This is a genomic window from Acinetobacter sp. 22323 (genome assembly GCF_052044895.1).
Classification (GTDB): domain Bacteria; phylum Pseudomonadota; class Gammaproteobacteria; order Pseudomonadales; family Moraxellaceae; genus Acinetobacter; species Acinetobacter schindleri.
Genome location: NZ_JBQEOL010000013.1, coordinates 1 through 93,182, shown reverse-complemented (window position 1 = coordinate 93,182; position 93,182 = coordinate 1). Strand labels below are relative to the sequence as shown.

Sequence of the window (93,182 nt, the reverse complement as noted above, 5' to 3'; positions counted from 1 at the left end):
AGTAAGCATCCGCTGAACGCCATCGCCAAGTTTTAACGGGGTTCAGGTTTCCAGCGGTGAGGTAGTAATTCTTCTATTTGGGGCACTTTATGTGTTGGCAACCTTTTCAGCACATCACTTAAATAGGCATACGGATCCAAGCCATTCAGCTTTGCTGACTGGATTAAAGTCATGATATTGGCAGCTCGTTGACCACTGCGCAGCGAACCTGCAAATAGCCAGTTCTTACGCCCCAAGGCCCAGGGACGCATTTGGTTCTCTATCCAATTATTGTCAATGGGTAGATTGCCATCATCCAGATAGCGGCTTAAAGCAGTCCAACGTTTTAGGCTGTAATTGATCGCCCGGGCGGTTGGAGAACTCGATGGCACCGTCAGCTGATGTTGGTTGAGCCATTCATATAGTTGTTGCATGACCGGTTGACTATGCTGTTGTCGGTATTCGCAGCGGTCTTCCGCTGTACCATCCGTCTTTTTTCTTAATTCTGCTTCTATCGCATATAATTTCTGAATCAGCACTAATGCCTGTTCAGCGACCTGACTTTTCTTGGTCACATGTAGTTCATGGAATTTACGACGTGCATGTGCCATGCAGCCCACCTCAATGACCTGACCTGATCTAAAGCGTGCTTTATAACCACTGTAATCATCACAGACCAAATGACCCTGCCAGCCTTTCAGGAAGTCTTCAGCATGCTGGCCAGAACGGCTATCTTGAAAGTCATAGATCACTGCCTGAACTGGATTGTACTGTGTGCTGGCATAGGCCCAGACATAACCTTTTTTGGGCTTTTTCTCATTTTCACCCATCTGCATGACCGTCACCGGTGTTTCATCTGCATGGATCACCTGCTGTTGCAGTACCACCTGTTTTAAGGCATTGGCCAGAGGTTCCAGTTCCACCCCACAGCGGCCAATCCAGTCAGATAACGTTGATCTAGACAGATCAACACCTGCGCGTAGAAAGATTTGACGTTGACGGTACAAAGGCAAATGATCGGCATACTTTGACACCAGCACATGGCTAAGCAATTCAGGTGAAGCAATGCCTTTATCAATCACATAGGCTGGCATCGCTTGCTGAGTCAGAGTGTCACACTGATCACAGACCCATTTACCACGCACATGCTGTTCCTTATAGAACTGTGCCGGTCTGAAATTCAGTTTTTCACTGACATCTTCACCGATACGACGCAAGGTACAGCCACAACTGCATTGTGTTGATTCAGGTTCATGCTCAATACGGAGGGTGTGTAGATGATCTGGCAACAGCCGACGTTTAGGTTTGTTGACTGGGGCTTTCTGTGCAGCTGCATTGGTTTTATCTGCATTCAGTCGTTCCAGTTCCAGATCAACCGCTGCAATATCTTCTTCAACCGCTTCATCCCAGAGATGGATTTGTTTTGCGGTTAGATGTTCGTTTTTACTGCCGAATTTATGCTGTTTAAATAGTGCAAGCTCATGCTCGTATTTTTGATTGAGAATAGAAAGATGTTGAACTTTAGAATCTAATTGCTGATTGGTGACTTCAAGATGTTGAACTCTGGCATCTAATTGCTGATTTGATTGTTCCAGTTGTTGTTTAGATTGTGCCAGAGACTGATGCTGCATCGCCAACTGTCTGGTAAATTCCAGCAGTTGTTCATGGGTCAGTTGGCTTAAATCAGGCAGCGTATTCATGACCGCAGTATGCCTGAGGTCATGATGCAGAGGAAATAGAACGTTTGGAGAATAGCAGAATGGATGAGCCTGGTTTAGAGCATTGTTACCACTTGCTGCAGTCCGATTCTTTGCCAGGGCAAACCCTGGATCAGTGCCTGTAACTGCTCCGGGCTGATCGCCATACTTTCACCCTGGTGAACTTTAGCCCAGTGGAATTTCCCCTGTTCCAGCCGCCGGGCACACAGCCAGATACCCAGTCCATCATGCACCAGCACTTTCATACGATGGCCACGCTTATTACAGAACAGGTAAGCGCAATGCGGTTTGATGTAGCCAAAGGCTCTCAGCACCTGAGCCATGGCTGTATCCATCCCTGCACGCATGTCCATCGGCTGGGTAGACAACCAGATCTCATCAATACGAATCATTGAGTCAAACCCTGGATCAGCAACAGTAATTCAGTTACTGACTCCACCGGCCAGTCGATCTCGATCATCTGATCCCTTGCGGAACTTGGTGCCTCATGTAATGGAATCCTGATATGAGCGACAGCTTTCTTCTCTGGCACAGGTGGTAGAGGTGCTTCTTGTTTGACTGGAGTCGGGTGAAGAATGACCGGAAGAAAGTCAGTCTGTGGAATGGATGGGGTTTTTAATGCAGGGGGCATTGATCTGGACTGACGAATCCATTTATGTAGCAGATTGGCATTGATCTGATGTTGCATTGCTACCTTGGCCACTGATGTATCTGGCTGCTGGCATTGCTGAATAAGTTGATGTTTAAATTCAGCTGTGAAGGTTCGACGGGGCTTTTTTAGCGTTGGTGCACTGTCTATAACTGTCTTTAAATCCATAAATAGGTGTCCACTTAAATTTAAGTGGACACTATCGCGGTATTAATGAGTTAGAAAAAGTGGGGTTCAGCGGACGCTTACTGTTTTAAAACGCTATAACACAGATCTCTGTACACGGCAAATTTCATAGGATCCTTGTCCTATCAGGCTTTTTCTTTCTTAAAATTGCTAGCACTTTCTTAAATTCTTCTTTTTTTCCAAAACCAATCAAACGTAGAATAGCCATTTGAACATAGTCCAAACCGTAGCGAAATAAACTTACTGAAAGTCGTCCATGCTTCTTTATTTTTATCGCTTTTTTCCGATCATGTTGCCATTCACCTGTTAAATAGCACCAACAGAAACCGATAGCTAGCACTGCTATCAATTTCTTGACTCGTCTAGGGTCTGTTAAACGAGTATTTTCAAGATTGAATCCACGTCCTTTGAGACAACTAAATAACGTTTCGATTTCCCAGCGTAATGCATAATCACGAATAGCAGAAGCATTAAACATAGGAGAAACAACAAGTAAAAGCTCTCCATCTTCTAATCGTAGCGCACTAATATACAGTTTCACTCGACCAACCCAAATACGTCGTTTACGACATTCAGTTTGACCAACTTGAAGATGACGAAATAAATCACTAATTTTATGATTCTTGGCTAAGTGATTGGTCACAATAAAGTTTTTTTAACACGTATACAGAAGTTAATGTCATTTTCAATTAACCATGTAAACCATTTCTCACCGATAAATTCTCTGTCTGCAAACACATTCACTATACGATCTTTACCAAAAATGGAGATAAAGCGTTGAATCAAAGCAATACGCTCTTTTGTATCTGAATTTCCACGTTTATTGAGCAATGTCCAAACAATAGGTATCGCTATTCCACGATAGACGATGGCTAACATCAAGATATTAATATCTCGTTTTCCCTATTTCCAATTAGTTCTATCCAAAGTTAATTGGACTTTATCGAATGAAAATATATTGAAAATTAACTGAGAAATTTGACGATAATCGAAATACTGATCTGCAAAGAAGCGTTGTATACGTCGATAAAATGATTGTGGTAAGCACTTGATGGGTAAGGCTTTAGATGCAGAAGAAAGATTACATGTCTGTTTTACAATTAATGCAAGCATAATCAGTGTAAAACATTTTGCATGTGACTTGTTCCACTTTAGATATTTGTTTAAGATGAGATGTAACTCATTGAAATGTGTCATCATATTCGTCGTCAGAAAACAAGTATTATGCCATTATTTCAATGAGTTATCTTTTTTTGTCGTGTACAAAGGTGAATATTATTGAAAATGGAGTAGCCATCAAATTCTGAAGTTTTCCACACATGGAGTTCTTTTATGCGATTAGAAATATCTAAATCTGCAGTGAGATTTTTAAACATATTTAAGTAGCATAAGTTGAAACCATACGCTTGTGGATGAATGGTGATTCTGCTTTTTTTGAAATTTTTTAGAGTACTTATCTGTGTTGCTGGAAACTTCAAAAGTAGTTCAGATGTCAGATCCATGTGTGCTATTGAATAAAAATAATACAGCAATATTCACGTATATTTAGAGTTTTTGAATATGGCAGGAGGTATCATTTTTTCCTTGTTTTTAAAGTTTATTTATTATTGAAAGTTTCAAATTTTCCTCCTCGATTAGATACTCACTATTAGTTAGCTATATTTGTGAGTTGGCAAAAAATATCATGTTTCTATTATGATGTTCACATAGCAGATTACAATGAATACAGTAGGGATGAGTATAGTTGATTATTACAATAACAATGCTCAAATTTGATCTTTTTTAATGGTAATTAAAACCAAATAGGAATCAATTTTTGATAAGTATATGGCTTTGTTGCACAAAGATTTCATAACTATATGATTTTAAAAGTTTTGATTATTTTTTGATCCAAAATTAAATTTATTTAAATCAGATGCTTACATATTTATGCAACAAAGCCAATGCATATTACTAATATAGAGCCTGTAAATAAATTTCAGTAGTTTTATCATTTATTAGGGATGATGGAATTCAACTTTATTTTTTGTCAGGCTTCTTTAGCGAATTCATTTAAAGGCTATTTATTCACTTTTCATAATAAAAGTGCTCAAATAGATATCCTATCACTCGTATTGTGAAGAAATTATCTTATAAGATTTGACTTCAAAAATTACATATCGCGCTCTAAAGTCAAGTCTTTAAAATGAGCAGTGTGCAATATAAAAATCATTCAAATGCACTAAAAAACAGTTTGTGAGAGAGGAATAGTAGATGAATACGCGATCTACCATTATGGATACCAATAGCTTCCGTGCCGAGCATGCGAGTGCACTAGATTCTGAAACCCGAGAACTGACCGATCGACGTAGCCAAAATTTAGGTGAATCTTACCGCTTGTTTTATCGAAACCCAGTGCATCTTGTAAAAGGGCAAGGACAATACCTTTGGGATGCTGCAGGCAATCAATACTTGGATGCTTATAACAATGTCGCTAGTATAGGACATTGCCATCCTGCGGTAATCAATGCCGTAAATGAACAAATGCAAATGTTGAATACACATACTCGTTATTTACATGAGCGCATTTTAGATTATACCGACGAACTTTTAGCGACCACACCGACTGAAATTAACAAAGCCATGTATATGTGTACGGGTTCTGAGGCGAATGATTTGGCCATTCGTATTGCCCGTGAATACAGTGGTGGTACGGGTATTATTGTGTCGCAAGAAGCCTATCATGGTACTAGTGATCTTACTTCGGGCTGTTCGCCTGCGCTTGGTACAGGACAGACCTTAGCTGCTACAACTCGTTTGGTGGCAGCACCTGATCAATATCGTTTTGAGGGTGAAGATTTAGGTGACTGGTTCGCCGCGCAAATTCAAGCACAAATTGATGATATGAATGCCAATGGCATCAAGTTTGCAGGCTTCTTAGCCGATTCCATTTTTTCATCAGACGGGGTAATGCCAAATCCTACTGGTTTCCTGAAAAAAGCAGTGGATGTAGTGCATGCCAATGGTGGTATTTTCATTGCTGATGAAGTACAGCCTGGTTTTGCTCGTACAGGCGATTCTTTTTGGGGTTTTGGGCGTCATGGTGTGGTGCCCGACATCATTACCACAGGCAAGCCGATGGGCAATGGTATTCCAGTATCAGGTTTACTCGCGAAAGATCATGTGTTGTCTGCCTTTAGTCAAAAAATCCCTTATTTCAATACCTTTGGGGGGAATCCTGTGGCGATGGCAGCGGCGCAGGCCGTGCTGAAAACTATTCAAGAAGAAGAGTTACAAGCCCATAGTCAGCGCCTTGGTGGTCTACTTTTGACAGAATTGCGTAAGCTGATGGAAAAGTATGACTGTGTTGGTGATGTGCGTGGTGCTGGTTTATTTATTGGTTTCGAATTGGTACAAGATCGTTTCACCAAAATGCCTGATAAAGCTCTGGCACTGGATTTGATTGAAGAATTGCGTAATACGCATCGTGTGCTGACCTCTGTTGCGGGACCATATGGCAATGTCTTGAAGTTACGTCCACCATTGGTGTTCCAAGAAAAGGATATTGATTGGTTGGTTGGAGCGTTGGATCAAGCCTTAAGTAAACTGCAAAAATAAACTTAAATGTCATACATATTTAACCCCGCTCAATGAGCGGGGTTTCTTTTTTATTGATGTCTTACCACTTAATGTCGTAATTGGCGTGGTGTACAGCCAAACCAACGCTTGAATGCACGGGAAAAGGCACTGACTTCGGAATAGCCTAATAAAAATGCTACTTCAGAAATCGGTAAATTCTTCTGTTGAATATAGTGTTTGGCCAGTTCATAACGAACTTGATCAATTAGTTGAGTAAAGGTGATGTCGTGTGATTTTAAGCGCCGTGATAAGGTACATGGACTCATATGTAAATCTAGTGCAACTTTTTCCAAGTTGGGTTCACCATGAATCAAATCTTGCTGAATGTGTGCACGGACTTGATTGGTTAAAGTTTGTGACTGCGATTGCGTATTCAGAATTTTTAAAGTGTCGAGCATCATGGTGAGCAGCAACGGGTCTGACTGTGGCATTGCGGTTTTAAGGTCTGATTTGGCAATCAAAATTGAATTGAATGGCTGATCAAAAAACACTGATGCATTAAACAGTTTACTGTGTTCTTGCCAAAACTCGGGACGTGGGTGTTCAAAATGAATTTCGCGTGGTGAATAGTGTGTGCCCAAGACTTCACGAATTACATTCATAAACATGCCCACTGTGAGTTCGGCATCTTGTCGTCGCGATAAAATTGCACCATGCTGGACTTGGTAGTCGAAACGATAGGCATCATTGACTTCAACCATACGGCATAAAGTATCTTTTTGATGCAGATTAAAATGTGAGGTCATGTTCTTTAATGCATCTTCCAGCGATGCTGAACATAAACCAATATAGCCAATCAGTCCTAAAGCTTTGGGATGAAATTGCTGTCCATAATGCAGTCCGAAATTATCGCAATGTGATAGTTTTGCGGATTGTTCCAAGACTTCGCAATAATTGGTGAGTTGCAAACTGAGGGTGGGGCTGAGCAATAATTCAGGATTAATACCACTGATCCCAAAAATGCGATCGACATCGGCACCTTTATGCAGAATAAAGTCACTTAGGCCTGTCGCGGCAGCTGATAAAATGCCTTGGTTGCTGATGTCTTGAGCGTTGATGGAGAGAGGATTAAATTGAATCATGCATAGCCTCTTTTAATACAGAACCGTTATTGTTCTAAATTAAGCAAGAGCTATGCCATTCAATGCTTTACGGTTTGCTTCTGCCTACAGGTATTTTTTTATATACCTGCTGGAATTTGGTTGTTAAGATATTTTTTGCAAAGTCGCACAGTTTCATCCGACCATTGAGCTCCCAAACTTTTGGCCATGTCGGTATAGGCATGTGAACCGAACCAAGCCATCAATTGGATTCTACGTTGCATAATAAAGGTGGGAACCAACGCATACTCTTCTGCACTCACATGCCCAATTTTTTCATAACCATTCAACCATTGTTCGACCCACTTGGGTGCAGCAGTATAGTGTTCATTAAAACTAATTGCTGCAGCTAAGTCATGCATAAACCAGCCCATGCCGCAGTCGTCAAAATCAATCACACCAACCTTTTTTTCATTCAACAACAGATTGGTCAGTCTGAGGTCAGCATGGATCAGCCCATAGTGATCTTTGGACTTCCCAAATTGATTTAGCTCGGTGGCAACACGGCAAATTGCCTCATCAATCACGGCATGATCTACCGATTTTAACTGTGGGGCATGACGCCAGTCACCCCAATGTCCATCGGCAAAAACCATACTTTCATGATCCCAAACAATACGTTGGAAGTAGGCTGGCATCTCCCATGTTTTACTGTGCAGGTGCAGTTGTGCTGTGATTTCACCCAACTGCTTAAAATCACATGGATCGACATTATCTGCTGTAGGCATTACACCTTTCACCCAATGAAAGAGCACTGCATGCCTTGAAATATCTGGACTGAGTGCCAATGTTTGGACTTTATCTCCATGACAGTCGGCAATGGCAATCGGCACCGCGATGCCATGCGCATTTAACGCATCTAACCATGCTAGTTCACTTTCGATTTGTTGTTTGGAATGATAATTGGGACGATGAATGCGTAGTGCATATTGTTGTTGAGCGGTTTTCACAACAAAGGTGGCATTTTCAGATTGGCAGAGTAATTTGATCTCGCCTTGATAGCATGCTGGATAGGTTTGCATGGCTTTTTTTGCCAATTCGTAGAGTTGTTGAATGCTTAAATATTCATTTTGTTGGACGCTCATGTTGTACTCCTTTTCATGCTGATCTTGGGTGCGGAGTCCCAGACTTTGAGCTGATCTTATAAAAGAAAAAAAAGAGCAACTTGACTTCAAGCGACTATGCTCATGATTTATTGTCAAGTTTAAAGCCGATATTTCACCGATATTAAAGTGGTCGAATTTGGTGAAAAGGTGATCGAGCATCATGAAAAATGAAATGATAATGACGGAGAGTGTCGCAGATAACACCGAATATTTTGCCCAACGCCAACTGAAAAAGGGTGCCGTCGGTTGGTTACTGTTGGTGGGGTTAGGGGTGTCTTATGTGATTTCGGGTGACTTCGCAGGTTGGAATTTTGGTATTGCGCAAGGTGGTTGGGGCGGATTATTTGTTGCTACGATTGTAGTGGCATTTATGTATCTATGCATGAGCTTGTCGATGTCAGAAATGTCGACCATGCTGCCAACAGCAGGCGGGGGCTATAGTTTTGCGCGAGTGGCGTTTGGGCAATTTGGTGGTTATCTTACAGGGACTGCAATTCTGATTGAATATGCAGTCGCACCTGCCGCAATTGCAGTTTTTATTGGCAATTATTGTGAAGCTTTATTTGGCATAGGTGGCTGGCCGATTTATCTGTTTTGCTATGTGTTTTTCATGGCAATTCATTTACAAGGTGCAGGTGAGGCTCTGAAAATAATGTTTGGCATTACCGCAATTGCTTGTGTGGCGCTGTTGGTGTTTATAGTGGCAATGGTTCCACACTTTAATGCTGCCAATTTATTTAATATTGCAGTAATGCTAAATACTGCGGGGGCGAGTTCATTTTTGCCTCTCGGTTACATGGGCATTTGGGCTGCTGTCCCGTTTGCAATCTGGTTTTTCCTTGCAGTTGAAGGCGTGCCTTTGGCTGCTGAAGAAGCCAAAGATCCAGTCAAATCTTTACCACGTGGTTTAATTGGTTCAATGTTGATTCTGGCTGCATTTGCCCTGCTGATTTTGTTTTTAAGTGCTGGTGCGATGGGTGCAGAGCAAGTGAAAAATTCAGGAGCACCATTGGTTGATGCATTAATTGCAGTCTATGGACAGCATTCATGGATTGCCAGTTTTGTGAATTTTGTGGGATTAGCAGGTTTAGTAGCAAGCTTCTTCTCGATTATTTATGCTTATTCGCGTCAAGTGTTTGCCCTATCGCGTGCGGGTTATTTACCGAAAATATTATCGCTCACCAATAATAAACAAGCGCCGAAATGGGCGATTGTGATTCCTGGGGTAATTGGCTTTGTATTGTCATTAACGGGTGAAGGAGATTTGCTGATTTTGATTGCGGTGTTTGGTGCCACCATTTCTTATGTGTTGATGATGATGTCGCATATTAAATTGCGTTTTTCCCGTCCAGATTTAGCACGACCATATAAAACACCCGGCGGCATCGTCACTTCAAGTATAGCATTGGTTTTGGCCTGTGCTGCAGTGGTGGCGGGTTTAATGGTTAATCCAAAAGTATGGTGTTTGGCAGCGCTAATTTATGGTTTATTCATTCTGTATTATCTGCTGTATAGCAGACATCATCTGGTGGAAGGCACGCCTGAACAAGAGTTTGCATCTATTGAAATCAGAGATGAATAGTTGAGTGAAATTTACCTAATTTTTAAGAATATCAATCCCATTTTTAATGGGCTTGATATTCTTAAATGCTCATTAAATTATTTGGTGGTGTTTTAAAAAGTATGCTGAGATTAAATGAAGCCATTATTGATGTAAAAGAAGGTTAAGTCGAAGGCTTTAAAATGGTTTCCAGGTGGTGTTTCAAGCTTTTTGGAGAAATTACAACTTCTTCTAAAACCACGCCTTATTCGATGCCTTATTTTGCAATTATTACCTTCAATTCCTACAGTAAACAACTTACCAATACTTTGCTTGCAGTTTTTAAAAGCAGTGATGAAACTGTCCCAATGATCACTTGCAATTCGGGTGTAGTGAATACCTAATTGTTTAAGCTTTGTCTTCAACCTTTGGACTGTAGCTAAATGTCTCTTACCCCAAACATAAGCAACAACCTCACCTGTTTCTCGATGGTAGGCGTAAATAAGCCATTGTTTATTATTTTTATTTCCAACAAAAGTCCAGAATTCATCTACTTCGAGAGATTCATAATGACTTTGTTTAGGCTGAATTTGATAGGCCGATTCAGTTAAAGTCCGTAAGACTTTACCGATACTAATGCGCTCAACTTCAGCGATATCTCGTATACCGCTGCCTCTGACCATTAACTGTAATATTTTATGAGTAATGCCAGAATTACATCCTAGATAGCTCAGAGCATGGTCACCAATAAACTGACGTTTGCAGTCTTTGCATTGGTAGTTTTGTTTCCCATCTACTTTGATGCCATTTTTCTTTATACTGTCACTGAGGCAGGTTGGCCATTTGATTTCTAGAGTTATTTGCATTTCTCTGTTTTATCAAAATTCAACCTGCTTTTTTTTAGCATACTTTTTGATACACCACCAAATATTTTTCTTTGCTTCGAGGTCGCTGAGTTCGTAAAAGGCCTGAATACCGCCTGCGGCTTTAATTCCATCTAAAGCGACAGATAGAGCTTCCTGATCTGACGGGAATGTTTCATCTCATACCGTAGAAGTACCATTTTGGTTTACCACTTCCAGTGTCCAGTCACTATCGGGTAATCGATAAATTAGAACTTCAATTTGCTCATTATCCTCTTTTAAAATTTGAGACAAGGGAGAATCGATTAAATCATTTTCATCATAATCCATAGTACTGTCATTATCAGACATCAGCGGCAGCCTTTATTGTATTTAATATCCGTCCATAGTAATGAATGAATTAAATTTTGCCTAGCAGTGGATATTATGGGGTACAAAGAATGGCTAAATTCAAAAAATAATTGCCCCGACAATAAAACAAAATAATCCAAAAATTACCCAAATCCAGACATTCGATTTGGGTTTCTCAGTATGTGATGTATAGAGTGGTTGTTGTTCCTGAGCAGGAATTTTTTGGTTGCCTGCTCTTTTTTTATAGGGTTGGTGCTTGGAATAGGATAGGCCTGTGCCTGGAATACCAACGCTGGTTCGGGTGCCTTTTTTGCCAATATTTAAAGAAGCACCAGGTTTGCCAATGCTCGCGCTACTAATGCCTTTATGCGTCAGATTAATTTTTAATCCAGGTAGCAGTTTAATACTCTTGCGAAATCTGAAGCCCATATTTTTTCCATTTACAAGAACCAGTTTGGTTTCTATCTCAGTTGTCCGGATACAGTGAAATAAGAGTTTGATTCATTCATAGGACTGATCATTTGACTTATCTAGTGAAAAATCAGTATGTTCTTTAACATAAGATATTGGCTTTTAGACAATGAATCAAACATCAAATTATTACAATCAACATGCTCAAGCATTTTTTGAAAATACCTATCAGGTTGAAATGGAAAGTCTTTACGCACCATTTCTAAGATATTTGCCGGAACAGGCATTGATCCTGGATTTGGGCTGTGGTTCGGGTCGGGACACTTTGGCATTTAAGAAAAAAGGCTATCAAGTTGAGGCAATTGATTATTCTACCGAGCTGGTTGAAAAGGCGAGAGAGCTGACAGGCATCGAGGTACGTCAGCAAAGTTTTTATGAGCTGAATGAAGTAGCTAAGTATGATGGGATTTGGGCCTGTGCTTCTCTTTTACACTGTGAAAGAGATCGCCTGACTGAAGTGCTGGCGCGCATATTTAAAGCATTAAAGCCAAATGGTGTGTGTTATATGTCTTTTAAATATGGAAATACAGATCGTGAGAAAGAGGGGCGTAGCTTTACTGATCTAAATGAGCAGCAAGCTCATGACTTACTCAAACAAATCGACCAGGCTTTACTTTTACAGCAATGGATTACAGTAGATAAACGTCCAGACCGTACAGAAGAGTGGTTAAATATCCTGATTAGAAAAATGCAGGCTTAGCCATGTTATTTAGTACAGCTGAAATACCAACACCTCAAGAACAGCTGAAATTCTTGAAGCATATTCAGCAGATATTGCAGTCAGGGACTTTTACTTCGACATATAAGTTTGCTTTGCTGATAAGTATCACGCGTCTGGCGATTGAACAGGGTCAAGATACCGGTGCTGCCTTGCATTTGGACTATCAGGATATTGCGGAAAAGTTTATTGACCTGTACTGGAAACAGTCTCTGCCGTTTCAGTTTAACCAGTATGAGCCTTTTACTATTCATCAAAGCACTGGTAAGCAGGCAAAGATCATCAGTGAAATTCAGAATGCACAGCAACAATTCAAGACCTTGGCCGCGTTGAGAAAGAATGTACTTTACTGGAATAGGCTGAAGCGAACAGTTGCGACAACGGTTAAGCAAATGCCGGTAGTATATTTGCAGAATCTGAATGGTCAAACGGTAGAGTTTCTCTATCATCTGCAGGATTGCAAACAGTCACTTAAGCTGTTGCCCAAGGTGATGTATTGCTTAAGACAATTCAGTGAAATTATTGAAGAGCTGTGCCAGAAGCGCTGGATTGATTTTGTCCGACTGAACAAGCAGAACCTAGTTGTACTTGATGGCTTGCCTGACCTAGATGAATTCATGTTTGCTCCAAGTCGTAATCAATTGGGGCAGGTCGCGGACTTCTTAATTGACTTACAGCAATGCCAGTGTTTTTACTGTGGCAAAAGCCTGAAAAACTCAAAATATGCCGTGGATCATTTTATTCCCTGGTCTCTATATCCTGCCGATACCGGACATAATTTTGTCCTGGCAGATGATAAATGTAATTCACAGAAAAGTAATTATCTAGCGTCCGAGCAATTCCTAGATCAATGGAGAGAACGTAATCATCTGCATGATCAGGCGATTAGTCGGGAGATTTCGCAACTCGGTTTTTTGACCGATCTGCGGCGTTCACATCGGGTTGCAGACTGGGCCTATCAGCAGGCGATTGAGCATGAGTATTTAGTCTGGTTGGGGGGAAAAGAGAAGAAGATATTAGCCCGAGTGTATTAAACTATTAAGTTTCAAAAATATTTTTAACTGTATGAATCACACAAATTCTTTAAAAAGACTGCGTCAATATGTGACGTTAATTTCCTGAAATTTCTTCAAATAATTATTGGAAAAGGATATTTTAAGGACAACTCTTCTTCATAATTGATGATAAGAATGGAACAGCTCAATCCATCAGATCTAAAAGCAATATTACATTCGAAACGTGCCAATCTGTACTATCTTGAACATTGTCGTGTGATGCAGAAAGATGGTCGAGTACTTTATCTGACTGAGGCTAAAAACGAAAATCAATATTGGAATATTCCGATTGCCAATACTACAGTGATTTTATTGGGTACAGGTACATCGATTACTCAAGCAGCCATGCGTATGCTTGCCAGTGCAGGGGTGCTTGTAGGTTTTACGGGTGGTGGTGGAACGCCTCTTTTTATGGGCTGTGAAATCGAGTGGATGACACCACAGAGTGAATATCGCCCAACTGAGTATATGCAAGGCTGGATGCAATTTTGGTTTGATGATACCAAACGCCTAGAAGTAGCTAAACAATTTCAACTCACGCGGATTGAGTTTATAAGAAAAATTTGGTCAAAAGACCGAGATTTAAAAGAGTACAGCTTTTATATTGATGATTTAGATATAACACAAGCTTTAGATGGCTTTGCTAATAAAATTCCACAGCAAACCAAAGTAGGTGATTTACTCCTTACAGAGGCAGCAACGACAAAACAGCTTTATAAAATTGCAGCAACACGTACAGGCTTAAAAGATTTTAGCCGTAACCCTGAACAAGGTGATTTAGCTAATGATTTTTTAAATCATGGCAATTATCTGGCTTATGGTTTAGCAGCGACAACACTTTGGGTACTTGGAATTCCACACGGTTTTGCAGTCATGCATGGCAAGACGCGTCGAGGGGCTTTAGTGTTTGATGTGGCAGATTTAATTAAGGATGCTGTGGTTTTACCGTACGCGTTTATTTGTGCCAAAGAGAAAATGACTGAGCAAGAATTTAGACAGCAGATTTTGCAAAAATTTACCGAGCATAAAGCACTCGACTTTATGTTTGATCAAGTCAAAGCACAAGCTTGCAAAAATCATGATGTAGAGGAGTAAGCATTATGATTGTGACTTTTATTTCCCAATGTGAAAAGAAAGCCATTCCACGCACCCGACGTGTTTTGGATGCTTTTGCTGACAGGATTGGCGATAACACGTGGCAAACCATCATTACCGAAGAAGGTCTAATAGCTGTTAAAAAATTATTGCGTAAAACCGTGACCAAAAGTACAGCGGTGAGTTGTCATTGGATTCGAGGACGGCGTAGAAGTGAATTGCTATGGATTGTAGGAAATCGGAATAAGTTTAATGCTGAGGGAATTGTGCCAGTAAATACTACACAGAAAAAGTTAGATCAAAACAAATGGGAAAATGATTGGCATTATTTACCTCTAATTAAAGCATTAGTAGCTATTTCAGCCCTATTACATGATTGGGGAAAAGCCACAGTTTTATTTCAAGAAAAACTGCAACCAAAGAATAAACAGAGTATAAAGGGTGATCCATTACGCCATGAGTGGATATCCTGTTTATTACTTAATGCCTTAGTACATTCTTCAGAAAATCCAAAAAATGATGAGGCATGGTTGAATTTATTCATTCATCAATCATGGGTTGAAGGCAAACTTAAAGCAACAGTCCTAAAGAATTTAGACAAAACCAAAGCTCTGGATTATTTACCACCTTTAGCTCAGTTGGTGGCATGGTTAATTGTGTCACACCATCGATTACCTACATTAAAATCTAAAGATGAAAATAAAAAGTCAAAAGATTATTTAGAAGATTTTATAGATGAAGATGTAAGAAGTTTCTCTTCATTATTTTCTTATATTCAAGCTGAATGGGGTTATCAAAATAAATTCGATGAAGAAGAATATCAGCAACGCCTAAAACAGTGTTTTGAATTTCCACAAGGTTTATTAAGCCAATCTCAATCATGGACAAAAGAGATTCAAAAATGGTCTAGGCGTTTGTTGCAAGAGCAAGAGAATATTGCACAGGTCTTAAAAGATGGCAGTTGGCGTGTAGTTTTACACCATGCACGTTTATGTTTGATGTTGGGTGATCATTATTATTCATCTTGTGATGCGGATAAAACGTGGAAAACAAATTTGAGCTTAATTGCTAATACTGATCATAAAACTAAACAGCCGAAGCAATTTTTAGATGAACATTTAGTACATGTCAGTAAAAATGCCATGCGTGTTGTACAATCCTTAAGTCGTTTAGCGGATGAAATGGAACCTGCGTATGATATTCAAAAATTAAAAAAGAAAAGTCCGCAAGGTTTTGAATGGCAAGATCATGCAGTTAAAGAGATCAAAAAATTTCGACAAAAATATGACGATGACATCGAACAGGGATGGTTTATTGTCAATATGGCAAGTACAGGCAAAGGTAAAACCATTGCTAATGCCAAAATTATGCAAGCCTTATCTAAAGATGGACTATCACTACGTTATGTGCTGGCATTGGGGCTACGGACTTTAACTTTACAAACTGGAGATTCATACCGTAAAGATATTGGTTTGGGTAATGATGAACTTGCGGTCTTAATTGGTTCTAAAGCTGTACAAGAATTACATCAGCAACAGCATCAGAAACAGAATAATCAAGATGAGAATCCATTGGATGAAATCGGTTCGGAATCTTTAGAACAGCTTTTAGACAATGAGCTTGATTATGCAGAAATGCCTCAAGCTGATTTTATGAATGTTCTATTTCCACAAGCTCAAGCCGAACGTAATAAAGCCTTTTTATATAAGCCTGTTTTAGCCTGTACGATTGATCACATCATGTCGGCAACTGAAACTAAACGTGGTGGCAAATATATTTTACCTAGTTTACGCCTATCTTCTTCTGATTTAGTCATCGACGAAGTAGATGACTTCAATGGCCAAGATTTAATTGCGATTGCTCGATTAATTCATCTTACAGCGATGTTAGGTCGTAAAGTGATGATCTCATCGGCAACGATTCCACCAGCATTAGCAGAAGGTTTTTTCAATGTATATCAGCAAGGATGGCGAGTATATTGCGCTTTTAAAAAGCTCAAACAAGTTCAAACAGTCGGCATGTGGGTAGATGAGTTTAAGTCAAAAATCCAAGGTATTGACTTAATATCAGATAACACGATTCAGCAGTATAAAAATGCTCATGAAGCATTTGTTGAAATTCGGTCAAAAGCTTTAGTACAACAAGTGATTAAACACAAAGCTTATATTATTGAATGTCATGATTTGGTGGCACCGAAAGAACAGAAGCAACTTGAGGAAAGTCTGCAACAACAATATTTTGATCGTATTCGTCAGCATATAGAAAAATTGCATCATCACCATCATACAGTTGATGAAACAACAGGGAAAAAAGTGTCATTTGGAGTGTTACGCGTTGCCAATATTCCACCTTGTGTTGCACTCACACAATTTTTACTCAATGCTGAATGGTCAGAAAAAATTGCTCCTCGTGCGATGGCGTACCACAGTCGGCAGATTTTATTGTTACGTAGTGAGCAAGAACGTCATTTGGATACCGTACTCAAGCGTAAAGAAAAACAACATGAACAGCCTATCGCATTTTCAAATGAAGTGATTCGTCAGCATTTGGACAGTACGGATAGTGAACATGTGATTTTTATCCTCGTGGCAACACCTGTGGAAGAAGTAGGGCGTGATCACGATTTTGATTGGGCAATTGTTGAACCTTCTTCTTATCGTTCCATTATTCAATTGGCAGGGCGGGTTTTACGCCACCGTAGCTTGGAAAAAGATATAGAACAGCCGAATATTGGTCTGTTGCAATATAATTTAAAAGGGCTGCGTGGTGCGAAAGTGGCTTTTGAAAAACCAGGTTTTGAAATCAATAATGATAAGTTTAAATTAAAGACCAAAAATTTATCAGATCTGATGGATTTAAATGAAGAGGCTGGAATTAATGCTATTCCAAGAATTCAAGCCAACTCACCGTTAAAAGCTACCGAAAAACTAGCTGATTTAGAACATGCAGTTTTAGCACATAGTCTTACCAATTATAAGCAAGTTGGAGCAAAACCATTAAATGCTTGGTTAACGCAGTATTGGTTTTTAACGGCTTTACCGCAACAGTTTATGCCATTTCGACAAAGCTCACCCAATATTCAGCTCTTTGCAGTATGGAAAGATCGTAAGCTTGTGTTTTCTGAAAAAGATGATTTTGGACAATATATTGATCGAAATGGTTTTTACAAGATTCAATATTCTGAAATGACTGATTTAGAACAGCAACGTTTATGGCTTAATCGAAACTATAGCGACATATTGTGTCGTATGGTTATTGAAAAAATTTCAGAAAATCAGCACATTGAAGACGAAATAGAAGAATTATCAAAACGTTATGGGGAAATTATGTTGCCACAATATGACGAGAATAAAACACTGATGTATTCAGACCAATTTGGCTTAGTGATTCAACATTCAAAATAAAGGGAGGGGGTATGCAAAATATTATCGTAAGCTATTTGGAAGCACGAAAGGAAGATTTTTTACAGTCAAAAATTAATTCTAAGCTACGTGGCAAAAAAAATGAATTTGATGAAGAAGCTCGATTAAAGGTACGTCTAGAGTATCAGGGAGAAGCAGATGCTAAATATAATATAGGAGTATGGTTGGACAATATCATTCGTAAAGTGAAGCCAAATGTCACAACCCATCCTGCAAAATTTACCAATGCCAAAATTGACACAGATACGAGTCAAATTTTTTTAGGTCATTATGTGAATGATGGTTATATCAAAACTGGCAATGTTCATTTAAAGAATAAAGTGGATGTATCAGGTAACTCGGCGACGAATACAATTGTGTATGAACTGTATGATTTACTCGATCAAGATTTGGATAATGATCAGAAACTAATTCATAAATTTGAAGACAATAATGAATCATTAATTCAATTTTTTGAAAAAAATAAAGCCGATTTCGAATACATAAAAGCAAAGTGTTTAAAAGTTTATTATGGTGAAAAATCTACACCTGAAACGCATAGCTCAACTAGACAAGTGTATTTCCCAATAGGGAATAATGAATATCACTTATTATCTGTTAAAACAGCATCAATGTTGATGTATGAAGTAAAAAATCGTATTGATGATATGAATATTTGGGTTGATGGACAACATGCTAGAAGTTTTAAAAAAGAGAATAAATTTTTAGAAGGCGGGTTTAGTGAAGTTTTTGACATTACTGAAATTGGTTTCAGTAATGGTGATTTCATCAAAATGGGCAATTATAGTTTGTTAAATGTCAAAAATAAGGGCATTGCTTATTTACTTTCAAGCTGTCCACCTATTTTAGAAAAACGTACAGTACGATTGCCAAGAACTGATTTTTTTGCGCAGTGTTTATATCGAAAAAATTATCAAGATAGTTTTGTGCAATTGCATAAATTTATGCAGTTAGATCTAAACAATATTGATATAAGAACTGCAATTCGAAACATCCTTCAATTTGTGATTGATCAAGTCATATTAGAAGGACTAAAAATCCGAGAATCTCATCCTGCGGGATGGTCACAACAAGAATATTACGCAAGTTTACCTAAACTACAGCGTATTTGGCTTGATTCAATGTACGCAGAACAACGTGAAAATGATAGTGAATGGCGTAATGAGCTGAGTGAAGACATTGCGCGTTGGATTTTACGCACTTACGAAAAAATCATTAGTGAAGCTGGAATGTTGGGAACGGCTGAAATCAATGATGTGAAACAGCGTGTAGAAGAATCATTGCGACAAGCCAAGGAGTTTTTTTAATGCGTCATTTTTTATTGATTCCGCATCTTAAACTTCATAATGCCAATGCCATGAGCAGTCCTTATACGATTGGTTTTCCTGCAATGACCGCATGGCTTGGGGCAGTGCATGCACTTCAACGTAAACTCAAGCAACAAGGATGTGATCTTAACTTAAAGAAAGTAGCAGTGAGTTGCCATGAGTTTAATTTGCAAACCTATAAGGGAAAAAAGGATTTTGTAAAATCTTTAAAAGTATATAGAAAAGCATCAATTTTTGACGCTGACTATGGAAAAAAATATCCTAAAGACGTTTATAAATCCAAATATGATGCTCCTCTAACATCAGATGCTTTTAACGAAGAAGCTCGTTGTCACTTAGAAGTGTCTTTATTGATTGAAATTGAAAGTTCATCTAAAAGACAGAGAGATCAGCTTTTAGAGCTTGTACATGAGATTGTGGCTGGTATGAAATTTGCGAGTGGTGATGTGCTCTCAGTTAAGCCCTGCACAATATTAAATTTTGATGATGATGAAGATCAATCACAGCAATTACGTCCGATTTTAAATAAGTTGATGCTTGGGCATGTACTCATCGAACGTCGTGATTTGGTTATACAAAGTATGCAAGAGGGCAAAGATGCTTTGGATAGTGTCTTGGATTATCTCAAAGTCACCCATAGTTCAATTCAAGATGATGAAGGCAAAGTGACTTGGACATCAAAACGTCAAGCACAAGGCTGGCTTGTTCCTATTGCAGTGGGTTTTCAGGGAATTTCAGAACTCGGACAAGCCAAAAACCAGCGAGATGCCAATACACCACATCGCTTTGCAGAAAGTGTGCTGACTCTAGGTGAGTTTGTGATGCCATATCGGATTGAAAGTATTGACCAGTTATTATGGCAATACCATGTTGATTTAGAAAATAATTTATATCTATGTCAAAACCAAAATACACATTAATTTAGACTTTACAAGGAAAAATACTCATGGCTAAAAATGAAAAAGCAGTTGCAAGTGTTCTTGCATTTGAAAAAAAACTCGTTCCGTCTGATGGTTATTTTTATGGAACAACATGGGCAAATCGTACAGAACAATCCGCTTTAAAGCTGATTGAAAAGTCAGTGCGTGGCACAATCTCAAACCGTTTAAAAGCTGCTGATGCTGATCCATTAAAATTAGATGCTAAAGTGGAAAATGCTAATCTTCAAATTGTTGATGCATGTGCATTAGCAGAGCATCAAGATACGTTAAAAGTCGCATTCACTTTAAAAGTTTTAGGTGGTATTGAACAACCATCAGCATGTAATAATGAAACATTTCTAAATTCATATAAAGAAGTAGCGAAAAACTATATTCAAACTCATGGTTTTGTTGAGCTAGCTAAACGTTATGCCTTAAATATTGCTAATGCGCGCTTTTTGTGGCGTAACCGTGTAGGTGCAGAAAAGATTGAAGTTGTAGTGAAAGTTAATGAAAGTGATGCTGTAACGTTTAATGCCTTTGATTATAAATTACATGATTTTGACTGTGTAGATGCTAAGGTGCAAAACTTAGCAGATCAAATTGCACAAGCTTTAAAAGGTGAAATACCTTACTTATTAATTAAAGTAGAAGCTTACGCTTTAGTTGGAAAAGCTCAGGAAGTTTATCCAAGTGAAGAACTTGTTTTAGATAAAGGTAAGGGCGATAAGAGCAAAATTCTTTATCAAGTGAATGACGTAGCTGCGATGCATTCTCAAAAAATTGGTAATGCATTACGTACCATTGATACGTGGTATCCAGACTTTGAAGAGCAAAAATCTGCTATTGCTATAGAACCTTATGGTGCTGTGACGAACTTAGGCAAAGCGTATCGCACACCTAAAGCCAAACAGGATTTCTTTAGCTTATTTGATAAATATGCTTTAGGAGAATCTTTAGAAAATATTGAACAAGAGCATTATGTGATGGCTGTGCTCGTACGTGGTGGTGTTTTTGGTCAAAGCTCTAAGGATTAATATGAAATTTTATCAAGAAATCACCTTGATTGATCAGGCTGAAATTTCTCCTTATTTCATTTGGTCTAAGCTTTATGCACAATTGCATATTGCTTTAGCGGAACAAAAAAATATTGAGGAGAAAGTCAATATTGGTGTGTCTTTTCCTCACTATATTTATGAAGAAAAAGGCGATAATGAAAAAGCGAAGATTAATTTAGGAAAAAAGCTACGTTTATTTGCTGACTTTGAATCTGATTTAAAAAAATTAGATATCAGACATTGGCTTGATCGTTTAGAAGATTATGTACATATCACTTCTATTCGTGAAGTACCTAGCGACATTAAAGGCTATGCCATTTACAAGCGTAAGCAAGTGAAAACCAATGCTCAGCGTTTGGCACGACACCGTGTAAAACGTGGTGATATTGGTTTTGATGAAGCATTAGCAAGATATAGCAATGTGGTGACCACAACTAACTTGCCTTATATTGAAATGAAAAGCCTGAGCACTTCAGATCAGCAAAGTGAAAAACGTTTTAAATTGTTTATCGAAAAGCAATCTGCTGAAAAATCTGAAACTCAGGTTTTTAGCACTTATGGATTAAGTTCGGTGTCATCTGTACCAGAATTTTAACCCAATATTTTTATACTCTTTAACAGCTTAATAAAATCAATAGCTTATGATAGTGGTTTAAAACTTGGGTCTTTTGAGAGATTTAAGAGTTAAATCACTGTTATAACTTTATTTTTTGCTTTAAAATTGCTGTTCACTGCCATATAGGCAGCTTAGAAATTTGTGTTTCTTCGCCCAACCCCTGCGCACTCAGTTCACTGCCATATAGGCAGCTTAGAAATTCCTAAATCGCTCTTTAATAGTTTCTTTAGTGTTCACTGCCATATAGGCAGCTTAGAAATGTGAGAGCGTGACTGTAAATAGCGCTGTGCGGTTCACTGCCATATAGGCAGCTTAGAAAAAACACACCTGCAGCTTTGGCGGTTGCGCCATGTTCACTGCCATATAGGCAGCTTAGAAATGTTTGGAAGTCGCAGCATTCATATGGAATTCGTTCACTGCCATATAGGCAGCTTAGAAAGAAAGACAAGAAACTGGCACAGGATTTATCTGGTTCACTGCCATATAGGCAGCTTAGAAAATCGTGAGCAAATTCATTTCGTTTTGAATATTGTTCACTGCCATATAGGCAGCTTAGAAATGCCAGAAGATACCGTAATGAATGGTGATGAAGTTCACTGCCATATAGGCAGCTTAGAAATACAGCATTAATCGCTTTTTGCATGGGGTTCATGTTCACTGCCATATAGGCAGCTTAGAAAGATATGAGGTGCGACCTTTTTTAAGTGATGCAGTTCACTGCCATATAGGCAGCTTAGAAATTGGTGAAATCACAGCAATGACCTGGAAGAATGTTCACTGCCATATAGGCAGCTTAGAAATGTAAACCATTTTCCTTCATGGATATTGATTTGTTCACTGCCATATAGGCAGCTTAGAAAATTAAAAAGCCAGCATATCCTTTTGGGATTTCGTTCACTGCCATATAGGCAGCTTAGAAACAATGAATCCGCTTACCCCGATTGAGGTCTGTGTTCACTGCCATATAGGCAGCTTAGAAATGCAAAGAGGTGATGCAGCTATGGCCCGCGCAAGTTCACTGCCATATAGGCAGCTTAGAAATTTAAACAATGGAAAATTAAAATCAAATCGTTGTTCACTGCCATATAGGCAGCTTAGAAAAACAATCTTTTTGGTGAGTTGTTCTTCTGGAAGTTCACTGCCATATAGGCAGCTTAGAAATTTCGAGGATAAAAAGGATGAATGATCTAGATGTTCACTGCCATATAGGCAGCTTAGAAATTTAAACACGACAAGCGCAAAGTTCGCGCCTAGTTCACTGCCATATAGGCAGCTTAGAAATAATCAAATAACACATCAAACTTTTATAAGCAGTTCACTGCCATATAGGCAGCTTAGAAATTCAATCGAGCTTCACGTTGTTCTGCCTCAGCGTTCACTGCCATATAGGCAGCTTAGAAATGTGTGAATACCTTTTCACCCGACTCAAATAAGTTCACTGCCATATAGGCAGCTTAGAAAATGAGCGAAATGCAGGGATTGTAGGCGGCCATGTTCACTGCCATATAGGCAGCTTAGAAAACTGAATTTCATCCCATTTCGTCAGTGAAAGCGTTCACTGCCATATAGGCAGCTTAGAAAACTCGACCACCTGGCTAACGTGGCATTGCCGGGTTCACTGCCATATAGGCAGCTTAGAAATCTGAGGGGGTATTTCAAGAATTAATCGATATGTTCACTGCCATATAGGCAGCTTAGAAAGCAATCCAAGTGTTTCAAGTGACTATCCACTTGTTCACTGCCATATAGGCAGCTTAGAAAAGCAAGAAGCCACCGACATTGAAAACCGCATTGTTCACTGCCATATAGGCAGCTTAGAAATCAAGCTTCTCTTTTAACTCAGTTGGCATTCTGTTCACTGCCATATAGGCAGCTTAGAAATGCCCATTCATTCATGGCCACGGCTGACCAGAGTTCACTGCCATATAGGCAGCTTAGAAAAGAGCGCCTAAGCCCTCATCGCTATCACCCATGTTCACTGCCATATAGGCAGCTTAGAAATGCTTGAGGGAAGAACTTAATTCCTGCGTACTGTTCACTGCCATATAGGCAGCTTAGAAAAACTACAGTGGTGATTGAGAGATGAGTGAGATGTTCACTGCCATATAGGCAGCTTAGAAATCAATGCATCGCCCTCGATGGGGTCGGCAAATGTTCACTGCCATATAGGCAGCTTAGAAAATGATCTAAGCAAGCACATTGGCACTATTGCGGTTCACTGCCATATAGGCAGCTTAGAAATTCGGAATATCTTGTTGAGGAGCAGATTGATAGTTCACTGCCATATAGGCAGCTTAGAAAAATCATCTCTCAATCACCACTGTAGTTGGGCTGTTCACTGCCATATAGGCAGCTTAGAAATAGATGCATCTATCGAACCAAACTACAGCAACGTTCACTGCCATATAGGCAGCTTAGAAAAATGGCTTGCAATCGGTTTATTTGGAAGACACGTTCACTGCCATATAGGCAGCTTAGAAAAGATTGTTTCTACACCACCACCGTTCGCTTCTTGTTCACTGCCATATAGGCAGCTTAGAAATTTGTGAAGTTTCACTCTGATATTGGTCAGGTGTTCACTGCCATATAGGCAGCTTAGAAAGGGAAGATTTGGCAGCACACCATGCGGTTTTTGTTCACTGCCATATAGGCAGCTTAGAAATGACTGTTCGGCCTAAGCCTAAATTTGCTTGTGTTCACTGCCATATAGGCAGCTTAGAAACAAGAGCCAGAAACACCGCTAGCCCAATCAATGTTCACTGCCATATAGGCAGCTTAGAAATTAATCAAAATCTAAGGCGGCTTCAATCACGCGTTCACTGCCATATAGGCAGCTTAGAAATTTAATTAGATCAGGGTTTTTTAATGTCAAAAGTTCACTGCCATATAGGCAGCTTAGAAATGAATTTAATCCAAGCCAAGGAAGATGGGCAAGTTCACTGCCATATAGGCAGCTTAGAAAGATCAGGCCATGATTGCAAAGACTGCATCGATGTTCACTGCCATATAGGCAGCTTAGAAAACTAACGTTCCAGCTGCTGCATCCATCTGACGGTTCACTGCCATATAGGCAGCTTAGAAAGATGGGGAATTTCGGCAATGCTATGCCGGATGGTTCACTGCCATATAGGCAGCTTAGAAATGGCCTCCAGATGAAGTCGCCTTTATCTTCTTGTTCACTGCCATATAGGCAGCTTAGAAACATCTGAGTGAGAAAACCAAGACGGAACTACTGTTCACTGCCATATAGGCAGCTTAGAAATATCTTTGCGGCATCTCTTTATTACTTGCCAAGTTCACTGCCATATAGGCAGCTTAGAAAGTCACCGTATGAATAACAAGCACGATAGTCATGTTCACTGCCATATAGGCAGCTTAGAAAAGATACTTGTCTAATGCTGGTTTGGCACCAATGTTCACTGCCATATAGGCAGCTTAGAAATTGATCGGCGGTCAATTAAATCTTAAAGGTAAGTTCACTGCCATATAGGCAGCTTAGAAACTCAAGCAGGCACTGGCATTCAAAACAAACGTGTTCACTGCCATATAGGCAGCTTAGAAAATGATGGAGTATTGGTCATATCGCCACCTATTGTTCACTGCCATATAGGCAGCTTAGAAATGACTGCGGAAAGTTTTTTGCAATTACCTCTAGTTCACTGCCATATAGGCAGCTTAGAAATAGTGAAATTATTATTAGACTGATTTCGTATAGTTCACTGCCATATAGGCAGCTTAGAAATGACATTCTAGGAAAGTCTGTAGGCTGTACTTGTTCACTGCCATATAGGCAGCTTAGAAAGGAAATTCCGAAAGCGAATAATTCGGAAAATGGTTCACTGCCATATAGGCAGCTTAGAAAAAACTCTAACCCAATTATCACGTATGGTAATGGTTCACTGCCATATAGGCAGCTTAGAAATGATTGATCATTCAGCCAGTCAAAAATATTGAGTTCACTGCCATATAGGCAGCTTAGAAATTTGCTTACGCGGCGGCCACCAGTGCTTACGCGTTCACTGCCATATAGGCAGCTTAGAAAATCAGTAGCGGTGCTTCATGTGCACCCTGTGCGTTCACTGCCATATAGGCAGCTTAGAAATGTCATCAACTGACTGACATACGATGCTTCATGTTCACTGCCATATAGGCAGCTTAGAAATTACAGATATTTATAACCGCGACCTTTTGGCAGTTCACTGCCATATAGGCAGCTTAGAAATTGAACCCTGATGGGTCGCGTAATTGCCACTCTGTTCACTGCCATATAGGCAGCTTAGAAAATGCTCAAATTCAATTGGTGATCGCAAGTGGTGTTCACTGCCATATAGGCAGCTTAGAAAATTTATTTTTTTCCTATAAAGATATAGATGTAGTTCACTGCCATATAGGCAGCTTAGAAAAACAAAAACTGGAAGATAAAATCCAGTTGTCTGTTCACTGCCATATAGGCAGCTTAGAAAATGATCTGTCATGGTTCACTTGCGCCATCTTAGTTCACTGCCATATAGGCAGCTTAGAAAATAAACTTAGGATAAATCAGGTCATTAAGCGAGTTCACTGCCATATAGGCAGCTTAGAAAAGAAGTTTTGAACAATGACCGGATCTGACTTAGTTCACTGCCATATAGGCAGCTTAGAAAACCTTCTTCAGCATCCAGGATCGTGACAATCTGTTCACTGCCATATAGGCAGCTTAGAAATGGCAGTTTTGGCACTACGTGAAGCACTGGAAGTTCACTGCCATATAGGCAGCTTAGAAAAGTCAGGCGTTTTTGCTTACCGAAGCCACTCCGTTCACTGCCATATAGGCAGCTTAGAAAATTAAACCGTTTTGCTTTTTTAGCCATGTGATGTTCACTGCCATATAGGCAGCTTAGAAATTGTAATTCACTGGCGGGCGCCCACCAATATTGTTCACTGCCATATAGGCAGCTTAGAAATGTCGATGCAATGGAAAAGTTCTTCCATAAACGTTCACTGCCATATAGGCAGCTTAGAAAATATAGCGGCTCATGCTGCCGCGAAGATAGTCCGTTCACTGCCATATAGGCAGCTTAGAAAACATACCCCTGGAATGCACGTGCCGACATTTCGTTCACTGCCATATAGGCAGCTTAGAAAAATGTTCGTTATCGTCAGTTCCAAATTCAATTGTTCACTGCCATATAGGCAGCTTAGAAAATGCCCTGGTCTTTGCTACAGCATGATTACGAGTTCACTGCCATATAGGCAGCTTAGAAAATTACCTGATCCTCTGAGCGCTTCTCGAACCGGTTCACTGCCATATAGGCAGCTTAGAAATACAAGATCTTTCGGAAGCCAGGGAAGATATCGTTCACTGCCATATAGGCAGCTTAGAAATGTTTTTTGTCGCGTCTTGGCAATGCGGAAGCGTTCACTGCCATATAGGCAGCTTAGAAAACGAAACACTAAATAAGACTGATACGGATAGGGTTCACTGCCATATAGGCAGCTTAGAAACTAGAAACAACGCTAATAACGCCGTACTTAATGTTCACTGCCATATAGGCAGCTTAGAAAAATGAATATGGGAGTGATGGAGGCAATGAGGAGTTCACTGCCATATAGGCAGCTTAGAAACGTAGAATCCCTAACCACGCTTGAAACACCTCGTTCACTGCCATATAGGCAGCTTAGAAAAGAACATGTCAACACTCACCCCAATTGAGTTTGTTCACTGCCATATAGGCAGCTTAGAAATGACTATGACTCGATTGCAGAATCGCAAGAATGTTCACTGCCATATAGGCAGCTTAGAAAGACCATGCGTTCGGTTTCCAACTGTCGGATAAGTTCACTGCCATATAGGCAGCTTAGAAATTCCAGCATGTCGTTGACCAGTGAACCATGCATGTTCACTGCCATATAGGCAGCTTAGAAATTTATCCGTGGTGATAAGCATTCACCAGCAGAGTTCACTGCCATATAGGCAGCTTAGAAAAACGAATGGGTGAAGAAAAACTATGGGGTATCGTTCACTGCCATATAGGCAGCTTAGAAATTTGTATAAAAACAACTTGGCAAAGCCAAAACGTTCACTGCCATATAGGCAGCTTAGAAAATGCTGGCCAGATCGCAAGGGAAGAAGCTAAAGTTCACTGCCATATAGGCAGCTTAGAAAGGCATCAGCCGCAGTAAACACCTTGCAAACAGGTTCACTGCCATATAGGCAGCTTAGAAATTCAGGATCTCGGGCCTGACGACGAATACCACGTTCACTGCCATATAGGCAGCTTAGAAAAGGATGCACGTCGTGCCTTTGCTCAGAATATGGTTCACTGCCATATAGGCAGCTTAGAAAAATACCGTCGATATTTGGAGTTGGTTTTGTGAGTTCACTGCCATATAGGCAGCTTAGAAAAATGATGGATGTAAGCCCTGCTGAAAATAATGGTTCACTGCCATATAGGCAGCTTAGAAATTAACCCAGGCTGCTTGCTGTTGCCCTTGTTCGTTCACTGCCATATAGGCAGCTTAGAAATAGTTCACCAACTGAACACTCAATAGATATTAGTTCACTGCCATATAGGCAGCTTAGAAAACTAAAAAAGGCCGTGACCAGATCGGATCACTCGTTCACTGCCATATAGGCAGCTTAGAAAGATGTGGCTAGTACAACTCAACAGCTAATGGCGTTCACTGCCATATAGGCAGCTTAGAAATGCAGACAATACCGAACTACTGGTGCGAATCCGTTCACTGCCATATAGGCAGCTTAGAAAAGTAAGGTGCCATGCTCTTTAAATCCAAAATGGTTCACTGCCATATAGGCAGCTTAGAAAAACACAACAATCATTTAAAGAACCTAGATTCTGTTCACTGCCATATAGGCAGCTTAGAAAAAAGTCAGAACAGGGTACAGTCATTACCGGTGGTTCACTGCCATATAGGCAGCTTAGAAAGATTGAAGTACAAGCAGCTTTTTTGGCCTACAGTTCACTGCCATATAGGCAGCTTAGAAATGATAGCTGAAACCTACACACTTGTCTTCACGGTTCACTGCCATATAGGCAGCTTAGAAATTACCGATTGTAATTAACTGCCTTGGCGTAGCGTTCACTGCCATATAGGCAGCTTAGAAAAACAAATTTAAGATTGCCTTGGGGCTTTTCTCGTTCACTGCCATATAGGCAGCTTAGAAATTGAGTTAGTTTTTGATGCGGGTGAATCATATGTTCACTGCCATATAGGCAGCTTAGAAAAGGCACGACTATGGCCACCGCCATCAATCCCAAGTTCACTGCCATATAGGCAGCTTAGAAAAATACGGCGTTGTAGTAATTGATCAGATAATAGTTCACTGCCATATAGGCAGCTTAGAAAATGGAGCAGTCCAGAGTGTTGGCTGCTCAAACAGTTCACTGCCATATAGGCAGCTTAGAAATAAACCAGACAATGAAAACGGTCGAATTTATATGTTCACTGCCATATAGGCAGCTTAGAAAATCACCTCGCGTCACCTCAGTTATCTTATGTTGTTCACTGCCATATAGGCAGCTTAGAAACGATAAATGCCGCAAAGCTTGTGTAATAGCGGTGTTCACTGCCATATAGGCAGCTTAGAAATTGACGGAAGCGAGTATCTGAAACACTGGCTGGTTCACTGCCATATAGGCAGCTTAGAAACTTATCAATCACTCTTTATCGAAAGAATTTAAGTTCACTGCCATATAGGCAGCTTAGAAATTGACGCCAGGAAATCTTCCCAATGAGGTGCTGTTCACTGCCATATAGGCAGCTTAGAAATTCTCCATGAAGTCTAAGATCATGGAGGTTAGGTTCACTGCCATATAGGCAGCTTAGAAATTAACGGCAACGACTGGTAAAGTGCAGGCTAAGTTCACTGCCATATAGGCAGCTTAGAAATAATGATCTAGTCACAATATGGATTGCTGACAGTTCACTGCCATATAGGCAGCTTAGAAATTAATCATTTCCGCTTCATCCCAATTTGGGATGTTCACTGCCATATAGGCAGCTTAGAAATTTTATTACAACCACAAATTCCGTCTGTACTGGTTCACTGCCATATAGGCAGCTTAGAAACATGAACGTTCAATAGCTTTAATGGTCGCGTCGTTCACTGCCATATAGGCAGCTTAGAAATTAGGTTGACGTTTAGTTTTTGGCTTTTCTTCGTTCACTGCCATATAGGCAGCTTAGAAAATTGTCGCTGCAGGTGCTCAGTCTGGGATCGCGTTCACTGCCATATAGGCAGCTTAGAAATGGACGCAAAGGAAATTGCCGAGAACTCAGAGGTTCACTGCCATATAGGCAGCTTAGAAAAGAGATTCAAACCCAACAAAATAAACAGCAAAGTTCACTGCCATATAGGCAGCTTAGAAAACACAAACAGCCACTCAAGGTGTCATCAGCTCGTTCACTGCCATATAGGCAGCTTAGAAAGACTTGGTGAAACAGGTGAATCACTTTGGTTCGTTCACTGCCATATAGGCAGCTTAGAAACAATGGGTACAAAGGTTCAGTTACCAGAGATTGTTCACTGCCATATAGGCAGCTTAGAAAAACTAAAGTTAATCCCAAACCAACCACCACACGTTCACTGCCATATAGGCAGCTTAGAAAGGGAACGCAGGCACAGCCAGTAAGCTGAAAGAGTTCACTGCCATATAGGCAGCTTAGAAAGACTCAAGCCTTTCACTGGGTAATACGTAATGGTTCACTGCCATATAGGCAGCTTAGAAATACAAATTCAAACGGCGCATTAAGGGGTGGGAGTTCACTGCCATATAGGCAGCTTAGAAAAAAAGTCATTTCTCCTTCGGGTGAAGCCACGTGTTCACTGCCATATAGGCAGCTTAGAAAGTATTGACAGCACATCTGTAGCTCAACTGGAAGTTCACTGCCATATAGGCAGCTTAGAAATTGTTGTGATAAAGCATAACAAACACCTTTATGTTCACTGCCATATAGGCAGCTTAGAAATTTTGGATGAGCTTAGAACTGCAACAATTGTCGTTCACTGCCATATAGGCAGCTTAGAAAATCATTACCCCAAGTTATGTAATTTTCATATTGTTCACTGCCATATAGGCAGCTTAGAAATTTATTTTTAATGCGTAGCGGTGATGGGAACAGTTCACTGCCATATAGGCAGCTTAGAAAGCATCGGCCGGGTCTTCGTCTGTTTTTTCCGTGTTCACTGCCATATAGGCAGCTTAGAAATGTTGTATAACCATGCCTATACGCCTGTTATGAGTTCACTGCCATATAGGCAGCTTAGAAAATGATGTGTGATTAGCCACTGGAGAGATCAATGTTCACTGCCATATAGGCAGCTTAGAAATGAAATACATAAAAAACAAAGAACAATCATAGGTTCACTGCCATATAGGCAGCTTAGAAATGCCGTCCGCATCTACAAGCGCCGCTGGTTTAGTTCACTGCCATATAGGCAGCTTAGAAAAATGAATGACTTGCAATCAGTGACACCGTTTAGTTCACTGCCATATAGGCAGCTTAGAAATTTTGAATACGGCGCTCAAGGTTCTTGTCGAAGTTCACTGCCATATAGGCAGCTTAGAAAATGATTACAGTACAGCGCGAGAAATGGATTGAGTTCACTGCCATATAGGCAGCTTAGAAAGGTTACATCAACAGTATCTATCGATAACTCAAGTTCACTGCCATATAGGCAGCTTAGAAAAGAAGAACTATGCACCAATGCAGCAGACTACCGTTCACTGCCATATAGGCAGCTTAGAAAGTACTCTGAGAACGGCCAGCGCGAAGCTGCCCGTTCACTGCCATATAGGCAGCTTAGAAAAGTTAAGTGGATAGGTTCATTATTATTAAAATGTTCACTGCCATATAGGCAGCTTAGAAATGCAGATAAGCAGCTAAAGCTGGTGATCCCTGGTTCACTGCCATATAGGCAGCTTAGAAAAAGTTTTCCGGTAAGCTGATAATAATGGATGGGTTCACTGCCATATAGGCAGCTTAGAAATGTAGAGGTTAAACGTCAAATCCAACAAGGCAGTTCACTGCCATATAGGCAGCTTAGAAAAAAAATATTGGTTTTAAAAGATTGAGTATCTAGTTCACTGCCATATAGGCAGCTTAGAAATTTCGATTCAACAAAGGTTTATGTTGTCACTGGTTCACTGCCATATAGGCAGCTTAGAAATTGCGATCATCAGTTCCCTTTTTATTGCTAGTGTTCACTGCCATATAGGCAGCTTAGAAATTCCGATATTATGGGCATTATGGGTATTTTAAGTTCACTGCCATATAGGCAGCTTAGAAATGAAATACATAAAAAACAAAGAACAATCATAGGTTCACTGCCATATAGGCAGCTTAGAAATGCCGTCCGCATCTACAAGCGCCGCTGGTTTAGTTCACTGCCATATAGGCAGCTTAGAAATATGACACGACAAATAATAGTGGACAAAAAGCGTTCACTGCCATATAGGCAGCTTAGAAATACCTATTGGTGCTGCTAAATCTACTGAGATTGTTCACTGCCATATAGGCAGCTTAGAAATATCCGGTAGATAGTTACATGTCTTCTGGTGGGTTCACTGCCATATAGGCAGCTTAGAAAAGTGTGAGAAGTTTTCAGACTCTAGAGTATGCGTTCACTGCCATATAGGCAGCTTAGAAACTTTCAACACGCCATTTGATATGACTGTTTTGCGTTCACTGCCATATAGGCAGCTTAGAAATCCAAGAGCATCCCCGAAACGACCAATTCGAAGTTCACTGCCATATAGGCAGCTTAGAAAATGCATAGCGTTTCGAGTAAGTATTTGGCTCAGTTCACTGCCATATAGGCAGCTTAGAAAAGCACTTCACCTGTTTCGATATTTCGAGCGCGGTTCACTGCCATATAGGCAGCTTAGAAAAGTATTAGCCTCAATAAAAGCCTGAAGTTCAGGTTCACTGCCATATAGGCAGCTTAGAAATGTCTGAGCAGCTTTTAAAGTGCCATGTTCATGTTCACTGCCATATAGGCAGCTTAGAAAACATCCCAGAATAAGTACGCGCAACCGGATCAGTTCACTGCCATATAGGCAGCTTAGAAAAAGCCTTCAACCTCACCTTCAGATAAGCCATAGTTCACTGCCATATAGGCAGCTTAGAAAACTGTCGTTGTTGAAGAAATTGGCAATGCAGCAGTTCACTGCCATATAGGCAGCTTAGAAAAATACAAATATCTATGGAAAAGCCAAATTTGAGTTCACTGCCATATAGGCAGCTTAGAAATTCTAAAGCTGGGAAATTGTAGTTTCCAACGCGTTCACTGCCATATAGGCAGCTTAGAAATGTCATGACCTTACTCCGCATCTCTGCTTTTGCTTCACTGCCATATAGGCAGCTTAGAAAACAGTTTCATAAGAGTTTTGAACTGTCATCAAGTTCACTGCCATATAGGCAGCTTAGAAAACATGCTCCAATTTATATTCTGTTTATTCGGTGTTCACTGCCATATAGTCAGCTTAGAAAATGAAGAAATCAGAACTTTTCAAAGCAGCTCAGTTCACTGCCATATAGGCAGCTTAGAAATGAATTGGAATCAGCGAAACAGGTAGGGCGTCGTTCACTGCCATATAGGCAGCTTAGAAAACTGAATAAGCCCTCTGCTTCAGCAAAGACATGTTCACTGCCATATAGGCAGCTTAGAAAATTCGAGCTACGCATTTGCGTCATCGTGTGAGGTTCACTGCCATATAGGCAGCTTAGAAATTGTGAGTATTGGTCAGAGAATTTCAAAATTAGTTCACTGCCATATAGGCAGCTTAGAAAATTGCAGAACACTTTCAAGAGACCATTTTTCGGTTCACTGCCATATAGGCAGCTTAGAAACAGCATAACTACCAGTCGCCTTTGGAAGCAGCGTTCACTGCCATATAGGCAGCTTAGAAATTGATTCAGTATTGCGGCATTGAAGCATCCCGGTTCACTGCCCTATAGGCAGCTTTGAAGTATTATCTTCAGTAATACTTATGCAAACGAGAGTTTCTGTAAATAATTTTTGTAATAAAAAAGCCAATTATCTCAGTAAGATAATTGGCTTAAGCAAAGAGTTTGGCTATCCGCTTATTCTTCGATCATCCCAATAACACGGCACTACAATCAAATTATTTTCATGTAACCGAGACCATAATCTTACACCTAAATCCCGCTGCATATTTTGGACTGTGAAATTGGAAATCAGCAGGGTAGATTTCATATTGTCATAACGACTATACAAAACCTTATGCACCATCTCCAGGCGTTTTTCATGCCGGTCATGCAGGCCATATTCATCTATGACCAATAAATCAAAACTAGAGAAATGGTCGATAACTTCCTTCTCAGAACGTGAAGCATCTGACCAGGTGTCCATCATTTTTTGAGCAATTTCTGCACTGGTATAGTAGCGCGCAGATTTTGTACTGTTATGCAGAATGTTGCGAATAATTGATGCACTCAGATGGGTTTTACCTGTACCCGGTGTACCAATCATCAACATGTTCGGGTTGTGGTCAGAAATAATTTGCTGTGCAAAGGCCTGACATAGCTTGATGGTATTGTCTTGTGCAGGGCATGCAATTACATAATTCTTGAAGCCACGATCCAGGTATCGTTTATTAAGTCCTGAATTTCTAATTTTCTGTTGTAGCAATCGCTGTTGCAGTTCATCCTCATAGGCTGCATGTGAGTGATGGACGGTTTCTTTGGCACACAATTTACAGAGCCTGTGACCTGCAATTTCCATCAGGGGTATATGATGGGTAGGGCAAAGTGTTTCTGTTGTTTCTGCGCGAAACTGGAGTGTTTTAAGCATGGTTTTCATGGCTGATCTCCTAAATCCATTTTGAATTTTCTAAAAAACTCTCATTTTTTTCTTCAAAATTTGAAAATGAAGATGAAGATGAAGATGAAGATGAAGGGCATGATTCAAGCATGACTTGAGTAATACTCGGGCTCTTCTCAGGAGCTGCTTGAGTATTTACTTTTCGTTGCTTAGTTGATGCTTGAGCATTACTTGCGGATTTATTCCAGCGTGCTTGAGCTGCATTTTTAGCTTTATCAGATTTCATTTGCTGATTTTGCAATGCCTGGCTTTTTAAACTGGTTAAAAAACTTGAATGAATCTGCTCAGACTCGACTTCAAACAATTCCAGAGCCATCAGCGTATTCAACAAAGTTTTAGCCTTGGTGTGCTGAGGTAATTTCGTGATGCTGCATACAGTAGCTAAGTCATGAGGAATGGCACCATTTTTCCAGAAATCCATCATTAACAGCAGTGCCGCACCAATTTGTTCTGCCGTCATTCGTGCAAATTTTGCCTGTAGGTCGCCAATATAGAGTGGCATCCAAATTGAAATATCTTTATGCATGTGTTCACCTTTTTATAGGTATAGAGGGACTAAGGTCATCGATTGGATGACCTTCTGTCTGTGTTTGTTTTATTAGTGAGCGAGACTCATTAAGCGGAGACGGGCCTGTTGGGCCAAGTCATCGTAATGGGCTTGCCCTTCATCCAACATTCGCTGTAACCAGAGTCTCAACGCCTGGTGATCATCGAAGCATTTATTGATTTCCAACAAAAAAGCTAGATTGTGAAGTTTGGGAATGTGTAGCTCATGGATTAATTCACGAGCGACCATATCTGCTTCAGGGCTGACGACCACACCACCAAAGAAAGCTTTACTATTCATGTGCAAGCTCCTCTGTATTTAGTTTTTCCAGCATGGCTTCAAATGCACTGCCATCGCGGCGCGTAACATTGGGGATGTAACGGCTATAGACTCGAAACAGCATTTCAGTCGTTGAATGTCCCAATTGACGTGCGATCCATTCCGGATTTTCTCCTGCTGACAGCCAAAGAGTTGCTGCTGTATGGCGTGTTTGATAGGCTCTTCTAGACTTCAATCCTAGAAAGCGCAAGATCGGATGCCAGACACGTTTATTCACCAGACGATAATCGAGAGGTCCACCATCACGATTGCAGAAAACAAACTCTGATTTACCATTATTTAAGCTTTTCTGTTGGAGAAAGGCTTGGTAAACGCGGTCATTCATCTGGATCGTGCGGTCAGAACCATAAGTTTTGGTTCCACCAAGCACACCATTCACTAACGCCTCTCTGATATGGATTTCACGACGCTGTAAGTCGATATTTTTCCATTGCAGACCATCGATTTCACTGGTACGCATACCCGTAAAAAAGCGAACGGTGTAATAGGGGCGGAAGTCTTCACGCACTGTGGTAAGAATTTTATGCACCTCTTCCAGAGAAAAAGGTGTGACTTCAATCTTGCTTTCCTTCAGATTGTTAATATTTTTATAAGGCGACTCAAACTCGTATCGTTCAGCCGCATCATTGAGTATCATACGTAAAGGCGTCATGATTTGATTGATCCTCGATGCTTTCAGACTTGTTTGATCTTTTCCGTGTGTCACTTTGGCGAGAGAGGCACGGAAGTTCAGCAAGTCTGACTTCTTGATTTTCGAGAGAACCTGATTACCAAAAGCAGGAATCAAATAGTTTTTGATCACAATTGAAACCTTTTGCTGATATGAGGTTCTCCATTCAACTTGTTTCTGCTTAAACCACAATTCAGTAAACTCTTTAAAAAGAGGAACTTTGGTCTGTACAGCAATTTGCTGACTTCTTTTTTCCTTAAACTCCTCAACACGGTTACTTTTTGGAAAGTACTTTTCGTATTCAAAAGTTCCCAAAGTAATTTCAGCTTCAAGCTGTTCGAGACGTTTTTTCAAAATGCGACGGTTATAAGCATTGTCTTCAAGATTGGTTGTTTCTCTGCAACGAATGCCCATGTAGCGAAAGTCGGCAATCAGTTTGCCACTTCGTTCCCGGATGGTAGCCATCAGTTAAACCTCCTAAGCCTTATTGCAAAGCATCCATGCTTAAACCAGTGAATTTAAGCATTTCAGTTTCAATACGTTCCCAAACAAAAAGAATTTTGCGGCCACCAAAAGGACGGATGTAGTTAACACCTTCAATAAAGACACTGTCCTTCAGCTGGTTGCGAATGGTACGAGCGTCGTACTGGATTTTTTCAGCCAGTTGCTGGGCTGTGAGATAGGTATATGACATAATTGTATTCCTAGCGTAATTCATCGGATGTAAGGAATTTTTCATCCTTAGACCTAAAATAACCTCGAATTTAATTAAATGCAATTAAATTTTCATTGTATTAGAGGAAAAATTAATGGTTATTTGTAAGCTACCAATATTGTTGGCTGAAAGAAAAATGCGTGTAGCTGACTTAATTCGTGGTACAGGCATTAATAAGACAACTTTGCATAAGCTTTATAATGGCGAATTGACTCGAATTGATTTGGAGACCATCGATCGAATTTGTGATTATTTGGATGTACAGGTAGGGGATTTATTTGTTTTTGAAAAAGACAATAAAGAACAATCTGTTAGTGAGTAGTTTGGTCACAAATGGTCACATCAAAAAGTGAAATGGTCACAAATTATTGATCATTTGGTAAAAAATACCTTGTTTGGAAGAGAACAGGGTGATTTTTTGCCTTCAAAAAAGCTCTGAAAGTGGTGATCGATTGAGGACATTTAAGATCAATTGAGACCATTTTTTTTGTTGTGGGCACGCCATGGTCACATCTTGGTCACAAAATACGAATTACATTAAGAATATTTTTTATTGAATCGAATAACAAAGGAAGGAGAGTTTTTAAAAAATATAATAAAATCAACAATAAAAAAGCCCCAATCTTTCGATCAGGGCTTTTAGAATTTGGAGCGGGAAACGAGACTCGAACTCGCGACCCCAACCTTGGCAAGGTTGTGCTCTACCAACTGAGCTATTCCCGCAGGGTCGAATAATTTTTTACTATTAAAAAACTAAACAAAAAAGAATCTGGAGCGGGAAACGAGACTCGAACTCGCGACCCCAACCTTGGCAAGGTTGTGCTCTACCAACTGAGCTATTCCCGCATGCCGTGTATAATACAGCATGCAAAAACAGGGTCAATAACTTTATGAGAAATCTTGCACCGTTTGCATAAAATAAAATCAATTCAGCCAATTCAGCGCTATAAATCGACAAAATTTATGCAAAATTTTGTTAAAACAGGGCCTTGGCAACCTTTAACTCTCCTTGAGTACAGTAAAACTCATGACAGAACAGGGTATACTGAATAGAATTTGGATCATTTGTAATTGCGGAGAAGGCCATGAGTATTGAACAAGTCTTAAGAGAGCGTCTGGCTACCCTGTCTCCATCTCATCTTGAGGTGGTAAATGAGTCTTCTGGTCACGGTGGCTATTACCCGGGTAAGGAATCACACTTTAAAGCGGTGATTGTGAGTGAAGCTTTTGCAGGCCTGCGTCAGGTACAGCGTCATCAGAAAGTCTATGCCGCAGTAGGCGATTTACTGAGCCCGGAAAAAATCCATGCATTAGCAATCCATGCTTTTGTTCCAGAAGAGTGGAGCGGTCAGGATACGACCAGTCCTGAATGTGCACATGCCCCAAAAAACTAAGAGGAACATATGGAAACCCAATTATTAGTCAAAATTATCCATATGTCAGCGGCCAGTCTGGCAATTATCGCGATTCTGGCACGTGCATTTACCTTGTTTGTTGGTACACAGGGCAATTTACCTAATCCGGTCGCACGCAAGCTATTTGTTGCCTTGCAGCATCTGGCACTTGCCGTAATTGCTTTGACGGGCGTCATTTCGCTAGTGATAAAAAACTTTGAAGTACAACCCTGGTTCTATGCCAAGGTCATTTTATTTCTGGTACTGGTGTCATCTTTGATGAAAGCCTATAAAAAAGATGACTCTGTCTTACTGGTTCAACGTCGTGCTGGCCTGGTTATTGCAATTATTTCATTAGCTGCAATTATGGCACTTGTGATTATCAAGCCAACTTTTGGCTAGAAAATAACATCATTTTGTTTGGCTAAATTTTAAATAGATTGATAAAAATAATAGGGGGTTTTAATGCGTACACGTGTGGTGTTTAACCAAAAAGGTGGCGTGGGGAAGTCGAGTATTGCTGTAAATCTGGCAGCAATCAGTGCACATCAGGGGCACAAAACCCTGCTCATTGACCTCGATCCACAGGCCAATTCCAGCCAGTATCTGCTTGGTGATGATGCGACCTATTCGGGAGACAAGCCTGCATTAGAACCCAATATTGAAAACTATTTTGATGAAGTGCTGGGCAGCCAGCAGAACAAGGGTTTGATTGGCAATGCCATCGGCTCAATTCTGAAAACCCGCACTAAAGGCCTGGAAAGCTATGTGCACCAGTCACCGTTTAAACATCTGGATGTGATTCCAGCCAGCCCAAGTCTCGGCACACTGGCACATGCACTGGAATCCAAACATAAGATCTATAAACTACGTGATGCCTTACAACAGTTAACGGGTCAGTATGAGCGGGTGTTTATTGATACGCCGCCAGCTTTTAATTTCTTTACCTTATCAGCTTTAATTGCGGCAGATCGGGTGCTGATTCCTTTTGACTGTGATGTATTTTCCAAACGTGCCCTGCATACCCTGATTGAAAATGTCATCGAAACCCAGGACGATCATAATGACCGTCTGGAAATTGAAGGGATTGTGGTCAATCAGTTTCAGGCTCAGGCCAAACTGCCACGTGAGGTGGTGCAACAGCTGAAAGATGAAGGCTTGCCGGTATTGGAAAATATGTTGCCGCCATCGGTGATCATGAAAGAATCCCATCAGAAAAATCAGCCCTTAATTCATCTGGCTACTGATCATAAATTGACTCAGGCCTATCAATCGTTGTTCAATGAGATTGAGCAAAAATAAGATTGATGATTCCAGCATGAAACTCATGAAATTCAGTCTTGGCATCGTGGGCCTGACTTTGTTAAGTGCCTGTGCTACGACCGTCAAGCCGACCTATGTGTCGCCAACCCAATACCAGTCCTATGACTGCGGTCAGCTGCAAGGCGAATATAACCGTATTCAGCAGTATATCGACAATGGTGTACAAGCGCCGAAACGAACGGGTGTTGGCGTAGGCGTCGGTGTAGGTGGTGGCTGGGGTAGCCATAGTGGTTGGGGCATTGGGCCGAGCATTTCAGTGAATATGGGTCAGTCCTCTAATACCAAGAAGACCGAACTGGCACGTGTTTTAGGTGAGCAGGAAGCGATTGTTCAGGCAGCACGCTATAAGAGCTGCCCACTGATCATTCGCCAGGCTGTACCAAAAACATAATGATGAAGATAGAAAATAAAAATGCTGACTGAGGTCGGCATTTTTTTAGCATCGCAGTCCGGAAAGGGGCGTTATTATGCATATAAAACTAGCTGGAATGACTGCTCGGAACAAATTTATGAGAATTTTCATCTTGTTATATATTGAGCAGATTCGTTAATGTTGCGCCATTCTTTGCGGTAAGTTTGCGTATGATCGAAAACTGGCTATTTATTCTGGCTGTAATTACAGTATTGATGATTCCGGGCCCAGGCAATGCACTGGTTGCCAGTGCGGCACATCAACATGGTCAGGCCAGAACCAGTTTATATATACCTGCTATTCTGCTGGGTTACTTCTATGCCATTAATGTCTGGGCCTTGCTAATACATCTTGCTGTCCCGATCTGGCCGAATTTCCAGGGCATGCTGCATATACTGAGCACAATTACTGTAGGCTGGATGACCTTCCGGTTGTTTAAAGCCAGGCAGCTAGAGCAGCATAATCATAAGCACCCGATGATCCGGCCTTGGCAGATGTTTACTGCGACTTTAAAGAATCCTAAAGCGGCTTTGTTTGCTTCTGGTATTTTTCCCATGGCGACCTGGGAAAATCCAACTAATTTCGTACTGGTCTTCGCGATATTTAGTCTGGTGACATTACCGGTGTTTGTCTTCTGGATGGCGTTTGGTCAGGCAATTCTGGCAGGGAAATCTGAGAAAATAAAAACCGACCTCGTATATAAAGGGTCGGTTCTGTTTGTGCTGCTTTGCCTGATTCCGCTGATCATCAGTTTGTTTAACTGAATTCAGCGATCAGGATTTAAGCCATTTTGTTCTTTTTCAGTTTTTGTTGAATAAAACCGAAGATGCCTGGCAATACACTAATAATGATGATGCCGAAGATCAAATAGGTAAAGTTATCTTTAACGATTGGCATATTTCCAAACAGATAACCCAAAATCACAAAAGAGCTGATCCACAAAAAACCACCAATCACGTTATAGCTCAGGAAGTATTTATAATTCATGCTGCCAGCACCGGCCACAAAAGGAGCAAAGGTACGGGCGAAAGGCACGAAACGGGCAAAGATAATCGTCTTGCCACCATGTCTGGCAAAAAATTGCTGGGTTGCTAGCAGATGTTTTTTATTGATAAAGCGCGATTCAACTTCAAACACACGCGGCCCAATGAACTTGCCAATATGATAGTTCAGCGTATCGCCCAGTACTGCTGCCACAAATAGGAGCGGAATCAGTACCCACGGATCCATGGCCCCAGTAGATGCTGCAAGTGCCCCCGCAGCAAACAGCAAGCTGTCACCCGGCAGGAAAGGCATGACTACCAGTCCCGTTTCTACAAAGATAATCAGGAAAAGAATGGCATAAATCCACACCCCATAATTGGTGATGAATTCAAGCAGATGGTCATCTACATGTAGGATAAAATCAAGCAGTTCCATGGCGCCAATACAAGCAAAAGTGTGCCCAAATCCTAACAGTGATTAGGCTTAAAGTCAGCATCAAAAGTGGTCTATTTCCAGTCTAATCATTCTAAAAATAAAACGATGAATCTTATTTTGGTTATTAATAATTAAAAATGAAACTTATAAGATGTGCTCATATTTTAGCAATCATTTTCGAGTTTTTATCATGTTGAATCCAAATCGTATTATCGCCAATCTTGTTGCTCATCCTGTACTTGAATCCGTAACATTCGTGTCTGCACGTGCCTTAATGGCTTATATTTTTATTGTGGCAGGTTGGGGCAAAATCGCTGGTTATGACGCAACGGTTGGTTATATGCAAGCTATGGGTGTTCCTGCTGAATTATTACCTGTGACGATTTTGCTGGAATTGGGTGGTGGTTTAGCGATTTTATTTGGCTTGCAGACCCGTGTAGTGGCAGCACTTTTGGTTGGCTTTAGCTTAGTGACTGCATTTTTATTTCATGGTACGCCTGAGGATGCAGTGAACTTTATGAAAAACTTTGCGATGGCAGGTGGCTTATTGCTATTGGTATTACAGGGTGCAGGTCGTTTCAGTCTTGATCATCTGATTGAGCACCAATAACAAAGCAACGCTCCAATCGAGCGGTCTAAGACCGCTTTTTTTGTGGATACATAACATTAAACTAGCTTTACCGAATTAAGCTTCGTTCAGTGCATTCACTCTGCTTAGATAGAATCAGGAATTTAGACCTGTTGTTTAAGGAGTATATTGAATGCAAAAGCAAATTTTAGCTGTATTAATGACGGGACTCGTTGTTAGTGGCGGTGCATGGGCAAAGTCAGATCAGGCCCTCCTTGCTGAAGCTCAAAAAAATAAAGTCAGCATTGCTCAAGCACAAAAAATGCCGGATGAAACTGGTGTAACCTTAACAGGTAAAATTGTGCGTCAAGTTGCACCGCAGAGTGATGATTTTGAACTTCGAGACAGTAGTGGCACGATTATTATTGATGTTGATGATGACCTATGGAAACCGTTGAATTTAAAAGCGGGCGATAACGTTCGTGTGCTTGGCGAGGTAGATACTCATCGTCAGAAACCTACCGATATTGATGTGATTAGTATCGAAAAAGTGCAATAACCACATTTAAAGTTCTGCTTCAATCTCATGCAATCTGGAATCCAGGATTGAAGCAGATCTGACAAAAAATTCAGTCTGATCAAGATACAGTGCTAAATATGTATATATTTCAAGCGCCTTGAAACAGTGTGCTTAATGCAGCGAAAAATGATAGAATACGGCGCTTATCTTTCGTTTGCCTTTCTATAGTTGTTTGTCATGACTACCAATACTCAAATCACTGAAGATCGTATCCTGATTTTGGATTTCGGTTCTCAATATAGCCAATTGATTGCACGTCGCGTACGTGAGTCTGGCGTATATTCTGAAATGTTTGCCTATGACATGTCTGAAGAAGACATTCGTGCATTTAATCCAAACGGTATCATCTTGTCAGGTGGTCCTGAGAGCGTTCACGAAGAAGGCAGCCCGCGTGCGCCAGAAGTTGTGTTCAACTTGGGCATTCCTGTATTGGGTATTTGCTACGGTCTGCAAACCATGTCTGCACAACTTGGCGGTAAGGTTGAGCCAGGTACAGTACATGAGTTTGGCTATGCAGAAGTAGACATTCAAATCCGTGATGGTCTTATTGGCGATCTTGAAGATTCAGCAGACAAATTGAAAGTCTGGATGAGCCACGGTGACAAAGTGACTCAAATTCCAGAAGGCTTCCAGATTACTGCCAGCACACCAAGCTGTCCGGTCGCAATGGTGTCTGATGAAAAACGCCGTTTCTATGGTATTCAGTTCCACCCGGAAGTCACTCATACTGCCAAAGGTAAAGAGTTACTGTCTAACTTCGTTCACAATATCTGTGGTTGCCGTAGCCTGTGGAACTCTGAAAACATTATCGACCTTCGTGTTGAACAGCTTCGTGAACAGATTGGTGATCAAAAAGTACTGCTCGGTCTTTCAGGCGGTGTAGATTCATCAGTTGTTGCGGCACTTTTACACCGTGCAATTGGTGATCAATTGACATGTGTATTCGTAGACAATGGTTTACTTCGTCTGAATGAAGGCGACCAGGTTATGGACATGTTTGCGAAAAACATGGGTATCCGTGTGATCCGTGCTGATGCTGAAGAGCGTTTCTTGACTGCACTTGCGGGTGAAGTTGATCCAGAGAAAAAACGTAAAATCATCGGCCGTGAATTCATCGAAGTATTTGCTGAAGAAGCACGTAAGCTTGATGGTGTAAACTTCCTGGCTCAAGGTACGATTTACCCTGACGTGATCGAATCTGCTGCAAGCAAACAGGGTAAAGCACACGTGATTAAATCACACCACAACGTGGGTGGTTTACCAGAAGATTTAGCATTTGAACTGGTTGAACCAATTCGTGACCTGTTCAAAGATGAAGTACGTAAATTGGGTACCACTTTAGGTCTTCCATTTGAAATGCTTTATCGTCACCCATTCCCAGGTCCGGGTCTAGGTGTTCGTATTCTTGGTGAAGTGAAAAAAGAATATGCTGACATTCTCCGTTTGGCAGATGACATTTTCATGCAAGAACTTCGTGCTAGCGGTTGGTATGACAAAACTGCGCAAGCATTCGCTGTATTCCAGCCTGTTAAATCTGTTGGTGTTGTAGGTGATGGTCGTCGTTATGCATGGGTCATTGCACTTCGTGCAGTTGAAACTGTTGACTTCATGACAGCTCGTTTTGCTCACCTTCCATACGAGCTGGTAGATAAAATCTCGACTCGTATCATGAACGAAATTGCTGAAGTTTCTCGTGTGGTTTATGACGTATCGTCTAAACCACCTGCGACGATTGAATGGGAGTAATTTAGGGGTTTCAAGAAGTGAAGCTTCTTGCCTAAATTACGCCAAGAGCTATGCTCGCGGCAGTAAAGAATTTCGGGTAGCACTGCTTCAGGCCAGTTTTACGGCAAAGGCTATGCCTGCACTAGTTAGGGATTTCAATGAATATCTTTAACATCCAATAAAAAAGGACGCCTAGGCGTCCTTTTTTATGTTTATGATGAATAAAAATAAAACTTTATACAGAAAAATATGTCATTGCCTAGCTATCATCAATTGATGCTGCCTTTCATGAAGCTATTGTTTAAGTTAAATGAGCCTATAAAAATTTCAGATGCGGCAAATATATGAGCTGAATGCTTAAATCTATTAAAAGAGGTACTCAATCAAATACTTCCAAGTAAAAAGAGTATTTTAAAAATAGAGTTTCTTTTAGAGATACAAATTGAACGTAACTTTCATATTTATAAAATCGATCAAGACCGTTTCGATGAAGATATCTTTTAACTAGGTTCCTACGATTTTAATTGCCCGATCCTTATTCCATGAGCCTTGTGACAGCAGTACGACATTAGGACTGGTTAAAGGGTCATAGTGCTCAACCCGATTGCGTCCATTGGCCTTGGCCTGATACAGCGCAATATCCGCCTGTTTAATTACGGTATACAGGTCTGTTTCACAGGTTTCCAAGATCGCTGTACCAATTGAAATAGTGAACTTTAAGGACTGAGCTTGATCAAGAAAAACTTCGGTCTGTTCAATGCGCTGCCTTAAACACTCGGCAATTTTTAGAGCATCATCCAGATGCGTTTCAGGAAGCAGTGCAATAAACTCTTCCCCGCCGTAGCGCGCCAGAATATCAGTATTTCGCATTTCACTTTGAGCTGTTTTCGCAATGATTTGCAGTACCTGGTCGCCAATATCATGACCATAGTTATCATTAATCTTTTTAAAATGATCGACGTCAAAGACGATTAATGAACTAGGACTCGGTGTTCCTTCTTCAAGCGTATGTGTTAGATGTTGCTGAGCCAAATATTCAAAAAAGCGGCGATTATTTAATCCTGTTAGGGAATCGGTATGCGCCATATGCTCAAAAGCCTGACGGTTATATTCGTTCAAGGTATGTTGTAAAAATACAATCCGAGATTTAAGCGTTGAATTCCAGCTGATATAGATACTAAAACTTAGCACCGGCAAATAAATCAGAGAAAACAGAACCAGCTGTTGCAGATCGCCTTTAACATTGAAATACACACCCATATAGATCATGAAGGTAATCAGGGCCGAGATGATCAGGGAAGGCCTGAAACGGATATGTACACTTAAATTTGCCAGAACAATAAAGACCAGAGAGGAATATTGATAGATCAGGTTATAAGGACTTTCTGACTGATTTAAATTAAAAAACCAGACCGCACTGGCACCAATAATCGAAGTGGGTAGCAATAGATCAAAGAGTGGTAAATTCCGGCTATGCTGGTACATCCAGACCGTGATCAGGGTCATGACTGAGGTAAAACCCAGTTTGGTTACAAGCAACAGGGTATGGATGTCACGCAGTACATAAATATCCGCAAGGGTATAGGAAGCATAAGCAAACTGTGCAAACAGATTCACCTGAAGCAGATATCTCAGATGCAGCTTTTTCTGATGAGAATAATAGGCAGATTTTAATGGCTGAGGAATACACACCAGAGGATCTTTAAGCGCCTGCTGAATCAGAAGGCGTGACTCCTTATGATATTCCTGTGGCATTCAGCCTTCCCCATAAAAAATAAAATTTTTTATATATTAAGTTTTGTATAAATTTTATTCTATTACTTAAAAATTCACTTTAAAAGTAGTCATCTAGAATAAATATCTTCGGCTACAAAAAAAGGGAGAGTGAGTACAAAGCAAAAAATGAGATAGGCTGGATTTACTGTCTATGCGTTTAAATTACTTCTATGACTGTTCATAAGTTAATATATTTTTCAGTATAAAAATTCTGTAGATCAGATTGAAACGGTGAACTCATATCTGGACGATACACTTCAATCCGGTTACGTCCACTCTTCTTGGCGGCATAAAGCGCCACATCCGCTTTTTTAATCAGATCATCCAGATCCTGAGTATGGGACTCCAGCTCAGCAATACCAATCGAAACTGTAAATTTCAGTATCAACTCAGGCCGGGCATAGAGATACTGCTGCTGAATCGAATTACGAATGCGCTCGGCAATTACCAAAGCATCTTGCAACTGTGTATCGGACAGCAAAATAATAAACTCCTCACCACCAAAACGTGCCAGTACATCACTATGGCGCATTTCCTTACGCGCTGTATCTGCAATTAACTGTAGTACCCGATCCCCGACATCATGCCCATAACTATCATTGATTTGCTTGAAATGGTCCACATCAAACATTAGCAGACAGGTGCTTGAATATCTTGGCCAGTCATGAATACAGTTTTCTGCCAGATTAACAAAATGCCGACGGTTATAGAGCTGAGTCAGTTCATCAGTATGGGCGAGATTACGCACCATATGGTAGTTCCATTCATCTAACAAAGTACGGATAAATGCACGACGGGTATGCAGGATATTATTCCAGTTAAAATACAGGCTAAACAGCAACACTGGGCTGAACACGACCATAAAGATAAAAGCTTCCGATAACGTCATTAGCTGCGTCATTGCTATCAGGACCAGCAGGCTGATCAGGATTGAACAATATAGTGCAGCCTTAAATTGAACCTTGATGCAGAGATTGGCAATCAGAATAAAAATGGATGCAGCATACAAGTAATTTTCTACATGTAGGCTGGTAGAAGAGAGCAGGAGCAGGATCCATACTCCAGCACAAAGCGTAGTCCCTATCGGCAGGATCAGATCGAGCAAGCGAATGTTCTGGCTGTATTGAAATAACAGTTCACAGACGATCCAGAAAGCTAAGACCAAAATCACCCGAGTAAACCCGGAAACCATCATCAGGTCGGGGATGATAAAGATATCGGCAAAGAAATATAGCAGGAACACCAACTGCGCCAGTAAGTGGATCTGACGCAGACTATGGTAGTTATGCCGGTACAGATAGTCGTAAAAATGGGGTAGAAATTGCACAGGAATACGGGCGTGCCGATCCACAAGTGCATCTTCTAGCACTTGACGGTTCTTCAGGTCATTCTCGGAAGGTTGCAGCTGTTCCGAAGAATGCCGATTAAGACTCTGCAAGGAAGCCTGCATATTTGCATGCATCCTGCCATCGGCAATCGTCATTTTTCAATCCATTAAAAATTCGCACATATTATGAGCAAATTTTGGGGTCAGGAATCTATGGTCAAACGGATAGATTGCGACGCATGGAGAAGGAAAAAGTAACAAAACATTTTTTCTGCGACAGGAGAAAGCCAAAACTTAGGTATTATTGAATTAATTATTTGATTTAATTTATAAAAAATTTAAATATAAGCCTGTTTCACGTGAAACAGTCCGAGATAATTGTTTGTTGCAGTATGTGTAAACCTCACCTTATTAAAATGAAAAATGCTAAAAAAGGTTGGGGTGATCTTTAACTAGTTGCGACCTCGAATTTTAAGGATAGATTCAAGATTCTGAGTACCCATGAAAACAAAAAATCAGGTCAAGTACAGATCAGACCGTTGAAGTTAAAGATTGTTGCAAATATGACAAGCACAATCCTGAAAGTAGCACTCTTTTTACCGATCTGAATTGCTATGATCTTTTGACCCAGCCGAGTGAGCCAGAACATGTCGAATAATAATGATATCGAACTTTTCAATTCAGATGATTGCACAAAATACGTCAATCAGTTCATTGCAGAATTTCCATTACGCCGTGCTGAAATTGGTCAGGGAACAGTGATCAAGCGTGCGTTACCAAGCCGGCATAAACGGATGATCGGGGCATGGTGTTTTCTGGATCATGCTGGACCTGCTCATTTCCCGCAGGGAGACGGCCTGGATGTAGGACCACATCCACATATTGGTCTGCAGACTTTTACCTGGATGATCGAAGGTACCATGATGCATCGTGACAGTCTAGGCAGTGCGCAGTTACTACGTCCACGTCAGGTCAATCTGATGACGGCTGGTTATGGCATTTCCCATTCTGAAGTTGCACCTGAAACAGAAACCAAGATGCATGCCGCACAGCTCTGGATCGCTTTGCCAGATGATATGGTCAATATGGCACCCGCGTTTGATCATTATCCGGAATTGCCTGTGGTTGAGGATCAAGGCATTGAGTTCACGGTACTGGTCGGGGAATATCTTAAGGCAATATCACCAGTGAAGGTACATAGTGAACTGCTCGGGGTGGATCTGTATGCAGCAGACAGTACCCAGGCAGTATTACCGCTTCATCCGAAATTTGAATATGGTTTTCTGGCACTGGAAGGGACGGCCAGTATCAACGCACATGAACTGACTGAAGATAATATGGTGATTCTGGAACCGGGGCTGGATCGGGTAAATATCGAGATTCATGCCGGAAGCCGTGTACTGTTGCTGGGGGGCGAACCTTTTGAAAGCCCGATTTTACTATGGTGGAACTTTGTTGGCCGCACGACTGAAGAATTGAAAATGGCACGTGAGCAATGGATTGCAGAGCATGAACGATTTGGCTCGATTCCTGCCTACGAGGGACCACGACTTGAAGCCCCTGCTTTCCCGGGCCATATGCGTCCTTCAAAATAAATGGATCATCAATAAAATAAGGAAGAAGAAATGGCCATGCTTGCAAGTGCTCGTGTACATAGTCTGGAAACACCATGGCAGGGACAGATCAGTCATGGCAATCACCAATATCTGACAGATAAGCCGGAAGCTTTTGGTGGTCAGGATCGTGGTCCCGCACCTTATGATTTTCTGCTGGCAGGCTTGATTTCCTGCACCATGATTAGCTTGCGTATGTATGCCAGCCATAAAGATCTGGAGCTGGGGGAGTTTCAGGTTGAAGCCGATTTCTTTGCCAATCGGGAAGGGCAGGAATGGATTGAACGACGTTTAAGTTTTCAAAATCCGTTAGATGAAACATTGCGGCTAAAAATTCTGGAAATTTGTCAAAAAACGCCAGTGACCAAAACTTTGCTACGGAGTCTGGAAATTCGAACTACATTACTTTGATCTCGCTATATGTAAAGAAGGCTGATTGAAATGTAATATAATTCGTAAAGCATTTCACCGAAACCAGACACTTTTTGTTATGCTAAAGCGGCAATAACACGACAATAACAAAAGAGTCTAACATGCGTATCCTACACCATCTTGAGCAGTCCCGATCGTTCCGTATTTTATGGGCATTGGAAGAATTGGGGCTAGATTATGAAATCAAGTTCCATAAACGGCTGCCTAACTTTTCTGCCCCTTCAGAGTTGAAGATGATCCATCCATTGGGGAAGGCGCCGATCCTGATTGATGGTGATCAGGTGCTGGTAGAATCTGCGGTAATCTTACAATATTTGCAGGAAACTTATGATGTGGGTATGGAGTTTCAGCCGCTCAATTCTACTACCAAACAGCAGTACCGGTACTGGATGCATTATGCCGAAGGCTCACTGATGCCGTTACTGGTTATGCATCTGGTCATTAATTCCGTTGAGAAGCACACACCATTTTTGCTGCGTCCTATGGCGCGACAGATTACCAGTGGAATTAAAAGTAAATTTGTACAGCCGCGTCTTAAAGATCATATTCAATATCTGGAAGACTACCTGAGCGAGCATGAATATTTTGCCGGTCGATTTAGTTTTGCTGATATTCAGATGAGTTTCCCATTAGATGCCATTCAGACCCGTACGGGTAAACGTTATCCGGCGATTGAAGCCTATCTGGAACGCTTATCTCATCGTCCTGCCTATTTCCGGGCCATGTCCAAAGAAGAAGTATTGAGTTAACAAGCCATTAAAAATAAAGGTGCCAAAAGGCACCTTTTTATGGGGATAAGGTTTCAATCAGTCCGGAAAGCTCAAGCGTTCTTTCGGGAAAATCACTTTAAAAGTAGAGCCCTGATTTTCACGAGAATCAATTTTTAGCTGTGCCTGATGCTGCATCAGTACATGTTTTACAATCGCGAGTCCAAGACCTGTACCGCCAGTACGTCGGCTACGGTCAGAATCGACGCGATAGAACCGTTCAGTCAGACGCGGTACGTGTTTCGGGTCAATCCCGATCCCGGTATCTTCTACCACAAAGTAAGCCGATTCACCATCATCATGCCAGCCCATGGTGACCGTACCGCCTTTTGGCGTGTATTTAATCGCATTGGTGATCAGGTTGCTGAAAGCACTAGCAATTTCCATATCGGAACCAATCAGATCACAATGACTGTCAATATCCAGGTTCAGCGTATGACCATAATCCACGTTATAGGCCTGAGCATCATCAAATAGCTGGTTCATCAGATTGGGCATGTCGATAATCTGATTCTTGGCAATATTTTCGTCATTTTCCAGACGAGACAATAGTAACAAGTCATTGACCAAGGCATTCATACGCCGGGTCTGGGATTGCATCTGGTCAAAGGCGCGTTTCCAGCGTGGACTGATATCTTCCTGATCGGTAAAGGTTTCGATATAGCCGCTGAGCACCGTTAAAGGCGTACGTAACTCATGCGAGATGTTATCGACAAAGTCTTTGCGCATCTGCTCCAGATTATGCATCCGGGTCACATCATAAGCGACCAAGAGACGGCTTTCACCCCCAAAGCGGGTCATCTTGATCTGTACATAATGGTCTTCAAAGATCGAAGATTGCATCTTGAGACCGTCAGGTGCATCATCAATATGATGATAATAATCAACGAAATTTGGCTGAGAGAGTAAACTCAGAATATTACGGCTTTTATCTTCAGCACTGATGCCGAGCAGACGTTCAGCTGCGGGATTCCACCATTCAATCTGCTGATTTTCATCGATCAGTACCACGGCTTCCTGTAGCGCGCCTAGAGAAGACTGGGCACGATCAATCAGCTCGACCATTTCTGCCTGTACAATGCGTTCCTGACGCTGGGCCTGATAGACATTAAAGAGCAGGGCACCCCAGATGCCATTGATCTTGGGTGGTACGTCATAAGGACGATTGGAAATCCAGTCATTGACCAAATATAGGGAACGGATTTGTGTGACAAAGAATGCTACAAAAGCCAGTACGATACAGACCCAGAAATACCCGATCCCGAAACCAATCAGGCTGCCGATCAACAGGAAGAAGGCCAGAAGGCGTAAATCCTGCTTGGCAAAGTCCCATAAGCTATTGGAGCTTGGCAGTTTATGCCCACGGGCCATTTCAGGAACAGGGTAGGGTTTATACATAAAGCAGGATTTACCTAAGTCAAATTAGCCGAGTGCGACATCAATACGGGTCGAAAAGCGATAGCCGGTTCCGCGTACAGTCTGTACAAAACGGTCGGCGCCATATGGCTCTAGTACTTTGCGCAGGCGTCGGATATGCACGTCAATGGTTCGGTCTTCAATATACACATTGCCACCCCATACCTGATCCAGGAGCTGGGCACGGGTATAGGCACGTTCTGGATGGGTCATGAAGAAGGCCAGCAGGCGGTATTCAGTCGGCCCCATATCCAGAATAGTATCATTAAAGCTGACACGCTGGCTTGCAGGATCGAGTAACAGGCCATTGGCTTCAATACTTTTTTCACCATTCAGGCTATTGGTACGGCGCAGTACGGCTTTGATACGGGATACCAGTTCACGGGTAGAAAATGGCTTGGTCATGTAGTCATCTGCACCGGCATCCAGACCTTGAACCTTATGATCTTCTTCGCCTCGTGCAGTGAGCATAATGACTGGAATTTCTAACAGGGTTTCATCGCGTTTCAGGCGACGGCATAAGTCTACACCGCTCACTCCACCGGGCATCATCCAGTCCAGCAGGATCAAGGCTGGACGCTGATCCACAATCATTTGATGAGCCTGTTTGGCATCTTCTGCTTCTAAACAATTGAAGCCAGCCATATCCAGTGCCGTATGGATCATTTCCCGAATTGGAAGCTCATCATCGACGATTAAAATGTAGTCATCTTTCACAGCGCATTTCCTATAAGTCAACGGTGGACCGTTTTATATTTATGACGAGCCTATTACAAAGATTAATTATGACAGTATCATTGCAGAAAGGGATATTTGCCCTGCTTTCGCAAAGATTTGTGACAATTTAAGTGACTTGATAGAGGAAAAATATCTGTAATAACAATTGATTGAAAAATAGAAAATAAATTAAGAAATAATTGCGCTAAATATTATTTCTTATCTGAAAAAGATTCAAAAAGTGCCAAAAATACAATACTGCATGAGGACAGAACCTCCTCCATGGACTGTTTAAAACCGCTCATGACCCAGCGAATGGAAATCTGGGTGACATAACCATTTAAGCCCGTGGATACCAGAGAAATTTCCTGTTCAGAACGGCTCAGGTTCGGCATCATCAGCATGACAAAGGCCTGAATCATGCGGTCAAAACGGCCCATGGTTTCGTGAATGGTAGCCTGATTATGCAGTTCCTGGACCAGCATGGCATCGATATAAATAATCCGGGCCATACGTGGATTATCACGCAATGTAGTGAGCAGGGCAGTCAGACCAGCTTCGATCATCTTTTTAGGATCAGAGGAAGCCTGCATCATGGCTTGCATGACATTTTGCTGCAATTCATCGATCAGTTTTAGAAAAATAGTTTGAAACAGATGCTCACTTTTCTTAAATGATTCATAGAAATAGCGTTCGGTCAGTTTGGCTTCAGTACAGATATCTTTGACGGTTACAGAAAAAAAGCCATGCGTGCCATACGCTTGAATACCCGCTTCAATCAGCTTTTCCCGGCGTGCCTGCTGGCGTTCAGCCATAGACAGTCCCTTAAACTGACGTTCCTTTGTCATCGTTTTTTGTTGTTTTTCCACAGGAATTGCCGAATTGGTCATAGAATGATTAAGCTCATAAGCACCGAAATTTTGAATATCTTACCAATAAATTGCATTTAGACCTATGTTCTTGATCACCAACCTAGATTGTCCTGAACAGATAAGTCATCATGATTGACAATGAGTATTGTCAAAACTATATTGAAGAGAATTGCTGCATGAAGCACGACAGAACAAGAAATACTGTCTGAGCAGGCAGTTTCATCAATAAGGGAAACTTATGAAAAATTTTAATAATAAAGTTGCAGCGATTACCGGTGCAGGTTCGGGTATTGGTCAGCAGTTGGCTGTACTTTTGGCGAAACAAGGCTGTCATCTGGCATTAAGTGATGTGAATGAACAAGGTTTACTTAAAACACTTGAGCTGATTAAAGACACGGGCGTGCGTGCCACCCTCGACAAGGTCAACGTTGCCAATTTGGAAGAAGTCCGTGCGTGGGCTGAAAAAGTCGAGCAGGATCATGGCAGTATCAACATGATCTTCAATAATGCTGGGGTCGCTTTGGGGTCAACAGTGGAAGGCGCATCTTATGACGAACTCGAGTGGATTGTCGGGATCAACTTCTGGGGTGTGGTGTACGGAACCAAAGAATTCTTGCCACGCATTAAAAAGACCGGCGATGGTCATGTGGTGAATATTTCGAGTTTATTTGGACTGACTGCGCAGCCAACCCAGTCTGCCTACAATGCCACCAAGTTTGCGGTGCGTGGTTTTACTGAGTCTTTACGTCAAGAACTGGATATTGAAAATTGTGGTGTAAGCGCGCTCTGCGTGCATCCGGGGGGAATTCGTACCAATATTGCCAATGCCGCAAAAATGAATGACAGCCTCAGGGCTTTAGGGATGAGCCCTGAAAAGTCTGCGCGTAGCTTCAATAAATTATTGCGTTGTCCGCCTGAAGAAGCAGCGCGTCAGATTTTAGAGGCTGTTCAAAAAGACAAACGCCGTTTATTGATTGGTAACGATGCCAAAGCGATCGATTTAATCCAACGTATTTTACCAACGGGGTATCAGAAGGTCACAGCTTTTGCCACTAAGTTAGGTAAATCTAAGAAATCAGCTTAAATTATTAAAAGTTATGAAATTAAAGTCCGCTTCTGCGGACTTTTTATATTTAAATTTAAGAAATGAAAGACTAGCAATAATTTTTCTTTCTCTCCTCCACAGAAAATAAAATAGTAATTCAAACTAATCTTTTTTATAAAGGCTAATCTAAAAGGCTATAGCCGTATTGGGTTGAGTCACTAGATACTGGTTTACTGGACGTTTCAGACCCAGATTTTCACGCAGAGTGCTGCCTTCATATTCAGTCCGGAACAGGCCACGGCGTTGCAGCTCCGGTACAATGAAATTGACGAAGTCATCCAGGCCGGCAGGCGTTGTTGGTGGTAACACATTGAAGCCGCCTGCAGCTTCATTTTCGAACCATTCCTGTAACTGATCGACCACCTGTTCAGGTGTACCAATCAATGTCCAGTGACCATGGGCAAAAGCAATATATTCGTATAACTGACGAATACTAAAGTGATGCTTCGCTGTAATCTCAAGCATCATTTGCTGACGACTGGACTTGATCTCCATATTTTCTCTAGGGAAAGGTGCATCCAGATCATAGTGTGAAAGATCAATATCGCCGGCTAAACCTGAAAGTAAGCCCAGGCCGACATCCGGGTGGATCAGGCTATTGAGCAATGCATATTTTTCTTTAGCTTCCTGTTCGGTCTTGGCGACAAATACCGATACGCCTGGCCTCACTTTTAAGTCACCGCATGACGACCATATTTAGCTAAGCGGCCTTTAACATCACGGTAGAAAGCCTGTGCATCCGTGAAACTTTGTTGGGCTGTGAAAATCACTTCGGTATATTTCGCTGCCAGTTCACGCCCATCTTCAGACTGACCTGCCTGCACATTCACCGAATAGCCTTGTGGTGGACGAGAGACATTCAGTGCGCCTTGGACATTAAAATATTTTCCTTGAGGAAGCGGTTCATGCTGTTTAGCGGCCTCAAAAAAATGACCACTTTCTTTATCGTAGAGGAAGGCATCATCTTCTCAGGAATCTCAGAGTTTCTGCACGACTTCAATAAATTTATCCGCACGTTCATAACGGACTTTGGCATCTGGATGTGGACTAAAACCAAAGTTACGCGCAGTTTCAGCAGAGATAGTCGTCACCACATTCCATGCAGCACGACCCCTACTATATGGTCTAAAGAGGCATATTTACGTGCTAATAGATAGGGTTCTTCATAGGTGGTCGATGCAGTGGCAATAAAGCCAATATTTTTGGTGACTGCTGAAATAGCCGCAAATAAGGTCAAGGGTTCAAACCCAACAACTTTGTCACTATAACCTACATTTTTATTATGCTTAGAAGCGCCATGACTCCAATTAACAGCCAAACCATCGGCAAGAAAATAAGCATCAAACAGGCCACGTTCAGCAGTCTTTGCTAGTTCAATTGCATAATCAAGGCTTAAATGATCTTGGGGCCGGGACGCTGGATGCCGCCAACCAGCTGCATGTTGCGATGTCGTTGGAATGAAGGCACCCAGTTTAATTTGTCGTTGGGCCATGCTGAAATCCTGTATTTCAACAGGTATATAATAAGGAATAATCGAGTTTAAAAATACGATAAAATTAAATCCTTATAATGAATATGGAATAGGCATAAGGACGAGATGTATTTACTTTAAAAATAGATAAGTTTTAAATTTATACATACTTAAGCTACTGTTAAATTAGCGCTTCAATGGTTTTCTTTTTCCAGACAAACTGGTAATACAAGCCTTGCATGATGCACAGGCAGACAAAAGCCAAGGCATACCCATACCAGATGCCTTGCAGCCCCCACCAATGGCTGAATAGATAAGCTGCCGGAACTTCAATTGCGATGATGGCGATAATATTGATAATCATCGGTACGGTCACTGTACCGCTGGCTCGCATAATCGAAGCAAAAATCGCACTGGCGCCAAAGAACAGAATTGACCAAAGCACGATAAATAGCAGCTGTTGACCCAACACCACCACTTGCGGATCAGTAATAAACAGAGCCATCAGATATTTCGAGAACAGATAGGCTAACACCACCAGACTACCGGTAAACAGGATATTCATACTCAGGGCGGTGCGCGTCACTTTATTGAGTAAGTCATTTTCACCAGCACCAATCGCTTGGGCACCAAAAACTGAAGCAGCAATCGCGATGGAAAGTGCTGGGAACTGGATATAATTCAGCACCTGATTTACTGCACCATAAGCTGCTGTAGCTTCCGCACCATAACGGTTGACCAGACCGACAATCACCAAACCTGCAGCTGAAGTAGTAATCATCTGAACACCGGTAGGAATACCCAAGCGCAGAATAATTTTGCTTAAGCCGGGATGATGACGGATATGCTTCAGCAAAGCCCAATCTAGTTTAAGTGGATGTTGTTTATAATTTAAATATAGGGCTAAAAATAACAGGACTGCTATATTACCAAGAATAGTTGCAATAGCAGGCGAGATAATTCCCATTTTCGGGAAACCGAAATAACCGGCAATCAGAACAGGTGTCACTACCAGACCGACTCCAATCGTCAGGGCTGAGGCAAATAAGGCCGTCGTGCTGTCACCCACACCACGCAAAATTGAAGTATAAATAATATAGATAAAAATCAGCGGGCTACCCGCAAGCATCCATTGCACATAAGGCAGAGACAGATGCATCACATCAGGATCGGTTCCAAGCAGTAGCAGGATCTTCTCTGCAAAAATCACCCCAAAAAATGCAATCAGGCTACCGCCAATTAGGGTCATAAACAGGGTAGAACCAATAACACAGCGGACTTTTTCCAGATTTTTTGCTCCCCAAGCCTGTCCTACTAAAACGGTTGAACCTGCGGACAAGCCAATTACAAAAGCCATCAAGCAGAACAGAATTGGGAAAAAAACCGCAACTGCAGCAATGGCATGTACGCCCAGCATTTGCCCCACAAAAATCGTATTAATCGTGCCGGACAAACTTTGCAGGATATTGGTCACAACCAGCGGCAACAGGAAAATAAAAAATGTTTTCCATAGATTTTGCTGCTGAACCAATGCTTGCTGTGCCATAAGACATCCTGTTCTTGATTATTAGAAAGGGAGAAAAAAATAATTATCGGAAATTTGCAGAAAAATAGCCTTAGCTTTTAGGTAACTAAGGCTGAAGCTATGTAAGTCTTTAAATGCTAATCTAAGATATTTGAATCAAACTTTGGAAAGAATTTCGCCCGCTTGCAGCAAGGTTTGTTCTTTTTTGGCAAAACAGAAACGCAGCAAACGTAAATCTTTTGGTGGCTGTTTATAAAATACTGATACTGGAATCGCCACGATCCCATGTTGATGGGCTAGATACTGACACATAGCAACATCCTCTAAATCTGGTCGAATTTCGCTGTAATCCAGATTCTGGAAGTAAGTCCCCTGTGATGATGTCCACTGAAAACGTGAATTCTGAATGGATGAATTAAACAAATCCCGTTTGGCCTGATAGAAGGTCGACAGCTGGGGAATATGCTCAGGATGCTGTTGTAAATATTCGGCCAGTGCCACTTGTACAGGTGTTACACCACAAAAGCTGGCAAATTGGTATACCTGACGGAACAATTTCATTAAGGCCGGGGTAGCTACACAGAAGCCGGTTTTCCAGCCGGTGACATGGAAGGTTTTGCCAAAGGAACCAATCACAAAACTGCGTTCACGTAATTCCGGGAAGGAAAGTGCTGAATAATGTTGTACATCATCAAAGACCAGATGTTCATAAACTTCATCAGAGAGCACCACAATATTGCGTTCACGGATCAGTTCAATCAGCTGTTGCCAATCCGCTTTAGACCAGACACTTCCAGTAGGATTATGCGGGGTATTTACAATAATCATGCGGGTGCGATCATTAATCGCATCCTTGACCTGGTTCCAGTTCACTGAAAAATCCGGATGCTGGAGTGCGAGATGAATCGGTTTAGCACCTAAAACCTGTACCGTCGGCGCATAACTGTCATAACTCGGGTCAAAAATAATGACTTCTTCACCTGCACGCACTACAGCCTGAATTGCGCAGAAGATTGCAATCGTTGCGCCAGGTGTAATGGTAATTTCCTGAGCGGGATCTAGTGATAATTGATCACGCTGTAAATATAAATCAGCGACCAAAGAGCGTAATAACGGTAAACCATCTCCAGGTGCATACTGGTTAAAACCGGATGTGCTTGCTCGTCCTAAAGCTTCAATCAAATCGGGTGGTGCAGGGAAATCGGGAAAACCCTGTGAAAGATTCAGTGCCCCGAGTTGCTGAGCAAGGGCAGACATGGTACTGAAAATCGTCACGCCCAAGTCGGGCAGTTTGGACTGGAGATCAAGCATGTCACAACGCTCTTTTGATTGATATAAGCATAAAGTGTAGCAGTAACGATTCTGCTCTGTGAGCACAAATAACAGAAATCATTAGTCATTTTGTCAATAAAACATTAAAAGATTAAAACCTCAATGAAAGAGCTGATGAGTAATAAATTAATGGTTAAATCATGTGAAATAAGAAGCATGATGGACGTATAGGGGGCAATTTTCATAAAATCAGCTGCATAATACTCCTTAAAAATAACTATAAGATGCTAAACAATATTCATACCATCCTTGAGACTCTTGGGCTTAATCTGCAAAAACGAGCCCTACATATCCAGTTTTCTAATCAGGTTTTAAATACACAGGTTTTTATTCAGCGCATTGAAGGTCATCATCAGATTAATGAGGGTTTACAGGCAGAACTGATCTGCCTTTCAACCAATGCAAATCTCGCTTTAAAACAATTTATTGGCTGTCAGGTTGCAGTTGATCAGGTGACTGACTGTGGAGAATTATTTCGAACGACAGGTCTGATTACAGCGGCAAGCCAGGGACAAAGCGACGGAGCTTTGACGCTGTATAAACTGACCCTGCAAGATGCAACTTCCTTATGGCATAAACGCCGCAATAGCCGAGTGTTTATGAATAAAAGCGTTCGGGATATTAGTGAAATTTTATTTAAAGAATGGCAGGCTCGCAGCTCCTTATTTGCAGCACGATTGAGCCTGGATGTTTCTGCCTTGTCACGGGACTACGATGTTCGACCTTTTGTGATGCAGTCCAATGAAACGGATTATGAGTTTCTGACCCGCTTATGGCGTAGTGAAGGCGTTAACTGGCTGATCGATGAAAAGGAAATCATGGTCCCCGTTTCAGCTCAGACCATTCAGCCACAAATTCTACGTTTGATTGATGACCAGCCGCATTTTCAGGCTTTAAAGCGCCGTAGTATCCGTTTTCATCGTAGCCATGCCACCGAACCTTTTGACACGATTACTGGTCTATTGGCAGAGCGTTCTTTAAATCCAACCTTAGTACAAACCCAGCGCTGGCACGCGGATCAGCTGGCTCAGAATGAAAGTCAGCTACTGCTCAGTAGCCATCAGCATAGCGAAGTACAGGATAATCAAAGCCTGAATCTTGAAGATGTCTGGACCATTAGCCCGGCCTGGATCAGCGACCTGAATGGAGAAGATCAAATGACTTCAGCCAGTTCTGCTCAACTGGATCAACTCAGCCAGCAGCTAAACCAGTCCCATGCCTTGCAGTCTAAATATTTTAAGGCCAGTAGTAGTGTGCGTGATGTACAAGTTGGGTACTGGTTTGAATTACATGATCATCCTGAAATAGATCAACATCCAGCCAATGAACGTGAATTTTTAATTTTGGGCAAACACTTCTATAACCAGAATAATTTACCTAAAGATATTTTGCTGCAGCTGGATCACTTAATACAGTCCAGTCACTGGAAAGTATTAGATGATGAAAGACAGAGTAATGAATTGTATTTGGTTCGTCGTCATATTCCTGTCGTACCTGAATATCATCCATTACAGCATCGGCCTATGGCCCATCCACAACGAGCGAAAGTAGTTGGACCTGAGGGTGAAACTATTTACGTGGATGAATGGGGGCGGGTCAAGGTTCGTTTCCTGTTTACCCGCAGTGATGACCATCAACATGATGGTGGCGCTGGTGCCAATGATAATGATAGCGACTCGGCTTGGGTAGATGTGTTGGCACCGTGGGCAGGTGAAGGCTATGGAGCAAGATTCCATCCACGTATCGGGGAAATCGTCGTCATTGATTTCTTTGAGGGAGATGTCGACCGGCCATTTGTGGTGGGTCGTATTCATGAAGCTGAACGGCATCAGACGATGTTTGATGTCAAAGGCAAACTGCCATTAACCAAAAAACTGAGCGGTATCCGCTCTCAGGAAGTAAATGGGGAAGGTTTTAACCAGCTTCGTTTTGATGATACGACCGGACAGATTAGTGTACAGCTACAAAGTAGTCATGGGGCTAGCCAACTAAATTTAGGAAATTTAAGCCACCCTAAAGAAGATGAAGTGAGTGATGGGCGTGGTGAAGGATTTGAGCTTAGGACGGATCAGTGGGGAGCAGTGAGGGCGGGGGCTGGCCTGCTACTTTCAACGCATAAACAGGAAAATGCTAATGCCAACCACTTAAATAGTAGCCCGTCTAAAAGCCAGCTCGAATCAAGTTTAAATAATAGTAAGGCCTTAAGTGACGTTGCTAAAAACCAGCAAACTGATCCTTTAGAGGCACTTGATCATCTGACAAATTTTCTGAACCAAATTGAACAGCAGGATCAAAGTACGGCTGAAACCTTTAAACAGGCGCTAATGGTACTTTGTGCACCCAATTCGATTGCACTTTCAACGAATGAAGATTTGCATTTATCAGCCGATAAACAGATTAACCACAGTGCCGCGGATAGCATCAATTTTTCAACCCAGAAATCTTTAATTGCCCATGCTCAGGACAGGATTAGCCTATTTGCAGCGCAAAAAGGATTCAGAGCCATTGCGGCAAAAGGCAAAATTGAGCTTCAAGCACAAGATGATGCAATTGAAGCTATTGCTCGCAAACAAATCAAAATTATTTCGACTGAAGATCAGATTGAAATTATAAGTCCTAAAGAAATTGTACTGACTGCGGGCGGATCTCAGTTAAAGATTAATGGACAGGGAGTATTTAGTACTACAAGTGGGAAGTTTGAGTGTAGAGCAGGGCAGCATATATTTAAAGAAGGAGCCAAAACTATTTATGAGATTCCTGAATTGCCTAAATCTGGACCATACGCTGTAGATTTTTTATTTAATAGTTTAGGTGGTAGTGGAATTGAAGGTGCTGAAGTAACTATGTTCATACCTGAAAATAAGGAAATTTTATGGGAAGGTAAAACTGATTCTAATGGTAAAACGCAATTATCTATTTCTCAAGAATGGGTTGCTTATGAAGCATTAGTAGGGTTTAAGCAATGGTCAAATATCTTTGAAGATTTAGATACTAAAGATTTAGAAGATGAATTTGATGTGGGTGAGCATGGAATTCAGATTGAAGACATTCAATAATTATAAAGGTGTTCTCTGTGAATTATTATATTGTAAAAAAAGGAGATACATTGTGGGGTATCTCAAAAAAATTTAATATTACAGTACAAAAATTAGCTAAAATTAATAAGTTGAATAGTTCTTCTATTCATAAAATACAAGTAGGTCAAAAAATATATATTGATGAGATCAATGAGATTGAAGCTGAATTGATTTTAAAAATTATATTATTAGATTTATCTTTTAAACCTATTTCAAAAGGAATTGTAAAACTAGAATATGATGGTAAATCAAAAGAAATAAATTTTAAAGATGGTGTAATTAATGATATTGAAATCTTAGATCATTCAAAAGGTTTAAAAGTTTATTACAAAAATATAAAAAGTAATTTTGATTTAATAGCTAATCATAAAACTTTACCAATAGGGAAAAAAGTTTTAAGGCTGACTTCAAGGCAAATGAAAGTCTCCGGCAATCACTATCCTCAATCGGGTATAGTTCAACAGACAATAAAGGAAATCAAAAAATCCTTAAAAAATTTAGCAGATCCTATCGTAAAAGGGATAAATGAAAAAATAGATACTAGTCAACCATCTATAATTTTACCTGAGCCAGTAAATAGTCAAAAAAGGACTGATTCAGGTAATAGTACCCATATAATTGCAAGCCAATTTACAGAAGAGAACTTCATACTCAATACAGTAAATAATAAATATAGAAAATTTGTTATAGATGCTTCGAAACGTCATGGATTTACTCCACATAGTTTAGCAGCTTTAATTCACGCTGAAGCTGCAAAAAAAAGTAATGGGGAATGGGATTCCAAAAGTTTTAATACCACTACAAATGCCGCAGGATTAACACAATTTCTTAAAGGTACTTGGCTTGAACTTTGTAAAAACCAAGAATCTTTAATAGGGCAATATGCTTCAAAAAATAAATATCTTACTGAGGAGCAACTTTTAAATCTTAGATTCAACTCTGAGTTTTCGATTGATGCAGCAGCTGCTTATGCAATTATAAATTTTAAATGGTCAAAACTACCTTATCAAAAATTAACAGAGCCGAGCTCAATAGCTAAATTTGCTTATCTATTACATCATGAAGGAGCTGGAGGTGCGAGGTCATTCATAAACAATAGTTTTTCCCCAGAAAGAGCAAAAATGTTATTGCTTGCACAATTTGGAAATAAGGGTAAACAAAATGCTTTAGATTATTTGAAAAGATATAACAACGATGCAAAAGTTGCTTATGGAATATGGCTAAGAGCATACATCGATGCACATATTAATATTTATGATTATGTATTGGATAAATCTAAAACTTCTGGAATAAATTTATCTTTAGATGAAACAATTAAAATTTTATTGGGGCAAACTTCTTCACCAACACCAACACCAACACCAACACCAACACCAACACCAACACCAACACCAACACCAACACCAACACCAACACCAACACCAACACCAACACCAAGTATCGAAATACAAGAAAATAAAATTGTTGGAGGCAGTGGAATGTGGGTAGATCCTTTAGCAATAAACCAGTTAAGAGTTGCTGGTCTAGCTAATGTAAAAAGTGCTACTTTCGGGAAAGTTAGAAATGGAGGTACTAGAAACCATCAAGGTATAGATTTAGCTGCTGATTCCGGTACAAATATTTTTGCGGTATGTAGTGGAGTTATTGCTATTGCAACAGATAGTGGAAAGGCATATGGGAAAATTATAGTATTAGAAGTAAACATTGATGACTTGCCTGAAAAGCAAAAAACTTATGCATCAAGAAATATTACAAACAGCCGTTCAATTTATTTTTTTTATGCACATCTATCTACCATAGATGTTGAAAAAGGAGATGTTGTTGATGCTAAGACAATTTTAGGTAAAACGGGTTCTACTGGAAATGCTAGGGGAATGACTACTATATCAAAAGGGGGACATTTGCATTTCGAGGCAAGGAGTTCAGCATTGCTCGGTACAGGCTTGCAAGGAAGATTTGACCCTATTCCTTTTTTTATAACCAAATTGATTTAGGCACTTAAAATATGAAAATACTTAAATCTATAGTAATAATTAGCAGTAGCTTCTTTTCACTATCATGTCACGCAAAAAGTGTAGATTGGAATGATTACCAGCAAAGTGCTACCCAAATTAAAGAACCAGTTTTATTTCTGGATCAATTTGGTAGATTCTCTCAATTAAATAAAAATTTAAAATTAAGTTTAGTTGATTATGGGGATAAAAACAAAAAATATTCTGGTGGAGATTACATTCTTAAGAGTTATGGCGTCGAAGTTTTAAATAATCAAAAAAATTATATTTTATATCAAGGTACTGTGCCTTTAAAATCAACTGTAGATTTAAAAATACTTTATCAAGATAAAAAAATAGTTGCCTTTCGGATAAGGGAATTTAGTGAATTAGATTATGTGAAAAGACCTTATAAAAAATTTATATCTAACTTTTTTATATATAATAAGTTGTCAAATTTAGTTATTGAAGCTCCAGTAGTAAATTCTTCATCTACTAATTTAGAAAGTGATTATGGGAGTATATTGGCTGGTGATAATTTTTCTTATATTAAAGAAGAGAAAAAATATTTATATAATGCAAATATTAGAGAAAGTAACAGGAAAATTAATGACTATAAATTGATTTTAGATTCAGATTTAAAGTGCTTAACATTTACTCTAGGGTGTGAAAATATTAATTATAGAAATTTTCTTGAAAAATAATTTTTTAGATTGCTACATTATAGTGAATGTAGCATTCATCGACCTTATATTTTACCCTTCCAAAACCTCTTCCAGCAACTCTTCACTCGGCGCAAAGTAATACGCACCATCCATGGGAGTTACGAAGTGGAGCAAACGGTCATGGATTCCATCGCCAGACGTACCGAACATACGCTCTAACATGGCATCAATAATGTTTAAATCTTTGGTGTAGGCAATGAAGAACAGGCCTTGGTCACCACGACCATCACCATAAGGCAGGGAATGACGTAAAATCTCCATTTCTTCACCTTCCTCGTCTTCAACTACTGTACGAGCAACGTGTGCATTGGCAGGTTTTACATCATCATCGAGCTCAATTGATTCAAGCTTGGTACGACCCATCACTTGCTCTTGAGCATCAACTTTTAGCTTTTTCCATTTTTCCAGATTATGCGCATAACGCTGTGCAAAAATAAATGAACCATCCTGGAAAATACCGGCATCTTCACCGACTAAAGCGACTTCAGCGCGATCATCCGGGAATTGCGGGTTTTCAGTACCATCGATGAAGCCAGTAATATCACGTCCATCAAAATAGCGGAAGCAGACACGTTCATCCAGCACTTCAACTTGATCGCGAATTCCTTCAAAGAAAGCCTGACTTAAAGCAAAGCAGATATCAGCACGTGCGCTAGCAATATGAATCAGTACATCTGCAGGAACAACAGGCATATCAAACGAACCTTGAATCGGCTCGAGTTGTTTAAAGCCTACAGGAGCTTGGTGATAAAGTTTCGCCCACAATTCAGGACCAAAAGCCACGCCTGTTTTAATTTGCGCATTAGGATGTTGAGTAATCAGACGATCACGTGTCGTAAATAATTGCTCTAATTGCTCTTTAAAATCTTCAATGCTGAGATTTTTAAGACGTAAAACAATAAAGCGAGCATGATCTGAAGGTAATGGCAAAATTACAGATTGGGCTGTCATTCATGGCTCCTGTAATAAAAATTCCTGTATTTAATCGAACTATTGTGCCTGAAGCCATACAGGGTGAATAGTATTCAGATTAAATTTTAGCGAGATTTTGATCTGAATATATTTGAAAAGTCATATAATACGTTTCAAGTTTTCTATCGAGCAGATTCATGTCCTATCAAGTTTGGTTTGCCTACATGCTGGCCTGTTGGGTGATTAGCATTTCCCCAGGTGCGGGCGCCATTGCTTCGATGTCGAGTGGCCTGAATTACGGTTTTCGACATGGCTACTGGAATGCTTTAGGCTTGCAGCTGGCTTTACTGGTTCAAATCGCCATTGTCGCTGCCGGGGCAGGGGTACTGTTTGCGACATCACCTTGGGCATTTCTGCTGGTGAAATGGTTCGGTGTGGGCTATCTGCTCTATCTAGCATATTTACAGTGGACTGCGCCGATGCAGTCGATTGAGATTCAGCATGAGTTAACCCGTAAGTCAGCGGGGAAATTGGTGCTGCATGGTTTTCTTGTGAATATGAGTAATCCAAAGGCAATTGTGTTCCTGCTTGCGGTATTGCCACAGTTTCTGGATCTGTCCAAACCTCAGTGGATTCAGTACGTGATTATGGCAGCAACCATGGTCACCATTGATCTGATTGTGATGGCGGGTTATACCGGATTGGCAGCAAAAGTTTTAAGATTATTGACATCAGCAAAGCAACAAAAAATATTAAATCGCAGCTTTGCCGTGCTGTTTGCCTGCGCTGCAACCTTGCTCAGTTTGGTGCATCAGGCTTAAACATAAAGGTGCATCACGCAAAAATAAAAACAATGTGATGTCGCTAGCTTTTGAATATAAAACATAAAAATAATAAAAGAGGTATTCCTATGTCTGGTCAATTCGACTGCGTGTCTATTATTAAAAAACCAACCATCCACGAATATGGCTGTTGTATCAGTCATTGCATTCAGTTGCCGGATGGCACTCAAAAAACTTTAGGTGTGTTCCTGCCGACAGAACAGCCGATCGTGTTTGAAACTGCTGTGGCAGAACGTCTGGAAATTATTTCCGGTGAATGTCTGGTGCAGATCGGTGAGGATGCGCATTATCAGCGTTATGTACCAGGGCAATCTTTCTATGTACCTAAACATAGTCGGTTTAAACTGTTATGCCGGGAAGTTGTGGATTATGTTTGCCATTTTGAATAGGGGGGTGAGCTTACTCAGGTCGAACTTTTAGCTGTTTCAAAAAATCTTGTTCGGTCATCACAATGATGCCGTGTTGTTGCAACAGGGCAGCAGTGACGCCTTGGCCTTGAATTTTTGTTCCAGTAAATGATCCATCATAAATCAGGTCACTGCCACAAGATGGGCTATTGGCTTTGAGGATGGCATGTGTCACTTGAAATCTTCGGGCAAGATCTAAAGCAGCATAGGCACCTTGAATAAAAGTCTCTGAAATATCTGTACCATTTATATCGATAACATGAGCGTGGCGCAGCATTACATCGTGACCATTCCCAGATTGAATCTCGGCAGGCGGGCGGGGGATGGCTAAGCCACCACTGACTTCAGGGTAAAGACTGACATATTGATCAGATAGCAGATGTTGCAACAGTTCCTTGAGCAGACAATCCTGTCCATCGTAACGGACTTTATGACCGAGCAAACAGGCACTAATCAAATAGCGTTTGCTCTGCATGACTTAACTCATTTTCTTAAACTTCTGTATACAGAAGATCAGGGCAAACAGCACTGACATGGTCAGGACAATGGTTAGACCTGTCGAAGTATTGAGGCCTGCACTTGACCAGAGACCAACTGTTACCCCAATCTGAGCAATCACGAAGGCCCAGATCACCATTTGTCTTGGTGAGTTCGCCAGCAAGCGAGCCGTCAGTGCCGGAATGACCAGCAGGGCTCCCATTAGAAGTGAACCTACTGCTCGAAGTGCCAATACGGTGAATAGGGCCAGTAACAACATAAAGATCAGGCGTTGTAATTTGGCATTCACACCTTCGCTGATCGCCATATCAGGATCAATGGCAATTTGGATCTGTGCCTGCCAGCTTTTATAAATCACAGCCAGTGCAACAATAATCACCACAGCAAAAGTGGGTAAATCATTCCAGGAAATCGTCAGCAAATCACCGAACAGATAACTCAGCAGTTCTGGTCTTAAACTCGGTAAATGCTGAATGAACAATAAGCCTGAGCAGAGTAGGGTGGCTGAGCAGAGGGCAAGCAAAGCATCGTTCGGTAAGCGAGGATCATACAGCACCCATAAAATAGCCACCAGCAACAGGGCAATAAAGGTCACACCGATCCACAGCGGTAGACTCATGGCACCAGCAATGGCAACACCCAATAAAGTGCCATGTGCCATGGTATCAGCAAAGAAAGACATACGACGCCACAGCATCAGACAGCCCAGCGGAGCAGTCAAAAATACCAATAGTGTTCCCATGATCCATGCAGGTAAAAGGAGTTGTAACCAGTCCATCATGGCTTAAGCTTCCGGCTCGGGGTGAATATGCGGTCGTGTATCATGCTGACAGGGTGTTGCAGAGTCGCCATGGGCACAGTGATCATGATGATGCTGGTAGAACACCCGATTGGTGCCAAAGATCGCCTGATATTCTGGATGTTGCTGCACACTTTCCGGTAATCCGCTACAGCAAATATGTTTATTCAGACAAACTACACGATGCGTACCTTGCATCACCCATTGCAGGTCATGTGAGACCATTAAAATGGCACAGCCATATTTTTCTGGCAGGCTACGCACATATTCATACAGTTCGGCTTCGGATTGGATATCCAGACCTTGCATGGGTTCATCTAGAACCAGGATATCCGGCTGGCGTAGTAAAGCGCGTGCTAATAATACACGTTGTCGCTCACCGCCAGAAAGCTGTTGAACTTTGGAGTTTTCCAGCTTGGCAATACCGGTATCACGGATGATTTCAGCTTTAATAGCTGAAGGGCATTTCTCGAGAGCCAATAAGTCTTTTACCCGTAGCGGCAAGCTATGCGAAGGATTGAATTTTTGTGGTACATAAGAAAATTTCAGCTTGCGCGCCGTATTAATCTCACCGGATTGCGGTTTCACAATTCCGAGCATAACTTTAATTAAAGTCGACTTGCCGGCACCATTTGGACCAATGAGTGTGACAATCTCTTTCTCCTGCAAAGAGAAGTCAATGGCTTTTAAGATGTCCCGCTGATCGATATTGACCCAAATTTTAGAAAGTTGAATCAGCGGTACGGGAGTTAGGCTTTGTTGCGACACTGCTGACAGATTCCTGAAATCTCAATGATGCTGTGATGAGCACTAAAATCATCTGAGCTTACTAATGCGTCGAGCTGATCCAGTAATCCTTGTGCAGATGCTTCTTTTACGGCTTTACATTCGGTACAAATCAGGAAAGCTGCTTGGTGACCTTCACGTGGATGACAGCATGGAATATAGGCATTAATAGAAGTCAGACGGTGAATAAAGCCTTTTTCTAATAAAAAGTCGAGCGTGCGGTATACTGTGGGTGGTGCCGCAGGACGATCACTATTATTTTTAATCTTGGCCAACAGGTCATAGGCGCCCATGGGACCTGAAGCATTTAAAATCAGTTCGAGGACTTCCTTACGCAAGGGCGTAAGTCGCGCACCAGTTGCTGCACACAGGCTTTCCGCTTCAGCCAGGCGTTGTTCCACGTTCGGATGATCGTGTACGCCGTGCAATGCGTTGTGGTGTTCGTGCGAACAGGAACCCATAGTTCACCTCAAGTGCGAAACTGAAATTAAAAGAATTTTAAATCTTATCATGAAGCGTTGTCAGTTTCGATTAGGCATAGGTATTTTTGCAAATTTGTTATATTATAACACTTAGTGTTTTTACCGCGATTTTCTCCCATGTCCCGTTTCTTTGCGTTCTGTGCCCTGGCTTTATTGAGTACCTTAAGTTGGTCACAAAGTCTGGTGGTATCTACGCATCCAATTTACCTGATTGCCAAAAAAATTACCCAAGGGGTAGAGCAGCCAACCTTATTATTGGCCAATCAGACTGGACATGATGTCAGCCTGACCCCAGCACACCGTAAAACCATTCAGCATGCGGGGCTGGTGATCTGGCTGGGACAGGCACATGAAGCGCCTTTAGCAAAAGTACTCGAAGAAAGTAATAAAAGTATCGCAATTCTGGATTCCAGCATTATTAATCCTTTGCCAATGCGTAATCCGCGTGGTGAAGCCTTAAAAAATACGGTTGATACACATGTCTGGCTGGACCCAAATAATGCAGTTCGCATCGGTTTCTTTATTGCTGCGCTGCGTTCACAGCAAATGCCACAGTACCGTGAAACTTACTGGAAAAATGCACGTGCTTTTGCACAAAATATGCTAACGACAGCACAACGTTATAGTTCAACTTCTAAGCCACGCCCCTATTGGTCATATCATGATGCCTATCAATATCTAGAGCGTCCGCTAAACCTGAAGTTTATGGGTGCACTCACCGATGATCCGCATGTGTCACCAACGGTTGCACAGATCAAGTACCTGCAGGATACCCGCGCACAGACCAAAATGTGTCTGCTGGCTGAGGGACATGCCAATGCCAATCAGTACAGAAAACTGAACCCGGTAGTTTTCCAGCATGTAGACGAAAGCATGAATGGGGCAGGGGACTTTATCCAAGGCTGGCAACAATTAGCTGATCAAACGAACAAATGTGTGCTAAATTCTCGATAATGATTAAAAAGTGATCGAGTTTTGCTTAATTTAGAAACGATTGAACCATCGAATTTTTCGAAGCTAAGCTCGGGAAAAGATTGCATGTTAAGGGGTGTAACTCTATAATGCCTGCGATTAAAAATAATCATCAGCTAAACTTGTCAAGCATGATTGCTGTGAGTGAATAAATAATGAGCCGAACTAGTCGCTTGATTGACCGACGATTAGCGAAAGCTTTAGTCATCTTGCAAGCAGTAATGATACCCGTTTCAGCGTTGTTAGGTTGGGTTCTGAAGGACACAACCGCAGCCTTGAGTGCAGCCTTGGGTGCATTCGTATGTTGGCTGGCGACCTGCTACTTTAGCTGGCAGTCGTTTCGTGCTGCGGGCGCGCGAGCTTCCAAACAAGTTCTATCGAACATGTATAGGGGCATGCTCGGTAAGTTTGCAATTGTGATTGTTGGATTCATTTTGATTTTAAGCAATGTCAAGCCGTTATCCCCGGTTGCATTGTTTTGTGGTTTTATACTCGTTCAAGCCATGTCGTGGGTCGCTCCGTTTTGGGTGTCACGTCTACAAAGACGAGTTTAAGCGCAGCAAAAATTGAAAAGTTTTTTCAGAAATAAGCGAGATATCAAGCAGCACGCGATATTCGTAAGTTTCATTAGTTTTTGACATTGACCAGGTGTGATTTATGGCTGCTGAAGAACATGCCCTTACTTCGACCGAGTACATCAAGCACCACTTGACCAACATGACCTATGGCAAAATGCCGGACGGTACATGGAAATTGGCCGAGAATGGTGCTGAAGCTCAACAGATGGGGTTCACTGCTATTCACTTGGATTCAATGGGTTGGTCAATCGGCCTTGGTATTCTTTTCTGTTTCATGTTCTGGATCGTAGCGAAAGCTGCAAACTCTGGTGTTCCTACCAAGTTCCAGTCTGCAATCGAAATGATTATCGAGTTTGTTGACTCAAGTGTACGCGATACTTTCCACGGAAAATCGCGTTTGATCGCTCCACTAGCGCTAACCATCTTCGTGTGGATTTTCCTCATGAACTTGATGGACTTGATCCCTGTTGACTGGATTCCTTATATCGCTCAACACGTGATTGGTAGCCTTCTTGGTATTGATCCGCACCACGTTTACTTCAAGATCGTTCCATCTACTGACCCTAACATTACCCTTGGTATGTCATTGTCTGTATTTGCGCTTATCTTGTTCTACAGTATTCGTGAGAAAGGCATTGGCGGTTTCGTTGGTGAGCTTGCACTTAACCCATTTAACCCAAGTAACCCAGTTGCAAAAGCGTTACTCATTCCAGTGAACTTGATTCTTGAATTGGTAACCTTCCTTGCACGTCCAGTTTCATTGGCTCTACGACTGTTCGGTAACATGTATGCGGGTGAGTTAATCTTCATTCTTATCGCGTTATTACCGTTCTGGATCCAGTGGGCGTTATCTGTGCCTTGGGCGATCTTCCACATTCTTGTTATTACGCTACAGGCATTCATTTTCATGATGCTGACTATCGTGTACTTGAGCATGGCAAGCGAAAAGCATTAATGGTATTGCCTAACTGTCACGGGATGGTTGGGCACAATTTTTTAACTTAATTTGGTATAAAACCTAACCTCTGAGGAATTATCATGGAACTCACTTTAGGTCTAGTTGCAATTGCATCTGCTATCTTGATCGCTTTCGGTGCTTTAGGTACTGCGATTGGTTTTGGTCTTTTAGGCGGCCGTTTCCTTGAAGCTGTAGCTCGTCAACCAGAATTGGCTCCACAACTTCAAACTCGTATGTTCTTAATCGCGGGTCTTCTTGATGCTGTGCCTATGATCGGTGTTGGTATTGGCTTGTTCTTCATCTTCGCTAATCCATTTGTAGGTTAATCAGCTTAATTCCGAAATTCACTATTTGAGGAATTTGCAATGAATATCAACCTCACATTGTTTGGCCAAGCGATTGCGTTTGCGATTTTCGTCGCATTCTGCATGAAGTTTGTATGGCCACCACTAATCAATGCGATTAGTGAACGTCAGCGTAAAATCGCTGATGGCTTAAATGCTGCTGAAAAAGCGAAGGCTGACCTTGCAGATGCGCAAGCACAAGTGAAAGCTGAACTGGACGCGGCAAAAGCACAAGCGGCTCAATTGATCGAACAAGCGAACCGTCGTGCAGCGCAATTGGTAGAAGAAGCTCGTACTCAAGCGTCAGCTGAAGGTGAGCGTATTCGTCAACAGGCTAAAGAAGCTGTTGATACTGAAATCAATTCTGCTCGCGAAGAATTACGTCAACAAGTGGCTGCTCTTGCAGTTGCTGGCGCTGAGAAAATTCTTAGCCAGCAAGTTGACGCAGAAGCTCACAATGCCATGCTGACTCAGCTGGCTGCTAAACTTTAAGAGAGGCGGATTATGGCTGAACTCTTGACGTTGGCACGCCCTTACGCTAAAGCAGCATTTGCTTACGCTTCTGAGCAAGGTACAGCTGACTCTTGGTCAACTGCACTTGAATTGCTCAGTGCTGCGGTGCAAGACGAAGCATTTTCAGCTTATCTAAATCGCCCTGAGTTGACACCTGCTGAGCAGGTGACACTTTTTGCTAAAGTTTTAGGCGAAGACCAAACGCCTGCAGTGTCAAACTTTTTGACAATGCTTGCTGAAAACGCACGTTTGGCTTTGCTTCCTGAAATTGCTGCAGAATATGAACAGCTCAAATCACAGAATAACAATACTGTGGATGTTGTGATTGAATCAGCATTCCCATTGACTTCTGTACAGGAACAACTCCTTACTCACGCATTAGAGAAAAAATTCGAAGCGGCGGTAAATGTTTCTATAGATGTTAAACCAGAGCTTATTGCTGGTGTGGTTATTCGTGCAGGCGACCAAGTGATAGATGATTCTGCGCTTAATAAGCTTGAAAAAATGCGTACTCGTCTTCTTGCTTAAGAAATAAGAAGACTGAACTTTAAAAAGATTGAGGTATAGCGCAATGCAACAACTGAATCCATCCGAGATCAGTGCGCTCATTAAACAGCGTATCGGCGATCTGGACACCAGCGCGACCGCTAAAAACGAAGGTACCATTGTTATGGTATCCGACGGTATTGTGCGTATTCACGGCCTTGCTGATGCAATGTACGGTGAAATGATCGAATTCGACGGCGGCTTATACGGTATGGCACTGAACCTAGAACAGGATTCAGTGGGCGTCGTTGTTTTAGGTAACTACTTAAACCTTCAAGAAGGTCAAAAAGCGCGTTGCACAGGTCGTGTATTAGAAGTTCCGGTTGGTCCAGAACTTTTAGGCCGTGTAGTAGATGCTTTGGGTAACCCGATTGATGGTAAAGGCCCAATTGATGCAAAATTAACTGATGCTGTTGAAAAAGTAGCACCAGGCGTAATTTGGCGTCAATCAGTGGATCAACCTGTACAAACTGGTTATAAATCAGTAGATACCATGATCCCTGTAGGCCGTGGTCAACGTGAGTTGATCATTGGTGACCGTCAAACTGGTAAAACAGCTATGGCGATCGATGCGATCATCGCTCAGAAAAACTCTGGCATTAAATGTGTATACGTAGCAATTGGTCAAAAACAATCGACTATCGCTAACGTTGTGCGCAAGCTAGAAGAAACTGGCGCTATGGCGTATACAACTGTTGTAGCAGCAGCGGCAGCGGATCCAGCAGCAATGCTTTTCCTTGCTCCGTACTCAGGCTGTACAATGGGCGAATACTTCCGTGACCGCGGTGAAGATGCTCTGATCATCTATGATGACTTGTCTAAACAAGCTGTAGCATATCGTCAAATTTCATTGCTTCTTCGTCGTCCACCAGGTCGTGAAGCTTACCCAGGTGACGTGTTCTATCTACATTCACGTCTACTTGAACGTGCTTCTCGTGTATCTGCTGACTACGTTGAGAAATTCACTAACGGTGAAGTTAAAGGCCAAACTGGTTCATTAACTGCATTGCCGATTATTGAAACTCAAGCGGGTGACGTATCTGCATTCGTACCAACCAACGTAATTTCGATTACTGACGGTCAGATCTTCCTTGAAACATCATTGTTCAACGCGGGTATTCGTCCTGCTGTGAACGCGGGTATCTCTGTATCTCGTGTTGGTGGTTCTGCGCAGACTAAAGTCATCAAGAAATTGTCTGGTGGTATCCGTACTGCACTTGCACAGTACCGTGAATTGGCAGCGTTTGCTCAGTTCGCTTCTGACCTTGACGAAGCAACTCGTAAACAGCTTGAACACGGTCAACGCGTAACTGAGCTTATGAAGCAAAAACAATATGCTCCATACTCAATCGCTGACCAAGCTGTATCAGTTTATGCATCTAACGAAGGCTATATGGCTGACGTAGAAGTGAAGAAAATCGTAGACTTTGATGCTGCGTTAATTGCTTACTTCCGTTCAGAACATGCTGCAGTTATGCAAAAAGTTGACGAGACTGGTGCTTGGGACAAAGATATCGAAGCTGAATTCAAAGCGGGTATTGAAAAGTTCAAAGCGACTCAAACTTACTAATATAGCAACTTGCTAATTAGTGTTGGTTTGGTTCACGGAATCAACCTTCGAGGGCTCGAAAGGGCCTTCGAATACTAGGTTAAGCGTATGGCAAATTTAAAAGAAATTCGCGCCAAAGTAGCTAGTATCAAAAGCACGCAGAAAATTACTCGCGCGATGCAGATGGTAGCAGCTTCTAAGATGCGTCGTGCGCAAGAGCGCATGGCTCAAGGCCGTCCGTATGCCGAAAATATGCACCGTGTAATTGCTCACTTGGTTCAAGCGAATCCTGAATACAAACACCGTTATATGGTTGAACGTCCTGTAAAGCGCGTTGGCTATATCATCGTGTCATCAGATCGCGGACTTGCTGGTGGTTTGAACATTAACTTGTTCAAGAAAGTGGTAAAACACGTTCAACAGCAACAAGAGCAGTCAATTGAAGTTCAATTTGCTTTGATTGGTCAAAAAGCGGTTTCGTTTTTTAAAAACTACGGCGGTAAAGTACTTGGTGCGACCACTCAAGTGGGTGACACTCCAAGTCTTGAACAGTTATCTGGTTCTGTACAGGTGATGTTAGACGCTTACGATAAAGGCGAGTTAGATCGTATTTATCTAGTATCTAACGGCTTTGTCAACGCCATGACTCAAAACCAAAAGATCGAACAGCTTGTTCCTTTAGCAGCTGCTGAAGAAGACAAGACGCTTAACCGTCAATACGGTTGGGACTACATCTACGAGCCTGAAGCTGAAGAGCTTTTAAATGGCTTGTTGGTTCGTTACATCGAGTCTGTGGTGTATCAAGGTGTGATCGAAAACATCGCGTGTGAGCAGTCTGCTCGTATGGTTGCAATGAAAGCTGCAACAGACAACGCTGGTGATTTGATCAAGAACCTGCAACTTATTTATAACAAGCTGCGTCAAGCCGCGATTACTCAGGAAATTTCTGAGATCGTTGGTGGTGCCGCTGCCGTTTAACATATATTAGTTTGAATTGAGGAGACAGCAATGAGTAGCGGTCGTATCATTCAGATCATCGGCGCGGTTATCGACGTCGAGTTTGAACGTAACAGCGTTCCTAAGATCTATGACGCTCTCCAAGTTGACGGTACTGAAACTACATTAGAAGTTCAGCAACAACTTGGTGATGGCGTAGTTCGTACTATTGCAATGGGTTCTACTGAAGGCCTTAAGCGTGGTTTGAACGTAACTAACACTAACGCTCCGATTTCTGTACCAGTAGGTACAGCGACTCTAGGTCGTATCATGGACGTTCTTGGTCGCCCAATCGACGAAGCTGGTCCAGTTGCAACTGAAGAGCGTTTACCAATTCACCGTCAAGCGCCTTCTTATGCAGAACAAGCGGCTTCTACTGACCTTCTAGAAACTGGTATTAAAGTCATTGACTTACTATGCCCGTTCGCGAAAGGTGGTAAAGTTGGTCTGTTCGGTGGTGCCGGTGTTGGTAAAACTGTAAACATGATGGAGTTGATCAACAACATCGCGAAAGCGCACTCAGGTTTATCTGTGTTCGCTGGTGTTGGTGAGCGTACTCGTGAAGGTAACGACTTCTATCACGAGATGAAAGACTCTAACGTTCTAGACAAAGTAGCAATGGTCTACGGTCAGATGAACGAGCCACCAGGTAACCGTCTACGTGTAGCGTTGACTGGTCTGACTATGGCTGAGTACTTCCGTGATCAAAAAGACGAAAACGGTAAAGGCCGTGACGTACTATTGTTCGTTGACAACATCTATCGTTATACACTAGCGGGTACTGAAGTATCAGCACTTCTAGGTCGTATGCCATCTGCAGTAGGTTACCAACCAACACTTGCAGAAGAGATGGGTGTTCTTCAAGAACGTATTACATCGACTAAGTCTGGTTCTATTACGTCAATCCAAGCGGTATACGTACCTGCCGATGACTTAACAGATCCATCGCCTGCAACTACGTTCGCTCACTTGGACGCAACTGTTGTATTGAGCCGTGACATCGCTTCTCAAGGTATTTACCCTGCGATCGATCCACTTGACTCTACTTCACGTCAGTTAGATCCACTTGTAGTTGGCCAAGAACACTACGAAATTGCTCGTTCAGTTCAAAACGTTCTTCAACGTTATAAAGAATTGAAAGACATTATCGCAATTCTTGGTATGGACGAATTGTCAGAAGAAGACAAACTTATCGTGTATCGCGCACGTAAGATCCAACGTTTCTTCTCTCAACCGTTCCACGTAGCTGAAGTGTTTACTGGTGCTCCTGGTAAACTTGTACCGCTTAAAGAAACGATTCGTGGCTTTAAAGGTCTTCTAGCTGGTGAATACGATCACATCCCAGAACAAGCGTTCTATATGGTTGGTGGTATTGACGAAGTGATTGCTAAAGCTGAGAAACTTTAATTAGTTCCCTAATTTAGGAGATTCTCATGGCGACTATGCAATGTGACGTTGTAAGTGTTCAAGAGTCTTTGTACTCAGGCACTGTAACTATGCTAATTGCTAAAGGTGCTGGCGGCGAGTTAGGTATTATGCCTGGTCACGCTCCGCTGGTAACTTTGCTCCAACCTGGCGCGATCCGCGTTATTTTGGAAAACGGTACAGAAGAATTAATCTATGTATCTGGTGGTGTTCTAGAAGTTCAACCGCATGTTGTTACGGTTCTTGCTGATACAGCAGTCCGTGCAGAAAACTTGGATGAAGCGGCAATTATTGAAGCGCGTAAACACGCTGAACAATTGCTAGCAAATCAAAAGGGCGATTTGGACGCTGCTGCTGCTTTGGCTGCTCTTGCAGAAACTGCTGCTCAGCTGGAAACGATCCGAAAAATCAAAAACCGCGCAATGTAATTGCTGGTTTGAGATTGAAGAAACCACCCGAAAGGGTGGTTTTTTATGCCCAATTTTCTTGAAAGTTTGCACCTTTTGAATTTGGTTTAATTGTGGGTTTCTTAATATTTATAGTTAGTGGAATAGGGAAGTCATTGCCAATGATGACAGCTTCGCCAGGTTGTAAGCTTGGAAGGAAGTCAGAAGCTGCTTTATCAATTTCACCACATGCTCTTTCTACAATCTCACGATCTCGATCGTTTGTGAGACGATGAACAATTAAAGTTCCAAGTTGGCTAAGAACACCTTCCGTAATATCTCGAGGTCTTTGAGTTGCTAAGCAGATATTTAAACCAAATTTTCGACCTTCTTTTGCAATAAGCTCAAAAGCATCAAGTTTTGCTAAGGTATCTTCATTACCAATTGTTTTTCCTATGAAGTTATGTGCTTCATCTAGGAAAATAACTAGTGGTTTCTCTATAAAAGATAATTCTCGTGCTTTATTTAATAGTAATCGACCAATGACATTAGAAATAACTTCTCGAGCCTTAAATTCGAAACCAATTGCACTCATATCTATTCGTAAAAGTTTTTTACTAGAGTCGCTATAGAAAATATTCAATTCATCTAAAAGAGATGAATTTTGGTTTTGTTCGAAAACAAATCTAAAAGTATGTGAATTAATTAGACCGTTAATTCGAGTTAGTAATGATAAGCAGTGATTAAAATTGAAATCGTCTGCTATATAATTTGTACCTCTTAAGGTTACATACTCTTCTTTGATTTGTGCACATAATTTTGTGGGGTCAAAAGGGGTATGGGGTATTTCTAACAAGTACCGATCGCGAATTGATCTTATGGCAATCTTATAATTTTCTTCAGGTTGTCCAATTTTTATGAAAACTCCATTTTGAATCATTTCAGAATGCAGAGAATTCTGTTCAAGAAGCTTAACGAGCCTTAGACTTCTAATAGCTTCTCTAAACTTTGGACCTTGGGATTTTCCTGCTGGTTCGAACAAAGCTATAAAATCACTTTCTTCAAAGCAATCAGGTGGTATTTTTATGGCAGTAGAGCTTTCGGCAGGATTAGTTGGACTACCTAAGTGAACATTAGTTACTGAATTATCCTCAAATTTACTATATTCACCAGTTGGGTCTAATAAGATGATTTTGGAGTTAAATCTTAAACATTCTTCTAAGATTCGAGCTGTCGTATAGCTTTTTCCTCCGCCCGTTGCACCTAAAATACCTAAATGACGTCCAAATAGTTTTTCCGGTGTTATAGAAATTCCACAACTGTCATTTAAAATTGATCCAATATGTAAATTTATATTTGGATCTCCTTTTTGCATTTTCTGAGGAATTTTTGCAATAAATTCATGCGGTGCTGAATAAATTAAATCATTTATACTTGGATAGTAATCCACACCTGCTGATACTCTTAGATCATCCATTTGGATTGTTCCAAGAAGTTGTACACGGCCTACGATATCCAAATTTGACTTCGCTAAATCATCTTTCTTTATTTCTATGATACGTCCTAAAACTAAGTTGACTTGGCTTTCAATAATAACAAATTCACCAACTTCACCTTTGCCATAACGATTTCCACCAAAATATGTAGGTTCATGATTGTCATTGATGTATTTGAATTGAATACTGCTAGCATTAATTGAATTTACTTTTCCAAACATCAGTTCAGGTTGTAAAATTCCATTAAACATGATGACCTCCAAATGCTTTTTGGAGATTCTCGTAAAGATTTTCAGCAGGTGATAATGCTGTTAAATCAGGAATAATTTCTGATAGTTTTCCAAAATCACTATTTATAAAGATTATTTCATCATTTTTTCGAGTGTCTGCAACATGTTTTAATCTCTCCCAATACGGTGAAGTGGAGTTGGCATCTTTTAGAAAGTCATTTTTTAGAGTTGGTGTGCAAATAATAACTTTAAGATGTGGATTTGAATAAATGGCAGAAAGGATAGGTTCAGATAGATGATCGTCGTTAAAGCCAAATCCAACAATAATTAAACACGTATTAGCCTCTCGTAGCGCATGGTTAAATCTAGAGATTAGTTCTAGGTGTGGCTGTACATATGATTGCTGGTATTTACCTTTAGCTGGAAAAATCATACAACTTTGTTCAGCTTCTACCTTATCAACCTGTTGGACTGGGTAGCCATTTTCTCTTTTCCAATTAACAGATCCATGCAACTTGTATAGCTGAAACACGCCTTCAAGATATTGAGGATTGTTTAAGTTTATTGTCGGACTTCTTTTGATGATATCTAGATCAAAGAACTTCGGATCATATATACGAGGAAATGAAAAAGAAAAACCATCTATAACAGTAATCCCTAATTTACTAGCAGCTGTTTCAAAACATGTATCGTAGTTTGTTGTAAATAACTTAATACGAGGGTCTTTTGATTTTCTTCGGGACAATTTCCTAATAAATTCACGATGTTTAGTCAATTGTTCTTGTTCATTCGTAATAAATTGGCAGGCTTCTAAAATCTTTTTTTTACAACTTAGGACAAATTCTCTTGTTGATATGCAGTCGTCTTCTTTTGTGATTTGAATAAAAGATTCACAATGGGAAAGACATTCTTCAATATTTTTATATTTTTCTTCAACTACATAAGTATCATACTTACTCTCGCTAAAAGCTTTATTACTTAGTTCATGCATGTCATCTTTGGTGCATCGCTCCCATAAATTCCACATCGATGGACCATTTATAGGTGAACCTAAAGAAGTACCACTACCTGCAAGTACCATAATATTAGGCATTTGAAGTGCTGTTTTAAGTTTTATTTTAAGATCACTTAAGTCATTAGCTTGTTGATCAGCCTCATCGTCCTTGTGAGGGATAAATTTTTCATTAGGTGTACTTCTATAAAATTTGATACTCATTTATATATTCTTTTAAAATCATTGTTTTTATTATGGTTTTTTTCGTATTAAAAAAATAGTCATATTCTAGATTTAATTAAAAATTTTCTATTTCCTAGAATCTTTACCTTAAATATGTCATAAAAATTTTCATTCAAACTTGATAACTCTTAACTTTTAGAAGTTGCTCAAATTTCCTTTTGTACCACTCGATATAACTTTTACCCTTTCTCGGTAATGTTTTGAACCAATCTGTAAACATTCCCTGAACATAAAAAAATCAATGCTAAGTTAAGTGACTACCCCAGATGCAAGCTTGTTTGAATTGATTTAAAGAGGTCGAAAACAAGCAAAACTTATAATTGAAAAAGGGAAAGTCATGGCATATCAATCTATTAACCCATTTACCAATCAAAAATTGAAAGAATATCCGCCACATACAGATGAGCATATACAAAATGCGCTGGATCAGGCAGAACAAATTCTCAAGTCAGACTGGCCCCAACAGATTGATCACCGTATTGAAGTGCTGAGGAAGGTCGCGCAAAAATTACGTGAACAAAAAACCGAACTGGCTAAGCTCATGACGCTGGATATGGGTAAACTGATTAAACAGAGTGAAGGCGAAATCGAATCTTGCGCCAAAATTGCCGAATACTTTGCTGATCATGCCAAAGAGTTTCTAGCTCCGGTGTCTTATGAAACGGAACTCGGCGAAGCATGGGTAGAGCATCATCCTCTAGGTATTGTGATGGCCGTTGAACCATGGAACTTTCCGTTCTATCAATTGATGCGTGTCTTTGCCCCAAACTGCGCAATTGGCAATCCGGTCCTAGCCAAACATGCTGGTATTGTGCCGCAATGTGCTGAAGCCTTTGAAAAGCTGGTGCTGGAAGCAGGTGCACCAAGAGGTGTCTGGATTAACCTGTTTATCAGTTCTGATCAGGTTCAAGAGATTATTGCTGATCCGCGTGTACAGGGTGTAGCCTTGACGGGTTCAGAAGGTGCCGGAAGTGCCGTAGCAGAACAGGCCGGTAAATACATTAAAAAATCCACCTTGGAACTTGGTGGTAATGATGTCTTTATTGTGCTAGATGATGCTGATCTGGAAAAAGCCATTAAAATTGGCTGTCAGGCCCGGGTAAATAACTCAGGCCAAGTCTGCACTGCGGCCAAACGTTTTATTTTGCATGAAAAAATCGCTGATGAATTTAAAGCAGGTATGCTGAAAGCTTTTCAGGAACTGAAAATTGGTGACCCACTCGACCCTGAAACGACACTGGCACCCTTATCATCAGCTGACGCTCTGGAAAAACTGACCAAACAGGTTGATAAGGCGGTAGCGCATGGTGCTACTGTGCTGACAGGTGGTAAACCCATTGAGCATGCAGGTAACTTTTATGAGCCGACAATTCTGGAAAATATCAGCCGTGATAATCCGGCCTGGTATGAAGAATTCTTTGGGCCGGTTGCCCAGATTTATGTCGCGAAGGATGAAGATGAAATTGTTTCGATTGCCAACGATTCGCACTATGGTTTGGGCGGTGTGATTCATTCTCAAGATATCGAGCGTGCCAAAAAACTGGCTTCACGAGTTGAAACCGGCATGATCTGGATTAACTGGTTTACCGATACCGCACCAGAGCTGCCATTTGGTGGTATCAAAAACTCTGGTTATGGGCATGAATTATCGATTGACGGTTTCAGAGAATTCACCCAAAAACGTTTAGTCGTCGTGAAAAGTCCTAAAGAATAATGACTTTTCTGCCTTATCCTTCCAGTAAAGAAGCGGCTTACTAAACCGCTTCTTCTATTAATCTATATTTAATAGTAATAAACCAGTCTGGTGACTGGTTTATCAGGGAGCCTAGGTCATCTATAAAACTGAGATCAACTTTCCTGTTCCGCTGCCTGGGATTGTTTCTCAGGAATCATCATTGCGGCCAGCTTGATCATTTCAGACTGGATATTTCCCATCTGTTTTTCCAGCTTCTGGAAATCCACTTGGCTGAAATCCATCTGGCCATTCAGGAAAGGAGATGCCAATGCTTGCTGGTTGGCATTCATCAGGTTGCTACGTACCTGATCAACTTCCTGACTTTTCAAGTTTAAGCCACTTAAAGTCTGGTTAAAGCCTTTTAATTGCTGTTGCAATTGCATTGCGGCGCTCTGCAATTGAGAAGTATCTTTTTCACTGACTGCAGTTTCCAGTTCAGTCTGGGTTTGCTTCAGCTGAGTCACGTAATCACCAGCCTTTAACTGCAAATCGGCCACATCACGTATGATGTAGAACATATTGCCACTTTTAAGGTCTGCAGAAGATTGCTGCACTTCAGTATTTTCTGATACTGCTGTCTGTTCTTCTGCTACATCCTGTTGGTCCGGTTTTTCAGTATATGAAGCAGGGGCAGAAACCTGATCACATCCCAGCAAACTCAATGCACCTGCAAAAAGGGCAAAAGGTAGTACGCTATTTTGGAGAATTTGCTTAAATTTCATTGGGGTGCTCATTATTTACTGCTTACAGGCATTAATATAGGGATGAAATTTGTAGAAAATACGGAGAGTTGCAAATGAATAACAAAAAAGGCCTCGCTATAGATATTCAAGCATAAAAAAGAGCGCCAAAGCGCTCTTTTTTCACCGAGGAGAGCAGGATTTAAGCTGCGATAATTTTAATGACCTTATCGTTAATGCTATTCATCAAAATATAGTCGCCATTTACTTTAATCCATTGCTGATTTCTACCTGGCTTGTTGAGTCGTTTATATTTGCTGTGATCCACTTTATAGATTTTATTTTGGTATTGGTTTGGGACTTTTTGACCTACTCGCCAATCACGTGATGGATCAACTTTTTTATAACCCTGTTTATGCTGTTGAGCTGGGTGTTTGTTTAGCTGATGGTGCTGAGGGGCATGATGCTGTTGTTGAGCATGCGACTTGCTATATTGATGATGATCCTGAGGCGCAGCCATGGCTGGAATAGCAACCAGTGCAGTTGAGATCGATAAAACAATTGCTTTCACCAGCGTTTTCATACTTCACCTTTCATTATGGCGGTTTGTTTGTGTATGAGCTCATCATAGGCTGGCAGAGGTGTTTGAAATTGAAGAGAGTGTAGTGTAAATATTAAAATCTGGAAGGAAAATAGAAGAAGTAAATTGAATGATTTTATTAGGGTCTGTTGACATTTACTGTTCATAATTAACCCTATAAAGGTAGCCATAAAAATATACAGGCTAAAGCAACAGAACTTTGATAATTTCTTTTGAGCTTGTCATATCGAGTAGCTATTCCTCTAAATTGCTTTAATCTACAAAACATATTTTCAACTAAATGCCTGATTTTATATAAATACCAGTCCATATGGTCATTGTTCGATTGGCTATTCGTTTTCTTTGGTATATTCGCTTTAGTCCCTGTTTTCCTAATCTGTTCACGCAGTGGTTCTGAATCATAGCCTTTATCTGCGCATACCACTTTTGTCTCTTTTAAATCTAATGTTGATATTAAATCAGGCGCAACTTTAACATCATATGTGGTTCCATCGGTAATCATGAAATCAATAGGATTGCCATGTGAATCAACAATCAAATGTATTTTTGAGGAGTTTCCTCCTACACTTTTAGAAATAGATTGATTCGCTATACCGGCAGAATGTTGATGAGCACGTACATGAGAGCCATCAATAAAAATCCACTCCATATCGGGGCATGAGGCTAGTAATTTGAATAATCTAAGTAACTTACCGCTGCTTGACCAACGATTAAAACGTTTGAAAATAAAGTTTGAATGACCAAAATAGGAAGGAATATCTCGCCACGGACAGCCTGTTCTAATTCTATAGAGAATAGCTTCAATAAAATTGCGTAAATTTGAGTTGTGGTGAATGGATAAATTACGCAGAATAACTTTCAACTTTTGCCAGTGTTGATCTGTCAGCATGGTACGAGGCATAGCGAATAGTAAAATTGGGTTTGGCGATTTGATTTTACTACTTCGCTATTTTTTTAAGCTAAAAGTGTCAACACACCCTAATATACATATCTTTTTTTAATTAAAAAATATAAGCATCTCTAACCATGAGAGATGCTTATATTACTATTGCAAATTATTTAGCCAATTCGGCATTAATTGCATCGATGATACGTGGATCATCTGCAGTAATATCCGGTGCAAAGCGAGCCACTACTTCACCATTTTTATTGACCAGGAATTTTTCAAAATTCCATAGCACTTCAGGTGGCTGGTTTGGAGTCAGGCCGTAATCAACCAGATCTTTCCACCATGGGCCTTCACCGGTACGTTCAGGAATCGCTTGGGTTAAAGCAGCATATAAAGGATGTTTTGCTTCTCCAACGACCGGGATCTTGGCAAATAGCGGAAAATCGACCTGATAGTTTACTGAACAGAATTCCTGGATTTCCTTCTCGCTGCCTGGCTCCTGTGCCAGGAAATCATTTGATGGGAAACCTAGAATCTCCAGACCTTCGGCTTTTTTCTCGTTATACAGCTTTTGCAAGCCTTCATATTGTGGAGTCAGGCCACATTTAGATGCCACATTGACGATGAGCAAAACTTTGCCCTGATACTGATTGAGAGTGAATTCTGCACCCTGAATGCTTAATACTGGAATGTCGTAGACTGAAGTGCTCATATGAAGTCCTGTTTTTGATGTGTTTATCCTGTCGAATGTTGTAACGGGTATTCCGGCTGAGTACAAGTAAAAACATGTAGGGCAGTCGGGTAAATTTAAATCCATGCATTAATTTTATGTGAAAAATCAATTATGCTTGTGCTACACAATAACGGCGTTGAATTGAAAGCTGCTGGCTTGGACTTGCAGACAATGCTGAACCCTACACTTTATGGATGAGTATATGACACAGCAACACAAGGTAGTGTGGTGGGCATTTTTACTGCCATTGACTGCGGTACTGATCTGGTCACTGAATATTGTCGTGACCCGCTATGTGACCGACTTTATCTCGCCGGTGAGCATCAGTTTTTATCGCTGGTTTTTTGCCTTTCTGATTCTAACCCCGTTTATTTTGCCGCGGGTGATTCGTGAGCGTGCCCTGATTGTGCCGCATCTGAAACAGCTGGCAGTGCTGAGTGCCTTTGGTCTGGTGCTGTATCAGGGACTGGCTTATACCGCTGCACATTACACCACCGCCACCAATATGGGCATTATTAATGCCTTTATTCCGATTTTTACCATTTTTGTGTCGATGCTGATTCTGCGCGATATTCCGAATCGCTACGCCATTATTGGCAGTCTGTTGTCCTTTGCCGGGCTGATCTATGTGATGGGGCAGGGCAATCCTTGGGGCCTGCTGCATGCCGGCGGCCAATGGGGCGATCTGCTGATGATTATCGCCGTGTTTTTCTATGCCTTTTATGGGGTTTTTCTGAAAAAATGGCAGCTGCAGATTCCGTTAATGCTGAGCCTGTATGTGCAGATTCTGTTTGCGCTGCTGTATCACCTGCCGTTTGTGACCTGGTTGGGTCTTGATGCCATCAATATGACCAATGCCGGCAGCGTTATCTACGCCAGTATTTTCCCTTCATTAATTGCCCCTTTGGTGTGGATGATGGCGATTCAGCGTCTGGGACCGACCCGCACCAGTATCTTTATGAACCTGATGCCGGTGTTTACCGCTTTAATTGCCTTTGTCTGGTTAAAAGAGGCCTGGACCATTTATCACAGTATTGGTGGGGCGATTATTCTGTTCGGAATTGTGCTGGCCCAGAAAAAAACTGTGGCGCCAGTGCTCCTGAAAGCCAAATAGTTGCCCAAAAAACGAACAAACAAACTTAATTTTTTGCTTGAATGATCTCGTGAATAAAGGCAAATAGACTTTAGTCGAGAAGAGTAGCTTTAGCTTCTTTAAAAAGCACTTTAAAAAGAGCAAGATAATTTGAATTTTTTTCAAATAATGATTGATTAATCATAGGTTTAAGCTGTTTTTTAAGAGCTAAAATATATTTGTTTTTTTTAAACTGTTCGCCCATAATACGCTCCATCGCAGATCAGCGACTGTTGCTGAAATGCCCAGAGATTTCGATACCCTCTGGATGTGATAATACACATCCTTTTTTATGCTCAACCATCCCTATATGGTTGAGCTTTTTTTTGTCTTAAAACTTTGGTCGGCTTGAAAAGAAAAATGACTGAGCAAAGGCTCAGTCACGAATAATTTCACCTGTTACGGCATCAATAATCCGGCTTGGTTTCTGGCTCAGTCCCAGATCGCCATTCAGATAATTCAGATCCTGGTCAAAATAACGCATCGCATCTTGCAGGGAACGTGCAGGTTCTAAGCCGGCAGGATTGGCGCTGGTCGAAACGATATAGCCCCCAAAAGCCTGACATAAAGCCATACATAAAGGATGGGTGGTAACACGTACCGCAACTTTAGGATGATTGCCTTTAATCCAGGCCGGAATATCTTCACTGGCAGGTAATAGCCAGGTGGTGGCACGTTCGGATACGCTGCGGTTGGTCCATGAAGCAATAATACGTTCGCGGATTTCTGGTGTCAGTGCTTCTAGTAAATGTTCTACTTGGGAAATATGTCCAGCAAGAAGAATCACACCTTTTTCAATTGGACGCTGTTTCAGTTGCAGAATCTGGTGAAATGCCTGTTCGTTGTGAGGGTCACAGCCCAAACCCCAGACAGCCTCTGTAGGGTATGCCAAGACTTGTCCTTGTTTCAGGAATGTCGCTGCTTCGGCAACAGAGGTGGTGATCATGTATATACCTTTTAAAAACAACAAAGGGCTATTGTGAACCTTATTTGCCTGTACGACAACGTAGAAACATACCGGCTTGCTGTGTACTGAAACCGAGTAATTCCAGTTCCATCAACTGTGCTGTGATTGTGGAAACATCCTGGCTGAGTTGAATGCTAATCTGATCTAGGCCTTGTCCAATCCAGTCGAGCTGGTTGTAGAGCGGAATCAGGTGTGCTGGAATCTCGATCAATTCGGTTTCACTATTTTCTGCTTTATAAATTTGTTCAGCTGCCTGCCATTGGGTGGCTAATGCCAGATCTTCAACCACCTGGTGTGGATGATCAATCAGAATTGCACCTTCGCGGATGAGCTGGTGACAGCCTTTGTGGTTTTCACTGTAGATATGTCCAGGAATCGCAAACACGGTTTTTCCTTGTTCGGCAGCCAGTTTAGCAGTGATGAGTGAGCCACTTTTCAGTGCAGCTTCAGCCACAATAACACCCAGACTCAGTCCACTGACAATACGGTTACGCCGTGGAAAATGATGTTGCAGAGGTGGAGTACCGGGCAAAAATTCTGTAATCACCGTGCCGCCTTGGGCAATGATCTGTTCTTTTAATGGCTGATTTGTCGCCGGATAGGTTTGATCCAGACCCGTGCCCATCACTGCAATAGTACGATGCTGCTGCAGCGCTGCCCGATGTGCCGCTTCATCAATGCCTTGTGCCAGTCCACTATTGATATAAAAACCTTGTTCACTTAAGTAATACGCAAAATCATAAGCCATCTGACGGCCGTGATTGCTCGGTTTGCGGCTGCCCACAATTGCCACTTGTGCCTGTAATAAACTGTCGGCCTTGCCCTGACCAAATAAAATCGGCGGTTTATCGGTGTAGTGACTCAGTTGCTGCGGATAATCCGCTTCATTATGTAATAAAATAAAGTCGCAAGTTTTCTGGATCTGCTCCAGACAAAACTGAAACTCGCGCTGGGAATCTTTGCAATTGAAATCCTGAAGCCGCTGGATATGATTTTTATGAACGCCTAGTTTTAGCCAGGTCTCGACTTGATCCGGCTGAACAGCATCAGCAAGATTTTCATAATATTCAGATAAGCGATAGAAACTGGTGAGGGAATGCTGGACTACATACCATAAGCGAATGTTGTCCAGTTGAGTCGTAGATAACGAATTCAACATATTGAGACCTATCTTGCGTCTTCTTATTCTTATAATGAGTAATGAGGTTAAGATGATGCTGAATCACAGCATCATCTTAAAGTTCTTGTAAATTATTCGTCCAGCAGCGGTGGCTGAATGGTAGCGCCCACTTTGATTGGCAATTCACTGTCTAGAACATAGGCATAGCTGAACTGATCAAACGTTTTGAAGACCATGACATTACCAATACGTTCGCCCGGGAGCTGTACACGTTCTTTGGTTTTTGGATCAGTCACGACTTCACCTTGCTGATTCACACTAAACACATGACCAGACTGAACACCATGTGCTATGCCGCGGTCAATGGTGACAACACTATGACGCGCAGCTGTACCAATTGAACCCAATACACGAATGATCTGACCACCTGAAATGTTGTTTTCCGCATTTACTGGATAGAACAGGGTAGGCAGCATTGGATCATATTCTGGTAGTACCCGGTCACCACGACGGACTTCAGCATTATAGCTATCGGTCAGTTCCAGTGTGGTGATATCACCTTCACCGCGGACTGCGATACCAGAAGCAACCTGTTGCAGTTCTAGGGCAGCGGTGTATTTTTTACCATTGGCATCAGTCAGTATATAAGGTTCAGCTTCGCGGTATACCGCATAACGTTGACCTACTTCCAGGCCATTCCCACGTGCATAAACTTTCTGACCTTTACCGGCCAGTACACGTTGATCAGCCGTACCCAGAATATAAGGAGTGCCTTCAATAGAGTCTGCTGCCATAATTGTATAGCGCTCTAGCCATTGCTGGATATGGGCTAAAGGAATAACAGGAATGGTATTGTTGAGCGATTCAATACGTACCTGAGGCTGTAACTTATTCGTGCCAAGGTAGCGATTGATGATACCGGTACAGCCATCACCTTCATCTTTACCAATGATTGGTCGGCCCTGGTAATCGCACATCAGCAGACGGTCACCTGGAAAAATCCAGTGTGGATTTTTCACATGCTTATTACCTGCCCAGATTTCTGGCCAGCGTACCGGATTTTTAAGAAAACGCTTGGAAATATCCCATAATGTGTCACCTTTTTTTACCACATAGACATTCGGTGCTGATGCTTTCAGGCTTGGTGGATTGACATTACGAGCTGGTGCTGCATGTGTAGTTGAAATTGTCCCCATACCAACACCCACACAAACTGCAAGTGCGAGCATTTGATTTTTAATCCCCAAGGCACTAAAAGATGGCATGCCCTTCAAAACCTTTTTCATTATCATAATTCCTAAAATTATGTATGTAAGTTGCGTTATAATAACGATCTTACACACAATTTTTTAATGAAGCATTCCTTCATTTGGTTTTTTGATCAATGGCATAATTGAGGACGCAGTATGGCCTTATTACCTATTTTAAGTTTCCCGGATCCCCGTCTTCGTACCATTGCACAACCAGTCGAAGAGGTTACTGATGAAATTCGTCAGCTCGCTGCAGATATGTTTGAAACCATGTATGAAGCGCCCGGCATCGGTTTAGCCGCGACACAAGTCGATCGTCATATTCAGCTGATTGTGATGGACCTGTCTGAAGATAAAGATCAACCCATGGTGTTCATTAACCCCAAAATTACACCATTGACTGAAGAAACACAGCCATACGAAGAGGGCTGTCTATCAGTACCTCAAATATACGATAAAGTTGAGCGTCCGTCACGTGTAAAAATTCAAGCAATTAATCTTGAAGGTCAAGCATTTGAGGTTGAGGCAGATGGCCTGTTGGCTGTGTGTATCCAGCATGAAATGGACCACTTAAATGGTAAACTTTTCGTGGATTATTTATCACCTTTGAAGCGCCAGCGTGCCCGTGAAAAAATTGAAAAGGCAGCACGTCAGCGTGATAAAGCCAAAGTTGCAGTGAAACGCTAAGTATTTTGTCGTATTCATGCATTGATTATTGCCCAGTTTTTACTGGGCTTTGCTATAATTAACGGTGACAAATTTTTATTTGCCCTTCTCCTATGGTGACACGTGGCGGGTTGCTACTTTCTCTGGCAGCCGTATTTTTACAGATCGCTGTATTCCTGCAGCCTTTGCTGCCGAAGCAATATCAGGTTGCTCCGGTCTGTGAAACCATTACGCGTGCACTTTTGTTGCCTTTATCACATGAGCATCACGCTGCTCATTCTCATCATGCTGACCACAGTATTCAGACTGCGTCTGTAGAAGGTGCCCATGACCATCATGATGCCAATCATCAATGTCAGTACTGTACCGTCTACGGCAATCTGGTTCTGCCACCTGAACTGGATCTAAAAGAAGTACTGGATCGAATCCAGGTTCGACTGATTGCATTTAAACAAGCATTCAGTCATGTCTGGTTTGTTCTGCAACAACTCTTTCTGCTACCACAGGGCAGGGCACCACCACTGTTTGCATAAATCCACGTTGTTTTTGCCTGGGTCTTAATTGACTTAGGCCGTGTTCAATTTATGTATTCAGTGAGATAGAAATGGCTCAGCCTAAATTTTCTTTACAGCCACTTGTGGCTGCGATTTGTGTTGCTTGTTATTCTTCAATGGTGCTGGCAAATGAAACCATGCCAGTACAGACCATGGCTCCAATTGTGGTGACTTCTGCTACAGGTAATGATGCTAATGGTCTGATTGTGCGTGCAGATCCGAAACAGCCGATTCAACCCATTCCTGCCAGTGATGGTGCTGATTATCTGCAAAGTATTGTGGGCTTTAGCTCGGTTAATAGTGGGGCTGGTACCAATGGTGATGTCACTTTCCGCGGTATGTTCGGTTCGCGTATTAAAATCTTGACCGATGGCACAGAAAATCTAGGTGCCTGCCCAAGCCGGATGGATTCACCAACCTCTTATATTTCGCCAGAAAGCTATGACCGTATTTCGGTGATTAAAGGACCACAAACGGTTCAGTATGCCAATACCGGCTCAGCAGCTACCGTGATTTTTGAACGTAGCCCGGAACAGTTTGATGGAGATCATCACTATCGTGGTCAGGCCAGTATTTTGATGGGTTCCTTCGGGCGTCTTGATCATAATGTCGAAGTTGCAGCAGGTGATGAGCAGAAATATATTCGTCTCAATACCAACCGCTCGGTAGCCAACAGCTATCAGGATGGTAATGGCAATACTGTGCCATCAGACTGGGAACGCTGGAATGCTGATCTGGCTTTAGGCTGGACACCCGATGAAAACACCTGGGTAGAACTGACCGGTGGTAAGGCCGATGGTGAAGCAGTGTATGCTGGTCGTATGATGGATGGTTCACAGTTTGCCCGTGAAAGCTTAGGTCTACGTGTAGAAAAGAAAAATGTGACAGATGTAATCAAAAAAATTGAAGCACAGGTCAACTACAATTTTAATGACCACGTGATGGATAATTTTAGTTTACGTGATGTTGCTGAACCCGATAAAGCAATGACGGTTACACGCCGTACTTTAAATGGGCGCTTAGCGGTAACAAATGAATGGGAAAACATCCAGCTTATAACAGGGGTGGATTCACAACTTAATAAACATGCCGGGGGGATGTATCATTCGACTATGCCAATGATGAACTCACCTGTTACGACAGATATGGAGTTTCAGTCGATTGGTGGTTTTGGTGAGTTGAGCTATGACTTGGGTGGAGATAATAAGTTAGTTAGTGGTCTGCGTATCGATCAGGTTAGCATTGATGCTGTTAAACGTAGCCTTGAGCGTACAGAAACCTTACCGAGTGCTTTTATTCGTTTTGAAAATACCCATCCTGACCATGATGACGGCAAAACGTATATAGGATTAGGTTATGTAGAACGTGTACCTGATTATTGGGAATTATTCAAAACAGACCTCAACGGGCAAGCACCATCGACCTTTAAGGACTTAAAAAATGAAAAAACTTTACAGCTTGATCTCGGTTATCAACATCATCATGGTGCATTGAACTCTTGGGTGTCTGCATATACAGGTCTAATTCAGGATTATATTTTAATTAATTATGATGCTGACAAAAAAACAGGACATGGGATCAATGCAGCTGATTCTAAAAATGTTGATGCTGTCATTGCCGGTGCAGAAGCAGGTATTGGTTATCAATTTACTGACGCCATTCAAGCCGATGTGAGCGCAATGTATGCTTGGGGTGAAAACACGACCAATAATACGCCGTTGCCACAAATTGCACCTTTAGAGGGGCGCGTTAATCTTCGTTATATCCAAGATCGTTATACCTTGGGTGCTTACTGGCGCATTGTTGATGGTCAAAGTCGTATTAGCGAACGTGAGGGTAATATTGTTGGCTACGACAACAAGAAGAGTGCAGGTTTCGGTACATTGTCTTTAAACGGTACTTATAATTTATCCGAGGGTGTTGATCTATCAGTTGGCATCGATAATGTATTGGATCGTACATATACCGAACACTTAAATAAAATGGGTGCATCTGGTACAGGCTTACCAACTGATGAACAATTTAATAATATTGGACGTAATTACTGGGCACGAATCAGTATGAAGTTCTAATTTGATTAGATTAAGTACAAAAAGCAGGGCAGAAGTCCTGCTTTTTGCTTTTGTAATTTAATAAAACTTATAAAAATTATGTATTTAAGCATTTTAATCATTTCCAAATAAAATAATGAACATTTTTATTTAAATATTTTTTATATATAAAACAGATATTTATAAATATTGTGGTTTATAAAATAAACACACGTTTCAAATGTTTTAAAAAAGGTGTTGCAAGCCCTCTGAAATGCTGTAGAATGCACATCCATCGGCGGTGATGAAGATTAAAACTTCTGATAAAACAGTAACTTAGTTAAGATTGGTTGAGTTAGGTTTTATTTGATAAGTTTAAAAATAATCTGAT

80 protein-coding genes, 2 tRNA genes, 5 pseudogenes and 1 CRISPR repeat array are annotated in these 93,182 nt (G+C 41.3%); of the genes and pseudogenes, 44 read left to right on the top strand and 43 right to left on the bottom strand.

Features of this window, described 5'->3' with window-relative positions; genetic code table 11:
- Window positions 1–32: 32 nt before the first annotated feature.
- The 5 genes and pseudogenes from ACTJIX_RS10250 to ACTJIX_RS10230 all read right to left on the bottom strand — a co-directional run.
- Entirely contained in the window at window positions 33–1,679 is a 1,647-nt protein-coding gene (locus ACTJIX_RS10250) for an IS66-like element ISAba17 family transposase (RefSeq protein WP_001094416.1), read from the bottom strand.
- A 74-nt stretch (window positions 1,680–1,753) separates the two neighbouring features.
- A complete protein-coding gene (gene tnpB / locus ACTJIX_RS10245) occupies window positions 1,754–2,089 on the bottom strand; it encodes an IS66 family insertion sequence element accessory protein TnpB (protein ID WP_000618090.1) in 336 nt (111 codons plus the stop codon).
- Window positions 2,086–2,514 carry an IS66-like element accessory protein TnpA gene (tnpA, locus tag ACTJIX_RS10240; protein WP_000364662.1) on the bottom strand — a complete coding sequence of 143 codons (429 nt, stop codon included), beginning with the start codon at window positions 2,512–2,514 and terminating at the stop codon, window positions 2,086–2,088. Before tnpA ends, tnpB begins: the two co-directional genes overlap by 4 nt.
- A 124-nt stretch (window positions 2,515–2,638) precedes the next feature.
- Window positions 2,639–3,729, bottom strand: a pseudogene (locus tag ACTJIX_RS10235) (IS4-like element ISAba33 family transposase).
- Between the two features lie 68 nt (window positions 3,730–3,797).
- Window positions 3,798–4,034: pseudogene (locus ACTJIX_RS10230) on the bottom strand (hypothetical protein); the annotation flags it as partial.
- Between the two features lie 751 nt (window positions 4,035–4,785).
- On the opposite strand from ACTJIX_RS10230, the gene ACTJIX_RS10225 reads away from it, so the two are divergent.
- The gene (locus tag ACTJIX_RS10225) at window positions 4,786–6,129 is read left to right on the top strand and encodes an aspartate aminotransferase family protein (RefSeq protein WP_004895783.1); all 1,344 of its coding nucleotides are present in this window, start codon (window positions 4,786–4,788) and stop codon (window positions 6,127–6,129) included.
- A gap of 68 nt (window positions 6,130–6,197) precedes the next feature.
- Here ACTJIX_RS10225 and qhpR read toward each other — a convergent pair whose 3' ends face one another.
- Together qhpR and ACTJIX_RS10215 are read right to left on the bottom strand one after the other, a co-directional pair.
- Window positions 6,198–7,232 carry an AraC-like transcriptional regulator QhpR gene (gene qhpR / locus ACTJIX_RS10220; protein WP_004895780.1) on the bottom strand — a complete coding sequence of 345 codons (1,035 nt, stop codon included), beginning with the start codon at window positions 7,230–7,232 and terminating at the stop codon, window positions 6,198–6,200.
- A 98-nt stretch (window positions 7,233–7,330) separates the two neighbouring features.
- Window positions 7,331–8,335, bottom strand: a complete 1,005-nt coding sequence (locus ACTJIX_RS10215) for a phosphotransferase enzyme family protein (RefSeq protein WP_004681103.1) — start codon at window positions 8,333–8,335, stop codon at window positions 7,331–7,333.
- A gap of 181 nt (window positions 8,336–8,516) precedes the next feature.
- Here ACTJIX_RS10215 and eat point away from each other — a divergent pair, with 181 nt between their 5' ends.
- Window positions 8,517–9,938, top strand: a complete 1,422-nt coding sequence (eat, locus tag ACTJIX_RS10210) for an ethanolamine permease (protein WP_004895778.1) — start codon at window positions 8,517–8,519, stop codon at window positions 9,936–9,938.
- 110 nt (window positions 9,939–10,048) lie between these two features.
- Here eat and ACTJIX_RS10205 read toward each other — a convergent pair whose 3' ends face one another.
- The 3 genes and pseudogenes from ACTJIX_RS10205 to ACTJIX_RS10195 all read right to left on the bottom strand — a co-directional run bounded on the left by ACTJIX_RS10205 (window position 10,049) and on the right by ACTJIX_RS10195 (window position 11,539).
- The gene (locus ACTJIX_RS10205) at window positions 10,049–10,762 is read right to left on the bottom strand and encodes an IS1 family transposase (protein ID WP_004895776.1); all 714 of its coding nucleotides are present in this window, start codon (window positions 10,760–10,762) and stop codon (window positions 10,049–10,051) included.
- 12 nt (window positions 10,763–10,774) lie between these two features.
- Window positions 10,775–11,110 (bottom strand): annotated as a pseudogene (locus ACTJIX_RS10200) (hypothetical protein).
- 99 nt (window positions 11,111–11,209) lie between these two features.
- Window positions 11,210–11,539 carry a DUF4236 domain-containing protein gene (locus ACTJIX_RS10195; RefSeq protein WP_004895773.1) on the bottom strand — a complete coding sequence of 110 codons (330 nt, stop codon included), beginning with the start codon at window positions 11,537–11,539 and terminating at the stop codon, window positions 11,210–11,212.
- A gap of 151 nt (window positions 11,540–11,690) precedes the next feature.
- On the opposite strand from ACTJIX_RS10195, the gene ACTJIX_RS10190 reads away from it, so the two are divergent.
- The 8 genes from ACTJIX_RS10190 to cas6f all read left to right on the top strand — a co-directional run bounded on the left by ACTJIX_RS10190 (window position 11,691) and on the right by cas6f (window position 21,772).
- Window positions 11,691–12,281: a class I SAM-dependent methyltransferase gene (locus ACTJIX_RS10190; RefSeq protein WP_004895771.1), complete on the top strand. Its 591-nt coding sequence runs from the start codon at window positions 11,691–11,693 to the stop codon at window positions 12,279–12,281.
- A gap of 2 nt (window positions 12,282–12,283) precedes the next feature.
- A complete protein-coding gene (locus ACTJIX_RS10185) occupies window positions 12,284–13,333 on the top strand; it encodes an HNH endonuclease (protein ID WP_004895770.1) in 1,050 nt (349 codons plus the stop codon).
- A 156-nt stretch (window positions 13,334–13,489) separates the two neighbouring features.
- Window positions 13,490–14,449, top strand: a complete 960-nt coding sequence (gene cas1f / locus ACTJIX_RS10180) for a type I-F CRISPR-associated endonuclease Cas1f (protein ID WP_004895768.1) — start codon at window positions 13,490–13,492, stop codon at window positions 14,447–14,449.
- 5 nt (window positions 14,450–14,454) lie between these two features.
- Window positions 14,455–17,853: a type I-F CRISPR-associated helicase Cas3f gene (gene cas3f, locus ACTJIX_RS10175; RefSeq protein ID WP_004895766.1), complete on the top strand. Its 3,399-nt coding sequence runs from the start codon at window positions 14,455–14,457 to the stop codon at window positions 17,851–17,853.
- An 11-nt stretch (window positions 17,854–17,864) separates the two neighbouring features.
- A complete protein-coding gene (locus ACTJIX_RS10170; protein ID WP_004895765.1) occupies window positions 17,865–19,178 on the top strand; it encodes a type I-F CRISPR-associated protein Csy1 in 1,314 nt (437 codons plus the stop codon).
- The gene (gene csy2 / locus ACTJIX_RS10165; RefSeq protein WP_004895762.1) at window positions 19,178–20,119 is read left to right on the top strand and encodes a type I-F CRISPR-associated protein Csy2; all 942 of its coding nucleotides are present in this window, start codon (window positions 19,178–19,180) and stop codon (window positions 20,117–20,119) included. Before ACTJIX_RS10170 ends, csy2 begins: the two co-directional genes overlap by 1 nt.
- A 26-nt stretch (window positions 20,120–20,145) precedes the next feature.
- Window positions 20,146–21,156: a type I-F CRISPR-associated protein Csy3 gene (csy3, locus tag ACTJIX_RS10160; protein ID WP_004895761.1), complete on the top strand. Its 1,011-nt coding sequence runs from the start codon at window positions 20,146–20,148 to the stop codon at window positions 21,154–21,156.
- Window position 21,157: 1 nt separating this feature from the next.
- On the top strand, window positions 21,158–21,772 hold the full coding sequence (gene cas6f, locus ACTJIX_RS10155) for a type I-F CRISPR-associated endoribonuclease Cas6/Csy4 (protein ID WP_004895759.1): 615 nt from the start codon (window positions 21,158–21,160) through the stop codon (window positions 21,770–21,772).
- Window positions 21,773–21,903: 131 nt separating this feature from the next.
- Window positions 21,904–33,766: direct repeats of the CRISPR family, unit length 28 nt; unit sequence GTTCACTGCCATATAGGCAGCTTAGAAA.
- 106 nt (window positions 33,767–33,872) lie between these two features.
- Here cas6f and ACTJIX_RS10150 read toward each other — a convergent pair.
- From ACTJIX_RS10150 to ACTJIX_RS10130, 5 genes are all read right to left on the bottom strand, one after another.
- Entirely contained in the window at window positions 33,873–34,619 is a 747-nt protein-coding gene (locus ACTJIX_RS10150; protein WP_004895361.1) for an ATP-binding protein, read from the bottom strand.
- Window positions 34,620–34,629: 10 nt separating this feature from the next.
- Complete coding sequence (locus ACTJIX_RS10145) at window positions 34,630–35,166, bottom strand: DUF1376 domain-containing protein (RefSeq protein ID WP_440611420.1); 537 nt, start codon at window positions 35,164–35,166, stop codon at window positions 34,630–34,632.
- 72 nt (window positions 35,167–35,238) lie between these two features.
- A complete protein-coding gene (locus tag ACTJIX_RS10140; RefSeq protein ID WP_004895356.1) occupies window positions 35,239–35,487 on the bottom strand; it encodes a hypothetical protein in 249 nt (82 codons plus the stop codon).
- The gene (locus ACTJIX_RS10135) at window positions 35,480–36,661 is read right to left on the bottom strand and encodes a site-specific integrase (RefSeq protein ID WP_004895354.1); all 1,182 of its coding nucleotides are present in this window, start codon (window positions 36,659–36,661) and stop codon (window positions 35,480–35,482) included. Before ACTJIX_RS10135 ends, ACTJIX_RS10140 begins: the two co-directional genes overlap by 8 nt.
- 19 nt (window positions 36,662–36,680) lie before the next feature.
- A complete protein-coding gene (locus ACTJIX_RS10130; RefSeq protein ID WP_440611419.1) occupies window positions 36,681–36,890 on the bottom strand; it encodes a hypothetical protein in 210 nt (69 codons plus the stop codon).
- A gap of 115 nt (window positions 36,891–37,005) precedes the next feature.
- Here ACTJIX_RS10130 and ACTJIX_RS10125 point away from each other — a divergent pair, with 115 nt between their 5' ends.
- Window positions 37,006–37,233, top strand: coding sequence for a helix-turn-helix domain-containing protein (locus tag ACTJIX_RS10125; RefSeq protein ID WP_004895349.1), 228 nt, complete (start codon window positions 37,006–37,008; stop codon window positions 37,231–37,233).
- A 325-nt stretch (window positions 37,234–37,558) separates the two neighbouring features.
- Here the strand turns inward: ACTJIX_RS10125 and ACTJIX_RS10120 are convergent.
- Together ACTJIX_RS10120 and ACTJIX_RS10115 are read right to left on the bottom strand one after the other, a co-directional pair.
- Window positions 37,559–37,634 (bottom strand) — tRNA-Gly (locus ACTJIX_RS10120).
- A 47-nt stretch (window positions 37,635–37,681) separates the two neighbouring features.
- Window positions 37,682–37,757, bottom strand: a tRNA-Gly gene (locus ACTJIX_RS10115).
- 239 nt (window positions 37,758–37,996) lie between these two features.
- On the opposite strand from ACTJIX_RS10115, the gene ACTJIX_RS10110 reads away from it, so the two are divergent.
- The 5 genes from ACTJIX_RS10110 to ACTJIX_RS10090 all read left to right on the top strand — a co-directional run bounded on the left by ACTJIX_RS10110 (window position 37,997) and on the right by ACTJIX_RS10090 (window position 40,804).
- Window positions 37,997–38,305 carry a BolA family protein gene (locus ACTJIX_RS10110; RefSeq protein WP_004814186.1) on the top strand — a complete coding sequence of 103 codons (309 nt, stop codon included), beginning with the start codon at window positions 37,997–37,999 and terminating at the stop codon, window positions 38,303–38,305.
- A gap of 9 nt (window positions 38,306–38,314) precedes the next feature.
- Entirely contained in the window at window positions 38,315–38,707 is a 393-nt protein-coding gene (locus ACTJIX_RS10105) for a SirB2 family protein (RefSeq protein ID WP_004895347.1), read from the top strand.
- A gap of 63 nt (window positions 38,708–38,770) precedes the next feature.
- Complete coding sequence (locus ACTJIX_RS10100) at window positions 38,771–39,607, top strand: ParA family protein (protein ID WP_071320808.1); 837 nt, start codon at window positions 38,771–38,773, stop codon at window positions 39,605–39,607.
- Between the two features lie 16 nt (window positions 39,608–39,623).
- Window positions 39,624–40,019, top strand: coding sequence for a hypothetical protein (locus tag ACTJIX_RS10095; RefSeq protein WP_111810792.1), 396 nt, complete (start codon window positions 39,624–39,626; stop codon window positions 40,017–40,019).
- Window positions 40,020–40,210: 191 nt separating this feature from the next.
- A complete protein-coding gene (locus tag ACTJIX_RS10090) occupies window positions 40,211–40,804 on the top strand; it encodes a LysE family translocator (RefSeq protein ID WP_111810789.1) in 594 nt (197 codons plus the stop codon).
- Window positions 40,805–40,820: 16 nt separating this feature from the next.
- On the opposite strand, the gene ACTJIX_RS10085 is transcribed toward ACTJIX_RS10090, so the two are convergent.
- Window positions 40,821–41,459, bottom strand: coding sequence for a DedA family protein (locus ACTJIX_RS10085; protein ID WP_004895339.1), 639 nt, complete (start codon window positions 41,457–41,459; stop codon window positions 40,821–40,823).
- A 190-nt stretch (window positions 41,460–41,649) separates the two neighbouring features.
- Here ACTJIX_RS10085 and ACTJIX_RS10080 point away from each other — a divergent pair, with 190 nt between their 5' ends.
- The 4 genes and pseudogenes from ACTJIX_RS10080 to ACTJIX_RS10065 all read left to right on the top strand — a co-directional run.
- Window positions 41,650–42,069: a DoxX family protein gene (locus ACTJIX_RS10080; protein WP_076754665.1), complete on the top strand. Its 420-nt coding sequence runs from the start codon at window positions 41,650–41,652 to the stop codon at window positions 42,067–42,069.
- Window positions 42,070–42,220: 151 nt separating this feature from the next.
- Window positions 42,221–42,586 carry a NirD/YgiW/YdeI family stress tolerance protein gene (locus tag ACTJIX_RS10075; RefSeq protein WP_111810788.1) on the top strand — a complete coding sequence of 122 codons (366 nt, stop codon included), beginning with the start codon at window positions 42,221–42,223 and terminating at the stop codon, window positions 42,584–42,586.
- A gap of 198 nt (window positions 42,587–42,784) precedes the next feature.
- A complete protein-coding gene (gene guaA, locus ACTJIX_RS10070; protein ID WP_004895334.1) occupies window positions 42,785–44,353 on the top strand; it encodes a glutamine-hydrolyzing GMP synthase in 1,569 nt (522 codons plus the stop codon).
- Window positions 44,354–44,731: 378 nt separating this feature from the next.
- Window positions 44,732–44,836: pseudogene (locus ACTJIX_RS10065) on the top strand (restriction endonuclease); the annotation flags it as partial.
- On the opposite strand, the gene ACTJIX_RS10060 reads toward ACTJIX_RS10065, so the two are convergent.
- Together ACTJIX_RS10060 and ACTJIX_RS10055 are read right to left on the bottom strand one after the other, a co-directional pair.
- Window positions 44,837–46,087, bottom strand: coding sequence for a GGDEF domain-containing protein (locus ACTJIX_RS10060; protein WP_440611418.1), 1,251 nt, complete (start codon window positions 46,085–46,087; stop codon window positions 44,837–44,839).
- A 199-nt stretch (window positions 46,088–46,286) separates the two neighbouring features.
- Window positions 46,287–47,591, bottom strand: a complete 1,305-nt coding sequence (locus ACTJIX_RS10055; protein WP_004895327.1) for a GGDEF domain-containing protein — start codon at window positions 47,589–47,591, stop codon at window positions 46,287–46,289.
- 491 nt (window positions 47,592–48,082) lie between these two features.
- On the opposite strand from ACTJIX_RS10055, the gene ACTJIX_RS10050 reads away from it, so the two are divergent.
- The 3 genes from ACTJIX_RS10050 to ACTJIX_RS10040 all read left to right on the top strand — a co-directional run bounded on the left by ACTJIX_RS10050 (window position 48,083) and on the right by ACTJIX_RS10040 (window position 50,229).
- Window positions 48,083–49,030, top strand: coding sequence for a pirin family protein (locus ACTJIX_RS10050; protein WP_005220320.1), 948 nt, complete (start codon window positions 48,083–48,085; stop codon window positions 49,028–49,030).
- Window positions 49,031–49,060: 30 nt separating this feature from the next.
- Window positions 49,061–49,459, top strand: coding sequence for an OsmC family protein (locus ACTJIX_RS10045; RefSeq protein WP_005220317.1), 399 nt, complete (start codon window positions 49,061–49,063; stop codon window positions 49,457–49,459).
- A 122-nt stretch (window positions 49,460–49,581) separates the two neighbouring features.
- Window positions 49,582–50,229 carry a glutathione S-transferase gene (locus ACTJIX_RS10040; RefSeq protein ID WP_005220314.1) on the top strand — a complete coding sequence of 216 codons (648 nt, stop codon included), beginning with the start codon at window positions 49,582–49,584 and terminating at the stop codon, window positions 50,227–50,229.
- A 57-nt stretch (window positions 50,230–50,286) separates the two neighbouring features.
- Here ACTJIX_RS10040 and phoR read toward each other — a convergent pair whose 3' ends face one another.
- The 3 genes from phoR to ACTJIX_RS10025 form a co-directional block, all read right to left on the bottom strand.
- Entirely contained in the window at window positions 50,287–51,645 is a 1,359-nt protein-coding gene (phoR, locus tag ACTJIX_RS10035) for a phosphate regulon sensor histidine kinase PhoR (RefSeq protein WP_005220312.1), read from the bottom strand.
- A 24-nt stretch (window positions 51,646–51,669) separates the two neighbouring features.
- Window positions 51,670–52,380: a phosphate regulon transcriptional regulator PhoB gene (gene phoB / locus ACTJIX_RS10030; protein WP_005220310.1), complete on the bottom strand. Its 711-nt coding sequence runs from the start codon at window positions 52,378–52,380 to the stop codon at window positions 51,670–51,672.
- 212 nt (window positions 52,381–52,592) lie between these two features.
- On the bottom strand, window positions 52,593–53,270 hold the full coding sequence (locus ACTJIX_RS10025) for a TetR/AcrR family transcriptional regulator (protein WP_005220308.1): 678 nt from the start codon (window positions 53,268–53,270) through the stop codon (window positions 52,593–52,595).
- A 220-nt stretch (window positions 53,271–53,490) separates the two neighbouring features.
- On the opposite strand from ACTJIX_RS10025, the gene ACTJIX_RS10020 reads away from it, so the two are divergent.
- Window positions 53,491–54,336: an SDR family NAD(P)-dependent oxidoreductase gene (locus tag ACTJIX_RS10020; RefSeq protein WP_005220306.1), complete on the top strand. Its 846-nt coding sequence runs from the start codon at window positions 53,491–53,493 to the stop codon at window positions 54,334–54,336.
- A gap of 147 nt (window positions 54,337–54,483) precedes the next feature.
- Here the strand turns inward: ACTJIX_RS10020 and ACTJIX_RS10015 are convergent, their stop codons facing one another.
- The 5 genes from ACTJIX_RS10015 to ACTJIX_RS09995 form a co-directional block, all read right to left on the bottom strand.
- Complete coding sequence (locus tag ACTJIX_RS10015; RefSeq protein WP_005220305.1) at window positions 54,484–55,026, bottom strand: hypothetical protein; 543 nt, start codon at window positions 55,024–55,026, stop codon at window positions 54,484–54,486.
- Between the two features lie 2 nt (window positions 55,027–55,028).
- The gene (locus tag ACTJIX_RS10010) at window positions 55,029–55,187 is read right to left on the bottom strand and encodes an LLM class flavin-dependent oxidoreductase (RefSeq protein ID WP_004814218.1); all 159 of its coding nucleotides are present in this window, start codon (window positions 55,185–55,187) and stop codon (window positions 55,029–55,031) included.
- A 257-nt stretch (window positions 55,188–55,444) separates the two neighbouring features.
- The gene (locus tag ACTJIX_RS10005; RefSeq protein WP_005220300.1) at window positions 55,445–55,849 is read right to left on the bottom strand and encodes an LLM class flavin-dependent oxidoreductase; all 405 of its coding nucleotides are present in this window, start codon (window positions 55,847–55,849) and stop codon (window positions 55,445–55,447) included.
- 160 nt (window positions 55,850–56,009) lie between these two features.
- Window positions 56,010–57,374: an MATE family efflux transporter gene (locus ACTJIX_RS10000; RefSeq protein WP_005220298.1), complete on the bottom strand. Its 1,365-nt coding sequence runs from the start codon at window positions 57,372–57,374 to the stop codon at window positions 56,010–56,012.
- A gap of 135 nt (window positions 57,375–57,509) precedes the next feature.
- The gene (locus tag ACTJIX_RS09995; protein ID WP_305176134.1) at window positions 57,510–58,664 is read right to left on the bottom strand and encodes a methionine aminotransferase; all 1,155 of its coding nucleotides are present in this window, start codon (window positions 58,662–58,664) and stop codon (window positions 57,510–57,512) included.
- Window positions 58,665–58,909: 245 nt separating this feature from the next.
- Between ACTJIX_RS09995 and ACTJIX_RS09990 the strand changes: the two genes are divergently transcribed.
- From ACTJIX_RS09990 to ACTJIX_RS09980, 3 genes are read left to right on the top strand one after another with little or no spacing between them, the layout of a single operon-like run.
- Window positions 58,910–61,741 (top strand): type VI secretion system Vgr family protein, encoded by a 2,832-nt coding sequence (locus tag ACTJIX_RS09990; RefSeq protein WP_004814226.1) that lies wholly within the window; start codon window positions 58,910–58,912, stop codon window positions 61,739–61,741.
- A 17-nt stretch (window positions 61,742–61,758) separates the two neighbouring features.
- A complete protein-coding gene (locus ACTJIX_RS09985) occupies window positions 61,759–63,756 on the top strand; it encodes a peptidoglycan DD-metalloendopeptidase family protein (protein WP_440611417.1) in 1,998 nt (665 codons plus the stop codon).
- An 11-nt stretch (window positions 63,757–63,767) separates the two neighbouring features.
- Window positions 63,768–64,457, top strand: a complete 690-nt coding sequence (locus ACTJIX_RS09980; protein WP_004814229.1) for a hypothetical protein — start codon at window positions 63,768–63,770, stop codon at window positions 64,455–64,457.
- A 51-nt stretch (window positions 64,458–64,508) separates the two neighbouring features.
- On the opposite strand, the gene ACTJIX_RS09975 is transcribed toward ACTJIX_RS09980, so the two are convergent.
- Entirely contained in the window at window positions 64,509–65,429 is a 921-nt protein-coding gene (locus ACTJIX_RS09975) for a Dyp-type peroxidase (RefSeq protein WP_305176131.1), read from the bottom strand.
- Window positions 65,430–65,587: 158 nt separating this feature from the next.
- Here ACTJIX_RS09975 and ACTJIX_RS09970 point away from each other — a divergent pair, with 158 nt between their 5' ends.
- Both ACTJIX_RS09970 and ACTJIX_RS09965 read left to right on the top strand, forming a co-directional pair.
- Window positions 65,588–66,211: a LysE family transporter gene (locus tag ACTJIX_RS09970; protein ID WP_071320819.1), complete on the top strand. Its 624-nt coding sequence runs from the start codon at window positions 65,588–65,590 to the stop codon at window positions 66,209–66,211.
- Window positions 66,212–66,300: 89 nt separating this feature from the next.
- Window positions 66,301–66,621 carry a pyrimidine/purine nucleoside phosphorylase gene (locus tag ACTJIX_RS09965; RefSeq protein ID WP_004895307.1) on the top strand — a complete coding sequence of 107 codons (321 nt, stop codon included), beginning with the start codon at window positions 66,301–66,303 and terminating at the stop codon, window positions 66,619–66,621.
- A gap of 10 nt (window positions 66,622–66,631) precedes the next feature.
- On the opposite strand, the gene ACTJIX_RS09960 is transcribed toward ACTJIX_RS09965, so the two are convergent.
- From ACTJIX_RS09960 to ACTJIX_RS09945, 4 genes are read right to left on the bottom strand one after another with little or no spacing between them, the layout of a single operon-like run.
- The gene (locus tag ACTJIX_RS09960; RefSeq protein WP_305176130.1) at window positions 66,632–67,114 is read right to left on the bottom strand and encodes a DUF523 domain-containing protein; all 483 of its coding nucleotides are present in this window, start codon (window positions 67,112–67,114) and stop codon (window positions 66,632–66,634) included.
- 3 nt (window positions 67,115–67,117) lie between these two features.
- Window positions 67,118–67,918 carry a zinc ABC transporter permease subunit ZnuB gene (gene znuB / locus ACTJIX_RS09955; RefSeq protein ID WP_076754633.1) on the bottom strand — a complete coding sequence of 267 codons (801 nt, stop codon included), beginning with the start codon at window positions 67,916–67,918 and terminating at the stop codon, window positions 67,118–67,120.
- A 3-nt stretch (window positions 67,919–67,921) separates the two neighbouring features.
- On the bottom strand, window positions 67,922–68,704 hold the full coding sequence (gene znuC, locus ACTJIX_RS09950; RefSeq protein WP_004814240.1) for a zinc ABC transporter ATP-binding protein ZnuC: 783 nt from the start codon (window positions 68,702–68,704) through the stop codon (window positions 67,922–67,924).
- A complete protein-coding gene (locus ACTJIX_RS09945; RefSeq protein WP_076754629.1) occupies window positions 68,686–69,183 on the bottom strand; it encodes a transcriptional repressor in 498 nt (165 codons plus the stop codon). Before ACTJIX_RS09945 ends, znuC begins: the two co-directional genes overlap by 19 nt.
- A 138-nt stretch (window positions 69,184–69,321) precedes the next feature.
- Between ACTJIX_RS09945 and ACTJIX_RS09940 the strand changes: the two genes are divergently transcribed.
- From ACTJIX_RS09940 to ACTJIX_RS09895, 10 genes are all read left to right on the top strand, one after another.
- Window positions 69,322–70,158: a metal ABC transporter solute-binding protein, Zn/Mn family gene (locus ACTJIX_RS09940; protein ID WP_305176129.1), complete on the top strand. Its 837-nt coding sequence runs from the start codon at window positions 69,322–69,324 to the stop codon at window positions 70,156–70,158.
- A 173-nt stretch (window positions 70,159–70,331) separates the two neighbouring features.
- A complete protein-coding gene (locus ACTJIX_RS09935; protein ID WP_004814246.1) occupies window positions 70,332–70,730 on the top strand; it encodes an ATP synthase subunit I in 399 nt (132 codons plus the stop codon).
- A 103-nt stretch (window positions 70,731–70,833) separates the two neighbouring features.
- Complete coding sequence (gene atpB, locus ACTJIX_RS09930) at window positions 70,834–71,709, top strand: F0F1 ATP synthase subunit A (protein WP_004814247.1); 876 nt, start codon at window positions 70,834–70,836, stop codon at window positions 71,707–71,709.
- 83 nt (window positions 71,710–71,792) lie between these two features.
- Window positions 71,793–72,038 carry a F0F1 ATP synthase subunit C gene (atpE, locus tag ACTJIX_RS09925; protein ID WP_000424060.1) on the top strand — a complete coding sequence of 82 codons (246 nt, stop codon included), beginning with the start codon at window positions 71,793–71,795 and terminating at the stop codon, window positions 72,036–72,038.
- 39 nt (window positions 72,039–72,077) lie between these two features.
- The gene (locus ACTJIX_RS09920; RefSeq protein ID WP_004814248.1) at window positions 72,078–72,548 is read left to right on the top strand and encodes a F0F1 ATP synthase subunit B; all 471 of its coding nucleotides are present in this window, start codon (window positions 72,078–72,080) and stop codon (window positions 72,546–72,548) included.
- A gap of 12 nt (window positions 72,549–72,560) precedes the next feature.
- Window positions 72,561–73,097, top strand: coding sequence for a F0F1 ATP synthase subunit delta (locus ACTJIX_RS09915; protein ID WP_004895298.1), 537 nt, complete (start codon window positions 72,561–72,563; stop codon window positions 73,095–73,097).
- Between the two features lie 43 nt (window positions 73,098–73,140).
- Entirely contained in the window at window positions 73,141–74,685 is a 1,545-nt protein-coding gene (gene atpA / locus ACTJIX_RS09910) for a F0F1 ATP synthase subunit alpha (protein ID WP_004895295.1), read from the top strand.
- An 87-nt stretch (window positions 74,686–74,772) separates the two neighbouring features.
- Window positions 74,773–75,642 carry a F0F1 ATP synthase subunit gamma gene (atpG, locus tag ACTJIX_RS09905; protein ID WP_004814251.1) on the top strand — a complete coding sequence of 290 codons (870 nt, stop codon included), beginning with the start codon at window positions 74,773–74,775 and terminating at the stop codon, window positions 75,640–75,642.
- Window positions 75,643–75,672: 30 nt separating this feature from the next.
- Window positions 75,673–77,067: a F0F1 ATP synthase subunit beta gene (gene atpD, locus ACTJIX_RS09900; protein WP_004895294.1), complete on the top strand. Its 1,395-nt coding sequence runs from the start codon at window positions 75,673–75,675 to the stop codon at window positions 77,065–77,067.
- Between the two features lie 26 nt (window positions 77,068–77,093).
- The gene (locus ACTJIX_RS09895; protein ID WP_004814254.1) at window positions 77,094–77,513 is read left to right on the top strand and encodes a F0F1 ATP synthase subunit epsilon; all 420 of its coding nucleotides are present in this window, start codon (window positions 77,094–77,096) and stop codon (window positions 77,511–77,513) included.
- A gap of 43 nt (window positions 77,514–77,556) precedes the next feature.
- On the opposite strand, the gene ACTJIX_RS09890 is transcribed toward ACTJIX_RS09895, so the two are convergent.
- The gene (locus ACTJIX_RS09890) at window positions 77,557–79,218 is read right to left on the bottom strand and encodes an ATP-binding protein (protein ID WP_004895293.1); all 1,662 of its coding nucleotides are present in this window, start codon (window positions 79,216–79,218) and stop codon (window positions 77,557–77,559) included.
- Window positions 79,211–80,413 carry an SIR2 family protein gene (locus ACTJIX_RS09885; protein WP_348892749.1) on the bottom strand — a complete coding sequence of 401 codons (1,203 nt, stop codon included), beginning with the start codon at window positions 80,411–80,413 and terminating at the stop codon, window positions 79,211–79,213. Before ACTJIX_RS09885 ends, ACTJIX_RS09890 begins: the two co-directional genes overlap by 8 nt.
- Window positions 80,414–80,771: 358 nt before the next feature.
- On the opposite strand from ACTJIX_RS09885, the gene ACTJIX_RS09880 reads away from it, so the two are divergent.
- The gene (locus tag ACTJIX_RS09880; RefSeq protein ID WP_004895289.1) at window positions 80,772–82,148 is read left to right on the top strand and encodes an NAD-dependent succinate-semialdehyde dehydrogenase; all 1,377 of its coding nucleotides are present in this window, start codon (window positions 80,772–80,774) and stop codon (window positions 82,146–82,148) included.
- 134 nt (window positions 82,149–82,282) lie between these two features.
- On the opposite strand, the gene ACTJIX_RS09875 is transcribed toward ACTJIX_RS09880, so the two are convergent.
- The 4 genes and pseudogenes from ACTJIX_RS09875 to ACTJIX_RS09860 form a co-directional block, all read right to left on the bottom strand.
- Window positions 82,283–82,891, bottom strand: a complete 609-nt coding sequence (locus tag ACTJIX_RS09875) for a hypothetical protein (RefSeq protein ID WP_004895287.1) — start codon at window positions 82,889–82,891, stop codon at window positions 82,283–82,285.
- Between the two features lie 160 nt (window positions 82,892–83,051).
- Window positions 83,052–83,432 (bottom strand): RcnB family protein, encoded by a 381-nt coding sequence (locus ACTJIX_RS09870; RefSeq protein ID WP_248604096.1) that lies wholly within the window; start codon window positions 83,430–83,432, stop codon window positions 83,052–83,054.
- A gap of 153 nt (window positions 83,433–83,585) precedes the next feature.
- Window positions 83,586–84,351 (bottom strand): annotated as a pseudogene (locus ACTJIX_RS09865) (IS5-like element ISAba31 family transposase).
- A 154-nt stretch (window positions 84,352–84,505) separates the two neighbouring features.
- Entirely contained in the window at window positions 84,506–85,051 is a 546-nt protein-coding gene (locus tag ACTJIX_RS09860; protein ID WP_004814265.1) for a glutathione peroxidase, read from the bottom strand.
- 223 nt (window positions 85,052–85,274) lie between these two features.
- On the opposite strand from ACTJIX_RS09860, the gene ACTJIX_RS09855 reads away from it, so the two are divergent.
- Complete coding sequence (locus tag ACTJIX_RS09855) at window positions 85,275–86,186, top strand: DMT family transporter (protein ID WP_005220263.1); 912 nt, start codon at window positions 85,275–85,277, stop codon at window positions 86,184–86,186.
- 70 nt (window positions 86,187–86,256) lie between these two features.
- On the opposite strand, the gene ACTJIX_RS09850 is transcribed toward ACTJIX_RS09855, so the two are convergent.
- From ACTJIX_RS09850 to ACTJIX_RS09835, 4 genes are all read right to left on the bottom strand, one after another.
- Window positions 86,257–86,409 carry a hypothetical protein gene (locus ACTJIX_RS09850; protein ID WP_005220261.1) on the bottom strand — a complete coding sequence of 51 codons (153 nt, stop codon included), beginning with the start codon at window positions 86,407–86,409 and terminating at the stop codon, window positions 86,257–86,259.
- A 171-nt stretch (window positions 86,410–86,580) separates the two neighbouring features.
- Window positions 86,581–87,150 (bottom strand): L-threonylcarbamoyladenylate synthase, encoded by a 570-nt coding sequence (locus tag ACTJIX_RS09845; protein WP_005220259.1) that lies wholly within the window; start codon window positions 87,148–87,150, stop codon window positions 86,581–86,583.
- Window positions 87,151–87,190: 40 nt separating this feature from the next.
- Window positions 87,191–88,330 (bottom strand): DNA-processing protein DprA, encoded by a 1,140-nt coding sequence (dprA, locus tag ACTJIX_RS09840; protein WP_004895280.1) that lies wholly within the window; start codon window positions 88,328–88,330, stop codon window positions 87,191–87,193.
- Between the two features lie 92 nt (window positions 88,331–88,422).
- On the bottom strand, window positions 88,423–89,577 hold the full coding sequence (locus ACTJIX_RS09835) for a LysM peptidoglycan-binding domain-containing protein (RefSeq protein WP_004895279.1): 1,155 nt from the start codon (window positions 89,575–89,577) through the stop codon (window positions 88,423–88,425).
- A gap of 120 nt (window positions 89,578–89,697) precedes the next feature.
- On the opposite strand from ACTJIX_RS09835, the gene def reads away from it, so the two are divergent.
- The 3 genes from def to ACTJIX_RS09820 all read left to right on the top strand — a co-directional run bounded on the left by def (window position 89,698) and on the right by ACTJIX_RS09820 (window position 92,833).
- The gene (def, locus tag ACTJIX_RS09830; RefSeq protein ID WP_005220256.1) at window positions 89,698–90,228 is read left to right on the top strand and encodes a peptide deformylase; all 531 of its coding nucleotides are present in this window, start codon (window positions 89,698–89,700) and stop codon (window positions 90,226–90,228) included.
- 92 nt (window positions 90,229–90,320) lie between these two features.
- Window positions 90,321–90,740: a DUF2946 family protein gene (locus tag ACTJIX_RS09825; RefSeq protein ID WP_004895276.1), complete on the top strand. Its 420-nt coding sequence runs from the start codon at window positions 90,321–90,323 to the stop codon at window positions 90,738–90,740.
- 71 nt (window positions 90,741–90,811) lie between these two features.
- Window positions 90,812–92,833: a TonB-dependent copper receptor gene (locus tag ACTJIX_RS09820; protein WP_004895274.1), complete on the top strand. Its 2,022-nt coding sequence runs from the start codon at window positions 90,812–90,814 to the stop codon at window positions 92,831–92,833.
- Window positions 92,834–93,182 lie beyond the last annotated feature (349 nt).

Excerpts from the sequence above, each read along its gene's own strand:
- ACTJIX_RS09880 (WP_004895289.1), top strand. The coding sequence starts at position 80,772 with ATGGCATATCAATCTATTAACCCATTTACCAATCAAAAATTGAAAGAA.
- ACTJIX_RS09895 (WP_004814254.1), top strand. The coding sequence starts at position 77,094 with ATGGCGACTATGCAATGTGACGTTGTAAGTGTTCAAGAGTCTTTGTAC.
- ACTJIX_RS10090 (WP_111810789.1), top strand. The coding sequence starts at position 40,211 with ATGATCGAAAACTGGCTATTTATTCTGGCTGTAATTACAGTATTGATG.
- cas6f (WP_004895759.1), top strand. The coding sequence starts at position 21,158 with ATGAAATTTTATCAAGAAATCACCTTGATTGATCAGGCTGAAATTTCT.
- ACTJIX_RS10045 (WP_005220317.1), top strand. The coding sequence starts at position 49,061 with ATGGCCATGCTTGCAAGTGCTCGTGTACATAGTCTGGAAACACCATGG.
- atpA (WP_004895295.1), top strand. The coding sequence starts at position 73,141 with ATGCAACAACTGAATCCATCCGAGATCAGTGCGCTCATTAAACAGCGT.
- atpG (WP_004814251.1), top strand. The coding sequence starts at position 74,773 with ATGGCAAATTTAAAAGAAATTCGCGCCAAAGTAGCTAGTATCAAAAGC.
- ACTJIX_RS10135 (WP_004895354.1), bottom strand. The coding sequence starts at position 36,661 with ATGGCTACCATCCGGGAACGAAGTGGCAAACTGATTGCCGACTTTCGC.
- znuB (WP_076754633.1), bottom strand. The coding sequence starts at position 67,918 with ATGATGGACTGGTTACAACTCCTTTTACCTGCATGGATCATGGGAACA.
- ACTJIX_RS10105 (WP_004895347.1), top strand. The coding sequence starts at position 38,315 with ATGGAAACCCAATTATTAGTCAAAATTATCCATATGTCAGCGGCCAGT.
- ACTJIX_RS09935 (WP_004814246.1), top strand. The coding sequence starts at position 70,332 with ATGAGCCGAACTAGTCGCTTGATTGACCGACGATTAGCGAAAGCTTTA.
- ACTJIX_RS10145 (WP_440611420.1), bottom strand. The coding sequence starts at position 35,166 with ATGCATAAAGATATTTCAATTTGGATGCCACTCTATATTGGCGACCTA.
- ACTJIX_RS10000 (WP_005220298.1), bottom strand. The coding sequence starts at position 57,374 with ATGGCACAGCAAGCATTGGTTCAGCAGCAAAATCTATGGAAAACATTT.
- ACTJIX_RS09820 (WP_004895274.1), top strand. The coding sequence starts at position 90,812 with ATGGCTCAGCCTAAATTTTCTTTACAGCCACTTGTGGCTGCGATTTGT.
- phoR (WP_005220312.1), bottom strand. The coding sequence starts at position 51,645 with ATGTATAAACCCTACCCTGTTCCTGAAATGGCCCGTGGGCATAAACTG.
- ACTJIX_RS10205 (WP_004895776.1), bottom strand. The coding sequence starts at position 10,762 with ATGCAAATAACTCTAGAAATCAAATGGCCAACCTGCCTCAGTGACAGT.
- tnpB (WP_000618090.1), bottom strand. The coding sequence starts at position 2,089 with ATGATTCGTATTGATGAGATCTGGTTGTCTACCCAGCCGATGGACATG.
- ACTJIX_RS09850 (WP_005220261.1), bottom strand. The coding sequence starts at position 86,409 with ATGGGCGAACAGTTTAAAAAAAACAAATATATTTTAGCTCTTAAAAAA.
- eat (WP_004895778.1), top strand. The coding sequence starts at position 8,517 with ATGAAAAATGAAATGATAATGACGGAGAGTGTCGCAGATAACACCGAA.
- ACTJIX_RS09890 (WP_004895293.1), bottom strand. The coding sequence starts at position 79,218 with ATGTTTAATGGAATTTTACAACCTGAACTGATGTTTGGAAAAGTAAAT.
- dprA (WP_004895280.1), bottom strand. The coding sequence starts at position 88,330 with ATGTTGAATTCGTTATCTACGACTCAACTGGACAACATTCGCTTATGG.
- ACTJIX_RS10080 (WP_076754665.1), top strand. The coding sequence starts at position 41,650 with ATGTTGAATCCAAATCGTATTATCGCCAATCTTGTTGCTCATCCTGTA.
- cas3f (WP_004895766.1), top strand. The coding sequence starts at position 14,455 with ATGATTGTGACTTTTATTTCCCAATGTGAAAAGAAAGCCATTCCACGC.
- ACTJIX_RS10100 (WP_071320808.1), top strand. The coding sequence starts at position 38,771 with ATGCGTACACGTGTGGTGTTTAACCAAAAAGGTGGCGTGGGGAAGTCG.
- ACTJIX_RS10195 (WP_004895773.1), bottom strand. The coding sequence starts at position 11,539 with ATGGGCTTCAGATTTCGCAAGAGTATTAAACTGCTACCTGGATTAAAA.
- atpD (WP_004895294.1), top strand. The coding sequence starts at position 75,673 with ATGAGTAGCGGTCGTATCATTCAGATCATCGGCGCGGTTATCGACGTC.
- ACTJIX_RS10110 (WP_004814186.1), top strand. The coding sequence starts at position 37,997 with ATGAGTATTGAACAAGTCTTAAGAGAGCGTCTGGCTACCCTGTCTCCA.
- ACTJIX_RS10025 (WP_005220308.1), bottom strand. The coding sequence starts at position 53,270 with ATGACCAATTCGGCAATTCCTGTGGAAAAACAACAAAAAACGATGACA.
- ACTJIX_RS10130 (WP_440611419.1), bottom strand. The coding sequence starts at position 36,890 with ATGTCATATACCTATCTCACAGCCCAGCAACTGGCTGAAAAAATCCAG.
- def (WP_005220256.1), top strand. The coding sequence starts at position 89,698 with ATGGCCTTATTACCTATTTTAAGTTTCCCGGATCCCCGTCTTCGTACC.
- ACTJIX_RS10040 (WP_005220314.1), top strand. The coding sequence starts at position 49,582 with ATGCGTATCCTACACCATCTTGAGCAGTCCCGATCGTTCCGTATTTTA.
- ACTJIX_RS09845 (WP_005220259.1), bottom strand. The coding sequence starts at position 87,150 with ATGATCACCACCTCTGTTGCCGAAGCAGCGACATTCCTGAAACAAGGA.
- ACTJIX_RS09855 (WP_005220263.1), top strand. The coding sequence starts at position 85,275 with ATGACACAGCAACACAAGGTAGTGTGGTGGGCATTTTTACTGCCATTG.
- ACTJIX_RS10095 (WP_111810792.1), top strand. The coding sequence starts at position 39,624 with ATGAAACTCATGAAATTCAGTCTTGGCATCGTGGGCCTGACTTTGTTA.
- ACTJIX_RS09960 (WP_305176130.1), bottom strand. The coding sequence starts at position 67,114 with ATGCAGAGCAAACGCTATTTGATTAGTGCCTGTTTGCTCGGTCATAAA.
- ACTJIX_RS09835 (WP_004895279.1), bottom strand. The coding sequence starts at position 89,577 with ATGAAAAAGGTTTTGAAGGGCATGCCATCTTTTAGTGCCTTGGGGATT.
- ACTJIX_RS09860 (WP_004814265.1), bottom strand. The coding sequence starts at position 85,051 with ATGAGCACTTCAGTCTACGACATTCCAGTATTAAGCATTCAGGGTGCA.
- ACTJIX_RS09990 (WP_004814226.1), top strand. The coding sequence starts at position 58,910 with ATGCTAAACAATATTCATACCATCCTTGAGACTCTTGGGCTTAATCTG.
- ACTJIX_RS09980 (WP_004814229.1), top strand. The coding sequence starts at position 63,768 with ATGAAAATACTTAAATCTATAGTAATAATTAGCAGTAGCTTCTTTTCA.
- ACTJIX_RS10055 (WP_004895327.1), bottom strand. The coding sequence starts at position 47,591 with ATGACGATTGCCGATGGCAGGATGCATGCAAATATGCAGGCTTCCTTG.
- ACTJIX_RS09915 (WP_004895298.1), top strand. The coding sequence starts at position 72,561 with ATGGCTGAACTCTTGACGTTGGCACGCCCTTACGCTAAAGCAGCATTT.
- csy2 (WP_004895762.1), top strand. The coding sequence starts at position 19,178 with ATGCGTCATTTTTTATTGATTCCGCATCTTAAACTTCATAATGCCAAT.
- ACTJIX_RS09870 (WP_248604096.1), bottom strand. The coding sequence starts at position 83,432 with ATGAAAACGCTGGTGAAAGCAATTGTTTTATCGATCTCAACTGCACTG.
- ACTJIX_RS10150 (WP_004895361.1), bottom strand. The coding sequence starts at position 34,619 with ATGAAAACCATGCTTAAAACACTCCAGTTTCGCGCAGAAACAACAGAA.
- ACTJIX_RS09885 (WP_348892749.1), bottom strand. The coding sequence starts at position 80,413 with ATGAGTATCAAATTTTATAGAAGTACACCTAATGAAAAATTTATCCCT.
- ACTJIX_RS09970 (WP_071320819.1), top strand. The coding sequence starts at position 65,588 with ATGTCCTATCAAGTTTGGTTTGCCTACATGCTGGCCTGTTGGGTGATT.
- ACTJIX_RS10170 (WP_004895765.1), top strand. The coding sequence starts at position 17,865 with ATGCAAAATATTATCGTAAGCTATTTGGAAGCACGAAAGGAAGATTTT.
- ACTJIX_RS09965 (WP_004895307.1), top strand. The coding sequence starts at position 66,301 with ATGTCTGGTCAATTCGACTGCGTGTCTATTATTAAAAAACCAACCATC.
- ACTJIX_RS09875 (WP_004895287.1), bottom strand. The coding sequence starts at position 82,891 with ATGAAATTTAAGCAAATTCTCCAAAATAGCGTACTACCTTTTGCCCTT.
- ACTJIX_RS09995 (WP_305176134.1), bottom strand. The coding sequence starts at position 58,664 with ATGCTTGATCTCCAGTCCAAACTGCCCGACTTGGGCGTGACGATTTTC.
- ACTJIX_RS09920 (WP_004814248.1), top strand. The coding sequence starts at position 72,078 with ATGAATATCAACCTCACATTGTTTGGCCAAGCGATTGCGTTTGCGATT.
- ACTJIX_RS10190 (WP_004895771.1), top strand. The coding sequence starts at position 11,691 with ATGAATCAAACATCAAATTATTACAATCAACATGCTCAAGCATTTTTT.
- ACTJIX_RS10020 (WP_005220306.1), top strand. The coding sequence starts at position 53,491 with ATGAAAAATTTTAATAATAAAGTTGCAGCGATTACCGGTGCAGGTTCG.
- qhpR (WP_004895780.1), bottom strand. The coding sequence starts at position 7,232 with ATGATTCAATTTAATCCTCTCTCCATCAACGCTCAAGACATCAGCAAC.
- tnpA (WP_000364662.1), bottom strand. The coding sequence starts at position 2,514 with ATGGATTTAAAGACAGTTATAGACAGTGCACCAACGCTAAAAAAGCCC.
- ACTJIX_RS10250 (WP_001094416.1), bottom strand. The coding sequence starts at position 1,679 with ATGAATACGCTGCCTGATTTAAGCCAACTGACCCATGAACAACTGCTG.
- ACTJIX_RS10225 (WP_004895783.1), top strand. The coding sequence starts at position 4,786 with ATGAATACGCGATCTACCATTATGGATACCAATAGCTTCCGTGCCGAG.
- ACTJIX_RS10005 (WP_005220300.1), bottom strand. The coding sequence starts at position 55,849 with ATGGCCCAACGACAAATTAAACTGGGTGCCTTCATTCCAACGACATCG.
- ACTJIX_RS09825 (WP_004895276.1), top strand. The coding sequence starts at position 90,321 with ATGGTGACACGTGGCGGGTTGCTACTTTCTCTGGCAGCCGTATTTTTA.
- ACTJIX_RS10215 (WP_004681103.1), bottom strand. The coding sequence starts at position 8,335 with ATGAGCGTCCAACAAAATGAATATTTAAGCATTCAACAACTCTACGAA.
- ACTJIX_RS10060 (WP_440611418.1), bottom strand. The coding sequence starts at position 46,087 with ATGCCACAGGAATATCATAAGGAGTCACGCCTTCTGATTCAGCAGGCG.
- atpB (WP_004814247.1), top strand. The coding sequence starts at position 70,834 with ATGGCTGCTGAAGAACATGCCCTTACTTCGACCGAGTACATCAAGCAC.
- csy3 (WP_004895761.1), top strand. The coding sequence starts at position 20,146 with ATGGCTAAAAATGAAAAAGCAGTTGCAAGTGTTCTTGCATTTGAAAAA.
- atpE (WP_000424060.1), top strand. The coding sequence starts at position 71,793 with ATGGAACTCACTTTAGGTCTAGTTGCAATTGCATCTGCTATCTTGATC.
- cas1f (WP_004895768.1), top strand. The coding sequence starts at position 13,490 with ATGGAACAGCTCAATCCATCAGATCTAAAAGCAATATTACATTCGAAA.
- ACTJIX_RS10140 (WP_004895356.1), bottom strand. The coding sequence starts at position 35,487 with ATGAATAGTAAAGCTTTCTTTGGTGGTGTGGTCGTCAGCCCTGAAGCA.
- ACTJIX_RS10075 (WP_111810788.1), top strand. The coding sequence starts at position 42,221 with ATGCAAAAGCAAATTTTAGCTGTATTAATGACGGGACTCGTTGTTAGT.
- ACTJIX_RS10125 (WP_004895349.1), top strand. The coding sequence starts at position 37,006 with ATGGTTATTTGTAAGCTACCAATATTGTTGGCTGAAAGAAAAATGCGT.
- ACTJIX_RS09940 (WP_305176129.1), top strand. The coding sequence starts at position 69,322 with ATGTCCCGTTTCTTTGCGTTCTGTGCCCTGGCTTTATTGAGTACCTTA.
- guaA (WP_004895334.1), top strand. The coding sequence starts at position 42,785 with ATGACTACCAATACTCAAATCACTGAAGATCGTATCCTGATTTTGGAT.
- ACTJIX_RS10185 (WP_004895770.1), top strand. The coding sequence starts at position 12,284 with ATGTTATTTAGTACAGCTGAAATACCAACACCTCAAGAACAGCTGAAA.
- ACTJIX_RS10085 (WP_004895339.1), bottom strand. The coding sequence starts at position 41,459 with ATGGAACTGCTTGATTTTATCCTACATGTAGATGACCATCTGCTTGAA.
- ACTJIX_RS10050 (WP_005220320.1), top strand. The coding sequence starts at position 48,083 with ATGTCGAATAATAATGATATCGAACTTTTCAATTCAGATGATTGCACA.
- ACTJIX_RS09975 (WP_305176131.1), bottom strand. The coding sequence starts at position 65,429 with ATGACAGCCCAATCTGTAATTTTGCCATTACCTTCAGATCATGCTCGC.
- ACTJIX_RS09945 (WP_076754629.1), bottom strand. The coding sequence starts at position 69,183 with ATGGGTTCCTGTTCGCACGAACACCACAACGCATTGCACGGCGTACAC.